This is a genomic window from Micromonospora sp. WMMD1076, from assembly GCF_029581475.1.
GTDB classification, from domain to species: Bacteria; Actinomycetota; Actinomycetes; order Mycobacteriales; family Micromonosporaceae; genus Micromonospora; species Micromonospora aurantiaca.
Genome location: NZ_CP120862.1, coordinates 4,645,117 through 4,760,459, shown reverse-complemented (window position 1 = coordinate 4,760,459; position 115,343 = coordinate 4,645,117). Strand labels below are relative to the sequence as shown.

Below are 115,343 nucleotides of genomic sequence, written 5' to 3'. Positions count from 1 at the left end.
GCTCACCCCGATCGAGGCGGCGCGGCTCGGCAAGAGCCTGGAGCCGTACGCGCTGACCTGGATGGAGGATCCCGTCCCGGCGGACCTGCAGGAGGGTTTCCGGATCGTCCGCTCGCACACCACCACGCCGATCGCCGTCGGCGAGGTCTTCAGCGGCATCTGGGACGCCGCCCAGCTCATCCGGGAACAGCTCATCGACTACGTGCGCACCACAGTGGTCCACGCCGGCGGGATCACCCACCTGCGACGCATCTTCGACCTCGCCGCGCTGCACCACGTCCGCAGCGGCTCGCACGGAGCCACCGACCTGTCCCCGGTCTGCATGGCCGCCGCGCTGCACCTGGACCTCGCCATCCCCAACTTCGGCCTGCAGGAGTACATGCGGCACACCGAGGCGACCGACGAGGTGTTCCCGCACGGCTACCACTACGAGGGCGGCTACCTGCATCCGGTCGAGACTCCGGGACTCGGGGTGGACATCGACGAGCAGGCGGCGGCACGCTACCCGTACGCACCGGCCTACCTGCCGGTGAACCGGCTGGCGGACGGCACAGTGCACCCCTGGTGAGCGCGCCGGTTCAGTGGATGCGGCGACCGTGCGCGTCCGGCGCCCCGGACTTGCGGAAGAAGTAGGTGTTGATCTGGTCCCGCCACTCGACGGCGCTGCGGAACTGCTCGTCGAGGCGCTCGGCAACCCGGTCGTGGACGGCCGGGTCGACCGCCCCGGCGACGAGCCGCCACCGTTCCCGCATCGCCGCCACCTCCTCCACCCCGGCGAAGTGTGTGTCGTAGATGTGCTGGATCACGGTACGGCCACTGTGCAGCACGTGCCGGTACGGGACGTGATGGAAGAACAACAGCAGTTCGTCCGGGCAGCGCTCGCGTGACTCGTACACCTCCGACCACGGAGGCGGGTACTGGCCGGTGAAGCCGGTCCCGGTCGCCCGGGTCCGGTCCACCCCGACGCCGTCGCGGTCGGCGAAGTGGTACGTGCCCCACGGGGTGTACTCGTAGCCGTCCACGTCCGGGCCGTAGTGGTGGCCGGGCCGCACCATGAACCCGACGCCGAGCGGGGCGGTGTAACGCTCGTAGGTGCGCCAGGAATCGTCCATGACCTCGTGCATCGTCCGCCGCACCGCTTCCGGATCGCCGGTGGTGACCGGCAGCCAGGTCAGGTCGATCCACTCGTCGAGGATCGAGCCGGGATCCAGCAGCGGATCCCAGGCGAGCCGGCCGAAGGCGTACAGGTTCGCCTGTGCCAGCGGGTGCCCGGTCCAGAACGGGTCGTCGCCCACGTTGGCCACTCCGACCAGGCCGCCACCGGTGCCCGCCCGGCCGGCCGCCACGTCGGCGATCGTGCCGCCGGCCGCGCCCCGGGGCCGGAACCGCAGCACCTCGCTCCACCAGGGTCCGAGGTAGCAGACGTGCCGCTGCTGGCCGGTGTACTCCTGCGTCGCCTGCACCTCCACCGCCAGCCGGGTGGCCGGCATCGCGGCGAGCACCGGGGACACCGGTTCGCGGGCCTGGAAGTCCATCGGGCCGAACTTCACCTGGAGGATCACGTTGTCGGCGAAACGTCCGTCCAGCGGCGCGAAGTGGTCGTGGGCGGCCCGGGCCCGGTCGGTCGACCGGTCCCGCCAGTCCTGGCGGTGGTCGTAGACGAACGCCCGCCAGTGCACCACGCCTCCGTGGGGGGCGAGCGCCTCGGCGAGCAGGTTCGCGCCGTCGGCATGGTCGCGCCCGTACGCGAACGGGCCGGGCCGGCCCTCGGAGTCGGCCTTCACCAGATAGCCGCCGAAGTCGGGGATCCGCAGGTAGACCCGCCGGGTGGCGGCGGCCCACCAGGCCCGTACCCGCTCGTCCAGCGGATCGGCGGTGGGCAGGCCGCAGAGGACCACCGGGGCGGCGAATGTCACCGACAGATGCACCCGGATGCCGTACGGGCGGAGCGCCTCGGCGATCTCCGCGACGTCGCCGAGCCGGTCGGTCAGCAGCCGCGCCTCGGTGTCGTGCACGTTGACGTTGTTCACCGTGACGGCGTTGACGCCGCAGGCGGCGAGCAGGCGCCCGTAGTCGCGGAGCCGGGCGGGCTCGCGCCGGGCGGCGCCGTCGCGCCAGAACAGGGAGCCGCCGGCGTAGCCCCGCTCGACCTGGCCCGACACCGGGTGTACGGCCACGTTGTCCCAGTGGTCGAGCATCCGCCGGTCCAGCGCCGGTCGGTGCCGCCGCGCCGGAAGGTCCCCGTCGAAGGCCGTCACACCGAGCCGGACCACGTGGAACAGCCCGTACAGCAGGCCGGCCGGCGCGTCGGCCAGGACCACTGTCACCTCGTCCACCCGCGCCAGCAGGTACCCCTCGTCGCCGAGGGAGCCGTCGCCGGCGCCGTTCACCGCCGGTGTCGCGCCGAGCCGGGCCGCCTCCGCCGCCGCGTTCGGCACCGGGCCGGCCCCGCGCAGGGCCAGCACCAGGTCGGCGTCGACCTGCCACGGTGGACCGTGCCAGAGCCGCCCGCCGTACCGGGCACAGGCCCGGCTCACCTCGTCGAGGACGGTGTCGACCAGGAGCCCCCCGCCGTGTACCAGCACCCCGCGGGAGCCGAGTTCGCGGAACACCGCGGGCGGGAGCCAGGCGGCGTGCCAGGCCGACTCGCCGGCGTCCGCAGACGCCCGGCCGGTGACCGGAACGCTCATGCGGTGAACTCCGCCCGGATCTCGTCGATCATGGGGTCGCCGATCCGCAGCAACGCCAGCACCAGGAGCGCGGCGATCAGGGCGAGGACCGCCTCGGAGAACACCGCTGTGACGGCGGCGGTGGCGGCCAGCAGCACGACGTTGCCGCATGTGACGCCGGGTTTGCGCGCCAGGTAGTAGAGGGCGAGCCGGAGCACGTCGCGGGTGCGGAAGGTGAACAGTGAGACGATCACCAGCGCGTTGACCCCCACCAGGACCACCCCCGCCCCGACCACGACCAGCGGCACGGCCCACCAGCCGGGGACGGCGGCGGCGGGCAGGTTCGCCAGGTTGACCGCGATGACGGCCAGCCACAGCAGCGTCGGCGCCCAGACGCGCAGCACGCCCGGCAGGTTGGCCCGGTAGGCCCGGAGGAACGTGGCGGCGGGCCGGAGATCGGTGAGGTCGGGGCGTTGGTGCCGCAGCGTGTGCAGCGCGGCCGAGACCGCCGGACCGAGCGGCAGCGCGGCGGCGGCGACCAGCGGGAGGTTGCTGCTGTCGCGGTCGAGCAGCAGGAGCACGGCCAGGCCGGGCAGCATGCTCACCAGGAGCAGCAGCTCGACCACGAGCAGGGTGTGGACCACCGCGGCGGCCCGCGACAGCGGCCCGTCGCCGAACTCCCGCGGCCCGCCGGTCGCGCGGCTCACCGTCGGTCCCCGAGCGGGTCGAGCAACCTGTCGTCCCACCACGGCGGGGTCTCGTCCACCACCGGCGTCAGCTCGGCGAGGGTCACCTCGTGCCGGGTGAGGACGAGGTCGAGGTCGGCCCGCCCGGCCGCGACCGGCAGGGCGCGATGGGTACGGGCCGGCTCGGCGGCCTCCCGCAACGCGTCGAGCTGCCGGGGCCGTGGCGACTGCGGGCTGCCCATCTCCCGCCAGGCCGCCCAGGCGTTGCCGGCGTCCTCGCCCACCGACGAGCGGAGCAGGAACGCCGACGCGGTGCCCGGCGGGCCGATCGGAACCGACAGCGACAGGGTGTGCCGCTCGGGTGCCGGCTCCCGGCCGGTGACGTCGACCGGGGCCCAGGCCAGCACCGCGACCCGGCCGTCGGGGTGCCGGGTGACGAGGTGGTCCGGTCCGCGTGCGAGCACCTCGTCGCCGAGCCGGGCCATGAACGCGTACAGGTGGTAGGTGGGTTTCTTGATCTGCCGGTGGGTGAGCAGGCCGAAGCCGCCGTGCAGCGGCGCGGTCGGCACCCCCTCCTCCTCGAACACGTCGCTGAAGGTCCAGTAGGAGAAGGAGTCGACCAGGTCCCCGCCGCCGGCCAGCACCGGGGCGAGGTAGGCGGCGTGGAAGGCCGTGTCGTGGACCGGGTTGTCCGGCCGGTAGGAGGAGTTGAACTCGGTGATGTGCACCGGGAGGTCCGCCAGCGCGGTGCCGGCCAGGTGCCGGCGGGGCGCGGCGAACTGTTCCAGCAGGTCCGCGGCCGGGGCCAGGGTCTGCCGGGTGCCGAACGGCAGGTGCCGGGCCGGTCCGGAGGTGTAGGCGTGCCGGCTGACGAAGTCGACAGGCACGTCGCGCTCGGTGACGAACTCGGCGAACGGCTTCAGCCACTCGTCGGCGCCGGGGGAGAGGGCCGGGCCGCCGACCTGAAGCGCCGCGTCGACGTCCTTGACGGCGTGCGCCGACACCTCGTACAGGCGGTGGTAGGCGTCCTGGTCGGCGCCCGGCCAGAACGCCGTCAGGTTGGGCTCGTTCCACACCTCGACGGGCCAGCCGCGGACCTCGTCGAGGCCGTACCTGTCGACCAGGTGGGCCACCGTGGCGCGGACCAGGTCACCCCATTCGGTGTACGACCGGGGAGGCGTCACGTTGCCCCGCCACCAGAACACCGTCTGGTCGCCGGAGGCGAGCGCCGAGGGCATGAACCCCAGCTCCACGAAGGGCCGGACGCCCATCGCGAGGTAGGCGTCGACGACCTGGTCGACGTAGGTGAAGGAGTGCCGCACCCGGCGCTCGCCCCGGTACGAGTAGGGGCGGTGCACGCCGGCGCCGTCGCTGAGCAGCCCGTGCCCGCGGATGTGCCGGAAGCCGATGTCCCGCTGCACCAGCGCCAGCGAGTCCTGCTAGTCGCGTCGCAGGGCCAGGTCGAACCGGCCGGTGCCCACGCAGGTACGCCAGGCGTCGGTCAGCCGGCCGGTGGGCCGCTCGGGAACGGTGCCGCGCATCGCCGGTCAGCCGTGGTTCTCGCGGTACCGCTCGTACGCCTTGTTGACCAGGTCGGTGTAGGCCTGTGCGTTCTTGCCCCTCAGCTCCGAGACGTAGGCGTCCCACTCGCTCAGCGGCCGCTGGCCGAGGGCGAACTTCAGCGTGTTCTGGGTGACGTGGTCCTTCAGCGCGGTCGCCCACAGCGTCGTCTGCTCGCGCTCGGAGTCGCTGAGCGGTGCGGGCGGCGGCGTCACCCAGGGCGCGGGCTTGCGGGCGTTCATCTCCTTCTGGAACTCCAGTTCCTCGGGCGAGAAGAACGACTGCACCAGGTCGAGCTTGCCGCCGTAGGCGAAGACGCCGTTGTAGAAGCCGAAGTCCTTCTGCAGGTGCTTGCTGCCCTTGGGGTTGAGCCCGATGACGTTGACGTCCGGGGCGAGGCTGCGCCTGCCCGAGGCGTCCTTGGTGTATGTGGTTCCCTCGACGCCCCACTTGGCGAACTCCTGGCCGGCGTCGGAATACCAGAGCCAGTCGACGAACTGCATCATGGCCACGAAGTTCCGGCCCTGCCGGGCCTTGCTGGAGATCATCACGCCGTTCTCCAGCCGGCTCGCCGCGTTCACCGGTCCGGCCGGACCGACCGGGAAGAGGATCTTGCCGAGCCGGGCGTTCGGGTTGATCTTCGCGATGTCCGGCCGGTAGTCGTTCACCAGGGTCTGCGCGTTCGTGCTGATCACGAACGACTTGCCGCTGGCGAGCTTCTGCCGGGCCTGGTCGTCGGTCTGGGTGAACGTCTCCGGGTCGAGCAGCCCCTCGGTGACCAGTCTGTGGAGATACTCCACCACCTGCCGGTAGTCGTCCGAGGCGCCGGTGAAGACGTACCTCCCGGCACCGGCGTCCCAGCTCGTCGGCTGGTAGTTCCAGCCGGCGCCGGGCAGGCCGTGCGCGAGGGCCAGCATGTTCAGCAGGTTGCCGGCCGGGTTGGGCTTGCCGAACCGGTCGGAGAACGGGATGACGTCCGGGTGGGCCGCCTTCATCGCCTTGAGCATGGCGTACACCTCGTCCCAGGTGGTCGGGGACGGGATCTTCAACTGCTCCAGCACGTCGGTGCGGACCGCGAGCGTGTAGTCCTGCCAGGGCTTCTCGTGCAGGCCGGGCAGCAGGTAGAACTTCCCGTCCTCCTGCCGCAGCGTGTCCATCTCCGGCTGGAGTCCCCACCGCTCGATCTTGTCCTTGAAGTGCGGCATCAGGTCGAGGTAGTCGCTGACCGGCAGGATGGCGCCGGAGGAGACGTACGAGGTCTCCTGCGGGTGGTAGGTCTTCGGGATGATCAGCGGTGCGTCGCCGGAGCCGACCAGCACGCTGCGTTTCTGCTCGTAGTCGCTCAGCGGCACGGCGACCGGGTCCAGCTTGACGTTCGTCCGCCGGGCCAGCTCGGTCCAGAACAGCCACTCGGGCTTGAGCGGGTAGTTCGGGTGGTTGTTGTAGAGGATCGAGAACGTGACCGGCTCGGTGGCCTTGAACTGGTCGCCGATGCCGTACTTCTCCATCGCGCCCGTACGGTTGCGGTCGAGGTCCTTCTTGTCCGGGGTGTCGTCGCCGCAACCCGCCAGGGCGACGACGGCGGCCGCGCCGCTGGCGAGCAGCACCTGGCGCCGGGACAGCTTGGCCATGGATTCTTCCTTCCGGTGGTGGTGGGGTGCGGGGGCGGCTATCCCTTCACGGCGCCGAGCATGATCCCGAAGACGAAGTACCGCTGGATGAAGGGATAGACCGCGAGGATCGGCAGGATCGTCAGCACGATGGTCACGGACTGGATGGTGGCGGCGGACTGGACGACGTCGCCGGCGCTGCCGAGGCCGCCGCCGGTCTGCGTGGCGTCGGTCGCGCCCGCGATGAGGTTGCGCAGGTAGACGGTCACCGGGAGCAGGTCCTGACGGTCCATGTAGAGGAACGCGGCGAACCAGGAGTTCCAGAACGAGACGGCGTAGAACAGCACCATCGTGGCGACCATCGCCTTCGACAGCGGCAGGACGATCCGCAGCAGCGTGCCGTACGTGTTCAGCCCGTCGACGGCGGCGGCCTCCTCCAGCTCGACCGGCAGGCTCTCGAAGAACGCCTTCATCACCAGCAGGTTGAACACGTTCATGGCGTTGGGCAGGGCGATCGCCCACACGGTGTTCTTCAGCCCGAGGCTGGTGACCAGGACGTAGTTGGGGATCAGGCCGCCGGTGAAGAACATGGTGAACACGGCGATCCCGACCAGCGCGGTCCGGCCCCGCAGGTGCCGCTTCGACAGCACGTACGCGTAGCAGGTGGTCAGCACGACGGAGACGAGCGTGGCGACCACCGTGTAGAAGACGGTGTTGCGGTAGCTGATCCAGAACGTCGGGTCCGACGTCACCACGCGGTACGCGGTGAGGTTGAACCCGCGCGGCACGAGGTTCACCTCACCCGCGACGATGTACGCGTTGTCGCTGAGCGAGCGGGCCACGATGGTGAGGAACGGATACAGGGTCACCACCACGACGCCGGTCAGCACGACGGCGTTGACGACCTGGAAGACCCGGTAGCCCGCTGTCGGCCGGGGGCCACGCGGGTGGACCGCCGGTGCCCGCGTGCGGGCGCGCGTGCTCACCACAGGCTCGTCCCCACCGTGCGCCGGGAGATCGCGTTCGCCGACAGCACCAGCGTCAGCCCGATCACGGACTCGAACAGGCCGATCGCGGCGGCGTAGCTGAGGTTCCCGGAGACGATGCCCACCCGGTACAGGTAGGTCGAGATCACGTCCGCCGTCGGGTAGGTGAGCGGGTTGTACAGCAGCAGGATCTTCTCGAAGCCGACGGCCATGAAGGTGCCGATGTTGAGGATCAGCAGTGTGACCATCGTCGGCCGGATCCCCGGCAGCGTGACGTGCCAGGTCTGCCGCCACCGGCTGGCGCCGTCGATGCGGGCCGCCTCGTACAGGTCGCCGTCGACGGTGGTGAGCGCGGCGAGGTAGAGGATGGTGCCCCAGCCGACGGTCTGCCAGACCTCGGAGGAGACGTAGATCGTCCGGAACCATCCGGCCTGCTGCATGAACGGGACCGGCTCGCCGCCCACGGCGCGCACCATCTGGTTCACCGTGCCGTCCACCGACAGCAACTGGAGGACCATGGCGGCCACGATCACTGTCGACAGGAAGTGCGGCAGGTAGGACACCGACTGGACGAACCGCTTGAGGGCACGGTTGCGCACCTCGTTGAGCAGCAGCGCCAGCACGATCGGCAGCGGGAAGCAGAACACCAGGGTCAGCGCGCCCAGCATGAGCGTGTTGGTGAACACGCTCCAGAAGGTGGGGTCGGTGAAGAACAACCGGAAGTACCGCAGCCCGGTCCAGTACTCGCCGAAGATGCTGCCGCCCGGCTGGAAGCGCCGGAACGCGATCACGTTGCCGAGCATCGGCAGGTAGCGGAACGTCAGGAAGAACAGCAGCGGCAGGACTGCGAGCGAGTAGAGCTGCCAGTCGCGGCGCAGGGCCCGCCGCCAGGGTGTCCGGCGACCGCGCGGGGTCGGGGCTGCCAAGCTCGTCCTCCCGCCTGACCGTCGGCCGGAACTTTCCGGTAATGCACCGTAAGCTTTTCGGAAATTTATGGGTATCGTTATCTTCGTGTCAAGAGCGTCGATCGATATCTCCCTCGACCAGCTCCGTCGCTACACGCCGGCCGTTGCCGAGCCCGCCGACTTCGACCGGTTCTGGCGCACCACCATCACCGCCGCCGCGGCCACGCCGGTGCTCGTCGACGTCCGTCCCGAACCCACCGGCCTGCGGCTGGTCGACGTGTGGGACGTGACGTTCGCCGGGTACGCCGGCGAACCGGTCCGGGCCTGGTACACCCGTCCCGCGCGCGTACCCACGACGCTGCCGGCAGTGGTGGAGTACCCCGGCTACGGACGCGGCCGGGGCCTGCCGGGCGAGCGGCTCACCTGGCCGGTAACCGGTTACGCCCACCTGCTGGTGGACAACCGGGGACAGGCCGGACTGTTCAGCCGCGGGGACACCCCGGACCCGCACGACGCGCCCGGCGGGCCCAGCCCTGCCACGCGGGGGATCCTGTCCCCGGACGACTACCACTACCGCCGCCTGATCACCGACGCGGTCCGCGCGGTCGACGCCGTCCGCGTCCTGCCCGGGGTGGACCCGGCCCGCGTCGCCGCGGTGGGCAACAGCCAGGGTGGTGGACTCGCGCTCGCGGCGGCGGGCCTGGTCGACGGCCTCGCCGCGCTCCTGGTCACCGCCCCGTTCCTGTGCGACATCCAGCGCGCCATCGAACTGACCGAGGCGTCCCCCTACGGCGATATCGCCCGTTACCTGGCGGTGCACCGCGAGGCCGAGGAGCCGGTCCGGCGCACGCTGTCCTACGTCGACGGGGTCACCTTCGCCCGCCGGGCCACCGCTCCGGCGCACTTCGGGATCGGCCTGCGGGACGAGGTCTGCCCACCGAGCACCGGCTTCGCCGCCTACAACCAGTACGGCGCGGCCGGCGGACCGACCGCACCACTACGGGAGATGCACACGTACCCGTTCAACGGCCACGAGGGCGGGGAGGCCGTCCACGTCCGGCGGCAGCTGCGCTGGCTCGACGCGGTGCTCCGTCCCGCCGGGCCGCCGGCGCAGCCCACCGGCATCTAGCATCCCTGATCATGATCCCGACCGTGTGGCGGATACTCACCCGCCAGATCGACCCCAACCCGGCGCAGGACGACGCCGTGCTGCGCGAGGCGTGCACGCAGGCGCGGTACGGCTCCGACATCGGACCGGCCCGGAAGGCGCTGATCGCCACCCGGGACGACTACGACCGCCGGGCCCGGTACGTCCGTGTGCTCGCCGAATCGACAGCTCGTGGGCTGGGATCGCGGATCGACCGTACGACCGGTCGGGTCGACACCACGGACGCGTGGACCGACCGCTGGGTGTCGCGCGCGCCCGCGGATCCGGATGCCCAGCTCGTCCGTGCTCGTTCCCTGATGGCACGGGCGTGGGAGGTGCGCGGCGGCGACTGGGCCGCCACCGTACGCCGGGAGCAGTGGGCCGAGTTCAACCGCCTGCTGGACCTGGCCCGGCAGGTGAACGATGTCGCGATGCGGCTCGCACCGGACGACCCCACGCCGTGGGCGCACCGCCTGGACCTCATGATCGACCAGAGTGCGCCACTGGAGGACGTCGAGGAGACGTGGCGTGAGCTGACCAAGCGGGATCCCCGGCACCATCAGGGCCACGTGCTCCGGCTGACCTACCACTGCAGGAAATGGAGCGGCTCGCACGAGGCGATGTTCGGCTTCGCCCGCTCGGTCGCCGCCACGGCGCCTACGGGCTCACCACTACTCGTGCTGCCGGTTCGGGCCGCCGCGGAGTGGGCGCTGTGGGAGCAGGATCGCGAACCCCACGGCGGTACCGCCGACGAGCTCGGCGAGCGGTGGCGACAGGATCCGGTCATGCAGTCGGATCTCGACAACGCGCTGTCCCGGTGGTTCCACCAGCCTGCGACCCGGCACGCCGACTGGCTCGACGACGCCAACTTCCTGGCGTACGGGCTGGTGCGCACCGGTCGCGCCGCCGAGGCCGCGCCGGTGTTCGCGTCGATCGGCCGGTACGCGACCGGCGTCCCGTGGGCCTGGTGGAGCGACGGACGGGGTGACGCCGTCTTCCTCCGAGCCCGTCGCCGCGCCCGCCGCGCCGCCTGACCTCCGGCGACGTCATGCGCGAACCGATGACCACCGAGCGCCCACGCGGCTGCCGCCTCCCGTGCGTCCTGCTGATCGTCGGCGTCCTCGCGGTGCTTGCCGCCGGTGCGGCGGTCGTGGTGCCGCTGTTGCGGCCACCGGGCCCGCGGCCTGACTTCCAGCTCCCGGTGGCCTGTGGCGAGACGTGGCGGCTGTCCACCTATCCGGGGCACGACGACTACGACGTCGACTTCTTCCCGACCTCGGGGGACGCATGGGGACGGCCGGTGCTCGCCTCCGCCGACCGCACCGTCACGGTGGCGGGGATCAACGGCTCGCTGGGTGGCCGCACCCCGCAGGATCCGGACGGGCCGCGGGGGCGCGGCGGCGGTTACTGGGTCAAGATCGACCACGGTGGCAAGTGGGAGACGCAGTACCTGCACCTGCTCGAACCGCCGTCGGTGCAGGCCGGTCAGCGGGTGGCCCGGGGCGACCAGCTCGGACGGGTCGGCAGCACCGGGAACTCCGGCGCCCCGCACCTGCACTACGAGCAGCGCCGGGGCTGGGAGAAGGTGGAGGCGTACTTCGACGGCGTGCCGTCCGGGATCACCTCCGACGACCGCGAGTACTCGGTGCGGCTGACGAGCGCGAACTGCCGGCCGGCGCGCCCGTGACCGGGACCGTCAGCGTTCGCGCCCCGATGGCCGGGGTGGTCGGCGGCAGCCGGCTCCCGCCGCCACCAGCCCCGACAGGGTACGCGGCGGAGGCCGGGCGCCGGTGACCACCGCGACGGTCAGCCGCCGAAGCGTTGCCGCAACTGGTACTTCAGCACCTTGCCGGTGCCGCCGCGGGGCAGCGCGTCGAGGCGGTGGATGCGGGCCGGGACCTGGTGCGGCTCCAGCCGCTCGGCGAGGAACGCGGCGAGCGTCGCGTCGTCCAGGGCCGGGTCGGCCGCCACGACGGCGGCGACGATCTCGCCGTGCTCCGGGTCGGGCAGCGCGACGACTGTGGCCTCGCGTACCGAGGGGTGGTCGTAGAGCGCGGCCTCGACCTCCAGCGACGACACGAGCGTCCCGCCGGTGGTGACGACGTCGGTCATCCGGTCGAACAGGAACAGCTCGCCGTCGGCGGTGGCGCGTCCGAGGTCGCGGGTGCGGGTCCATCCGCCGGCGTGCACGCGGTCGTTGAGCGCCTGGTCGAGGTACAGCCGCTTGGGCGCCTCGCAGCGCAGCCACACCTCGCCGAGTTCGCCGGGCGGCAGCGGCTCACCCCGCGGGTCGACGACACGCATCTCGGTGCCGCGTCCGGGGCGTCCCAGCCACATCGGCCGGTCCGGGTCGACGTTGCCCAGGATGATCGCCGGCACCGCCTCGGACTGCGCGTAGGCGTTGGCGATGGTGGCGTTCGGCATGGCCGCGAGGAGGTCGCGGGCGATGCGCGGCGGCATGATCGCCGACGCGTTGCCGATGGTCTTGACCGAGCCGAGGTCGTAGCGGTCCTGCGGGCGGACGGCGGCGAGCCGGATCGCGGTCCACGGGGTGAGGATGAGCGTCGCGCAACCGTGCGTGGCGAGCAGGCGGGCGATCTCCTCCGGGTCGTCCGGTGAGCACACGATCAGCGGTGACGGCGTCGTGGTGGCCAGCACCGCGACCGTCGTCGCGCTCGACGTGGTGCCCAGCGGCATCGGCGCGAGCAGCGGCGCGGGGTCGACCAGCTGCCCGAGGGCGGCGGACCCGCGCCCGTACGTCAGGTTGCCGTGCGGGTTGGTGAACGGTTTCGCCGGGCCGGTGGTGCCGGAGGTGTAGAGGATGTCGGAGATGTCCTCGGGGGTGACGCCGGTGTCGACGGCGCCGGAGTCGCCCTGGTCGAGGTCCGCGACGACCACCGACCAGCGTCCGGCGTCGTCCCGCCACGGCGGGAGCGCCGCGCCGCGGATCACACCGGCCACCGCACACTGGTCGAACCGCCGGCGCAGCTCCACCGCCGGCATCGTGTCGTTCACGTGTACGGCTGTGGCGCCGGCCTTGAGCACGCCGAGGTAGGCGACGGCGTAGTCGATCCAGTCGTCGCCGCCGAACAGCAGCGCCACCCGGGCGCCCCGCCCGGTGCCGCCGAGCCGGTCGAGCACCGCGCGGGCGACGGCGTTCGAGCGCCGGTCCCAGTCGCGGTAGGTGATCGCCGTCTTGCCGCGGACGTTTATCGCCTCCTGCTCGGGCATCAGGCCGGTGCGGTGCCGCAGCAGGTCGGGTACGACGACCGCGGACGTGGGCACACTCATGGGTCCTCCCTCGGATGGCGCGCTCAACTCCACCGGTACACGCGGTGGAAGTCTTCGATCCGGTCGAGCAGCAGCAGGCCCCGGCCGGCCACGTGGCTGTCCAGGACGGACCGGTAGGGGCCGGTGTCCAGGACGGCGTCGCGGACGCCGAAGGCGCGGTCGGCGGTGTGCCGGCTCCACTCGTCGAACTCGGCGACCGTGAGCCGGCGGCGTTCCTCGACGGCGCGGGCGAGCGGGTGGGTCGCGAGCCGGCCGGCGGCGCGCTCCGTGACGACCCCGCTGAAGAACTCGGACCCGCAGCCGGAACCGTAGGAGAACAGGCCGATCCGGCGGCCCACCGTGAAGTCGGCGTGGTCGATCAGCGAGCACAGCGCGAGGTAGAGCGAACCGGAGTAGAGATTGCCGATCTGGCTCGTGTACGACAGCGACGGGGCCACCCGCGCCGCGAAGTCCCTGTCGATGTCGGCCGGCGCCATGCGCTTGGTCTTGCGCAGCAGCGTACGGTGGGCGCCCTTGACCATCCCGGCGAAGGGGATGTGGAAGACGAGGTGGTCGAACGTGGTGACGATGTCGGCGCCCTCGACGCGGTCCCGGTAGGCGGCGAAGCACCGTTCCAGACAGGTGAGATAGGCGAGCAGGGACAGGTCGGAGTTCACCACGTCGACGTCCGGCCGGGGCCGCAGCGTGTCCATCACCTCCTGGGTGTGGTACCCGCTGGCGCCCAGGTCGAGCCGCAGCACGTCGGGCGTACGGCTCACCAGCATCGCGACCGCGCCGGCGCCCTCCGACGGCTCGAAGTAGCTGCCGGCCGCCGCGACGCCGGCGATGTCGGTGGCGACCACGAGCGCCCGCGCGGCCGGCGCCGGGCTCGCGGCGATGATCGCCGCCGCGCTCTGCAGGGCGGCGGTGCCGCCGTAGCAGGCGTGCTTGACCTCGAACGACCGGCAGCGCGGCGGCAGGCCGAGGAGGTCGTGGACGTAGGTGCTGATCGGCTTGCCGAAGTCCAGCCCCGACTCGGTGGCCACCACCACCAGCTCGATCGCCTCCCGCTGCTCCGGCGACAGCGAGTCGACCAGCGGCCGGGCGGCGTTGACCGCGTGGGTCACCTGGTCCTCGCAGGGCAGGCTCACCGACCGGCGGCTCATCATCAGGTTCGGCAGCCGCGACGGGTCCAGGCCGCGCGCCTCGAACAGGCTGGGCACGTCGACGTACGCCCGCCCGGGGTAGACGTGGAGATCCTCGATGCCGACCGCCGTGGTGATCATCCTCGGGCCTCTCCTCTTCGTGGATCCCTCACCGTCGCGGTCCCTGACGTTGTACGACCGCGGGCCGGGCGTGTCTGCTCAGAGTTGAGCGCCCGCGATCGGCCCGGCCGGTTACCATCCCGGGTCATGACGAGATACGTCGCTCTGTTGCGTGCGGTGAACATCGGTGGCGGTAGCTCGATGGTGATGACGGAGCTGAAAGAGGTCTTCGTCTCCTGCGGCTTCGACGGCGTGGCCACGTACATCCAGAGCGGCAACGTCGTGTTCGGCTGCCCCGAGACCGACGAGGTCGCGATCCTGGCCGAGATCGACAGGGCCATCAAGCAGCGGTGGGGCCGCGACGTGCCGGTGCTGCTGCGCAGCCTGGACGAGCTCGACGCGATGATCGCCGCCAACCCGTATCTCGACGTGCAGACGGACCACACGAAGCTGCTCGTCACCATGCTCGGCAGCGACCCCGGCGCGGACAAGCAGGCGGCGCTCGCCGCCCCGCCCGGCGAGACCGGCACGCTGACGCTGCTCGGCCGCGACGTGTTCGTGCACGTTCCCGACGGGTACGGGCGCAGCAAGCTCAGCAACGCCTTCGTGGAGAAGAAGACCGGCGTGGTCGGGACGACCCGCAACTGGCGCTCGGTGCTGAAGCTGCGCGACATGGCGGCGGCCTGACCGCGTACCCGTCATCGCGGGCTCACCACCGACGGGCCGGACACGGCGCCCGAGGCGCTGTCCTCGGCGTCGGCGGCCCGCACGAACCGGTCCGCCAACGACAGCAGCGGGCCGGTGAGAAGCGTCGTGGCCAGCGCCATGATGAGCAGGGCGAGGAACATCGGCGGGCTGAGGATGCCGGCCTGGAACGCGACCTGGAGCACGATGAGCTCGGTGAGCCCGCGCGTGTTGAGCAGGATGCCGATCCGTGTCGCCTCCGCGGGAGAGCAGCCGCCGAGCCGGCTGCCGAGATAGCCGCCGCCGATCTTTCCGACGAGCCCGAGGACGAGCACGACGACCACCAGCGACCACGGCGTGCTGGCGACCGCGCCGGTCAGCGCGGTGAGCCCGGCGCTCACGAAGAAGATCGGCAGCAGCGACCGTCCGAGCCGCGACACGGCGGCGGTCGGCGCCTCCCAGGGCTCGCCGGGCGGCACCGCCAGGCCGACCAGGATCGCGCCGAACACCGCGGTCAGCCCGAGGAGGTGGACGCCGAAGCCGACCACCAGAGCCACCACGCCGAGCACCACGGCACTGGCGGCCGGCCACCGGCCGCACCACCGTGCCGCCCGGCCGCGGCGCAGCACCCATCGGATCCCGCCGGCCAGCAGCAACGCTCCGGCGAGGACCGCCATCGCGCGGCCGAAGGTCGCCGGGTCGCCGGCGCCCAGCCCGACGGCCAGGGACAGCAGCAGCCAGCCGACGACGTCGACGACCACTGCGGCGGCCAGCGCGAGGGCCCCGGCCGCCGTCTCCGTCAGGCCCCGCTCGGTCAGCAGCCGCGCCAGCACCGGTACGGCGGTGATGGACAGCGTCACCGCGACGCCCAGCACGAAGGCCGGCATCGGCGCGTCGCCGCGTACGGCCGGTCCGGCGACGAACTGGACCCACAGTGCGACGAGCACCCCGCAGACCAGCGCCGGGACGAGCGCACCGGCGGTCACCCAGGCCAGCCTGCGGTCGTCGCGCGCCGGCCCGACCCGCAGCTCACGCGCGAGGCCGACCAGGAAGAGCACCAGGGCGCCCTCGGCGACCAGGCGCAGGAGTGCGCGTACGTCCTCCGGCAGCACCGCCGCCAGCCCGTCGTGACCGGCGAACAGGACGAGGGCCGGGCCGACGAGGAGACCGGCGACGATCTCCCCGATCACCGGCGGCTGCCGCAACAGCCGCGCCACGGCTCGTCCGATCCCGCCGACGAGCAGCAGCGCCACGAGCAGCGCGGCTCCGTGCAGGAGGACCAGGACGGCACTCACGCGGACAACTCCCGGTCGCCGCGCAGCAGGCGTGCGCCGTTCACCGGCCGGATCGGGTCGGCGCCCCACCGGGCGGGCTCGTACTGTCCGCATTCCACGTACCGGGTCAGCGCCGGCTCGTTGATCAGGAGATATCCGCCGGGCAGCTGATCCACCAGCTTCGCCGCGCGGAAGTGCTTGAGGAACAGCCCGACGCGGGACCGGGTGGTGCCGACCATGCTGGCCAGCTCCTCCTGGGTGATCTTGGCGTCGATCTGCATGCCGAGGTTGAGCCGCCGGCCCACCTTGCGGGCGAGTCGCAGCAGGGTCGCGGCCAGCCGGTGTTCGCTGTCCATGGTGACCAGTTGGGTGATGGCCTGCTGCTGGTCGAGCAGCTTGGCCATGAGGAACCGGGTGAAGTGCCAGTTGAGCTGTTCGTCGCTGCTGAGAAGGTCGAACAGTTTCGCCGAGTTGACTCTCCTGATCACACTGTCGCGCATGGCCCGGGCGGTGTCGTGGCGTGGTCCGCCGAGCAGGCCCAGCTCGCCGAACATGTCGCCCCGCGTGTGGATCGACAGCAGGCACTGCTTGCCGTCAGCGGAGGACGCGATGGTCTTGAACTGGCCGACCTCCACGAGGTACATCCGCAGATCGTGGTCGCCGGAGTTGTACGCGGCCCCGCCTCGCGGGACGTGCGTGCGGACGGCGAAAGTCGGGTCGTCCCGGATCAGCCGATGCAGCTCGTTACGCAAACTGGTGGTGGCGCCGGCGATTCGCAAGGAGGCCTCCTGGCGCCCGATGTCGTGGCTCGGGCGTGTTGTCAGGTTCCTGAACATTCGCTGGTTAAATGCGTGACGCTGTCAATCGTTGACAGTGCGGCCGCAACGCCGGCAAGTGTTTCTCCGGCTAGTGTCGGAAAACTGTCGGAATTGCAATACGGCCCGTGCCGGCCGTTCGTCTCGTCGGTCGCGCTCCGCGTGCCGCGCACCCGGCGCCGAGGCGATCCACCTGCAGTTCCGCAGGCGGGAGCGCTCTAGCTGGGTGGCGGCATGGCATGACCTACGATGTCCATCTATCTGCGGTGTCTGGTTTCTTCCGTGTTCGGGACGCGTTCATCCAGTGAAGCAAATGCATGCAAGAGGCCTCTCGGAGGGTGCGGGCGAGGGTTGCGCATACCGCTTGATTGAGCGGTATTAATGCCCGTCACCATCGTAACTAATTGGGTGACGGGTGTCTACGCAGAGCAATGACCAGGCATTTTGCGACCTCGGTTCGGTTCGTAGCGGGTGATTGTCAGCGGAATGGGAGCCGGCTGGCCTTTTTAATGATTTAGGTCAATTTGCCTCGCTGAGCAGCCGCTCGGTGACCAGCTCGGCGTGCCGGGCCCGCCAGTCGGCCAGCGGCTCCGCCGCGACGAGCCGGTTGAACGCCCCGACGTCGGTGGAGGCCGGTACCCGGTAGTTCAGCCGTTGACCTGGCGTTCCGCGCAGGGCCGCGGCGGTGGCCTGCCGGCAGTAGGCGGCGCAGACCGACGCGAGCACGCGCCGGTCGTCCCGCCCCGCGACGCCGAGATCGGCGCGCACCTCGTCCAGCGGGCGGCCGAAGTGCGTCCGCTCCAGCTCGGCGAGCCGCCGCGGACCGACGTCGGCCAGCCGGTCGTAGCGCAGGAACATCCGGTACAGCTCCTCGGCACGAGCGGCGAACAGGGTGCCCCGGTGCGCCACCGGAGACCGCGCGCCGAGTTCGAACAGGTCCGGATCGGGCGCCTCGCGGACGTCGGTGACGTCGAGCGCGGCGAGCAGATCCTTCGCCGCGTCCGAAGTGGCTGCCTCGGCGGTGCACTGGTTCACCGTCGTCGTGACGACGAAGTCGGCCCCGAGCGCGAAGGCGGCGGCGACGGCTGCCGGGGTGCCCACCCCGGCCACCCCGATCCGCGCCCCCGGCGCCTCCCGGTCGCGCAGGGCCACCAGAGCCGGCACCAGCGCATGGGCGTCCCGTTCGACCGCCACGTCGGTGGCGACCGCCTCCCGTGCCGCCGCGCCCGCGGACCCGCCGTCCAGGTGCCCGGCGGCGGCCAGCGCCCGTACCGTCGCCGGGTCGGCGGGGCGCAGGAACCGCACCGCCGTGGCCAGATCCGGGGCACGGACCAGGACCTGCCGGGAACCGTCGCCGTGCCGGAACCGCACGAGCTGCGGCGACACCACGGCGAGCGGACCGGTGACCTCCACATGGCGGACGTCGTGGGCGAGGTACAGGTCGCACAGCGCCCGCTCGTCACCACCGGACGGCCAGGCCATGCCGTACCGGCGGACGTCGCGAAGCTCGGCCAGCGCGGCCCGGATCTCCGGCAGTGCCAGGCCCCGGGTGCCGAAGAAGCCGAGCAGTCCGGACTCTGACAGCCGTCGCAGGAACGCCGGCGACGTGACGCCGAACGGCGACGACCCGGCCAGACAGGCGTACCGGATGCCGTAGTCGGACCGCAGCCCGGGCGAGCCCGCCGGGCGCGGACGCGAGGCGGTGGCCGGCGGTGGGCCGGGGGCGGGACCACGCGCCACCGGCGCGGCCGGCACAGTCACCGGAGGCGCGGCGGGCGCGGACGGCGGGACGGGCACGACGGGCGCGAGCGGCCCGCCGGGAGCGGGCGCCGGCAGGCTCCCGGCGGCCCGGCGCCACATCTTGGTCAGCACCTCACCGGGACCGACCTCGACCGGCTCGGTCACCCCCGAACGGGCCAGCAGGCACATCGTGTCCCACCACCGGACCGGCTCGACGAAGTGCCGCAGCAGCGTGTCCGGGATGTCGCCCGGGACATGGGGCGACCCGGTCACGTTGCTCACCACCGGGATCGACGACGGGCCCGGCGTGACGTCGTGCAGGGCCACCGCGAACGCCTCCGCGGCGCCGGCCATGAACCGGGAGTGGGCCGGCACGCTGACCGCCAGCGGCACGCACCGGCCCGTACCGAGCCGCCGCACGGCGTCGACGACCGCGCGGATGCCCGCCGTGCTGCCGGCCATCACGAACTGGTCGGGCAGGTTGTGGTTGGCGAGGTCGACGTCCGGGATCTCGGCCAGCAGCTCCGTCACCCGCGACAGCGGCAGGCCGAGCACCGCCACCATGCCGCCGCCGGTCACGCTCTCCATCAGCCGCCCACGGCTGACGACCAGGCTCAGCGCGCTGCCGAAGTCCAGGCAGCCGGCGAGGTGCAGGGCGGCGTACTCGCCGAGGCTGTGCCCGGCCACCACCTCGGGTGGCGGACGGCCGTCCGCCAGCGCGGCCCGGGCGGCCAGCACGCTGACCAGGAACACGGCCGGCTGCACGTACCGGGTGCGGCCGAGGTACTCGCCCCGGGCGTCCCGGCACAGCTGCGCCGGCGGCACGCCGATGATCCGCTCGGCGGTGGCGCACTCGGCGGGGAAACGGTCCAGGAGACCCTCGCCCATGCCGGGATGCTGCGACCCCTGCCCCGGGAAGACCCACGCGCGCACGGCGATCACCGTTCCCAGGGATAGCGGCCGTGCGCGACGAACTCCGTGATCCGCTGCCGCACCGCGGGCGCCGACATCAGCCGGCCAAACTCGGTCACCGCGTGGTCGCGCAGCCGGTCGTCAACGCCGGAGAACGCCCGGAAGTACCGCTTGGCGTCGCCGACCACCACCGGGTCGAGGCGGTTGAGCCGGAACAGCAGCTGCCGCAGCACCGTCTCGGGACGCTCGGCGACCTCGTCGACGAGATGGATCCGGTACGCCTCGGGCGCGGCGATCGTCTGCGTGCTCAACGTCGCGGCGTACGCCTTCTGGAACCCGACCCGCCGCACCAGGAACGGCAGCACGCAGCAGGGCAGCAACCCCCACAGCGCCTCCGGCAGCGCGAACGTGCTGCGGGCGGTGGCGTGCACGAAGTCGCTGGCGGCGACCAGCCCGACACCACCACCGGCGACCTGCCCGTCCACCTGGGCGATCACCACCCGCGGCACTGTGGTGAAGCGTTCCAGCAGGGCGAAGAACGCCGCGCCCCCGTCGGAGGCGCCACCGTCACCGGCGGCGCTCTGGAAGTCCATGCCCGTGCTGAACACGCCGTCACGCCCGGCCAGGACCACCGCCCGGCAGGCGGCGTCACCCTCGGCCTCGTCGAGCGCGGCGTGCAGCTCGCGCAGCGTCTCGTCGTCGATGCCGTTGCGCCGCTCCGGCCGGGCCAGCGTGACGCGCAACAGCCCGGGCTCGCGCCGGAGCTCGATCGTGCGGTACGCCATCGGAGCTCAGGCCGCGCTGCTCGGCACCTGCGGCAGCAGCAGCGTGTCGCGGATGCTGCCCTCGATGAACAGCCGGTCCCAGGTGCCGCCGCCCTTGGACTCGTGCAGCCGGCGCCGGCCGAACACCTCGGTGGCCATCTCCTTGCCGCGCTCCAACTCGGCCAGCTCGTGGTAGTCGTCGACGCTGCGCAGGTGGATCAGCTGGAACAGGTGGTCCTGCTGGCCCCAGGTCTGCTCGTACAGCGTCGCGGTGACCCGTCCGGCGAGCCGCTCGTTGACGAAGTGCTGCCAGTGGGCCGCGTACATCCGGCCCTCCTCGCGGAACTCGTACTTGACGTCCGAGGTCCGCATGACGATCGCGCCGGCCGTCGCCGAGTTGATCTGCTGCTCCGGCGGCTGGTTGAGCTGGGACGAGGCGGGCGGCACGAAGGTCACCGGCTCGGCGTCGTCGCCGTCGTGGTCCATCCCGTGCTGCGGTACGAGCACGTCCTCGTGCAGGCTGCGGTGGACGAAGATACGGTCCCAGTTGCCGCCGCCCTTGTGCGGCAGCCGGTCCTCGTCGGAGATCCGGCGGAACTCCAGGTCGTGGTCGACCATGTTGAGCAGGATCCGGTAGTCCTGCGGGGACTTCAGGTGGATGAACCAGTGCATCCGGTCCCGGCCGCCGAACACCTCCTCGAAGGCGAACGACGTCGCCACGCCCTCCTGCGAGGTGTTGATGTACTGCAACAGGTCCACGCTGAACTGGCGCCCCTCTGCGGCGAACCCGTAGGCCATCTGGCCGACCCGGTGCAGGATGAAGCCGGAGTTGAGCGTGTGCAGCACCCGCTCCAGCGGCAGCGACGATTGGTTCAGCGCGCGGTACGGCTCGACCGTCGTGGTCATCGGTTCGCTCCTCAGGTGAGATCGCCGGTTCCGGCCCGTTTCTACGGGGACGGCCGACGGCGTGTCTGCTCACGGTTGAGCGGGCGCCGGAAGCAACCGGCCTGCTCAACGTTGAGCAGGCGAAGCCGGTACGACTGCCTAGCGTGATGACTCGGCCGGGATCCTCGGCCGTCGACCCCTTCCCAGGCGGGCAGGTGCCGTGACGCAACAGACCGATCCAGCCCACGCCGTTGTCCTCTCCGCCGCCGATCCGGAGCGGCTACGCCGATCCGCGCACCGGCTGCGCGAGCACGTCTCCACCGCGGATCCGGCGCTCGACCTCGCCGACGTGGCGTACACCACGCAGGTCGGCCGGATGCCGTTGCCGCACCGGCTCGCCGTGCGGTGCGCGAGCGTCGCGGACCTGGTCGGCGGACTCGACGCCTACCTGCGCGGCGAGGCCCGCGACGGGGTGCTGCACGGCGTCGCCGGGGCGCCGTTCGCGCCGGCCGCCGCGCCGACCGACGCCGACGCCGCCGCGGACTGGGTCGGCGGCGGCGTGGTCGACTGGCGGCGGTACTGGCCGGGACCACGCCCGCGGGTGCCGCTGCCCGGCTACCCCTTCGGTGCGGCGCCGCCGGCCCCGCCCACCGCCCGGCCGCGCGACCCGGCCGGGTCGCTGCGGGCCTACCTGGTCGAGGCGTACGCCGAAGTGTCCGGCCTGCCCGCCGAGTCCGTCGACCCGCTCCTGCCGCTGACCGAGCTGGGCCTGTCGTCGTTCCTCGTCACGCGGCTGGCCGCCCGGCTGGAGAGCGACCTGGGCGAGCGGTCGCGGACGCTGTTCTTCGAGCACGCCACCCTCGCCGAGGTCGCCGCGGCGCTGGCGGCGGCCGGCCGCACGGCTCCCGCCGGCGCGGTTCCCGCCACACCGGCCACACCGGCCGCACCCACCGAGTCCGCCGTACCGCCCGCCCCGGCCGCTGTGTCCGCTCCGGCCGTCGCCGTGGAGCGGGAGCCGGGGGAGGAGCGCGAGACGGAGATCGCCGTGATCGGCGTCGCGGGACGCTACCCGCGCTCGCCCGACCTGGACGCGTTCTGGGACAACCTCGTCGGCGGCCGCGACTGCGTCACCCCGCACCCGTCCGAGCGCGCGCGACCGGGATGGCCGACCCACCTCATGGACGGCGGGTACCTCGACGACGTCGACCGGTTCGACCCGCTGCTGTTCGGCATCACCCCCCGCGACGCCGCCCTGATGGACCCGCAGGAACGGCTGTTCCTCGAAGTGACCTGGGCCGCGCTGGAGAGCGCCGGATACACCCGCGCCCGGCTGCGGGAGCGGCACCACTCCTCGGTCGCCGTGTACGCGGGCGCGATGTGGAACGAGTATCCGCTGTTCGGGGCGGAGCGGACGCTGCGCGGCGTCCCGCAGGACTCCGGCGCGACGCTCGGCGGCATCGCCAACCGGGTGTCGTACTGCTTCGACCTGCACGGCCCGAGCCTCACGGTGGACACGATGTGCTCCTCCGCGCTGGTCGCGCTCGACCTGGCGGTGCGGAGCCTGCGGCGCGGCGAGGCCGAGCTGGCGGTGGCCGGCGCCGTCAGCCTGTCGCTGCACCCGAACAAGTTCATCCAGCAGCACCGGATGAAGCTCACCGCGACCGACAGGCGCAGCCGGACCTTCGGCGCCGGCGGCGACGGGTTCGTGCCGGCCGAGGGGGTCGGCGCGCTGATCCTCAAGCCGCTGCGGCGGGCGCTGGACGACGGCGACCCGGTGCACGCCGTGATCCGCGGCACCGCCGTCGTCCACGCCGGACGGACGAACGGCTACATCGTGCCGAGCCCGGTCGCCCAGGCCGACGTGGTACGGCGGGCGCTGCGCGACGCCCGCACCGAACCCGCCGAGATCGGCTACGTGGAGGCGCACGGCGCCGGCACGGCGCTCGGCGACCCGGTCGAGATCGACGGCCTGACCCGGGCGTACCGGGACGCGGCCGGGACCGACCTGCCGCCCGGCAGCATCCCGATCGGCTCGGTGAAGTCGACGATCGGGCACACCGAGGCCGCCGCCGGACTCGCCGGTCTCACCAAGGTCATCCTGCAACTGCGGCACGGTGTGCTCGCGCCGTCGCTGCACGCCGACGAACTCAATCCGAACATCCCCTGGGACGCCGTGCCGTTCCGGGTGCAGCGGCAGCGGGCCGGGTGGACCGGCCCCCGGGTCGCGGGCGTCAGCTCGTTCGGCGCCGGCGGGACCATCGCCCACGCGGTCGTCGCCGCGCCACCGGCCCGTACCCGCCCGGCCGCGTCGCCCGGCCCGCAGCTCGTCGTCCTGTCCGCCTACGACGAGGACCGCCTCGACGAGGTGGTGCGGCGGCTCGTCGCGTACCTGCGCCGGGACCGCGGACCGAGCACGGCGGACCTCGTCGCTGCGGTCCGGCGGATCGCCGCCGGGGAGCACCCCGGTTCGGCCGCCGACCACGCCGCCGCGTTGCTGGCGCACGACGGGCCGGCCCTCGCCGACATCGCCTACACGCTCCAGGTCGGCCGGGAGCCGCTGCGGCAGCGCCTGGCGGTCGTGGTCGAGGACGTCGCGACGCTGTGCGAGCGCCTCGCCGCCTACCGCACCGATCCCGCCGTGCTGCGCGGCCGCGCGCCCGCCGCGCCGGACCCGGACGCGGCGCCGCCGGCCGGCGCGAGCCTGACCGACCTCGCCCGGCACTGGGTGAGCGGCGGAGCCGTCGACTGGACCGCGCTCCACGAGCCGGGCCGGACGGTCGTGGACCTGCCGGCGTACCCGTTCGCCCGCATGCGGTGCTGGGTGCCGGAGGACATACCGGCCGGTGCCGGGCTGCCCGGCACGCACGCGCCGACCGTCGAGCCGACGCCGATCGTCGGGCCGGGTCCGGGCGCCGAGATACCGCTCTACGCCAAGGGGTGGGAGCCGGACCCCGATCCCGGGCCGGTCGCGTCGCCGGTGGCCGGGGTGATGCTGTGCGTCGGCGGCAGTCCCGAACTCGTCGCCCGTCTCGGCGGCCTGGCCGTGCACGACGTGGCGGACCTCGCCGCCGTGCTGTCCCGCGTACCCGGCGTCGGCGGGCTCGTCGGCCTGTCCGGCGGGCCCGGCTGGGAGACCCGGGTGCGGATGGTGCAGCGGCTGCTGGCCGAGCGTCCCACCACGCCGTTGCGGATCCTGGAGACGGCCGTCGACGACGTCCGTACGGCCGGCTTCGTCAAGGTCCTCGGCGCCGAGTACGCCCGCGTCACCGCCACCGTGCTGCACACCGACCGGCCCGGCGACGACACCGACCTCGCCGCCCGGATCCTCGCCGAATGGATACGGGCCGACGCCTACGGCGAGGTCCGGTACGCCGACGGCCGGCGGCACCGGCCGCGCCTGGACCTCGTACCGGCGCCCCACGCGCCGCTGCGTTGCGACCCGGACGGGGCCTACCTGGTGACCGGCGGCACCCGGGGCGTCGGCGCGCTCGTCGCCCGGCACCTGGCCGGTCACGGCGCCCGGTCGATCGCCCTGGTCGGCGTCCACGCGGACACCGGCGTCGCGGACGACCTGCGCGCCCGCGGAGTGCGCGTGCTCCAGCACGCCGGCGGGTTCCCCGGCATCGAGGAGTTCCTGCGGCAGGTCCGCGCGGAACTCGGCCCGCTGCGGGGCGTGGTGCACTGCGCCGGTGTGGAGAGCCGGGGCAACCCGGCGTTCGTGCACAAGGACCTGGCGGACGTCCAGGCCGTGCTGGCACCCAAGCTGGACGGTCTCGAGACCCTGGTGCCGCTGTGTGCCGCCGACCCGCTCGACTTCTTCCTGGTGTTCTCCTCGGTGTGCGCCACGGTGACCGGGCTGGCCGCCGGGGTCTCCGACTACGCCGCCGCGAACATCGCCGTCGACGAGCTGGTCCGCGCGCGGATCGCCGCCGGCCGTACGGAGTTCCGCTCGGTGGACTGGCCGCAGTGGGCACAGACCGGGTCCACGAGCGGACGCCCCAACCCGTGCGCGCCGGCCGGTCTCGCCCCGCTGGACGACGCCGCCGGACTACGCGTCGTCGACCGGGTGCTCGCCCTGCCGACCGGCGCTGTGGTGCTGCCGTGCCCGCCGCTCGGCGACGCCCCCGACCCCGACGCCCTGCTGCGGCTGCGTCCGCGCCGCGCGGTGCCGGCGTCACCCACAGTCGTGGCCGGCGCTCCGGCTGCCGGTACGCCCGCCCCGGGCTCGGCGACGGCCCCGGCCTCGGTCCCGGTCCCGGCCTCGGTCCCGGTCCCGGTCCCGGTCCCGGTCCCGGTCCCGGTGGCGGCGGGCGGGCCGGCGGCCCCGCCGGGCTGGCTCGTGGGCATCTTCTCGGCGGCGCTGGGCATTCCCGAGCGCGACCTCGACCCGACCGTCGAGTTCGGTGACCTGGGCGTGGACTCGGTGCTCCTCGGCGAGCTGCTGGTCCGCATCGAGGAGCGGCTCGGCACCCATCTCGACCCGGCGACGCTGCTGCTGCACCCCACGTTGGAGCGCCTCACCGCCCACCTCGGCGTGCAGGCCGCGACTCCCGAGCCCGAGCCGCCGCCTGCGCCCGAGCCGGTGAACCCGCCCGTACCCGTGACTGCGCCCGTACCCGTCGACGAGCCTGTGCCGACGGCGGCGCGGGCGGCGGCGGTGGACGCGGGTGGCGGCGCGCGGCCGGACCTGGACCGGCGGGTGGCGGTGATCGGCATGGCCTGCCGGTTCCCCGGGGCGACCGACGTCGCGACGCTGTGGGACAACCTGCTCCACGGGCGCTGCGCGGTCACCGAGGTGCCGGCCGAGCGGTGGGACCACCGCCGCTGGTACTCGCCGGAGCCCGGCCTCGGACGGTCGATCAGCAAGTGGGGCGGCTTCGTCGAGGGCGTCGAGTGGTTCGACCCCGGCTACTTCGACATGGGCGACGACGAGGCCCGCTGCCTGGACCCGGCGATCCGGATGTTCCTGGAGGGCACCGCGGAGTGCCTGGCCGAGGCCGGGTACGCCCCGGACGAACTGCGCGGCCGGCGCGTCGCCGTCGTGGCCGGGGCGCGGCTGTCCGACTACGGCCGCCGGGTGCCGATCCGCACCGACGTCCTGCGCTCCGACCAGAACTTCATCGCCGCCCGCGTCGCACACCACTTCGACCTGCGCGGCCCGAACCTGGTCGTCGACAGCGCCTGCTCGTCGTCGCTCGTCGCGGTGCAGGTCGCCTGCCGCAGCCTGCTCGCGGGGGAGTCGGAGCTGGCGGTCGTCGGCGGCGTCGAGGTGCTGCTGGACCCGGAGACGTTCCTCGACCTGAGCGCCGCCCGGGCGCTGTCCCCGACCGGCCGGTGCTGGACGTTCGACGAACGCGCCGACGGCTTCGTGCCCGGCGAGGGCTGCGGCGTGGTGCTGCTCAAACCACTGGCGGCCGCACTCGCCGACGGCGACCGCGTCCACGCCGTGATCGACGGCGTGGCGGTGAACAACGACGGGCACACAATGGGCGTCACCACCCCCAGCCCCGCCGCCCAGGCCGACGTGGTCCGCCAGGCGCTGGCCGCCGCCGGCCGGCGCCCCACCGACATCACGATGCTGGAGGCGCACGGCACCGGCACGCTCATCGGCGACCCGATCGAGCTGCGTGCCCTCAACGACGTCTTCGGTGACCGGCCCGGCGGCCGGATCGAGATCGGCAGCGTGAAGTCGAACCTGGGCCACCTGCTCAGCGCCGCCGGCATGGCCGGGCTGTTCAAGGTGGCACTCGCCCTGGAACACGGCACCATCCCGCCGACGCTGTTCTGCGACACCCCTAACCCGCGGTTCGACTTCGACCGCTCGCCGCTGCACCCCACCACGGAACCGGTCGGCTGGCCCGCCGGACGGGAACGCGTCGCCGGCGTCAGCTCGTTCGGCCTCGGCGGCACCAACGCCCACCTCGTGCTCAGTGGCGCGCCGCCGGGGCCGGTCCGCCGGGCGCCGCTGCCCCGGCCGGTGTTCCGGCGCAGGCGGCTGTGGCTCGACGGCGACGGCCCGGCCGAGGCGCCATCCCCGGCCCGGCCGGACACGGGCGAGCCGCTCACGGCGTCCCTGCTGCGACTGCAACTCGTCACCACCGACTGACCAGAAGACCGGAGGCAGGTTCCCGATGGCCGACGTCCAGAGCCGGTTCCGGCTCACCCACGACGACTTCGTCATGCGGAACCACCGGCTGCACGAGGTGTCGGTGCTTCCCGGCGTCGTCTTCTTCGACCTCGTCTACCGCACCGCCGTCGCGGCCGGCTGGGACCACCGCCGGCTCTGCGTACGGGACACCGTGCTCGCCGAGGCGATCGTCACCACCGACGGCTTCGACCGCGAGGTCGTGCTCACCATCGGCGAACCACAGGAGGCGGGGCGTCCGTTCACCGTCCGCAGCCGCTGGCTACGCGGTGACGACCCGGTGTCCGGCTGGCACGACAACGCGCACGGGCTGATCCGCCTCACCGACGAGCCGGTCCCGCCGCCGCTCGACCTGGCCGGGCTCCGGGCCGCCGCCGACCGGCGCGACGACGTGGAGGTGCTCTACCAGAGGGCGGTACGGGAGCACATCCGCCACGGCCCGGCGATGCGCTGCCGCGGCACCCTGCACATCGGCGGCGGCGCGCTCCTGGCCGACCTGACCCGCGAGCAGCACCCGGCGGCCCCGGACGCCGGGTTCCACCTGCACCCGGCCTCGCTGGACGCCTCGACGCTGGCCGGGTTCGGGCAGGTCGGGATGCCGACCGACGACCCGTTCGTGCCGATGTTCGTCCAGGAGTTCCGGGCACCCGAGCCGCTGCCGCCAACGTGTCACGTCCACGTCCCGCGCCCGGAACGGCTCGCGCCGTCCGGCGACGTGATCACCACCGACTACACGATCCGCGACGCGGACGGCCGGTTCCTGGCCGGCTTCACCGGCCTCACCTGCAAGCGGATCCGCGAATCCGGGCTGGTACGCCGGCTGCTCGCCGAGGTGTCGGCCGACGCCGCGCCGGTCCGGCCCGCCGCCGGGCCACCGGCGACGGTGCCCGAGCAGGCCGCGGCGTCCTCGCCGGGCGCCGCGAACGGCTTCACCGACACGCTGCGCGCCGCCGTCGCGGACATGCTCGGCCGGCCGCCCGCCGACGTGGCGACCGGCACCGGGTTCTACGACCTCGGCTTCGACTCGGTCGCGCTGCTCCGGCTCACCGAGCGGGTCGAGCAGCTCGCCGGCCGCAAGCTCTACCCGACGCTGCTGTTCGAGCACACCACCATCGACGCGCTCGCCGCGCACCTGTCCACCGGGCAGGCCCCGGCCGCCCCTCAGTCGTCCGGCGCGCCGGTGACCGGCGCGGCCCCGGTGCCGGCCGCCCCCGAGTCGACGGTGCTGTCCTTCGTCGACGCCTGGGTGCCCGCGGACCCGGCGCCGCCGACCGCCCGTACCCCGGAGGCACTGGTCGTGGGCGGCGCGCTCCCCGCCGGGCTCGCCGCCGCCCACGTGGACTCCGTCGACCGGCTCCGCGACGCCACTGACCTGCCGTCCGCCGTCGTCCTGCTGACCGACGACCCGGCCGCCGACCTGTGGCGCGCCGCCGCCGCCCTCGTCGACGCCGGACCACGCGACCTGCTCGTCGTGCACGCCGGCGAGACCACCGCCGAGCAGGCGGCGACCGCGGCGCTGGCCCGTACCGTGACCGCCGAGATCCCCGGCCTGCGCTGCCGGTTCGTCCAGGTCGATCACGCCGGTGACCTCGCCACCGCGGTACGCGCCGAGCTGCGCGCGGACGACGCCGAGCCGGAGGTCCGCCACGTCGGCGGCCGGCGTCTCGTGCGGCGGTGGCGCGAGGTGGACCCGGCCGCCGGTGCCACGGGCGGGGAGCCGTTCCGCGACGGCGGCGTCTACCTGGTCACCGGGGGGTCCGGCGGTCTCGCCGCCGTCCTCGCGACGCACCTCGCGCGGCGGCACCGGGCCCGGATCGCCCTGCTGTCGCGTACCGCACCCGCGGCGGCGCTCGTCGACCGGTGCCGCGCGGCGGGCGCCGAGGTGCACGTCGCGATCGCCGACGTCACCGACGCCACCGCTGTGGACGCGGCGGTGACCGGTGTACGGGAGCGGTTCGGCCGGATCGACGGGGTCCTGCACTGCGCCGGCGTCACCCGGGACGGGTTGTTCTTCCGCGGCGACCCCGGCGACCTCGCCGCCGTCGCCGCCCCCAAACTCGACGGCCTGCGCCACGTCGACGCCGCCACCGCCGGTGACGCGCTCGACTTCCTGGTCGCCTTCTCCTCCGCGTCGGCCGACGTGGCCAACCCCGGCCAGGCCGCCTACGCGTACGCCAACGCGGGCCTGCGGCACGTCGAGCGGCGCGGTCGCGGCCGGACCGTCGTCATCGGCTGGCCGTACTGGGCCGAGGGCGGCATGCGCGCGCCCGCCGACGCCCTGCGCCGGTCGACCGAGCGCACCGGCCAGGAGCCGATGCCCACCGGCACCGCGCTGGGCGTCCTGCGCGACGTGCTGCGCGGTCCGTACGACGCGGTGCTGGTCCTGCACGGGCAGGCGGACCGGTTGCGGGAACTCGTGCCGGCCGCCGGTGCGGCTGCGGCCACCGCCGCCTCGCGCCCGGCCCGCGGAGCTGCCGCCGTCTCGCTTCCGGCTGGCGGGTCCGACGGCGCACCGGCCGCGGGCGGATCAGCCGACGGCGGGCCGGGCGGGGACGCGGTCGCGGTGGTCGGCGTGGCCGGGCGTTACCCCGGCGCGGACGGCCTGGAGGCGTTCTGGCGCAACCTGGCCGGTGGCGTCGACGGAATCACCGAGGTGCCCGCCGGCCGCTGGGACCACGCGGCGCTGTTCGCCCCGGAGAAGGGCACCCCGGGACGTACGTACGGCCGGTGGGGCGGCTTCCTCGACGGCGTCGACCGCTTCGCGCCGACCTTCTTCGGGGTGTCCCGGCGCGACGCCGAGCGGATGGACCCCCAGGAACGGCTGTTCCTCACCACCTGCTGGCACGCCCTGGAGAACGCCGGACATCCGCCCGAGACCCTGCGCGGAGAGGTCGTCGGCGTCTACGCGGGCGTCATGTGGAACCACTACCAGCTCGTCGGCGGGGCTACCGACGGTGTCGCCCCGACCGCGATGCACTGCGCGATCCCCAACCGCGTCTCGCACACCTTCGACCTGACCGGGCCGAGCCTGGCCGTCGACACCGCCTGCTCGTCGTCGCTGATCGCCGTGCACCTCGGGGTCGAGAGCATCCGGCGGGGCGAGTGCACGCTCGCCCTGGCCGGCGGCGTGAACGTGACGGTGCACCCGCAGAAGTACCTCCAGCTCGCGCAGGGGCAGTGGCTGTCCACCGACGGCCGGTGCCGCGCGTTCGGCGCAGACGGCACCGGCTACGTACCCGGCGAGGGGGTCGGCGCGGTGCTGCTCAAGCCGCTGTCGCGCGCGCTCGCCGACGGCGACCACGTGTACGGCGTCATCCGCGCGACGTCGGTGAACCACACCGGACGTACCGCCGGGGCGACGGTACCGAGCCCCGGCTCCCAGGCCGCGCTCGTCCGCGCCGCACTGGACTCGGCTGGCTGGGCGCCCGCCACGGTGGGCTACGTCGAGGCCCACGGCACCGGCACCTCGCTCGGCGACCCGATCGAGGTCGAGGGCCTCCGGCAGGCGTTCGACGGTGCGGACCTGCCAGCCGGGGCGTGCGCGATCGGCTCGGTCAAGTCGAACATCGGGCACCTGGAGGGCGCCGCCGGGATAGCCGGGCTGACGAAGGTGCTGCTGCAACTGCGGCACCGCGCGCTCGTGCCGTCGCTGCACGCCGAGGAACTCAACCCGCACATCGACTTCGCCGCCGTGCCGCTGCGGGTCCAGCGCACGCTGGAGCCGTGGAACCCGCCGCCCGGCGTTCCGCGGCGGGCCGGTGTCAGCGCGTTCGGCGCCGGGGGCACCAATGCGCACGTGCTGGTCGAGGAGTTCGTCCCCGCCGCCGCACCCGCGCCGGACGGGCCGGCGCTCGTGGTGCTCTCCGCGCCGACAGCAGAGACACTGCGGGCGTACGCGGGCGCGATGGCGGCCGGCCTGCCGGCGTCGACCGGCCCGACCGTGGCGGTGGCCGACCTTCTCGGCGTACCCGAGGAGGCGCTGGCACCGTCGGCGACCCTCGGCGACCTCGGGCTCGACCCGGCGCGGCTGGCGGACCTGGTCGGGGTGGAGGCGATCGGCCGGCTGAGCGTCGCGACGCGCCTCGACGAACTCGCCGCGGACCGGGGCGTCCGCGACATCGCCTACACGACGCAGGTGGGACGGGCGCCGCAGGCGGTCCGCATCGCCGTCGTGACGTCCGGCACCGACGCGCTTCGCAGCGCGCTGGAAGGCTTCGCCCGCGGTGCGGACACCGGGGACGTGGTGACCACCGGCGCGCCGGCCACCGGCGATCCGGTGGCGGCGTTCCGGGCCGGTGACCTGCACGAGGTGGCCCGGCACTGGGTCGGCGGCGGCGCTGTCGACTGGTCCGCCTGCTACCCGGACGGGCACCCCCGCCGCGTACCGTTGCCGACCTGCCCGCTGCCGGAGGAGCCGTGCTGGATCGGCGGCTGGGACGCCGCTCGCGCCGGCTCGGCCGACACGCCCCGCGCCGGGACCGGCGGTGGCGACGCCGTCGCGGTGGCGGCGAGCCCGCCGCCGGCCGCCGACGGCGACGTGGTCGTCCCGGACGGGCCGGACCTGGAGTTCCGTGTCCTGGACCAGGGCGTCGCACTGGTGTCGATGCGCGCGCCGATGTTCACCGACGGGCTGCTCGCGGCCCTGGGGGACACGTTCGCGGAGATCGAGCGGCGCGACGACGTGCGTGCGGTGGTGATCACCGGCCACGGCTCGGTATTCAGCATGGGCGGCACCCCGGAAGCCCTGCGGGCGCTGGCCGCGGGCGAGGGCACGTTCACCGACGCCGCGCTCGTGTACGAGGGCATCCTGCGCTGCACCCGGCCGGTCGTCACCGCCGCCGCCGGGCACGCCTCCGGCGGGGGACTGGCGTTCGCCTGCTACGGCGACGTGGTCGTCCTCGGTGACACGTCGGTGTACAGCGCGAACTTCACCCGCTACGGCTTCACCCCGGGCATGGGCGCCACCTACATCCTGGAGCAACGCCTCGGCCCCGCCCTGGCCGCGGAGATGATGCTGACCGGACGGTCGATGACCGGCGCCGAGCTGAGCCGGCGCGGAGCCGGCGTGACCGTGTTGCCGCCGCAGGATGTCGTTCCGGCAGCGCTGGACCTGGCCCGCTCCATGGCGGACAAGCCACCGGCGGTGATCCGGTCGCTCAAGAACGAACTCGCCGGCCGGATCCTCGACCGGCTGCCGGAGGTCATCGCCAGCGAGGTCCGCATGCACGGGAACGTCCTCGGCGCGGAGTCCGCCGCCCTGGTGCGGGAGCACTTCACCAAGGTCGACGAGTTCCGCAGCCGGGCGACGCCAGCCGCGCAGCCGGAGCCCGGCCCGGACGACGGCGCGGTGGGCGACGCGGTGACGGAGATCGTGGGCGCCCTGCTGTACCTGCGCCCGGACGAGGTGCTGCCGTCCCGAACCTTCGCCGACCTGGGACTGGACTCCATCGGCGCCGTCGAGCTGGTGCGGGACCTCAACCGCCGGTTCGGCACCGACCTGGACTCGGCCGCCGTGTACGACCACCCCACAGTGCCCGATCTCGCCCAGGCGGTGCTGCGCAACCTGGCCGGGTCCGCCTCCCTGCGTGCCCAGGCCACCGCGCCCCCGCCGCCGTCCGTCGTGGACGAACCGGTCCCGGCCGAGCCCACCGCGCCGGCTGTCGCCTCGCCGGCCGCCGTGGGCCCGCCGCCACTGGTCCTGACCGCGCCCAGCGCGGCGCCCGGGACTGCCCCGCCGCCCGGGGCCGCCCCCGCCACGGCCCCGGAGCCCCCGCCGCTGACGTTCGCCGTCCGCCCACAGTCGGCGTCGCCTTCCCACCAAGAGCCGGCACCGGCGGCGACACCGGCACCGGCGTCGTCATCCGCCCCGGCCGGGACACCGGCCTCGGACGCGGCGTCGCCGGGCGCGCACCCGTCGACCGCGATCGCGGTGATCGGGATGGCCGGACGGTTCCCGGGCGCCCCGGACCTCGACACGTTCTGGGACAACCTCGCCGCCGGCCGGTCCGCCATCCGGGAGGTCCCGTCCGACCGCTGGGACCTGACGGGACTCTACGACCCGGACCCGGCCGCGCCCGGCCGCACCCGCAGCCGGTGGGCGGCGCTGCTGGACGACGTGGACGCGTTCGACGCCGGGCTGTTCCGCATCTCACCGCTCGAAGCCGAGGCGATGGACCCGCAGCAGCGGATCTTCCTGGAGCAGGCGTGGGCGGCGCTGGAGGACGCCGGGTACGCCGGGCGGCCGATGCGGTGCGGCGTCTTCGTCGGCTGCGGCGCGGGCGACTATCCCCGGCTGCTGGAGCGGCATGGGCGCAGCGACAGCAGCGAGGCGTTCCTCGGCGGGGCCAGCTCGATCCTGCCGGCCCGGATCGCGTACCTGCTCGACCTGACCGGGCCCACGATGGCGATCGACACCGCGTGCTCGTCGTCGCTGACGGCGGTGCACCTGGCCTGCGAGAGCCTGCGCTCGGGCGACTGCGACACGGCGCTGGCCGGCGGCGTCGCGGTGATGTGCACGCCGCAGATGCAGGTCTGGACCAGCCAGACGGGGATGCTGTCGCCGACCGGCCGGTGCCTGCCGTTCGACGCCGCCGCCGACGGCATCGTGCTCGGCGAGGGCGTCGGCGTGGTCGTCCTCAAGCGGTTGGACCGGGCGCTCGCCGACGGCGACCACGTCCACGGCGTCATCCTCGCCGGCGGCGTGAACGGCGACGGCCGTACCAACGGCATCACCGCGCCGAGCGCGGTCTCCCAGGTCCGCCTGCTGCGTGAGGTCCACGCCCGGGCGGGCGTCGAGGTCGGGTACGTCGAGACGCACGGCACCGGCACCGCGCTCGGCGACCCGATCGAGGTCAAGGCGCTGGCCCAGGTCGTCGGCCCGCACTGCCGGATCGGCTCGGTCAAGGCGAACGTCGGTCACACCACGATGGCCGCCGGCGTGGCCGGCCTGATCAAGGTGCTGCTCAGCCTGCGGCACCGGCAGTTGCCACCGACCCCGCACGCCACCGAGCCGATCCCCGGGCTGCCGGTGGTGCGCGAACTCATCGGGTGGCACGACGACCGGCTGGTCGCCGGCGTCAGCTCGTTCGGCTTCAGCGGCACCAACTGTCATCTCGTGGTGGCCGAGGCGCCGGCCGCGACGGCGGGCACCGGCACCGGGCCGGTGGTGGTACCCGTCTCGGCCCGGACCGCGTCCGCGCTGCGCGACCTGACGGACCGGCTGGCCCGGCGCCTGCGTACCGAACCGGCCGAACTCCACGACGTCGCCGCCACCCTCGCGCGGGGCCGGGCGCACCTGGCGGTCCGGGCCGCGTTCGTCGCCGCCGACACCGCCGACCTGCTCCGGCAACTCGCCGGCGGGCCGCCCGCCCCCGACGCGCCGGCCGACCTGGTCGCGCTCGCCGAGCGCTGGGTGGCCGGCGCGGACGTGGACTGGACGGCGATGCCGGCCGGGCGTCGCATCCCGCTGCCCACGTACCCCTTCGCCCGCGACCGTTTCTGGACCGGCCGCGACCGGTGGGAGACGGCCCTCACCCCGGCCGACCCGATGGTGGCCGACCACACGCTGCACGGCGTCCCGGTCCTGCCCGGCGCGGCGTTCCTGCGCCGGGCCACCGCCGGCGGGACCGTCCGCGCCGCAGACGTGACCTGGCTGCGGCCCGTCGTGGTCACCGAGCCGGTGACGACCGTCGTCACTAGGGACGACCGGATCACCCTCACCGTCGGGGGAACACCGTACGCCGTCGCCACCCGCCGCGCCCCCGACCCGGCACCGCCGGAGCGGGTGGACCTGCCGTCGGTCGAGGCCCGTTGCCCCGTCCGCCGTCCGGTCGACGACCTGTACGCGGGATTCGCCCGGGCCGGTCTGCGCTACGGGCCGTCGTTCCGGGTGCTGACGGAGCTGCGGCTGGGCGCCGATGAGGCGCTCGGCACGCTCACCGCCGGCCCCGACTGCGACGTCCAGCTGCTCGACGGGGCGTTGCAGGCGGTCGCCGGGCTGGTCGATCCCGCCGACCGGATGCTCGTCCCGTTCGCCGTCGAGTCCGTCTTCGTCGCCGACCGGCTGCCGGCGACCGCCCGCGTCCACGTGGTACGCCGGAACGGCGGACGGTTCGACGTCGTGCTCACCGATCTGACCGGCGACGTGCGGGCCCGGCTCGACGGTGTGGCGCTTCGTCCCTACGACGCGCCCGGCGCCACATCGCCCGTCGCGGAGAGCCGGCCGGTCGTGACGACGCCGCCGGAGGACCTGCTGTACGTCCCGGCCTGGCGGCCGGCCGGCGCGCCCTCCGGCGAACCGCCTGCCGGGCGGGCCCTCGCCGTGCACACCCCCGCCGACGCCGCGCTCGCCGCCGCCCTCGGCGCCGACGACACGCTGCCGCTCGGCGAGCTGCCCACCGGCCGGTGCGACACGGTGTACGTGCTCGCCCGCACGGCCGACCCGGCCGCCCCGCCGCAGGACGACTCCGCGACGCCCGACGCGTTCCGCCTGCTGCGCCGCCTGCTCGACCTGGGCGCGGACCGGGGACCGCTGACGCTCACATTCGTCGTGTCCGGGGTGGCCGGCCTGCCCGGCGAGGCGGTCCACCCGCACGCCGCCGGTCTGGCCGGGCTGGCAAGCGCGATCGCGGCCGAGTATCCGCAGTGGCGGGTCACCTGTGTCGACGCCGGGTTCGGCGACGTCACCCCGGCGGACGCGATCCGCCGCGAGGACGGCACCGACCGGTTCGTCGCGCTGCGTGGTGACCGCCGCCTGGTCCGCCGCCTGGAGCCGGTGGCCGGGCCGGCGGGCGTGGCGCCGCTGCGCGACGGCGGTGTCTACCTCGTCGTCGGCGGCACCGGTGGCATCGGGTTCGAGGTCAGTCGTCACCTCGCCCGGACCCGGCGTGCCCGGCTCGTGTGGCTCGGCCGGTCCCCGGAGGACGAGCGCATCCGGTCTCTGGTGGCGCAGATCGAGGTACTGGGCGGGCAGGTCGTCTACCTGCGCGCCGACGTGACCGACGCCGTCGCGGTGCGCCGCGCGGTGGCCGAGGCGCGACAGCGGTTCGGGCCCGTCGACGGCGCGTTCCACGCCGCGGTCGTGCTCCGTGACAGTGCCCTGTCCGCGATGGACGAGGCGGCGTTCGCCGAGGTGCTGCGGCCGAAGGTCGCCGGTGTCGGTGTGCTCGCCGACGCGCTGGCCGGTGAGCCGCTGGGCTTCCTCGCGCTGTTCTCCTCGGCGCTGTCGTTCGCTCCGGCCCCGGGGCAGGCCAACTACGCCGCCGCGAGCACGTTCGAGGACGCGTACGGGCTGGCGCTGCACCGCCGGGGACAACCGGTACGCGTGGTCAACTGGGGCTGGTGGGGCAGCGTCGGCGTGGTCGCCGACCCCGGACACGCGGCCCGGTTCGCGACGCTGGGCATCGGCTCCATCGAACCGGCCGAGGGCGTCACGGCGCTGGAGCGGATCCTCGCCGGCCCGCACCCACAGGTGGCTGTCCTCAAGGGCACGGGGGACGGGCTCGCCGCACTCGGCGTCCACCCGTCCGCGCCCGCCGGCGACGCCGTCACCGCGCTCGCGAACCCAGCCGCGACGGACGGCGCCGCCGGGGACACCGACCCGTCGCTGGACCGGTCCAGCGCGGCCTTCCGTACCCTCGACGGGCTGGCCCGCGACCTGCTGCGCGACCGGCTCCGGGACCGTACCGTGCCGGCCTCCGGGCCGCTGGCGGCCGCCGTCGCCGCGGCCGTGTCCGGGCCCCCGGCCGGCCTGTCCACCGCCGCCGTGCTCGCCCGGCACCCCGACCTCGCCCCGCACGTCGCGTTGCTGGCCCGGTGCGTCGACGCCCTGCCCGGCGTCCTGGACGGCCGGACCCCACCGACCGAGGTGCTCTTCCCCGGCGGCAGCACCGACCTGGTCGCCGCCGTCTACCAGGGGCAGCAGGCCGCGGACTTCTACCACCGCCTGGTGGCGGCGCAGGCCGCCGCCGCGCTCGGGCGGACGGACGGCCGTCCGGGCCGGGTGCTGGAGATCGGAGCCGGCACCGGCGCCGGCTCGGCGTTCGTCCTCGACGCCTGCCCGGGCGTACGGTACGACTTCACCGACCTGTCGACCGCGTTCCTCCGCGAGGCCGAGGACCGCTTCGGCGGACGCCATCCGGGCCTGCGGTTCGGCGTCCTCGACATCGAGCGGGAACCGGCCGGGCAGGGCTTCGAGGCCGGCTCGTACGACGTCGTGCTCGCCACGAACGTGCTGCACGCGACCGCGGACGTGGTCCGCAGCCTGCGCCATGCCCGATCCCTGCTGCGCCCCGGCGGCGTGCTGCTGCTCAACGAGGTCACCCGCGCCTCCGACTTCCTCACCGCGACGTTCGGCCTCCTGCCGGGCTGGTGGCGGTTCACCGACGCCCGGCGGCGGCTGCCGCACTCCCCGCTGCTGTCGCCGGCCGGGTGGCGCGCGGCGCTCGCCGAGGCGGGTCTGACCGGCCGGATCCTCGGCATGCCCGGTGTCCCCGACGACGAGCAGGAGCAGTGCGTGCTCGTGGCGACGGCCGGTGCGGCGCCGGTGGACCGGGTGCCGGCCCGCGCCGCCCGGGACTACGTCCGCGCGGTCTTCGCGGAGGTCCTCAAGTACCGCCCCGAACAGCTCGACGACGACGTCACGTTCGACAACTTCGGCGTCGACTCGCTGGTCAGCCAGCACCTCGTACGCCGGTTCTCGGCCGACCTCGGCGACCTGCCGGCCACCCTGCTGTTCGAGCACCTGACGATCGAGCAGCTCGCCGACCACCTGGCCCGGGAACGGCCGGGCCCGCTCGCCGCCACGCTCGGCGTCGCGGCGGTGGACGTCGTGCCGGCGCCGGTCCACCCGGCGGAACCCGAGCGACCGGCCGTACCGGACGGCTCGGCCTCCGCCGCCCGGGGCGACGCGGACGCGATAGCGGTCGTCGGCCTGTCCGGCCGCTACCCGGGCGCGCCGGACCTGGAGCGGTTCTGGCAGAACCTGGTCACCGGCACCACCTCGATCACGGAGGTGCCGCCGGAGCGGTGGGACTGGCGCGAGCACTTCGACCCGCGCCGCGGCCGGGCGGGGCACACGTACAGCCGGTGGGCCGGGTTCCTCACCGACGTCGACCGGTTCGATCCCGGCTTCTTCGGCATCCTGCCGAAGGACGCGGCCGCGATGGACCCGCAGGAGCGGCTGTTCCTGGAGACCGTCTGGCTGATGCTGGAGGACGCGGGCGCCCTCGGGGGAGCGCTGCCGCGCGACACCGGCGTCTTCGTCGGCACCATGTACGGCTCGTACGGCCGCATCGCCGCCGCGCAGGGCTGGCCGGAGGGCCGCTACACCGACGGGCACTCGGCGTACTGGTCGATCGCCAACCGGGTGTCGTACACGCTCGACCTCACCGGGCCGAGCTTCGCCGTCGACTCGGCCTGCTCCTCCTCGTTGACGGCAATCCACCTGGCCTGCGAGAGCCTGCGCCGCGGGGAGTGCTCGGCGGCCGTCGCCGGTGGCGTCAACCTGGTCCTGCACCCGGCGCACCTGATCGCGCTGTCGTCGATGACCATGTTGTCGGCCGACGGCGCCTGCAAGGTGTTCGACGAGCGCGCCGACGGGTTCGTGCCCGGCGAGGGCGTCGGCGCGGTACTGCTCAAACCCCTGTCCGCGGCCCTGCGCGACGGCGACCGGATCTGGGGCGTCGTCGAGGGCGGCTTCGTCAACGCGGGCGGCCGGACCGCCGGCTACACAGTCCCCAACCCCACCGCCCAGGCCGACCTGGTGGTCCGCGCGCTCGCCGCGGCCGGAGCGACACCCGGCGACGTCGGCTACCTCGAGGCGCACGGCACCGGCACGGCTCTCGGCGACCCGATCGAGATCGCCGGTCTCGGCCGGGCGCTCGGCAACGCGCTGCCGGACGACCGGCGGATCCCGGTGGGTTCGGTCAAGGCCAACATCGGTCACCTCGAAGGCGCCGCCGGCATCGCCGGTCTGACGAAGGTGCTGCTGCAACTCGCGCACGGCACGATCGCGCCCTGCGCGAACCTGTCCACTGTCAACTCCCGCATCGACCTGTCCGGGTCGTTCCTGCTGCCGACGAGCGCACAGCCGTGGACCGCGCCGCGCCGCGCGGGGGTCAGCTCGTTCGGGGCGGGCGGCGCGAACGCGCACCTCGTGGTCCGGGAGCATCCCGCGCCGCAGCCTGCGCCCGTCCAGCCGGGGCCGCACGTCGTGGTGCTGTCGGCGCGGACCCCGGAACAGCTACGGACGCTCACGGCCGCAGTGGCCGACCTGGTCGAGCGGACGCGCCCGCGCCTCGACCAGCTCGCGTACAGCACCCAGGTCGGGCGGGCGGAGTTCGACAACCGGCTCGCCGTCGTCGTGTCCGACCTCGACGAGCTGGTCCGCCGGCTGCGCGCCGGCGAGGTCACCACCGGCACCGCCGGCACCGATCCGCTGTTCGACGGCGACGGCGGCGCCGAGATCGCCGCCGACCTGCTGCGCCGCGGCCGGCTCGACCAGTCGGCGAAGCTGTGGGTACGCGGCGTCCCGGTCGACTGGGCGGGCCGCTGGCCGGTACGGCCGGGGCGGGTGTCGCTGCCGCCGTACCCGTTCGACAGGCAGCGGCTGTGGCTGCCCGAGCCGGCCGCCACCGCACGGCCGGCGGCGCCGCCGTCCGTACCGGACGATGACCGGACCGCCGACGGCCGGGCCGCCGCGCTGCCGGGCCTGGCGGTGCCGGAGACCGGCGTGCCCGAGGCGGCGGTGCCGGAAAGCGGCGTGCCCGAGGCGGCGGTGCCGCAGACCGTCGTGCCGGTGAGCGTCGTGCCGGACGCGGTGGCGTCGGAGACCGGCGTGCCCGAGAGCGACCCGTGCGTGTACCTGCGGCCGCAGTGGCGGGCCGAGCCACCACCGGAGGGCGGGCGACCGCCGGCCCGCATCCGGGTGATCGGCGAGGGCCCGACGTTCGGCGGCCGCCACGACCAGGCCGACCCGGACGTGGTCGTGGTGCACCTGCCGGCCCGGGCCGGCGGGCTCGCCGACGAGGTGCGCGAGAGCCTGCACACGGTCCTGCGGGCCGCCGTCGAGGTGCTCACCCCTGATCCGGCCGCACCGCTGCGGATCGTCGTCGGCTGCCCGGACGAGCGGCCCGCGTACACCGCCGTGACGGCGGCGCTGCGCACGCTCGCGCTGGAGCACAGCGGCTTCTCCGGGGCGGTGGTCCGGGGTGGGGTGACCGCCGAGGCGGACCTGTGGCACGTCTCCGGCCCGCCGGAGCAGCGGGTGGACGACATCCGCTGGGCCGGCGGCGTCCGTGAGGTACGCCGGATGGTGCCGTTCCGGCCCGGCCCGGCCGTCCGGCGCACCGGCGGCGTGTACGTCGTGGTGGGCGGCACCGGCGCCGTCGGCCGGCACCTCGCCGCGCACCTCGCGGCGACCCGCGCGCCCTCGGCGGTGGTGCTGGTCGGCCGGACCGCGCCGGCCGACGACGCCTTCGCGTTCGTCCGTGCGGACGTGACAGTCGAGTCCGACGTGCGCAGCGCCGTGGCCGAGATCCGCCGCCGCTACGGGCGCATCGACGGGGTGGTTCACGCCGCGGGCGTGCACGACGACGCCCGCGCCCTGACCAAGCCGGCCGCCGCCGTCGACGCGGTGCTGGCCCCGAAGGTGTCCGGCCTGCGGCACCTGGTGGACGCGCTCGGCACGGAACCGCTGGAGTTCCTCGCGCTGTGCTCGTCGATCGCCGGGCGCACCGGCAACCTCGGGCAGGTCGACTACGCGTACGCCAACGCGTTCCTGGACGAGTTCGCCGCAGGCCGGCCCGGCACGGTGTCCGTCTGCTGGCCGCTGTGGGCCGACGGTGGGATGGTCGTCGACGACGCCACCCGCCGGTTGTTCGCGCGGCGCTGGGGGAGTGCCCCGCTGCCGACGGCCGACGCGGTACGGGCGTTCGACCGCGTCGTGCCGGGCACCGAACCGGTGGTGGCGGTGCAGCGCCCGGCGGACGTCGCGCCGGAGGCCCCGGCCGATGTTCCGGACCCGGAGCTGGACCTGGACGCGGAGCTGCGTGCGCTCGCCGCCGGGTTCCTGCTCGTCGAACCGGACGAGATCGACCCGGACATCCAACTGCTCGACCTGGGCTTCGACTCCATCTCGCTGACCGGGCTGGTGAACGAGACGAACGAGCGCTTCGGCGTCGACCTGCTGCCCACAGTCCTCTACGAGCACCCCACGCTCGCCGCCTTCGGCGCGTACCTGCGCACCGTGCTCCCGGCCCGGCCGGTCGCTGCCACAGTGGACGCCGGGCTCACGGCGGCCCGGCCCGCGGCGGAGGCCGCCGAGCCGTCGGCGGACCTGCCGGCCGACGCGGTCGCCGTGGTGGGGATGGCCGGGGTGCTGCCCGGGTCGCCGGACCTCGACGCCTTCTGGCGGCACCTCGCCGCCGGTGACGACCTCGTCCGCGCGGTCCCGGCCGACCGCACCGACCTGCTCGGTGACCCCGCCACCGCCGGTGTCCACGCCGGTTTCCTCGACGACGTACGCTCGTTCGACGCCGACCTGTTCGGCATCGCGCCGCGCGAGGCCGCGCTGATGGACCCGCAGCAGCGGTTGTTCCTCCAGACCGCCTGGCAGGCCGTCGCCGACGCGGGATACCGGCCGGCGGACCTCGCCGGCACCGACACCGGGATCTTCGTCGGCGTGTCCGCCTGCGACTACGACGACCTGCTCCGCGCGCACGACGTGCCGGTGGAGGCCCACACCGCCAGCGGCCTCGCCGACTGCATCCTGGCCAACCGGGTCTCCTACCTGCTGGACCTGCGCGGTCCCAGCGAGGCCGTCGACACCGCCTGCTCCAGCTCGCTCGTCGCGGTGCACCGCGCGGTACGGGCACTGCTGGCCGGGGAGTGCGCGACGGCGCTCGCCGGTGGGGTGAACGTGCTGCTGAGCCCCGGCCTGTTCGTGGCGTTCCAGTCCTCGGGCATGCTCAGCGTCGACGGCCGGTGCAAGACGTTCGACGCCTCCGCCGACGGGTACGGCCGCGGCGAGGGCTGCGGCGTCGTGCTGCTCAAGCCGTTGCGCGCGGCGGTCGCCGACGGGGACCAGGTGATCGCCGTCATCCGGGGCAGCGCGGTGAACCACGCCGGCCGCGGGCCGTCGCTGACCGCCCCGAACCCGCAGGCGCAGGCACAGGTCGTCAGCCGGGCGTACCGGGCCGGCGGCGTCGACCCGGCGAGCGTCAGCTACATCGAGGCCCACGGCACCGGCACCCGGCTCGGCGACCCGATCGAGATCGAGGGGCTGAAGAAGGCGTTCGAGGGCGTGGACGCCACGATCGCGGTCGGGACGGTGAAGACGAACATCGGCCACCTGGAGGCAGCGGCCGGCATCGCCGGGCTGCTCAAGGTACTGCTGAGCCTGCGGCACGAACGTCTGCCGCGCACGCTGCACCAGCACCGGCGCAACCCGTACCTGCGGCTGGACGGCACCCCGTTCACCGTGCTGGACCACGACGTGCCGTGGACCGGCGACCGGGTCGCCGGGGTCAGCTCGTTCGGTTTCGGCGGCACCAACGCCCACGTGGTCGTGCAGTCGCCGCCGCCGCTGCCGGCGTCCCCGGCGTCGGGCCCCGGGCGCCTGGTGCTGTCCGCGTCCGGTCCCGCGGCGCTGGCGGAGTACCGGCGCCGGGTCGCGGACCACCTCGCGGAGAACACCGACATGGCCCGTGCCACGTACACCCTCCAGGTGGGACGGGAGGCCCTGGCCCACCGGTTCGCCGCGGTGGTCGCCGACGCCGCCGAGGCGGTGGCGGTGCTGCGCGGCGAGGCGCCGCCCCGCCTCGACGCGGAGACCGAGACCTGGCTGGCCGGCGGCGACGTCGACTGGGCGGCGACCTGGGACCACCGGCCGGCCCGGATCTCCGTCCCCGCCCCGCCGCTGGAGGCCCGGCCGTTCTGGTTCGACGAGGGTCCGGCCCGCGCCGCCGCGCCGTCCCGGCCCGCCCCGGCCGAGTTGCCCGGCCCGCGTGTTCCGGCGGAGCCGCCCGCCCCGGTCCGGCGCACCGCCGCCGACCGGATCGTGCTGCGTGATCCGTCGGCGGCGCGCGGGAACGGCGCGGGCCGGCGCACGGCCGCCGACGCGGGAGCGGTGAACGGCGGATTCGCGTCGAACGGCGCAGCTCCGGTGGGCGTGCTCGCCCGTCCGGCCACCCACCCGGCCGGAGCCGGTCCCGCCGCTGCCGCGCCACCCGCCGCCGCTGCGCGACCGGCCGCCCCCGCGCGACCGGCCGCCCCCGAGCGCACGAGCCCCGTCGACCAGCCGGGCCGCGCCGACCGGCCGGCCGCCGCCGTCGCCCAGGCGCCCGCGGTGCCGGCCGCGCCCGCGGAGGTGGCCGCGCCCGCGGAGGTGGCCGCGCCCGCGGAGGTGGCCGAGGCGGTACGGGACTGCGTGGCGCGGGTGCTCGGCGCCGACCGTACGGAGATCACCGCCGACCGGGCGTTCGCCGACCTCGGCCTCGACTCGATCTTCCGGATGGAGCTGGCCCGGCTGGTGGTGGCGACGTTCGACGTGGAGATCACCGCCGCCGACCTGTACGAGCACGACACGGTCGAGGCGGTGGCGGCGCTCGTGGCCGCCGGTACGCGGGCACCGCGCCCGGGCACACCGGCCGGCGACGGCGTCGAGGAGATCGTGAGCGGGGTGCTGGAGCGTCCCGTCGAGCCCGGCCGGACGTTCGCCGACAGCGGCCTCACCTCGTTCGACATGCTGCGGGTCGTCGGCGCCCTGGAACAGCGCTACGGCGCGCTGCCCAAGACCCTGCTGTTCGACCACCCCACGATGGCCGACCTCACCGCGTTCCTGGCCGGGCGGTCCGCCGGGACCGGCGTCCGGGCCGAGACGGGCACCGGTCCACGGGCCACCGGCCGGACGATCGAGAGCGGCGGCGAGGTCGACGGCGAGCCGGTGGTCGTCCGCAAGCGGGCCCTGCCCGGCCGCCCGGCGCTGCGCGACCTCCTGGCCGACCTCGACCGCCGCCACGCCAAGGAGGGCGGGCTGGCCGGACGGGACATCGCACCGTACGCGTTCGTCGACTCGGCGCGGGCCGGCTACGTCAACTTCTCGGTCCGCGGCGACGACGTGTTCGCCTGGAGCTTCGTCGGGCACCACGACCACTTCCACGACCTCGTCGCGGAGTGGATCGCGTGGGCGCGGCGCCACGGCCTGCGGCCCAACTTCCTGTCCCTGGCCCACCTGACCGAGGTCGCCGGGGAACCGGTCACCGCGACCCCGTTCGGGGCGGTGCAGCGCCTCACGGACCTGGCCTCGTTCACCGTACGGGGCGGCCGGATGCAGCGCCTGCGCAGCCTCCTGCACCGGTTCGAGCGGGCCGGTGACTGCCGGATCGAGGAGTACCGGGCCGGCGCGTCGCCGGAGACCGACCGGCAGATCGTCGGTCTGATCGACTCCTGGGGCCGCCGCAAGCAGATGGTGAACCCGTACGTCGGCGTGGTCCGGGAGGAGATCGGCGGCGGCACGCTCGACCCCCGGCACCGGGTCTTCCTCACCCGTGTGGACGACGTCCTCGTCAACGCGGTCATCGTGACCCGGATCCCGTCCGAGCGGGGATACCTGCTCGATCTGGAGTTCTACGCCGACGAGATGCCCGCCGGTGGCCTGGAGTGGGCGATCGTCCGGATCATCGAGGCGACCGCCGCCGAGGGCTGCACGTCGTTCAGCTTCGGGGCGAGCTTCGGCGTCGCCGTCACCGAGTCGCCGAACGCTGACCCGGCGGTGGCGGACGCGCTGGCGGAGCTGCACTCGGTGGGCGTGTTCGGGCCCGGCAACTTCCAGTTCAAGAACAAGTTCCGGCCCGAGAACACGCCGATCTACCTGTGCCAGCCGGCGACCGGCGACCGTACGTCGGTCACCGACATCATCCTGATGATCGCCAATCCGGACCTCGTGGACGGCGTCCCCGCCGATCCCGCGCCGTCGGACGCCGCCGCGCCGCGGGAGGGCGCGGGACCGCCGCCGGACCCGGCGCTGCGGCCGGGACGTACGGATCTGCTGGCCGCGCACGGGTACAACGCGCTCGCCCTGCCGACCGAGCTGGTCCCCTTCGACCTGCTCACCGACTCGTGGGCGGAGCGGGCGGACGGCTTCGTCGCCGCCCGCACGCGGCTGCTCGCCGAACGGTCCGGCCCGCCGGAGCTCACCGCGCACGACTGGCTGCCCATGCCCGAGGTGGTGCCGACCCGGTCCGGGCGGACGGCCGAGGAACTGCTGTGCCGCTGCCACCCCGGCCCGCGCGGCGTCGTGCTGCACGCCGCGGCCTTCCCGACCTGGCTGTCGACGCTCGCCGACCTCGGCTACGAACCGGTTGCCGTCGGGGAGGGGCGGCTCGACCAGGAGACGATCGAGGCGTTCGCGGCGGAGCTGACCCGCCGGCCCGCCGGGTCGGTGTCGTTCGTGGTGGCGGAGGCGGCCAACAACGCCGCCGGTGGCGTACCCGTCGAACCCGGCGCCCTCCGGGAGCTGCGCCGCGTCACCGCCGCGCACGGGGTGCCGCTCGTCCTGGACGCCAGCCGCGTCGTCGACAACGCCGTCCAGCTCGCCGGCCCCGGCGGGGATCCCTGGACGGTGGTGCGGGACCTGCTCGCCGTCGCCGACACGGCGACGTTCAGCCTGTCCAAGGACTTCGGCGTCACGGCGGGCGGCCTGGTCGCCACCCGCGACCCGGAACTGGCGGCGCGGCTGCGCGAGCACGTGGCGCGGCGGGGCTCCGAGGTGGACCGGGCCACCCGGATGACGCTGCGGGCCGCGCTCGCGGACCGCCGGGGCGTCACCGAACTGGTCCGGCGGCGCGTCGCCGCGGTCGCGGTGCTCCGCGACGGCCTGCGGGCGGCCGGCCTGCCGGTCGTGGACGTCGACGGCGCCCACTGCGTCCTGCTCGACCTCGCCCGGATGCCCGGCCTGGCCGGTCGGGAGCACCCCGCGATGTCCGGGCTGGCCTGGCTCTACGCCGGCGCCGGAGTCCGGGGCGGGCCGCACCTGGCGATCGGAGGGCCGCTCGCCGGCACCGTCCGGCTGGCAGTGCCGGTCGGCTACGGGCCTGACGACGCCGAGGCGGTGGTGGCCGCCGTCGCGGCGCTCGCCGCCGCACCGGGAGAGATTCCCGAACTGGTCACCGGCGGGGTCCGCACGGCCGGGGAGGCGGCCCGGGCGGTCTACCAGCCCGCCGACCGGGTGCCCGACGACGTCCGGCAGGCGCTGCGCGACCAGGCGCCGGCCGACGACAACGGCACCGTGCTGCGGGAACACCAGCCGGCCGTACGCCGACGGGTGGTGCCGGTGGCCGGCGCCCAGGCGGAGGTCTTCACCGCCGGCGACGGCCCGCCGCTGCTGCTCGCGCACCCGTTCAACATCGGCGCGGGCGTCTTCGCGCGCCAGTTCGAGGCGCTGGCCGGGCGGTACCAGGTGGTCAGCGTCCACCATCCCGGCGTCGGCGCGAGCACCGCCTCGGCCGACCTCACCCTGGACGGGATCGCCGCCCTCGAACTGCGGGTGCTGCGGGAGATCGGGATCGACGGCCCGGTCCACGTCGCGGGCGCGTCGTTCGGCGGCCTGGTCGCGCTCACGTTCGCCCTGAACCACCCGGAGGACACCGCCTCGCTGATCCTGCTCGGCAGCTCCTACAAGATCGGCAACCGGGTCGGTGAGATCAACCGGCTGGCCGTCGTGGCCGCCCAGGACCTCGACCGCACGATCGAGGGGTCCGGCGCCGACCGGCTGCGGCACGAGCGGGCCGCCGTGGAGGCGCTGCTGCTGCGCTGCGAGAGCATGGACCCCCAGACCGGGCTGCGCTACCTCGACGTGTTCGCGGCCCGGCCGGACCTCCGCGACCGGCTGGGCGAGCTGGACCTGCCGGCGCTCGTGGTGCAGGGCCGGCACGACACGGTCATCCCGTCGGAGACGGCGCGGCTGCTGCACCAGGGCATCCGGGGCGCCCGCTACGAGGAGATCGCCGACGCCGGCCACTTCCCGTATCTGACCAGCCCTCGGGAGTGCAACCGGATCCTGACCGACTTCCTGCGCGGCGCCGGAGGGGAGGGGTCGTGACAGTCCTGACTCCCGAGCTGGAACTGCTCGGTCCCGACGCGACGACCCGTACGACAGTGGTGCGGCCCGGCATGTGCGGGCCGGGGTCGCTGTTCGTCGGCCAGGTCGGCGACTGGACCTGGGACACCGTCAGCGCGCTCTGCGACACCAACGTCTACACCGCCCGCGACGCCGACGGGATGCCGACCTACCTGGCGTTCCACTACATCCACCTGCGCGGCGGCGCGGACCTGCACGTGCGCGGCATGACCTTCGGCGACGTGCTGCGGGTGGACTCGCGGTCCTTCGCCTCCGGCAGCGAGTCGGTGCTGACGCTGCACGAGATCCGGCGCGGTGACCGGCCGGGACGGGTCGTCGACCCGGACGAGTTCTACGCCCACCCCGACCCGGGATGCCTGTACGCGCAGAACTTCAACCGCTGGGTGGTGCGGGGCCCGTCCGGCGGCAACGGCGACCTGCGCAGCGCGTCCCCACCGGGGTTCCGGCACGGGCACCTGCCCGTGCTGCCCGCACGGCACTCGCCCCGGCGCGCGTACGCCGAACTGCGCGCCCTCGGCACCGAGCCCGACCCGTCCGACCCGCTGGACCGGCTGGCGCTGGACTACCCGGTCGATCCGAGCCGCGACCTCAACGGGGTGGGGCTGCTCTACTTCGCGTCCTACTTCGCCATCGTGGACTGGGCGTCGCTGCGGCTGTGGCGGCACCGCGGCGGCACCGACGCCGGCTTCCTCCGGCGGATCGTGCTGGACCAGCGGATGAGCTACCTCGGCAACGCCGACGTGGGCGCGGTGCTGCGGGTGCGGGTGTCCCGGCGGCCCGGCGGCGACGTGCCCGGCGCGGACGAGACGGTCCGGGCGGTGCTCGCCGACCGCGACACCGGGCGGCCGCTCGCGGTGGCCCTTGCGCAGACCCGGACGGAGGGAACCACGTGAGCGCGAGCGACGAAGCGGTCCGGCGGGTGGTCCACGAGGTGATCGCCGAGATCCTGCCGGCGGTCCCCGGCGACCGGATCCCGGGGGACGCGCACCTGCGCGACCTGGGCGCCGACTCGATCGACCGGGTCGAGATCATCCTGGCCCTCCGTGAGCGGCTCGGCGTCGACGAGCCCCTCGGCAGCTTCAGCGACCTGCCCGACATCGACCACCTGGTCGCGTACCTCTGCGAGGTGACGGCATGAACGTGGGCATCGAGACCCTGAACGTGTACTGCGGGGTGGCCTCCGTCGCGGTGCCGGTCCTGTTCGAGGGACGCGGCCTGGACGCGGCCCGCCTCGGCAACCTGATGATGACCACGAAGTCGGTCGCGCTGCCGTTCGAGGATCCGGTCACGCACGCGGTGAACGCCGCCAAGCCGATCCTCGACGCGATGGACGAGGCCGACCGCGACCGGATCGAACTGCTGGTGACCTCCAGCGAGTCCGGCCTGGACCTGAGCAAGTCGATCGCCTCGTACGTGCACCGGCACCTCGGGCTGAGCCGCCGATGCCGGATGCTGGAGGTGAAACAGGCCTGCTACGCCGCGACCGGGGCGCTCCAGCTCGCCTGCGGCTACCTCGCCGCCGGCCTGTCACCGGGCGCCAAGGCGCTGGTGATCGCGACGGACGTGTCACTGGTGAACGAGAACGCCTCGTACACCGAGCCGGCGATGGGCACCGGCGCCGCCGCGGTGCTGCTCGGCGACGACCCGCGGGTGCTGGACGTGGACCTCGGGGCGTTCGGGACGCACAGCTACGAGACGTTCGACTCGGCCCGGCCGGGCCCGACGTTCGACGTCGCCGACGCCGACCGTTCGCTGTTCGCCTACCTGGACTGCCTGACGAACGCCTACGCGCACTACGCGGAGAAGGTGGCGGACGTCGACTTCGCCACCACCTTCGCCGGGCTGGCCATGCACACGCCGTTCGCGGGCATCGTCCGCGCGGCGCACCGCAAGCTCGCCCGCGAGCACCGGCTGCCCGACGCCGACGCGGACTTCGCCCGCCGGGTCGCGCCCGGCCTGGAGTACCCGCGGCTGGTCGGCAACCTCTGCTCCGGCTCGGTCTACCTGGCCCTGGCCAGCCTGATCGACCACCTGCGGCCCGACGACCCGGTACGCGTCGGCATGTACTCGTACGGCTCGGGCTGCGCCGCCGAGTTCTACAGCGGCCTGGTCGACGACCGGTCCACCGCCGAGGTCGGCCGGATGCGCATCGGCGAGCACCTCGCCGGCCGGTGCGAGCTGACGTTCGACGAGTACAAGCGGATCCTCGCCGACAACGCCGACTGCCTGGTGCCGGTGGCGGACAAGCGGATCGACCCGGGGCGGTACGCCGAGGTGCTGGACCGGGTGGCCGGTGCGCGCACGCTGCTCGCCTGCACCGGCGTCCGCGCCTACCACCGCAGCTACGAGTGGATCGGAGCGGGCGCGTGACGCCGGGGCGGGATCTGGCCGCCGCGCTGCTGGCGGCGGGTCCGCTGCTGCGGGTGCTGCCGCCACCGGTACGGGTGCGGTGCGCCGACCCGGCCACCGCGGCCGCGCTGGCCCGGCTGTGCGACCGGCTGGACGTGCCGGCGCCGGTGCCGGTGACCGACGCCGCCGACCTCGGCCCCTTCGAGCGGGTGGTGAGCGACCTGCTGGACCTCGACGCGAACCCGGCACCACCGCCGGCGGACGAGCCGCGCGTGGTCGCCGAGGCGCGCGGCCGGGACTTCACCTGCCGCTTCCGGCGCACCGACGTGCGTACCGGCGACGGGGCGGTGCTGCCCACGTACGCCGCCGGCGACCCGGAAAGGCCGCCGGTGCTGATGGTGTCCGCGTGCGGGATGCCCGCCCGGCTCGCCGAGGGCTGGGCCGGCCGGCTGTCCCGCGACTTCCACGTGCTCGTCCCCGAGACGCGGGGCCTGTTCGCGGACGTGGACGGGTTCTCCGGCGACACCGGCGTGGTGGCCCAGGCCGACGACCTCCTCGCGGTGCTGGACCGGTTCGGGCTGCGCCGCGCGCACCTGATCGGCCTGTGCGGCGGCGCGGTGCTCGCGGTCGTCGCGGCCGCTCGGGCGCCGGAGCGGGTGTCGTCGCTGAGCCTCTGGCACGGCGACTTCGACCTCGGCGACGAGAGCCCGAAGACCGACCACCAGCAGAACCTGCAGGCCCTGATGGCGATGGCCGCCCGCAGCCCGCAGCAGGCCGCGGCGGTGCACGCCGTGCTCACCAACACCATGCTCGGTGTCGCCCCGCCACGGCTGGCGCACCTGGTCACGTACCCGTACGCGACGCCGGAGCTGCTGCGCCGGTACTGCCGGCTCAACGGCGCGATCATGGGTACGGACCTGCGCCCGTACCTCGCCGGGCTGACCACGCGCACGCTCGTCGTCACCAGCGAGGACGACCACACGGCGCACCCCGCCGGGTCGCGGGCCGTGGCCGCCCGGATCGCCGGGGCCGTCCTGCACGTCGCCGAGCACGGCGACCACCTGTCGTTGTTCCACGCCGAGGAGAGCCTCGTCGACCTCGCCGCGCGGTTCGTCGCCGGCGACGTCGCCCTCGGCACACGATCTCCCGCCGAAGCCGGCCGGCGGGTGCCCCCCGTTCCGACGAGAGGTGGAGAGGAGGTGTTCCCATGACCAAGGAGACCGCGCCCAAGAAGTCGCTCCCGGTGCGCAAGCTGGAGTCCATCAAGGCCAGCACCGTCGCCCCGTGCGCGCCCGCGCTGAACTGAACCCGGTGAGACGGGGTGGGGGTCCGGCTGCCGGACCCCCACCCCTGCGCCCAGTCCCGCACCGCCAGAGGAGAGGTCCCACAGTGACCGAGTTCGCCCTCGACGCACCGGTCCTGGTCCGGCCGTACACCGCCCGCAGAGACGGTGACTTCGCCGTGATCGGTGACGACAGTCGTCAGGTCTACCTGTCCATCCCGGCCGAGGGCCTCGACCTGCTGGAGTGGCTGCGTGACGGCGCCACAGTCGGTGAGGCCGTCCGCCGCTTCGAGGCGACGCACGAGGCGTCGCCGGACGCCGACGCGTTCCTCCAGGCGCTGGCCGACGAGGGGTTCCTCGCCCCGGCCGGCGCGCACGACCCGCCGGCCGCCGGCCCGGCCCGGCCGCCACGCGCCGGGCATCTGGCGTGGCTGTCCCCGCAGGCCGCGCGGCGCCTGTTGAGCCGGCCCGTGCTCGCCGTCTGCGGGGTGATCGTCGGAGTCGCGGTCGTGATGGCCGTCGACCGGCCCGGGCTGGTGCCCGGACCGTCCAGCCTCATGTTCCACTCCCACTTCTGGGCCTACCTGCTGGTCGTCCTGGGCATCGCGGTGGTCGGCGTGTGGCTGCACGAGCTGGCCCACGTGGTGGGGGCGCGCGCCGCCGGCACGTCGGCCCGGATGACTGTCGGCAACCAGATGTACGCCATCGTCGCGCAGACCGACCTGTCCGGCATGTGGATGGCGTCCAAGCGGGAACGTTTCGTCGCGGTGCTGGTCGGGCCGCTCGTCGACGTGATCGGCGCGGCGCTGCTGTTCATCACGCTGTGGCTGAACGACGTCGGCGTCCTCGGCCTGCCGGAGCCGGTACGGCTGGTGGTGGCCGGCGTGCTGTTCACGTCGTTCATCCGGCTGCTCTGGCAGACGTTCCTGTTCCTGCGTACCGACTTCTACTACCTGATCACGACGGCGCTGGACACCCGGAGCCTGATGGCCGACACCGGCGCCTACCTGCGCAACCTCGTCCGGCGGGTGTTGCGCCGCCGGCTCATCGACCAGTCCGGGGTGGGGCGCGGCGAGATGCGCACCATCCGGATCTACGCGGTCGTCTGGGTGCTGGGCCGCGTCGTGGCCCTGGCCGTCCTGTTCACCGCGACGATCCCGCTGCTGTGGTTCTACCTGGTCCGGGTCGTCGGCTTCTTCCGCGGTGACGAGATGACCGGCCAGTTCACCTGGGCGGACGTGCTCGCGCTGGCGATACTGTCGTTCCTGCTCGACGGCGGCGGCACCCTGATGTGGCTGCGGTCGCTGCGGCGCTCCAGCCGGCTGCGCCGCCGCGCGCCGGACCGCGTCCTGGTGGAGTAGGCCCCCGTAGACGACGACTCCGCCCGCGCCATCGGCGTGCGGGCGGAGTCGTCGTCTACGGGGCGCCTCAGCGCCCGGCGGACCTGCGGAACTGGGCGATCGCCAGGGGGATCGACAGGGCCAGCAGAGCGCCGATCCACAGCCCGGAGGCGGCGACCGGGTGTTGCAGCGGCCAGACGTCCGGCGCGGTGGACGGGTCGACGTTGCCGAACTGGACCCGGACCGCCTGGACGATCGCCGAGACCGGGTTCCACTCGGCGACCGGTTGCAGGACGCCCGGCATGGAGTCGATCGGCACGTAGGCGTTGGAGAGGAAGCCCAGCGGGATGGCGATGGTGAAGCCGGTGCTACTGACCGCCTCCGGCGCCCGGGACGCCAGCCCCACCACCGCCATCAGCCACGACAGCGCGTACGCGAATGCCAGCAGGATCAGGAATCCCAGCGCCGCCTCGGGCAGCGACGTGCGGCTGCGCCACCCGACGACCAGGCCGAGCAGCGCGGTGACTGTGATGACCACTCCGCTGTTCACCAGGTCGCTCGTGGTGCGGCCGACGAGCACAGCCGACCGGGAGATGGGCATCGACATCAGCCGGTCGACGATGCCGTTGCGCAGGTCGGCGGCGATCGCGGTGCCGGTGTTGACGGCACCGAAGAGGACCGCCTGCACGAAGATGCCGCCGAGCAGGTACTCGCGGTACGGCACCCCCTGCGCGTCGATCGCGCCGCCGACGATGAAGCCGAACAGCAGCGTCATCATCGCCGGCGCGATGGCGGCGTTGAGCAGCATCTCGGGTACGCGCAGGATCATCCGCAGGTTGCGCTTCGCGACGACGACGCCCTCACCGAAGGCCAGTACGACGGCGTTCACTGCTTCTCCTCCACGGTCTCCTTGACGGGTTCGTCGCCGGTGCGCCGGCCGGGGCCGCCGGTGAGGGCGAGGAAGACGTCGTCCAGCGTCGCCGTGCGCAGCGCGGCGTCCCGCACCGGTATGCCGGCCTGGCGCAGCAGCCGCGCGCCGGACAGGAGCGTGTCCACCCCGTCCCCGGCCGGCACGGAGATCCGGCCGGCGGTCTCGTCGACGGTGGCCGGACCGGTGCCGAGCGAGGTGAGCACCGCCTGCGCGGCGGTCAGGTCGGCGTCCGGCCCGACCGTGATCTCCAGGCTGGTGCCGGAGACCCGCCGCTTCAGCTCGTCCGGCGTGCCGCCGGCGACCACCCGGCCGTGGTCGATCACCACGATCTGGTCGGCCAGCCGGTCGGCCTCCTCGAGGTACTGCGTGGTCAGCAGCAGCGTCATGCCGCCGGAGACCAGCTCGCCGATGGTGTCCCAGAGCGCCGTCCGGCTCCGGGTGTCCAGGCCGGTGGTCGGCTCGTCCAGGAACAGCACCCGGGGCGTACGGATCAGCGCGGCGGCCAGGTCGAGGCGCCGCCGCATGCCACCGGAGTACTCCTTCGCCCGGCGCCCGGCGGCGTCCACGAGGTCGAAGCGTTGCAGCAGCTCGTCGGCCCGCTGCCGGCTCCGCCGGGCGCCCAGGTGCAGCAGCCGGCCGAGCATCTCCAGGTTCTCGAACCCGGAGAGGTTCTCGTCGACGGCGGCGTGCTGCCCGGACAGGCTGATCACCCGGCGTACCTCGGCGGCCTGGGTGACCACGTCGAACCCGGCCACCTCGGCCCGGCCGCCGGTCGGGGCGAGCAGTGTGGTGAGCAGCCGGACGGCGGTGCTCTTGCCCGCGCCGTTCGGCCCGAGGATCCCGGTGATGGTGCCCTCCGGCACCACCAGGTCCAGGCCGTCCAGCGCGGTCACCTTGTCGAACTGTCTGCGTAGCCCGTCAGCGACGATGGCGTTCGCCACGTCGTCTCCTCCCTCTGCGGTTCGGTCGGATGTTCACCGGCCGGCCGGCCGAACCGCAGTGGGAGCCGGTCGCGCCGGCCCGGTCAGAACTCGACCGTGAGCGCGGTCAGCCCGCGCAGCGTGAGCCCGGGCCGCCAGGGCGTCTCGTCGAGGCTCTCCGCCGGGCGCAGGTCGGGCATCCGGGCGAGCAGCGTGGTGATGGCGACCTGCCCCTCGACGCGGGCCAGCGGCGCGCCCAGGCACATGTGGGCGCCCCGGCCGAAGGCGAGGTGCCGGTTGGCGGTCCGTTCGATGTCGAGCCGGTCCGGCTCCGGGTAGCGGCCCGGATCGCGGTCGGCGGCCGCGAGGACCCCGATGACCATCTCGCCGCGGCTGATCGGCACGCCGCCGATCTCGGTGTCCTCGGCGGCGAACCGCGGGAAGCTGATCTCGATCGGGCCGTGGTAGCGCAGCATCTCCTCGACGGCGCCCGGTGCCAGCTCGGGCTTGTCGCGCAGCAGCTGCAACTGGTCGGGGTTGCGGAACAGCGCCAGGACCATGTTGCCGATCAGGTGCTGCGTGGTGCCGAGACCGCCGACCACGAGCAGCGCCACCATCTTCAGCAGCTCGTCGTCGCTCATCCGCTCGCCGTCGGCCTCGGCCAGGGCCATCCCGGAGATCAGGTCGTCGCCGGGCTCGGCGCGCTTGCGCTGGATCAACGCGTCCAGGTAGCGCACGAACTCCTCGATCTCCGCCATCACCTCGGCCGGGCTCATGCCCTGCGGCGCGGACTGCGCGGAGGTCGGATCCAGCGACAGCAGCAGCTCCGACCAGAGCCGGAACCGGTCCCGGTCGGCGCGGGGGATGCCGAGCATGTCGGACATGACGGTGAGCGGCAGCGGCACCGCGAAGTCCTCGACCAGGTCGAAGGTCCGTCCCTCGCGTCCGAGCAGCCCGTCGACCAGCTGGTCGGTGATCTGCTGGACGCCGGGGCGCAGCCGTTCGACGTACTGCGGCGTGAACGCCTGCTGCACCAGCCGGCGCTGCCGCGTGTGCTCGGGCGGGTCGACGCTGCCCATGCTGCCGCCGAGCAGCCGGACCACAGCCTCGGGCAGCGCCGGCGCCTCCATGCCCTCGGGCATCACCGTCGGGCTGGTCTTGAACCGGTGGTAGTCGGTGAGGAAGCCGGTGCACTCGTCGTAGCCGGTGACCAGCCAGACGTCCTGGCCGGTGGGCATCCGGACCCGGGAGACCGGGTTGGTGTCGCGGAGGGCGGCGTAGGTGTCGTAGGCCGTCTCCCGTGCGGCTGGTGACATCAGGTCCGGTTGTTCGGAGGTCGTCACGTCGGCGTCCCCTCTCCAGCGTTCGGCCGCACCGGTCGGCGCCGGCTCCGGATGAGCATTTCCGGGCCATGGCGACACCTCTGCTCAGAGTTGAGCACCGGCCACCCTGCGCACTACTGCGCAGACGTCACCGGCCCTCCTCCGGTGGACTGCGTGGTGTTGTCCTGGTTCCCTTCGATGACGGAGCGCCGACGCATGGACCTCGAAACCACGGAGACCGAACGCCTGCGCACGCTGGACCAGCAGCGCGTGTGGCACCCGTACACCCCGACCGACGCCTACCTCAACGCCAAGCCCCTGGTGATCACCCACGGCGAGGGTGTCTACCTGGTGGACAGCGACGGCAACCGCTATCTCGACGCGGGCTCCTCGCTGGGCGTGAACATCCACGGCCACCAACGTCGGGAACTGAACGAGGCGCTGGCCGCGCAGGCGGCGAAGATCGCGCACACCACGCTCTACGGCATGACCCACCCGGGCGCGGCGGAACTCGCCGACCGGCTGGTCCGGCTCGCCCCGGAGGGCATCGACAAGGTGCTGTTCCTGGAGTCCGGCTCCAGCGCCGTGGAGACGGCGATGAAGATGGCGTATTCCTACTGGGTCTTCAAGGGATCGCCGCAGCGCAACAAGTTCGTGTCCATGGGCGGGGCCTTCCACGGCGACACCATCGGCGCGTTGTCGGTGGGCCAGATGACGATCCTGAAGAACTTCTACCAGCCGCTGCTGCGCGAGACCAGCTCGTTCGCCCAGCCGTACGCGTACCGCTGCGGGTTGTGCAACAACAACTGCGACCTGGCCTGCGCGGACACGCTGGAGGAGGTGCTGGAGCGTGAGGGCGACGAGGTCGCCGCCGTGCTCGTGGAGCCGCGCGTGCAGAACGTCAGCGGCATGATCGTGGCGCGCGACGGTCACCTGGCCCGGGTCGCCGAGATCGCCCGCCGGTACGGCGTCCTGCTCATCGCCGACGAGCTGGGTGTGGGCTTCGGCCGTACCGGCCCGATGTTCGCCTGCCAGGCCGACGGCGTGTCGCCCGACATCCTCTGCGTCGGCAAGGGCCTGACCGGCGGGTACATGCCGTTGACGGCGACGATGGCGTCGGCGGAGGTGTTCGACGCGTTCCGCGGTGACGGCAAGATGCTGCTGTCCGGGCACACGTTCTCCGGCAACCCGCTCGCCGTCGCCGTGGCGCTGGCGAGCCTGGACCTGTTCGAGAAGGACGACCTGATCCGGCACGGCCAGGCGCAGGCAGTGGTCCTGGCCGAGGAACTGGACAAGTTCCGCAGGGTGGCGCACGTCGGCGACGTCCGGCAGTGCGGCCTGCTGGCCGCCGTCGAGCTGGTGGCCGACGTGGAGACGCGCGAGCCGTTCCCGATGGAGCTGGGCGTCGCGACGCGCATCACCGAGCGGTGCCGGGAACTCGGCATGATCATCCACTCGGCGCCGAGCGACACCATCGTCATCGTGCCGCCGCTGGTGATGACCGAGGATGAGCTGCGCACGATGGCGCGGATCCTGCTCCAGGCGACGCAGGAGGTCGTGGCGTCGCTGCCGGCCTGAGCGTGGGGAAACGGCAACGGGACGGGCGGAAGGCCCGTCCCGTTCCGTCGTCTCCGGACCGTCTCCGGACCGCCTGCCTCAGGACCGCACGGCGAGATCGGCCAGCAGCGCCTCGGCCAGCTCGGCGGGCGGCCCGGCCAGATAGAAGTGCCCGCCGCTGAACACCCGCAGGCTGAAGCCGGCCGACGTGACGTCGGCCCAGGAGCGCATCTCCACCACGTCGACCTCCGGGTCGGCGTCGCCGGTGAACGCCGACACGGGACAGCGCAGCGGCGGGCCGGGCAACTGCCGGTACGTCTCGTTGACCGCGAAGTCGGCGCGCAGCCCCGGCAGGAACAACGCCATCAGGTCACGCCGGCGCAGCACCTCGTCCGGCGTGCCGCCGAGCGCCGCGACCGCGGGCAGGAACTCGTCCGCGCCGAGCGTGTGCCGGTCCGGCCGGCGGGCGGGCAGGTGCGGCGCGCGCCGGCCGGAGACGAACAGCCGTGCCGGGCCGCCCGGACCGGCTGACAGCCGCCGGGCGGTCTCGTAGGCGACCACCGCGCCCATGCTGTGGCCGAACAACGCGTACGGGCGGTCCGCGTGCGCGCTGATCGCGGCGGCCAGCGGGGGCACGAGGTGGTCGATGCTGGTGTACGGCGGCTCCCGCAGGCGGGACTCCCGGCCGGGCAGCACGACCGGGCAGACGCCCAGGTACGGCTCCAGCGCGGTGCGCCACGGCCGGAAGAACGAGCCGCCGCCCCCGGCGTGCGGAACGCAGTACAGCAGCATCGGGGCGTCCCGGTCGGCCGGGCCCTTGATCCACGGGTCGCTCATCGTTCCTCCTCGTCGGACCGCAGCACCACGTGCCCCACGGTGCCGGTGGCGCCGACCGCGGTGACGAGCGCGCGCAGCGGGACGCCGGTCCACGGCTCGGGCCGGCGCACGAACCGCACCGGCAGCGCGTCGAGGTCGACGAGCGGGTGGGGCGTCTCCGCCAGCAGGGTCGGTACGAGCCGGCGGTGCCGCAGCTGGAGGAGCACCTTGGTCAACTGCGCGAGCCCGGACGCGGCCTCCGCGTGGCCCAGGTTCGGCTTGAGGGTGCCGATCGGCACGCGTACCCCCTCGGGACCGCGCGCGGCGGCGGCCAGGAAGCGGCCCACGGCCTCGATCTCGGCGGCGTCGGACAGGGCGGCCCCGGAGGCCGCGCACTCGACGTACCCGATGTCGGCGGCGGTGAGCCCGGCCCGGCTCACCGCCTCGGCGAGCGACCCGGCGAGGGTGGCCGCGTCGGGCGTGCCGAAGCGGCTCGTCGCGCCGCTGTGCCCCACCCAGGTGCTCTCCACCACGGCGTCGACGCGGTCGCGGTCCCGGCGCGCGTCGCCGAGCCGGCGCAGCAGCAGGGCGCCGGCGCCCTCGCCGGGCGACCAGCCGGCGGCGGCGGCGTCCAGTGCCGGGTGCGGCGTTTCGGCGACCAGGCCCAGCCCGCGCAGCACCGCCACGTGGTACGGGTGCGCCAGCAGGTTGACCGCGCCGACCACGGCGGCGTCGCAGTCGCCCCGGTCGAGGCTCTCGGCCGCCTGGCGCAGGGCGGTGAGCGCCGAGGAGCAGGAGGTGTCCACGGCGACGCTCGGGCCGCGGAAGTCGAAGGTGTGGGAGATCCGGTTGGCGATCTCGGAGCCGGTGCCGGAGATCCGGGCCGGGTCGCCGTCGCGCCACCGGTCGGTGCCGGCGAGCCGGTGGTCGTGCCACATCACACCGACGAAGACACCGACCCGGCCGAGGGACGCCGGGGTGTGGCCGGCGTCCTCCAGGCACGCCCACACCACTTCGAGCAGTACGCGTACCTGCGGGTCGAGGACGGCGGCCTCGGCCGGCGCGATCCCGAAGGCCATGCTGTCGAACGTCTCCAGGCCGGACAGGTAGCCACCGGCCGGTCCGGTGCCCCGCCCGGGCGGGGGCGCGGTGATCGCGCAGTGGCCGGCGTCGAGGTTGCGCCAGAGCGTCCCGACGTCGTCCGCGCCGGGGTAGCGGCCGGCCACCCCGACCACGGCGATCTCGCGCGGCCCGGCGGCGGACGGCCGCCCGGCGGCGGGGGTGCCGGGCGTCTCGGCCTCGTCGTCGCGCGTCACCGGACCGCACAGGAACGCCTGCTGGAACACGTGGTCGTCGTCCAGCCGCAACGCGGCGCGGACCGGCGCCTCGGCGACCGCGCCGACCGGGCACAGCCCCAGCCCGTGGTCGGCCTGGGCGCCCATCAGCACCTGGCCGAGGTAGCCGGCCTCCAGCGCGAGGTACCGGTCGGCGTCGTCGCCGTAGAGCGGGCGGATCGCCCGCGCCTGCCCGACGAGGAGGAGCTGGAACGCCGCCCGGTCGTACACCGGCCGGTTGTAGACGAAGTGCGCGGTGCGGTCCAGGGCGGATCCGTCGCCGATGCGGCGCAGTGTGTGTTCGTCGGGGTGGTGGTAGTAGACGCCGGCCGGCAGTCCGGTGACCCGGTCGCCGGGCACGTGGACGTAGACCTGCACGCCGTAGGTGTCGCCGGCCGACGGGTACAGCCGCCGCGTCCGGTCCCCGTCGGGCAGTGGGCGCAGCAGGCTCAGCAGGCCCGCCACGGTGGACAGCGCAACGGGCCGGTCGAGGAGGTCGCGGCGCGAGGCCCGTCGCCGGTACCGCCGTGGCGCCGGGCGTTCCCCGGGCAGCGGCACGGCCTCGCCGTCGTCGCGCAGGTCCAGCCGGGCCGCGGCGAAGGCGGACCGTTCGGCGGGGGAGAGCACGTCGACCGTCGGCGGCGGCGCGACGGCCGGGGACGGGTCCGCGGGTACGGGCGCGGGCGGGCCGGGCGACAGGTGCGCGGCGATGCCGTCGATCGTCGGGTTCTCCAGCAGTGCCGCCACCGGCACCCGCGTGCCGAGACGCTCGTGCAGCCGGGCCGAGACCTGGACCATGGTGAACGACGTGGCACCCTGGTCCCACAGGTCGGCCGCCGGGTCGACGGTCTCGCCGAGCAGTTCCCCGAACAGTTCCGTGAGCACCTGACGGACACCGGGCTTGTGCGGAGCGTCAGCCGGTCCCGGCGGGTCCGGCGGCCCGGCCGGTGGCGGGGCCGGCGACGTGACCGGCGGCAGCGGCCACGGCAGCCGGGCGCGGTCCAGCTTGCCGTTGTCGGTGGCGGGGAACTGCTCCAGCACGGCCAGATGGCTCGGCACCATGTAGTCGGGCAGCGTCTCGGCGGCGAAGGCCCGCAGGTCACGGACGGCCGGTGCGGCGCCACCGGAGGACAGCAGGTACGCCACCAGCTTGCGTTCGCCGCCCTCCTCACGGGCCACCACCACCGCGTCCTTGACGCCCGGATGGCCGCGCAGCCGGTGCTCGATCTCGCCGAGTTCGACCCGGAACCCGCGGATCTTCACCTGGTGGTCGGCCCGGCCCAGGAAGGTCAGGTTGCCGTCCGGCAGGAACGCCGCCCGGTCGCCGGTGCGGTACATCCGGTCGCCCGGCGGCCCGAACGGGCACGGCACGAACCGGTCCTCGGTGAGGTCCGGCCGGTTGTGGTAACCGGCACCGAGCACCTCCCCGGCGATGTAGAGGTCGCCCTCGACGCCGGGCCGGCACGGGCGCCGGTCGCCGTCCAGGACGTAGTAGCGGGCGTTGTCGATCGGCCGGCCGTAGGGGATGCTGCGCCACCCGGGCTCGACGGCCCCGACGCGGTACCAGTTCGACCACACGGTGGCCTCGGTCGCCCCGCCGAGGTTGACGATCTCGGCGGCGGTGAAACAGGCCCGCAGCTCGTCGGGCAGGGACAGCGGCGTGTGGTCACCGCTGAGGAACACCAGCCGCAGGTCGGTCGTGCCGGGCCCGCCGCGGTGCGCGGCGGTCAGCGGTACGACGTGCGCCAGGGTGGTCGGCGCGGAGTTCCAGAACGTGACCGGCTCCCGCAGCAGGACGTCCAGCAGCAGCGCCGGGTCCTTCTGCTGCTCGGAGTCGGCGACGTAGATCGAGGCGCCCCAGCCCAGCAGCCCGAGGATGTCGAACACGGACAGGTCGAAGCCGAGCGACGTCACGCACAGCCCGGTGTCCTCCGGTCCGAAGCGGAACGTCCGGCGCGCCCAGTGCAGGAGGTTGTGCACGGCCCGGTGGGTGACCGCGACACCCTTGGGCCGGCCGGTGCTGCCGGAGGTGAAGATGACGTACGCGAGGTCGTCCTCGCCGGTGCACGGCTCCGGGTCCGGCACGGCTGCGGAACCGACCCGGTCGGCGTGGACCACGGCGATCCCGTCCGGCCCGCCCGGCGCCGGCAGGTCCAGGTCGCTCGTCGTGACGAGCGCGACCGCGCCCGCGTCGGCGAGCATCAGCGCGGCCCGCGCCGGCGGCAGCGACGGCTCCACCGGCAGGTAGGCGCCACCGGCCTTGAGCACGCCGTACACGGCGGCGACCATGAGCGGCCCCCGGACGACGCTGATCCCGACCACGGACCCGGCGCCGACGCCCGCGGCGCGCAGCCGGACCGCGATCCGGTTCGCCACCGCGTTCAGCTCACCGAAGGACGTGGTCCCGCCGCGCCCGCGTACGGCCACCGCCTCGGGCCGGGTCCGGGCCTGGGCCTCGAACAGCAGGTGCACGGGCCCGGCGTGCGGGAACTCGACGGCGGTGTCGTTCCACCCGTACACGGCGTCGCTGAGGTCGGCCAGTTCGGCCAGCGCCGACCGGTACGAGTCGAAGATCCGGTCCAGGTCGTCGTCGCCGATCGCGCCCTCGGTGGCGTCCCAGAACAGCCGCAGCGTGTCGTCGCCCTCGTCGATCGCGATGCAGTCCAGCGCCACGTCGGGCGTGCACGTCAGCCACGGACCGGCTGTCACGCCGTCCGGCAGCGGCACGTCGCCGAGTTCGAGCAGCCCGGTGCACACGACCGGGTACCCGCCGCCGCCGTCGCGCATCCGCCGCAGCACCAGCCGCCGCAGCTCGGCCAGGCCCGAGGCGCCGTCCGCCGCCGCGTCGGCGGTGATCTGCCGGTCGTAGCGCTCGGCGAGGTCGAGCAGGCCCTCGCCCGGTTCGCCGGCGGCCAGCCAGCTCAGCGCGGTCAGCTCGGCGGGCCGGAACGGCTCGGACCGCGGCGTCCAGCGCACCAGCGGCACCGCGAAGCGGTCACGGTGGCAGGTGCCGATCGCCGTGGTGAGCGCGGCCATGAGCAGCGCGTCGAGGGCGAGGCCGCGTTCCCGGGCCAGTCGCCGGATTCGCGTCCAGCCCGGCACCCGGGCGGTACGTCGCCGCCGTGGCCCGGTGTGCGCCTCGATCGGCGGGCCGGGCGGAAGGTCGGCCAGGCGGTCCCGCCAGTACCGGCGGGCGTGCGGGTCCGGTGCCGCCTGCGGCGCGCGGGGCGGCCCGGCCACCGGCGTGCCCGGCTCGGCGTAGCGGCGCATCAGCTCGCGCAGCAGCAGGTGGATGCTGCGGCCGTCGGCCACCAGCAGGTCCAGCGCCACGTGCACGGTGGCCGCGCCCGCCTCGTCCACCTGGACGCGCAGCTCACCCTGGGGGAGCCGGCCGAGCGGGAAGGCCCGGCCCACCATGTCCCGCTGCACCGCGTCGCACGACGGCGCGCCGCCCGGTTCGTCCGGTCCGGTCACCGGGATGTGCCACCGGTCCGGCACGTCCTCGCGGGTGACCAGCCGTCCGTCCGGGGTGACGACGGTCCGCAGCGGCTCGTGCGCGGCGAGCAGGCCCAGCCAGGCCGCCTCCAGCCGGGGCAGGTCGAGCCGGTCCACGGCGAAGGCGTGCACCACCTGGCAGCCGCTCCACGGGCCGGTGCCGCCCGTGGTCCGGGCCACGAAGTACGCCTGCTGGAGGTCGTTCAGGGGCCGGCCGGCGTCGTCGGGGACGGGCCGCAGCCAGCGCAGCGTGTTGACGAACCAGGCGAAGGTCGCGGCGACCACGCCCGGGCCGAAGGCGTCCTCCGCGACGTCCCACCGCACGCGCAGTTCGCCGTCGCGCTCGCCGATCTGCGCGTCGAGCGTGACGCCGGTGGTCTGGCTGACCGCGTACCGGCCGTCGGCGCCGGTCCCGCCCACGTCGAGCAGGCTGGTGAACACGACCGGTAGCTGCGCCGGGACCGGCAGCCGGCGGGACCGCAGCTCACGGAGCGCGGCCACACCGGGCACGTCGGCGTGCTCGAGGTCGCGGCGCAGCCGGTCGTGGACCGCCTGGGCGGCCTCGGCGAACGGCCGCCCGGTCGCCGTCTCGGCGACGAACACGGTGGTCGAGGTGAACGGCCCGGGCACACCCGCCGCCTCGGCGGGCAGCCAGAGCCGGCTGTTCGTGGTCAGCACGAGCGAGAACGCCGCGTCGGCTCCGGCCCGCCGCAGCGCCTCGGTGAAGGCGGTGAGCACCACAGCGGTCGGTGAGACGCCGAGATCGCCCGCGTACGCGGTCACCGCGGCCCACTCGCGTCGCGTCAGCGCCGCCGTGTACGGCACCCGCACCGGGCCGGGCTCCGCGCCGGAGGTGGGCAGGGCGGGTCCGGGCGGCAGGTCGCGCAGCGCGGCGGCCCAGTACTCCAGGCCGGCGCGGTACCCGTCGCCGTCGCGGTGGGCGGCGAGGGCCACGCCGAGGTCCCGCAGGCCGGTACCGGGGGCGGGCAGCTCGCGCCCGGCGTCGTCGTACAGCGCCCAGAGCTGCCCGACGAGCAGCTCCAGCCCGGCGCCGTCGACGATCGCCGCGTCGACGCTGAGGTGCAGCACACCGCCGCCGTCCGGGGCCCGGGTCACCTCGACCGTCCACAACGGCTCGTCGGCCGAGCCGTAGGAGTGGTGGGAGAGGCGTCGGCGTACGTCCTCGGCGTCGGCGCCGACCGGCATGGTCCAGTCCGGTGGCCGCTCGGCCACCCGCTGGCGCCCGTCGGGGGTCAGCACGAGCCGCAGCGCCTCGTGGTGCCCGACGAGCCGCCCCCAGGCCGCACGCAGGCGGTCCACGTCCAGTTCGGGGATGTCGTACTCGCGGTAGAGGTGGCAGCCGGGCAGACCGGTCGCCTTGGCCAGCAGGTACCCCTCCTGGAGCGGGGTGAGCGGGAACGGCTCGTGCCGCCGCGCGGGCTCGGGGCGTACGCCGGGACGCAGCCCCGCGCCGGCGGGCGCGGCGTGGACGGCCAGCTCGGCCAGCTCCCGGGCGGTGGCGCAGCGGCGCAGCGCGTCGGTCGGCAGCTCGGTGCCGAACGCGGCGCCGACCTCCAGCAGCAGCCGCGCGGCGGCGAGGGAACCGAGTCCCAGGTCGCCCAGGGCCGTGTCGGCGTCCGCTGTGACCCCGGCCGGCAGCACGCCCGACAGGACGTCCAGGACGATCTCCACGCGGTCCGGGATGGCGGTCTGCTCGTTCATGCGCTCCCCGCTCCGAAGGCCGGCGTTCGCCGCAACCTAAGCGGCACCGGACCGGACGTGCTGCTCAACTCTGGGCAGCACGTCCGTCCGGTGGGGCCGGACAGTCCAAGTCGTGTCCTCCAGACCGAAGTCCGCCTGGGTGTTCCCGGGGCAGGGCGCGCAGCGCCGGGGCATGGGCGGTGACCTGTTCGACCGCTTCCCGGCCGAGTGCGCCGCCGCCGACCGGATCATCGGCGTACCGGTGGCCCGGCTGTGCCGGGACGACACCCTGCTCGGCGACACCCGGTACGCCCAGCCGGCGCTGTTCGTCGTCGGCGCGCTGGCCTACCTGGCGGCACGCGACGAGGAGCCGCCGCCGGACTACCTCGCCGGGCACAGCCTCGGCGAGTACGCGGCGTTGTTCGCGGCCGGCTGCCTGGACTTCGAGGAGGCGCTGCGCCTGGTGTGCCGCCGCGGCGAGATCATGGCCCGGGCGGCCGGCGGCGGCATGCTCGCCGTCCTCGGCGAACGGCTGGACCGGCTGCCCGGGGTGCTCGCCGACGCCGGTGTCGACGACGTGGACGTCGCCAACGACAACGCCGACGGCCAGGTGACGCTCTCCGGCCCGCGCGAGTCGCTGTCGGCGGTGGCGCGGGCGGTCACCGGCGCCGGTCTGGGCCGGTGCGTCCCGCTTCCGGTGGCCGCCGCGTTCCACTCGCGGTACATGCGCGCCGCGGCGGGCGAGTTCGCCGAGGTGCTGTCGCAGGTCCGCTTCGCGCCGCCGCGGGTGCCGGTGATCTCCAACGTGACCGCCCGGCCGCACGACCCGCTGCTGCTGCCCGACCTGCTCGCCGTGCAGCTGCGCCGCCCGGTGCGGTGGCGCGAGACCATGGCGTACCTGGTCGGCCACGGCGTGCGCACGGTGCGCGAGCTGGGTCCGGGCCGGGTGCTGACGGACCTGTTCCGTCCGGTGCTCGCGGCGGCGCCGGCCGTGCCGGACGGCGGTGATCCGGGACCGGCGGCGCTCGGCTGCCAGCGGTTCCGCGCCGACTACGGCGTCACGTGGTCCTACCTCGCCGGCTCGATGTACCGCGGGATCAGCTCGGTGGCGATGGTCGCCCGCCTGGGCAAGGCGGGCCTGCTCGGCTTCTTCGGCGCGGGCGGCTTCGACCGCGACGAGGTCGAGGCGGTCCTGCGCTCGCTCACGGCGGATCCCGGTCCGGGCCGCTTCGGCATGAACCTGCTGGCGATGCCGGACAACCCGGCGCTGGAGTCGGCGCTGGCGGAGCTGTACGTCCGGCACGACGTGCGTTACGTCGAGGCCGCCGGGTACACCGGGGTCACCGCGGCCCTGGTGCGGTTCCGCTTCGCCGGCGCGCACCTGACGGCCGACGGCACCCCGGTCGCCGTCCGGCACGTCGTGGCGAAGGTGTCCCGGCCCGAGGTGGCGGCCGCGTTCCTGGCCCCGCCGCCGGCGGCGATGCTCGCCGCTCTCGTGGCCGAGGGTGCGCTGTCCGCCGGGGAGGCCGCCGCGGCGGCGCGGCTGCCGGTGAGCGGCGACCTGTGCGCCGAGGCCGACTCGGCCGGGCACACCGACGCGCGGTCCGCGCTCACCCTCGTGCCGGACCTCGCCCTGCTGCGGGACGCGGAGATGCTCCGGCACCGCTACCACGAACGGATCCGGGTCGGCGCCGCGGGCGGTCTGGGCACCCCGGAGTCGGTCGCCGCGGCGTTCGTGCTCGGCGCCGACTTCGTGGTCACCGGGTCGATCAACCAGGCCACGCCCGAGGCCGGGACGTCACCCGAGGTCAAGGACCTGCTGGCGGGCGCCGGGATCCAGGACACGGCGTACGCGCCGGCCGGTGACACGTTCGAGATCGGCTCCCGCGTGCAGGTGCTGCGGCGCGGCACGATGTTCGCGGCGCGGGCCACCCAGCTGCTCCAGCTCTACCACCGCTACGACACCTGGGACGAGGTGCCCGCCGCGATCCGCGACGCCGTGGAACGGACCACCTTCCGCCGGCCGTTCGCGCAGGTGTGGCGGGAGACCGAGCGGCACTACCGGGACACCGGCCGGGCCGCGGAGGTGGAGCGGGCCGGCCCGCGACGGCGGATGGCACTGGCGTTCAAGTGGTACTTCGCCCACGCCACGGAGGTGGCGCTGCGCGGCGACACCACCGAACGGGCGAACTTCCAGGTCCACACCGGGCCGGCGATGGGCGCCTTCAACAGGTACGTGCGCGGCACCGAACTGGCCGACTGGCGGCTGCGGCACGTCGACGTCATAGCCGAGCTGCTGATGCGCGGGGCGGCCGACGTCCTGCGCCGGCACTGTCCGCCGGTGGCCATTAGTGAGCAGAGCCGCTGGTCCGATGCTGACTAGCGTGTCCGGGCGCCCACCGAACCAGCCGAAGCGAAGGAGTCTCCGATGACCACCACATCGAGTCCGCCGTTCGTGTTGCCGACCGCCCAGGCCCAGACCTCGATCGACCGGGCCGCGATCCTGCACTCGGGCAACGCCGGCGTGATCGTCGAACGGGTCGGTCAGTTGCGTGCCGAGTTCCGCTCCGAGGCCCGGCAGTTCGCCCGTGAGCTGTCGGAGTACCTCAACACCAACTACGCCGGCATCATCACGGTGTTCGTCTACGAGGAGACCTTCGGCACGAAGGACCGCCTCCACTGGCTGATGCACCTGAAGTCGCTGCACGCGTACGAGACGCTGATCGAGATGGGCAGCCGCGACGCCGGCTGGCGGGACATCATCATGCGCCAGCGCATCGACCCCGCGCGCGGCGGCGGCACGTGGGACCGGATGTTCCTCGACGGCGACCTGCACGAGACGGTGCTCATCCCGTCGGCCTTCGGCATGTACGGCACGTCGGACGAGACGCCGGACTCGGTGCGGACCAGCGACGGCGCCGCCACGTTCACCGTACCCACCGCGCAGCTCCAGACCGACGTGCCGGTCGAGGAGCAGCTCAACTCCGCCACCTGCGGCATCCTCATGCACCGCACCGGCGAGCTGCGCTACGAGTTCCGGGCCGAGGGACGCGCGTTCGCCCGGGCGCTGTGCGAGAGCTGGAACCGGGTGCTAGCCGGCCACGCCACCATCTACCTGTACGAGGAGGCGTTCGGCCGGTCCGACCGCATCCACCACTTCATCCACCTGAAGTCGCTCAGCTCGTACTACACGCTGATGGGCGTCCGCGCGATGAGCGATCCGGCCACCCGCGAGGTGTTCACCCGCCAGTGGATCCCGGAGGAGAAGGGCGGCGGCGGCTGGGAACGGATGTTCGTCCAGTCCAGCCTGTCCGACCTGTCGCTCACGCCCCAGCACTGGGGCATGTACGCCACCAAGACGGAGCGGTGACCGATGCCCGTGACTGACTGCCTGCACACGGTCTTCTCCCGGCGGGCGGCGGAACAGCCGCACCGGATCGCGGTGACCTGCGGCGATCACCGGCTGTCCTACAGCGAGCTGGACCGCCTGTCCGGTGAGCTGGCCGAGCGGCTGCGCGGGTACGGGGTCGGCCCCGGCGTCCACGTCGGGGTGTGCGTCGACCGCTCGGTCGACCTGGTCGTGTGCGTCCTGGCGGTGGTGAAGGCGGGCGGCGCCTACGTGCCGGTGGACGCCGAGCATCCGGCCGCGCGGGTCGCGGCCGTGCTGGCCGGCAGCCGGGTTCCGGTGACGGTGGCGGTGACCCGGACCGCCGACTCGCTCGCGGAGTGGTCGGGTCCGGTGCTGTGGGCCGACGACAGCGAGGGCGACGACGACACCGACGACGAGGACACGGACGGCGAGGGCACGGCCGGCGAGGCCGCGGCCGGTGCCGGCCCGGCGTACCGGGCCGCCGGCGCGGACGCGGTGCGGGAGCCCGCCGGTGAGGCCGGGCCGGACGACCCCGCGTACGTCATCCACACGTCGGGTTCCACCGGGGCGCCGAAGGGCGTGGAGGTGTCGCACCGCAGCGTCGTGGCGCTGCTGGAGCACGGCACCGAGCGGTTCGGCTTCGGCGGCGACGACACGTGGACGCTGTTCCACTCGATCGGCTTCGACTTCTCCGTCTGGGAGCTGTGGGGGGCGCTGCTGTCCGGCGGCCGGCTCGTCGTCGTACCGGGGCGCGTCGCCCGGACCCCGGCGCTGATGCTGGACCTGGTGCGGCGCGAACAGGTCACGGTGCTCAACCAGACCCCCTCGGCGTTCCGCCAGCTCGCCGCCGCCTACCTGGCCGACGAGGGCCCGGACGACCTGCGCCTGGTGGTGTTCGGCGGCGAGCGGCTCGACGTCGCGATGCTGGCGCCGTGGATCACCAGGCGCGGCGACGACCGGCCGGTACTGGTCAACATGTACGGCATCACCGAGGTGACCGTGCACGCCACCGCCCGCCGGATCGTCGCGGCGGACCTCGACCGGCCGTCGGTGAGCCCGATCGGCCGGCCCCTGCCCGGCGTACGGATCGAGCTGCGCGACGAGACCGGCGCGCCGGTGCCGGACGGCACGCCGGGGGAGCTGTACGTGGCGGGCGCCGGGCTGGCGCGGGGCTACCTGCACCAGCCGGAGCTGACCGCCGAGCGTTTCGCCGAGTCCGGCGGTGAGCGCTGGTACCGCTCCGGGGACCGGGCCGTGCGGACCGACGGCGACCTGGTCTACCTCGGCCGGGTCGACAGGCAGTTGAAGGTCCGCGGCTACCGGATCGAACCGGGCGAGGTGGAGGCGGCGGTCCTGGCGCACCCCGGCGTCGGCACCGCGCTGGTGACCGCCCAGGACTTCGGCGAGGGCGACGTACGCCTGGTCGCCTACGTCGCGCCCCCGCCCGGCGCGGACCCGTCCGCGCTCACCGAGGCGGACCTCGCCGCGACCGTGGCGGACCTGCCCGGCTATCTGCGGCCGTCCCGCTTCCACGTGGTCGCCGACATCCCGCTCACCGTGCAGGGCAAAGCCGACGTGGCGGTCCTGGACCGCCTGGCCGAACCGGCCGAACCGGCCGGCGACGACGCCGTGTCCGGGGTGAAGGCCATCGCCGACGAGGTGCTGCGCCGCGACGTGCCGGTGGACGGCGACCTGTTCGACCTGGGCGCCACGTCGCTGGCCCTCGCCCGGATCGTGGCCATGGTGAACGACCGGTTCGGCATCGCGCTGACCGGCGCCGAGATGGAGGAGCCCACGGTCGGGTGCCTCGCCGAGGTGGTGGACGCGTCCCGACGCCACCATTCCCTGCAACAGGTAGGAGGATGACATGGAGGACGACTACACGCTCACCGACCAGGAGCTGGCCGACTTCCACCGCAACGGGTACTTCGGCCCGTTCCCGGTGTACGAGGTCGAGGAGATGCAGCGGCGGTGGCGGCGGGAACGGCTGCGCCTGCTGGACCGCTCGCACGCGGTCTACCAGGACGAGGCCGCGCTCTCCGGGAACACCAACATCTCCAATTACGACCGGCACCTGGACAACGAGTTCCTGGCCGACCACGTCTGCCACCCGCGGATCGTCGACCGCGTCGTCAGCGTGCTCGGCCCGGACGTGCAGTGCTGGCGGTCGGAGTTCTTCCCCAAGTACCCCGGCGACGAGGGCACCGACTGGCACCAGGCCGACACGTTCGCCAACGCCTCCGGCAAGCCGCAGATCCTCTGGCCCGGCGACGCGAAGGACTTCGGCGGCACGATCACCGTCTGGACGGCCTTCACCGAGGCCAACGAGGAGACCGGGTGCCTCCAGTTCATCCCGGGCACCCACCGGACGATGTTCTACGACGAGACCAAGCGCATGCACTACGACCCGTCCTCCATCAACAGCACCGACAAGGACGGCGTGCGCCGCGGCTTCTTCGGCTACGACTACCGCGAGCTGCAGATCGACCCGGACTGGAAGCCCGACGAGTCCAGGGCGGTGTCGATGGTGATGCGGCCCGGCGAGGCGATCATGTTCTGGTCGACGCTGATGCACGCGTCGCTGCCGCACGCGGGACGCACCGAGGAGATGCGGCTCGGCTTCGCCGGCCGGTACGTGCCGGTGTCGGTGGACGTCTACCCGGACACCGACGTCATCGAGGAGTACGGCGGCGCCGTGTCGCTGGACCGCTGGGGCTCGGTCCTCGTCGCGGGCCACAACGGCAACCCGCGCAACCGGATGGCGACCGAGACCACGCGGGGCCACCGGTTCACCCGGCGGGACCGCTCCGGGGCGCGGGTGTCACCGGCATGACCGTCTTCGAGGTCGTGAAGGCGAGCCTCGTCGAGGTCGTCCCGGACGTCGACCCGGCGAGCGTCACCGCCGGGCGCACGCTGAGCGACCTCGGCTGCACGAGCATCGACCGGGCCGAGGTCGTGACGCTGGCCATGGAGCGGCTCGGCATCGTGGTGCCGATCTCCGAGTTCCGCGACGTCAACGACCTCGACCGGATCGTCGAGCTGCTGCGGACGCACATGTGAGCACGGTCGCGGTGACCGGCACCGGGATCGTCTGCGCGATCGGTGCGGACGTCCCGTCGTTCACCACGGCGCTGCGGGCGGGCCGCAGCGGTGTCGTCGGCACCGCTGACGGCCTGGCCGCGCCGATCACCGGGTGGTCGTTCGACGACGCGGTGGCCGGCGTGCCCGAGCCGCTGCGCCGCCGGGCGGTCCGGGCCGCGGCGCGGGCGCCGCAGCCGGTGCGGGCCGCCGTCGCGGCGGCGCTCCAGGCGTGGACCGGGGCCGGCCTGCCCGGCGCCCGGATCCCCGGCGACCGGGTCGGCGTCGTGGTGGCCGGGCACAACCTGACCGCGCGGTACACGCACGAGCTGTACCGGACCTGGCAGGAACGGCCGGCGTACCTGCCGGCGCGGTTCGCCCTGCACGTCCAGGACACCGACCACGTCGGGACGCTCAGCGAGGTGCTGTCCGCGACCGGCGAGGGTTTCACCGTCGGCGGGGCCTCGGCCAGCGGCAACGTCGGCATCGTGCACGCCGCCCGGCTGGTCGCCGCCGGCGCTGTGGACTGCTGCGTCCTGGTCGGCGCGGTCACCGAGCTGACACCGATGCACCACCGGGGCTTCGCGGTGCTCGGTGCGCTCGCCGAGCCGGGTGGCGACCCGGCTGCCGCCTGCCGGCCGTTCGACCACGACCGGCGCGGTTTCGTCCCCGGCGAGGCCGCCGCGGCGCTGGTGCTGGAACACCCGGCCGCCGCGGCCCGGCGCGGTGCGGCGGTCCTGGCGACGGTGGCCGGGTACGCCCTCGGCCTGGACGCCAACCGGCTCGCCGACCCCGACGCGGCCGGGCAGGCCCGCGTGATCCGGGCCGCCCTGGCCGCCTCGGGGCTGGCCCCGCACGAGGTGGACTACGTCAACGCCCACGCCACCGGTTCCCGGCTGGGCGACGAGACGGAACTCGCGTCGCTGCACGAGGTGTTCGGCGCCGCCGCCGGCCGGCCGTGGGTGAACGCCACCAAGGCGCTGACCGGTCACTGCCTCGGCTCGGCCGGGGTGGTCGAGGCCGTCGCCACCGTCGCGCAGCTCACCGGCGGCTTCGTGCACCCCAACCCGAACCTGGCCCGACCGATCGACGCCCGGATCCGGTTCGCCGGCGCCGGGCCCGAGCCCGCCCGGCTGCGGTACGCGCTGTCCACCGGCTTCGGCTTCGGGGGCATCAACACGGCCGTGGTCCTCGCCCGTACCGCCGATGGAGGTTGAACGATCATGTACGACGTCGTCGTCGTCGGGGCCCGCTGCGCGGGCGCGCCGACCGCCATGCTCCTGGCCCGCCAGGGTCACCGGGTGCTGCTGCTGGACCGCAGCGCCTTCCCGGCCGACAAGCTCTCCACGCTCTACATCCAGCAGCCGGGCGTCGCGCGGCTGGCCCGCTGGGGTCTGCTGGACGCGATTCGGGCCACCGGCTGCCCGCCGCTGGACCACGTCGTCTACGAGCTGGGTGACGTGCGCGTCGAGGGCTGCTGCAGCGGCATCGACGGCATCCGCGCGGCGTACGCGCCCCGCCGCTCGATCCTGGACCCGCTGCTGGCCGGCGCCGCTGTGGACGCCGGCGCCGAGTTCCGCGACGACTGCCGGGTCACCGGCCTGCTGTGGGAGGACGACCGGGTCGTCGGGGTACGTACCGACCGCGGCGACGAGCGGGCCGCGCTGGTCGTCGGCGCCGACGGGATGCGCTCCACAGTCGCCGGGCTCACCGGCGCGCCCACGACGACGTCCCACCCGCCGCTGACCTGCGCGTACTACGCGTTCTGGGACGGGCCGAAGACGCACTTCGAGATGTACGAGGGCGACACCGGCTGGGTGTCCGCGGTGCCGACGAACGACGGCGCGGTGCTCATCGCCGCCTACTACCCGCAGCAGCGCTTCGACGAGGTCCGGCACGACGCGCGCGCGGCCTACCTCGACAACGTGCGGACCAACGCGCCGCGGCTGTACGAGCAGATGGAGCGCGGCCGGCAGGTCGGCGGCGTGCACGGCACGGGTGACCAGCAGAACTTCTTCCGCCGCGCGCACGGCCCGGGCTGGGCGCTCGCCGGCGACGCCGGCCACCACAAGGACTCGCTGACCGCGCGCGGCATCTCCGACGCGTTCATGCAGGCCGACCTGCTCGCCGAGTCGGTGGGCGAGCACCTGGCCGACCGGACACGGCTGGACGCCGCGCTGGCCGACTACGACCGGGAACGTGAGCAGCGGCTGATGGAGAACTACCAGGCGACCCTGCTGGTGGCCCAGGCCGAGGCCCGGGACAAGCGCCGTGCGCTGCTGCGCGCCGTCGGCAGCAGCCCCGAACTGACCACCCGCTACTTCGACGCGGTGGCCGGGATCGCGTCGCTGCGGGAGCTGTACACACCGGAACTGATGGCGCTGATGTCCGCCCCGACGGCCCCCTGACACCGCGCCCTATTGAGCAGACACCCGTGCCGGTGATCGGCGACCGTCAGATCCGCAGACGTCTTGCGATCCGACCTCACCGGCACGACCCTTGTGGAGGAACCATGTCGCCCACCCCTTACGACTCGCCCTTCAATCGCCGCGCGCTGCTCCGGATGGGGCTCGTCGCGGGCGCCGCGGTGGCCGGCGTGCCGCTGCTGTCGGCCTGCGGCGACGACGACGAGCAGCCGTCGCCGGCGGCCGGCGGGGGGTCGCTGGCGGTACTGAAGGTGGGCGCGCCGAACGCGGTCACCGACGCCGAAGCCGGCAACCCGCTGCTGACCAGCATCGGCGCGACCCTCATCGTCATGCGGCACGTGTACGACTCGCTGATGGTGCTCGACAACGGCGAGTACAAGTACCAGCTCGCCGAGTCGGTGCAGCCGAACGCCGACGGCAGCGTGTGGACGATCAACCTGCGCTCCGGGGTGACGTTCCACGACGGCAAGCCGGTCACCGCGGCCGACGTGGTGCACAGCATCCGTACGCTCGGCGCCAAGCCCAGCAACCGGGCCTCCGTCTACGCCAACGTCGACCTCGCCAAGGTGACGGCCGTCGACGACCGTACCGTCACCGTCCCGCTGCTGACCCCCCGCGGTGACTTCAAGGAAGCCGTCCTCGTCGTCTTCTCGCCGGTCTTCCCGGCCGGCATGACCGAGTTCAGCAAGCCGATCGGCTCGGGCCCGTACCGGCTGGCCGAGCGTAACGGCACCACGACCCGGCTGGTCGCCAACGAGCAGTACTGGGGTGGCAAGCCGAGCGTCGCCGAACTCCAGATCGTCGGCATCCTCGACGCCGGCGCCCGGCTGTCTGCGCTGAAGGCGGGACAGGTCGACTACGCCGTCAGCATCAGCTCCACCGGCGCGAAGACCGAGGCGGCGAACAGCGAGCTCACCGTCGTACGCGGTGGTCCGGCGAACGCCAACGCGCTGTCGTTCGCGATGAACCAGAAGCTCGCGCCGTTCGACGACGTCCGGGTCCGCCAGGCGGTCCGGCTCGCGGTGGACCGGCAGGCGCTCGTCGACAACGCGCTGCTCGGGCTCGGCTCGACCGCCGACGACGTGGTCGGCAAGAGCCTGCCCGGCTACGCCGATTTGCCGGCGCGCGCCCGTGACCTGGAGCAGGCGAAGCGGCTGTTCACCGAGGCCGGGATCACGAAGCTGACGTTGCGGACCGGCGAGATCGTCCCCGGCATGCTCAACGCCAGCCGGCTGATGGCCCAGCAGCTCAAGGAGGCGGGCGTCGAGCTGACCCTCCAGGAGATCTCGCCCGACGCCTACTACGCCGACCTCATGACGCTGGCCACGCACCCGTTCCAGGCGTTCTACTACGTCAACCGGCCGGCGGCCGTGCACCTGTCGGCGGTGACCCACGGCAAGGCGCCGTTCAACGTCACCGGCACGTCGGCGGCCTACCAGGCGCGGCTGGCCAAGGCCCAGGCGACTGTCGACGACAACGCCCGCGCCGAGGCGTTCAAGGCGCTGCAGGAGGAGTTCTACAAGGAGGGCGGCGACCTGCTGTGGGGCTTCCAGGAGCAGCTGGACGCCGCCCGTAAGGGGATCAGCGGGGTCCGCACGATGCAGTCGGTCCAGCTGTTCGACCGGGCGACCGGGCCGGCGTGACCGCGCTCGGGTTCCTGGCCCGACGGCTGCTGGCGACGGTGGCCACGCTGTTCGCGGTGGCGGTGGTGCTCTTCGCCGGCTCGGAGGTGCTCCCGGGTGACGCCGCGTCGGCGTCACTCGGGCCCGACGCCACCATCGAGGAGGTCGCGCAGCGCCGGGCCGAACTCGGCGTCGACCGGCCCTGGCCGGTGCGGTTCGTCGAGTGGGGGACCGCGGCGCTGCGCCTCGACCTGGGCACCAGCACCTCGATGCACCGGCCGGTGGTGGACGTCGTGGCCGAGCCGCTGGCCGCCACCGGGCTCCTGGTCGGCCTCACCGCGGCGGTGACGGTGCCGCTGGCGATGGGACTGGGGCTGCTCACCGGGCTGCGGCCGGGCGGCCGGGTGGACCGGGCGGTGTCGGCCGTCGCGGTGGTGGCGGTGTCGATCCCGCAGTTCGTCACCGCCGGTCTGCTCGTGCTGGTCTTCGCCGACCTGTGGCCGCTGCTGCCGGCGATCTCGCTGCCGCCGCTGGGCGGCGGACCGCTGGACCGGCCGGAGATCCTGGTGCTGCCGGTGGCCGCGCTGACGCTGTTCGGCGCGGCGTGGGCCAGCCGGATCGTGCGGGCGACTGTCATCGACGCGGACGCGATGCCCCACGTCGAGGCGGCCCGGCTGGCCGGGTTGCCCGAGCGGGTGGTCGTGGCGCGGCACCTGCTGCCCGCGGCGGCGCCGCCGTGCGCGCAGACGTTCGCGTGGTTACTGTCCGGGCTGTTCGGTGGCACCACGGTGGTCGAGGTGGTCTTCAACTACCCGGGCCTGTCGCAGACGCTCGTGGCGGCGGTCCGTAACCACGACACCGCGGTCCTGGAGGGGGTCGGGCTGCTCCTCGCCGCGATCATCCTCGTCTCGTTCATCGTGGCCGACCTGCTCGTCCTCGCGGTCGACCCCCGGCTGCGGGTGGCCGCCCGATGAGGGCCGCACGGTGGCTGCTCGCCGGGACGGCCGTGGTCGTGGTGCTGCTGGTGCTGGGTGTGGCGCTGTTCGGCCCGCTGTTCGCCGGCGAGCCGGAGCGGATCGTCGGGTTGCCCTACAGCGCACCGGCGGCCGGCAGCCCGCTGGGCACCGACAGCGCCGGGCGGGACGTGCTGGACCGGGTGCTGGCCGGTGGCCGGCCGCTGGTGGCCGTGCCGGTGGTGGCGACGATCCTGGCCACCGTGCTCGGTCTGGTGCTGGGTCTGCTCGGCGGCTACTTCGCCGGGATCACCGACGCCGTGGTGTCCCGGCTGGACTACCTGCTGCTGGGCCTGCCACCGGTGCTGATCCTGCTGGTGCTGCTGCACGGCTGGGGGTACAGCGCCACCACGATGATCATCGTGGTGGTGCTGACCGGCACGCCGTTCGTCTCCCGGGTCACCCGGGCCGAGACGCTCCGGGCGGTCGAGGACGGGTACGTGGTGGCCGCCTACGCCGGCGGCGACTCGCACCTGTCGGTGATCGTCCGGGAGATCCTGCCGAACATCGTCCGGCCGGTGCTCGCCGACTTCGGCACCCGCCTCGCCATCGCGGTCACGCTGACGGCGGCGGCGGCGTTCCTCGGCTTCGGCTCCAGCGGCCCGAACTGGGGGGCCATGATCAGCCAGAACGTGGAGGGCATCCAGCTCACCCCGTGGGGCGTCGCGGTGCCGGCGATCCTGCTCGGTGTGCTCACCGTCGCCGCGAACCTCGGCATCGACCGGATCGTCGGGCGGGTGCTGCGATGATCGAGATCAGTGGGCTGCGGGTCGAGGACACCACCGGCCGGGCCGTCCTGGAGAACCTGTCGTTGCGCGTCGCCGAGGGTGAGCGGGTCGCCGTCGTCGGCGAGTCCGGGGCGGGCAAGACGACGCTGGCGATGGCCCTCGTCGGCGCGGTACGCCGCGGACTGCGGGTGGCCGGGGGCACGGTGGTGGTCGACGGGCACGACGTGCTGACGGCCTCCGGTGCCGAGGTACGCCGGGTCCGGCGGCGGGTGCTGGCGTACCTCCCGCAGGATCCGCCGTCGGCGCTGAGCCCGACGCTGCGGGTCCGGGCGCAGATCCGGGAACTGGCCGCGGACCGGGCCGATGCGGCAGTGAGCCGAGGGCTGGTCGAGGTGGGCCTGCCGGGCGACCCGGCCTTCCTGCGCCGGTACCCGCACCAGCTCTCGGGCGGCCAGCAGCAACGCCTGGCGCTGGCCCGGCTGCTGGCCGGCGACCCGCGTGGCCTGGTGCTGGACGAGCCGACGACGGGCCTGGACGGGCTGGTGCGCAAGCAGGTGCTCGACCAGTTGGACCGGCTCTCCGCCGACCGCGGGCTGGCGGTCGTGTTCGTCACCCACGACCTCGCCGCGGCCGCCCGGATGACCGATCGCCTGATCGTGCTGCGGGGCGGCGTCGTGGTCGAGGAGGGACCGACAGCCCAGGTGCTCACCCGCCCGGCCGCCGCGTACACCCGGGACCTGCTCGCCGCGGTGCCGGACCTGCCGGCCGAGATGCGCCGCCGCGTCGCCACGCCGGTGCGGGGCGCGGAGGTCCTGACCGTGTCCGGGCTGACCGTGCCACGCGGTGGGCGGGTCGTCCTGGACGACGTGTCCCTGCGGTTGCGCGCCGGCGAGGCGCTGGCCCTGCTCGGCACGTCGGGCTGCGGCAAGACGACGCTGGCCCGGGCCGTCGTCGGAACGCTGCGCCCCAGCTCGGGCCGGGTGACCCTGTCCGGCGAGGTCCTGGAGCCGACGCTCGGGCGCCGGCCGGTGCACCAGCGACGCCGCATGCAGCTCATCCCGCAGGACTCCGGCGGGTCGCTGAACCCGCGGCGGCCGGTGGGCGCGGCGATCGGGCGGGTGGTCCGCCTGGCCGGTGGGATGACGGCCGAGGCGGTGGCGGCAAAGACCCGCCGGCTGATGGGGCTCGTCGGCCTGCCGGGGGAGCTGGCGTCGCGGCTGCCGCGGGAGCTGTCCGGCGGGCAGCGGCAACGCGTCGCGATCGCCCGCGCGCTCGCCGCCGGGGCCGACGTGCTCGTCTGCGACGAGATCACGTCGAACCTCGACGCCCAGGTGGCGGCCTCGGTCCTGGCCCTGCTCGACTCGCTGCGGCGGACCCTGGGCCTGGCGGTGCTCATCGTGACGCACGACCTCGGTGTGATCGCCCGCAACGCGGACCGGGTCGCCGTGCTCAGCGGCGGGCGGATCGTCGAGGAGGGGACCGTCGAGCAGGTGTTCGGCAACCCGCGCCACGAGGCGAGCAGGGTGCTGCTGGACGCGGCCCGGCCCGTCACGGCGGCGGCGGACGTGCCGTGACAGCCCGAGGCGGAGGGCCGCCACCGGATTCCCGGTGGCGGCCCTCCGCCTCGATCTCAGCGCGTCAGACGAGCTCGCCGAGGAGTTCGTAGTTCAGCGTGAAGGTGTGGCTGCCGTCCTCCAGCTTGCGCATGGTGGCGGTGCCCTGGATGCCGGCGAGCCCCTCGGTGCCGGTCCCCGGCACGATGTGCCACTCGGCGCCGCCCTCCTCGTCGCTCATCAACCCGACGGCCTGGTGCTGGAGCATGAAACTGCCCTTGGAACCGTCGATCGACACCTCGATCACTTCGTGACCGACGTATCCGGCGCCGCCCTTGCCATAGGCGAACAGGAACTGCGCGCGGCTGGTGCCCTCGAGTTCACCGGAATACGTCTTGGTGACCGAGGCCCGCGAGAATTTCATGCCGTCGGGGGTCTCCTGCCACTCGTCTTCGTCCCAGGAGTCGAGCGTAAATGAAGCAGTCGCGGTGCTCACCTTGTCTCATTCCTTCCGTGGTTCTTTTTCAGTCCCAGACCGAGGCGCAGAACGGGTGACCGGCCGGGTCGAGGAAGACCCGCCACTTCGCGTCGCCGGGTTGGTCAGCGGGTTTCGTCGCACCCAGGCGCAGCAACTCGGTCTCGGCCGTCTCGATGTCGTCGACGGCCAGGTCGAGGTGCAGTTGCTGGGGAACCGTCTGCCCGGGCCACTCCGGACGCCGGTAGTTCTCCACCCGCTGCAACGCCACGGCGACGCCGTCACCGTTGCTGAGGAACGCGCCGGACTCCGACTCGTGCACCGGCTCGAGGCCGGCCGCTTCCCGGTAGAAGGCCACCAGCGGGGCGATTTCGGAACAATCCAGTGTTACCGCCGCCAAGCGACCGACAGCCATTCATGTCTCCTGGAGATTTGTCGTCCGATCGAAAGCGTGGCCCGAGCCTAGCAATCCGCCGTCGTCCACGCCACGGTCGCCGGGTGTGTCGCGACCGGCCTGCTCATTAGACCGTTGCGAATGGACGGCAGGCCCCGAAGGCTCGGCAGTATACCGGCTGGACCGTCGGCGGCGCCACCGTTACGCCAATCGAGTTGCCCTCACTTCGTGCTCACAACAGCGCAGCGTCAGGCGCACCCGTCCGCCACGATTCGCCGGTACCCCAATCACCGGCGTGGAGGAGAACAACGGTGGAAGGCTTCGAGATCTTCACCTACGGGGACGCCGTCGCCGACGTCTTCGACGGGACGGGATGGGCCGGCGACCCGGGTGACACCGAGGAGACCATCGAGTGGCTCGCCGAGAACGCCGGCGGCGGGCCCGTGCTCGAACTCGGCGTCGGCACCGGCCGGGTCGCCGTCCCGCTGGCCCGCAAGGGCATCGAGGTGCACGGCATCGACGCGTCGGAGGGGATGCTGACGCAGCTGCGCGAAAAACCCGGCGGCGACCTGGTGCACGTGCACGTGCAGGACTTCACCGACTTCACGCTGCCGTACAAGTTCTCGCTGGCGTACGCGGTCTTCGACACGCTGCCGTTCATCACCGACCAGGAGGAGCAGATCCGCTGCTTCCAGAAGGTCGCCGACGTCCTGGAGCCGGGCGGGCGGTTCGTGATCCAGACGTCGATCCCCGACCCGGCGCGGTACGACCGCAACCAGCGCACCCAGACCGTACGGGTGGAGAAGGACCACGTCGTGATGACGTTCACCCGGCGCGAGCGGATCTCCCAGTGCTCGTCGATCCAGTTCGCGGTCCTGCGGCCCGACGGCATCCGGTTCTTCCCGATGCGCATCCGCACCGTCATGCCGTCCGAGATGGACCTGATGGCCCGCCTCGGCGGGCTCACCATGGAGTCGCGCTGGGGCCACTGGGACGGACGACCACTGCGCGACTCCGACGAGCGGCACATCACCGTCTACCGCAAGTAGGGCGGCGGATCGGTGGAGCACAGCCAGACGAGCGCCGGCGGTGCGAGCCGGCGCCTCCGGGTGGTCCTGGTGCAGCAGGGCGTCTGGGACATGCCGCTGGAGTCGCTGCCGCTCGCCTCGGCGTACCTCAAGGCGATGGTGTCCGGCGACGCCGAGCTGAACGACCGGGTGTCGGTGGAGATCTGCAACTTCCGGGGGCGGGTGACGCACGGGGAGATGGCCGCCCGGCTGTTCGCCGGCCCGCTGCCCGACGTCATCGGGTTCTCCGTCTTCGGCTGGAACCAGCGCGCCTTCGGCGCACTCACCGCCACCTACAAGCAGCTCAACCCGCAGGGGTGGGTCCTCTTCGGCGGCACCCACGTCAGCGCGCAGGCCGACCGCGTGTTCCGGCTCTACCCGGAGATCGACGTGGTGGTCAACGGCGAGGGCGAGCTGACCTTCCTCGACCTGCTCCGCGCCCGGCTGGCCGGCGTGGCCCCCGACGCCCTCGGCGACGTGCCGGGCATCTCCTGGCACCGCGCCGACGGCAGCGTGGTCACCAACCCGGACCGGCCCCGGATCGAGGATCTCGACATCATCCCGTCGCCGTTCCTCACCGGAGCCGTCGACCTGCTCGACGCCGACGGCCGGTTCCGCTACGACGTCGCGCTGTTCGAGACCAACCGCGGCTGCCCGTACAAGTGCTCGTTCTGCTACTGGGGCGGCGCGGTCGGCCAGCGGGTACGCGCGTTCTCCCGGGAACGGCTGCGCGCCGAGCTGGAACTGTTCGCCCGGTGCGGCGTGCACACAGTGGTCGCCTGCGACGCCAACTTCGGCATGCTGCCGATCGACCTGGAACTCGTCGACGACCTCATCGACATCAAGCGGCGTCACGGCTTCCCGCTGGCCTTCGAGAGCTCGTGGGCCAAGAACAAGTCGAAGGTGTTCTACGAGATCGTCCGGCGGATGAAGGAGGCGGGGCTGCGCAGCTCCTTCACCCTGGCCCTCCAGTCGCTCAACCCGGACGCCCTCACGCTGATGCGCCGGCGGAACATGAAGGTCAACGACTGGCGTGACCTGGTGCGGTGGCTCAACCGGGAAGGGCTGGACTGCTACGCCGAGCTGATCTGGGGCGCGCCGGGCGACACCGTCGAGTCCTTCCTGTCCGGGTACGACGAACTCGCCCAGCACGTGTCCCGGATCGCCGTCTACCCGATCATGCTGTTGCCGAACACCGAGTACGCGGAGAACAAGGAGCTGTACGGCATCGTCGCGCTGCGCGGCGACAACGACGACTTCGAGTACGTGCTCGCCCACCGGACCATGACCTTCGAGGACAACGCGGTGATGCAGCGGTTCCTGTTCTGGGCCCGGGTGATGGCCGAGAACGCGGTCCTGCGTCACTGCTGGCTGCCGCTGCGGCGGCTCGCCGGGTGGGAGCAGTCCCGGGTCCTCAACAGCCTCGCCGACTGGGCGGACACCACCACGGCGCGGGAGGCGATCCCGTTGCGGGAGGCCGCGATGCGGGGTCACGGCGGCGGCGCGCCGGCGTACGCGGCCGCCATCGGCTACCTCTTCACCGAGGCCGACGGGCGGCGGGCGCTGGAGCTGTGGTGGCAGGAGGTGGTCTCGCGGCAGCTCGCGGCCGACGTCCGCCCGTTCCTCGACGAGGTGTACCGCTACGACCTGCTGACCCAGCCGGTCTGCGAGCCGGACGGACTCCCCGTCGTCGAGATCGGCGGCGTCGAGTACTTCCACCGACCGGACGTGACACTGGCCTACGACGTGCCGGGCGTCCTCGCGCGGATGCGCGCCGACGAGCCGGTCTCGCTGGAGCCGGAACCGATCCGGGTCGACATCTACTACCGCACCGGCGCCATGACCGCCGTCATGTCGACGAACCACGAGGAGATCCTGCACTTCATGGGGGAGGTGCGCAGAGCAGGCAGCCCGCTCACCGTCCCCTGACCGATCGCCGGTGTCCGGAGTGGACCGGCGCTGCCATACTCGGCCCGATGGGGTCGTCGTCGAGGTGACTGTGCAGTTCCGGGTGCTGGGTCCGCCGGAGGTCGTCCGGCACGGGCGGGTGGTGCCCCTCGGCGGGCCGAAACAGCAGGCGCTGCTGGCCCTGTTCCTGCTGCGGCCGAACCGGTTCGTCGCCGCCGACTGGCTGGTCGACGCGCTCTGGGACGCACGACCGCCGGCCAGCGCCCGGACGACGCTGCGCACGTACGTCGCCGGGCTGCGCCGGGCCGTGGAACCCCAGCGGTCCCACCGCGAACCGGCGCGCGTCCTGCGCAGCCACCCCGGCGGGTACGAGCTGCTGGTCGACGCCGACGCGGTGGACGCGATCCGGTTCGCCGGCCTGGTGGACCGGGCTGCGGACGCGCTCGCGGCCGGGCAGGGGGCGGCCGCCGAGCGGACGTACACCGAGGCGCTGGCGTTGTGTCGCGGCGAGCCGCTGGCGGGCGTGGCCGACCTGGCCGCGGTGCGTCCGGAGGTGGCCCGGCTGGCCGAGCTGCGGCTGAGCGCCGAGGAGGGGCGGTTGACAGCCGCCGTCGCCGCGGGCCGGCACGCGACGCTGCTGCCGGAGCTGCGCCGGTTCGTGTCGGCGCATCCGCTGCGCGAGGGCGCCCGGGCGCAGTTGATGCTGGCCCTGTACCGCTCGGGGCGGCAGACCGAGGCGCTTGCCGTGTTCGACGAGGGCCGCCGGATCCTGGCCGGCGAGTACGGGATCGACCCCGGTGAGCAGACCCGCGCGGTGCACCGGCTGATCCTGGAGCAGGCCGTACCGCCTGATCGGAGCAGCCCCGCGGACACCGGCGGCCCGGCGGCCGCCGGGGCGGTCCCGGAGCGGGACGGCGGACCGCTCGTGGGCCGGGACGCGGAACTGGCGCGGCTGCGGGACACGCTGGACGCGGCCACCGGGCAGAGCGGGCGGGTGCTGACGCTGGTGGGGGAGGCCGGCATCGGCAAGACCAGCCTCGCCGCGGCGCTCGGCGCCCGCGCCACCGCGACCGGCGTCCCGGTGGTCTGGGGCCGCTGTCCGGACGTCGGGCAGGCGCCGCCGTTCTGGCTGTGGAGCCAGGTGGTACGCGCGCTGGTGGCGATGCCGCAGACCCGCGCCACCGGTTCGGCGAGTCGCCTGGACGGGTTCGCCGCCGGCGCGCCGAGCGGACCGGTCGACGGTCGCGGTCTCGACCCCACGGCCCGGTTCCGGGTGTACGAGGCGGTGTCGGAACTGGTGCACGCGGCGGCCCGGGAGCGCGGCCTGCTCGTCGTCCTCGACGACCTGCACGCCGCCGACCCGGACTCGCTGCTGTTGCTGCGGTTCCTCGCCACCGCCCTGCCCGCGTCCCGGGCGCTGGTGGTCGCCACGCTGCGGCCGTACGGCGACGACCCGGCCCTGGTGGCGACAGTCGCCGAGCTGGCGCGCGGGGGCGGCTTCGGTCAGGTCCGGCTCGCCGGGCTGGACGCCGCGGCGGTCGCCGACCTGGTCCGGGGCCGCACCGGCGTGGCGCCGCCGGAGCCGGTGGTGACCCGGCTCGTCACCCGGACCGGCGGGAATCCGTTCTTCCTCACCGAGCTGCTGCGGTCCCGGACCGACCCGGGCGCCGCAGCGGAGCTGCCGCCGAGCATCCGGGACACCGTGCGGCTGCGGCTCGCCGGGCTGCCCGGCCCCGCCCGGCGCTGCCTCGACCTGCTCAGCGTGGCCGGGCACGACCTGGACCTGGCGGTGCTGGCGGCGGCACTGGACAGCACCGCCGAGAGCGTCGCCGAGGAACTCGCCCCGGCCTATCCGGCCGCGCTGGTGGTCGAGACCGGGCCGGGCGCCGTCGCGTTCCGCCACCCGCTGATCGCCGAGGTCACCTACGCCGAGCTGGTCCCGCCGCGCCGGGCCGCGCTGCACGCCCGGCTGGCCGCCGCGTACGAGCGGACGGCCGGCACCGCGCCGGCCGAGCTGGCCCACCACTACGGGGAGGCGGTCGGTCTGGGCCACGGCGAGGACCATCTGCGGTGGTCGCTGCGCGCCGCCGACGACGCCACCCGCCGGGTCGCCTACGAGGACGCGCTCGGCCACCTCGAACGCGCCGCGCTCCGGCTGGCCCCGGCCGCGCGGGTCTCGCCCGACGCGGCGGCCACCGAGCTGACCGTCCAGTTGCACCGCGCGTCCCTGCTCCAGATGACGGTGGGCGTCGGCAGCGACGCGGTCGACCGGGTCTGCGCCCGCGCCGGGGAGCTGCTGACGCTCGTCGGGCCGGACGCCGACATCCGCCACGCGCTCTGGGCGCTCGGCGAACTCGCCGCCAACCGGGCCGAGTTCGCGATCTGCGCCGACCTCGCCGGGCGGCTCGTACGGGCGCCCGACGACGGCAGCGGGCTGATCGCCGCCGCAGGTGAGTACCTGCTGGGCGCGGTCGCCTACTTCACCGGCCGGCAGGCCGAGAGCGAGCGGCGGCTCACCGCCGGGATCGAGCGGCTGCGTACCGTCGACCGGGTGCTGCTGCGCCGCGAGGTGGGCCGGCGGCCGGTGCTGGCCTGCCACAACTTCCGGGCGCTCGCGCGGTCGATGCGCGGCGACCCGGCCGGCGCGTGGGCGGACATCGCCGCCGCCGAGGCCCTCGCCGAGGACCTCGACGACCCGTACGGCCGGGCCAACGCGGCACTCTACGCCGCCTGGCTGGCGATGCAGGAACACGACGTCGCAGCGGCCGACGCGGCGGGGCGGCGGTGCCGGGACGTCGGCCGGGCCACCGGCCTACCGCACATGACCGCGACCGGCGCGTACTTCCTGGAGTGGGCGGCCGCGCGGGGCGGCGACCACGGCCGGCTCGACGCGATGCGCGCCGCCGCCGAGGAGTTCTACCGTCCCGGACTGCGGTCCACCCGGACCATCACGCTCTGCGCGATGGCCGAGGCGTACCTGACCGGCGGCCGTCCGGACACCGCGGCGACGCTGGCCGAGGAGGCGCTGGCAGTGGCGGACCGGGTGGGCGAGCGCGTCTTCGTCGCGGAGTTGCACCGGATCCGCGGCGCGGCCCGGCGCGACCGCGCGGAGTGGGACCTCGGCGCGCGGATCGCCGCCGAACAGGGCGCCGGGCTGCTGCTGCCCCGGTTCGCCGCCTTCTGACCGGCGTGGAATCCCGCCTCCACGCCGCCTCCACACCCTTTCCACAGCCGTTCCACGCCCTGCTGGTGCCCTGGTCGGTGTCGGGGAGGACGGCCGGAGCCGTCCGGGACCACGTTCCGAAGGGGCACCACCATGGGATCAGCTCAGCCGCCGGCTCACCAGGAGATCCAGGAGGTCGAGGTCGCCGTGGTCGGCTGCGGGCCGGTGGGCGCGCTCACCGCCAACCTGCTCGGCGCCCGCGGCGTCAGCACGCTCGTCGTGGAGCGCAGCGCGGCCCCGCACGGTCAGCCGCGGGCGTTCTCCTGTGACGACGAGGCGCTGCGCATCTACCAGCAGGCCGGGCTGCTCGACGAGGTACGCGACGAGACGATCGCGCCGCCGCTGGTCGAGTACGTCAACCGCGCGGGCCGGGCCTTCGCCCGGATGAAGCTGTCCGAGACGGACTTCGGGTACGGGCACGCGCCGCTGCGCTTCTTCGACCAGCCGCGACTGGAACGGACGCTGCGCGCCGGGCTGGACCGCTTCCCGCACGTCCGGCTCGCGTTCGGCACCGAGCTGGTCGGCCTGACCCAGGACGAGGACGGCGTGACGGTGCTCCTGTCCGACGTGGTCACCGGGCAGCGGCGGGCGGTCCGCGCCCGGTACGTGCTCGGCTGCGACGGCGCCCGCAGCGCCACCCGCGCCGCCGTCCGGATCCCACTGTCCGGGGCGAGCTACGCCGAGCCGTGGCTCGCCGTCTCCGGCGACGTGCCGCCCGACGCCGTGCGGGTGCCCGACACCACGTTCGTGTGCGACTGGCGGCGCCCGGCGTTCGTCTCTCCCGGCGCGGCCGGCAGCTACCGGATGGAGTTCATGCTGCGCCCGGGCGAGACCGAGGACGAGGTGCAGCGGCCGGAGACCGTCGCCGCGCTCGTCTCGCCGTACGTCGACCCGGACCGGTTCGCCGTCACCCGGGCGGTCGTCTACACCTTCCACCACCTCGTCGCGCAGCGGTGGCGGGAGGGACGGGTGTTCCTGCTCGGCGACGCGGCCCACCAGATGCCCCCGTTCATGGGCCAGGGCCTGTGCAGCGGCCTGCGTGACGCGGCGAACCTGTCGTGGAAGCTGTCACTGGTGCTGTCCGGCGCCGCCGGCCCCGCGGTGCTCGACACGTACGAGACCGAGCGGCGCCCGCACACGGTGGAGATGGCGCAGACGAGCGTCCGGCTGGGACGTGTCTTCCTGGCCCGCAACCGGTTCACCGCCGGGATGCGCGACGCCGCGCTGCGGGCGGTCCAGACGGTCCCCCGGGTACGGCGGTTCGTGGAGCGCTTCGAGTTCAAGCCGGTGCCGGCGTACCGGCGGGGCCTGATGACCGGCGGGCGGCGGGACGGCGTGGTCGGGACCATGTTCCCCCAGCCGCGGGTCCTCATCCCGGGTGCGCCCGGTGAGCGCCTGCTCGACGAGGCGCTCGGCGACTGCTTCGCCGTGCTGGGTCGCGCCGGTGTGGACGACCCGTCCGGCGCGTGGTGGCAGGGGTTGCCGGTGCGGTTCGTCGCGGTCCACCCGTCCGGCACGCCGCTCGCCGGCCTGCCGGACCCGCTCGCCGGTCCACCGGAGTGGTCAGCGGACGGCCGTCCGGACCGGGTCGACGTGGTGGACGCCGACGGGGTGCTCGGCGGGTGGCTGCGGGGGCACGGCGTCGACCTGGTGGTGCTGCGGCCGGACCGGTTCGTGTTCGCGCTGGCGACGGCCGGCGGGATCGAGCAGGCCGCACGGAACCTGTCGGCCGCCCTCGGTGCCCCGCCCGGCGGAGGCCGGAACCGGGCGGACAGCCCGGGGCTCGCGACGGCACCGGCAGTGCCGTCGTCGTCGTGACCGCCCTCGTCGGCAGCCGAGCCGGCCGTCTCCCGGTCGATCCGATCGAGACCTTCCATTCTCCTACGACGATCGTGCGCCGCCGTCCGGCCTCGTGCCGGACGGTCGTGCGCGCGGAAAGGTGGCAGTGATGCGTTCACGAAGATCAGGCCGGTGGGCCGCCGCGGTGGCGGCCGCTCTGGCGGTGGTCCTGCTGGGGCCCGGGGCGACAGTGCCCGGCGTCGCGGCACCGGTCCGGGTCGCCGGCCCGCCGGGAGCGGGCCTCGCCGCCGGCTGCGAGACGTTCGGGTTCACGGCCATGCCGGCGGTCGCCGGTGTGGCCGCTCCCCGTGACGTCGAGGCGGTCGACACCAACCAGAACGGCTTCGACGACCTGCTCGTCGCGTCGGCGAGCGGTGACGGCGACGTGCACCAGCTCATCGCCGTCGGCAACGGCACGTTCCGCACGTCGACGACGCCCGGCGGCCCGCCCGAGGTCTATCCCGCCTCGGGCACACCGCGCGCCATCTCCGTCGGCTACTTCAACCGGGACGCCAAACCGGACTACGCCGTCGCCACCACCGACGGGGTGGACCTCTGGTACGGCAACGCCGATACCGACCCGACCTTCGGGCCGGGTGGGCACCTGCTGGACGGTCGTAGCGTGGCGGACGTCGCGGTGGCCGACTTCGACCGCGACCTGCGGCCCGACCTCGCCGCCGTCGACCCCCGGATCCAGTCCGATCCGGACGACGACCGGGTGGTGGTGATCCGCAACCTGAACGGCAGCCTCGACGAGCGGTTCCTCCTCGGCGACCAGCCGTCGTACGTCCGCCCTTACCTGCTCGCCGTCGGCGACCTGACCGGCAACGGCGTGCCCGACGTGCTGCTCAGCAGCTACGGGCAGGGCACGGTCTCGGTGATCCGTGACGGCAAGAACAGCCCCGCGCCCCGGATCGAGGGGCTGGGCGAGGCGTTGCAGCCGGTGATCGCCGACTTCGACCTCGACGGGCGGCTCGACGCGGCCGTCGCGATCCTCGGCGAGGACCGGATCCGGTTGTGGACCGACTTCCGCGACCCACCGGCCGGCGGCTTCCCGCCGGCGCCCCGGGAGCTGCCGTCGCTGGACCTCGGGCCGCTGACCCCGGGACGGGAGGGCCCGCACGACGTGGACGTCGCCGACCTCAACCGCGACGGCCGTCCGGACCTGGTGGTGGTCGGCCACGCCAGCCGCGCCGTCTACGTCTTCCCCGGCAACGGTGACGGCACGTTCGGCAGCCCGGCGGTGCTCGCGGCGGGCAGCCGGCCGGTGCAGGCGGCGGTGGGCCGGTTCGACAACAACCAGTCCCTCGACGTGGCCGTCCTGGACGAGGTCGACAACACCCTGCGCGTCTACCTGAACACCTGCACCGCACCCGGGCCGAACCTGACGGTGAGCGGGCTGGAGGTCACCCAGGTCATCCAGGACCTGGGCAACTCCGTGGACCTGGTCGCCGACCGCCGCACCGTCGTGCGGGCGTACGTCGGCACCGACGCACAGACGCCCGCGGTGACCGCAGCCCTGCACGGGTTCCGGGCCGACGGTACGTCGCTGGGCCCGCCGCTCGCCCCGGCGAACCCGGGCCGCCTGCTGGTGCCGGACCGGACGACACGGCGCGGACAGCTGGGCGGCGGGTTCCTGTTCGAGCTGCCCACCCAGTGGACGAGCGAGGGAGAGGTCACACTGCGGGTCGAGATCAACCCGGACCGCCGGGTCACCGAGCCCGACCACCTGGACAACGTGGCCGAGCGCACGGTGCGGTTCCAGGCGTCCGAGCCGGTACGCGTCAAGCTGATCCGGTTCGGTTACCAGCGCGGCGGACAGACCGTGCTGCCGCCCGAGTCCGACCTGGACCGGGCCGAGTCGCTGCTGCGGCGCACGTTGCCGACGAGCCGGCTGGAGGTCACCCGCGCCGACCACCGCGACGACCACCCGTTCTTCTGGATCGGCGACGACAGCTTCTACCTCGACGCACAGGACGCGCGTTCGGTGCTCGACCGCTACCGGCAGGCGACGGCAGGGACGCGGGAGCCCGGCGTCCACCACCTGGTCATGGTGAACCGGGACCGGATGGGCGGCATCGCCGAGAACATCCCCGGATGGGTGGCGGTCGGCGGATCGCACGATCCCACGGTCATCCTGCACGAGCTGGGGCACCTGCTCGGTGCCCAGCACGTCGAATGCACCGACGATCCCGGCGACGAGACCGGACCCCGGTCCTACCCGTACCCGCGCGGCACCATCGGCGGGCCCGACCTGGCGAATCCCAGCTTCGCCGGCTACGACATCGGCGACTACTCGGTCGGCGCTCCGCGCCGGGTCGTCTGGGCGCCGGACACCAGCCCGCCGGTCGCTGACGTGATGAGCTACTGCCGGAACAAGTGGATCTCCGACGACCTGTGGCGGCTGTGGCGCAACCGCGTCCAGAACCCGCCCGTCCAGCAGGGCGCGACAGGTGACCTGCTGGCGCTCTCCGGCGCCGTCGGCGACGCCGACGCCACCCTCGCCGGGCAGCGCCTGGCCCGCACCACCGAGCGCCCGGCCAGCACGCCCGGCCCGTACGCGCTGCGGCTGCTCGACGCCGCCGGGGCGACGCTCGCCGAGCACCCGTTCACCCCGGGGGCGGCCACCGAGCACGCCGTGACACGTCCCTTCCACGAGGTAGTCGACTTCGCCCCCGGCACCCGCCGGGTGACGCTCGTGGACACGCGCACCGGGCGGAACCTCGCCACCCTCGCGGTGTCGGCGAACCCGCCCGTCGTGGCGCTGGCGGGTGAGGCTCCGCCCGCGTCGGTGCCGCCGACCGGGCCGGTCACGATGGGCTGGAGCGCCGGCGACGCCGACGGCGGCCCGGTCACCGCGAGTGTCCTGTACAGCCCGGACGGCGCCGACGACTGGCGGGTGCTGGCCACCGGGCTCACCGGGACGTCGCACACAGTGGATGCCGCGCAGCTCGCGGGCACCGGCGGCGCGGCCACCGGCCGGCTGCGGGTGCGGGTCACCGACGGGGTGAACACCGCCGACGCGACGAGCGGCCCGCTCACGGTCGCCGGCAAGAACCCGGCGGTACGGATCACCGCTCCGATGGGCGGCACGTTCTTCGCCACTGGGCAGACGGTCACGCTCGCCGTGTCCGTCACCGACCCGGAACAGGGCGACCTGGACGGGTCAGCGGTGCGCTGGACCTCCGACCGCGACGGCGACCTCGGCACCGGCGCCACCCGTACCCCGGGGCAGCTCAGCGAGGGGCGGCACGTCGTCACCGTCACCGCCACCGACGCCGAGGGCCTGCGGGCCACCGCGCGTACCGAGGTGACCGTGGGCCGGGTCCTGCCGGCCGGTGGCCCGCCCACGGCCGACGCCGGGCCGGACCGGACCGCGGTCGAGGGCGACACAGTCACCCTCGACGCGACCCGGACCGCCGACCCGGACGGCGACCCGGTGACCCTGTCCTGGACGGTGCTCGCCCAGCCGGACCGTGGCGGGCTCGGCGGCGGCCTGCGGCTGGAGGGCCCGGCCCGTACGCCGTCGTTCCGAGCCGACCGGGCCGGCACGTACCGGCTGGAACTGACCGCCACCGACGCCCGCCACGGCACCACCACCGACACGGTGACCGTCACCGTGGCGAACCGGCCGGTCGAGGTGAGCCCGATCGCACTGGACGAGGAGCTGCGGGTGGCCGGTCCGGTCACCGTGCGGGCCACGTTCACCGACCCGGGCGTGCCGGACACCCACCGGTGCGCTGTCGACTGGGACGGCGAGGGTCCGGCCCCGGCCACACCGGGCGTGGTCAGCGAGGACCGCAACGAGGGCGGCTGCGTCGCCACCGGCGATCTCCGGCCCGGCGTGCACGTCGCGCGCCTCACGGTGACCGGCGACGACGGCGGGACCGGGCAGCAGACGGTACGGATCGTGGTCTATGACCCGTCGGACGTGACTGTCGCCGGCGCGGGCGCGATCGTCTCACCGGCGGGCGCGCTCAGCGCCGACGTGGCCGCCACCGGGCCGGGGGAGTTCGCCTTCGTCGCGGGCCTGGTGAAGGGTTCGCCCACGCCGTTCGGCGCGACCACCTTCCGGCTGCCGGGACGCGAGTTCACGTTCGCCGGTACGACACACGAGCGGCTGACCGTCGCCGGTTCGGTGGGCCGGTACCAGGGTGAGGGCACTGTGAACGGCCGGCGGGGCTACGCGTACCAGCTCACCGTCTCCGACGCGCCCGACGGGCGGGACGTGGACCGGTTCCGGATCAGGATCTGGGAGAGCGACGGAGGGCGCGTCGTCTACGACAGCGGCCGGGGCGCACCGGACGATCTCGACCCGGCGCACCTGCAACCGCTGAACGAGGGCCGCGTCGTGGTCGTCGGTTAGCCCGCCACCCGCTGTCGCTCCGCCGCCCCTCTCCGGGTGGCGGGCGGCGGCTTGACCTGAAGCGGACGCGAGGTTCTAGCCTCCTCGCGGAGGTACGGCATGAGCATGGAAGTGACCGCGTGGACGTCCCTGCACCACGCCATGAACGCGCAGGACGAGCGACCGCTGTCCCGGGCGACGTTACGGCGCGTCGCCGGGTTCGCCCGGCCGCACCGTACCCTGATCGTCACGTTCCTGGTGTTGAGCGTGGTGACGGCGGTGCTCACAGTGGCGGCGCCGGTTCTGGCCGGGCGGGTGGTCGACGCGATCGTCGGCGGCGCCGGCAGCGGCGTCGTGGTCCGGCTGGCGGTGCTGATCGCCGTGATCGCGCTGGCCGAGGCCGGCCTGGGGCTGCTGACGCGGTACCTGTCCGCCACCATCGGGGAGGGCCTCATCGTCCAGCTGCGGACGGCGGTCTTCGACCACGTCCAGCGCATGCCTGTCGCGTTCTTCACCCGGACCCGTACGGGCGCGCTGGTCAGCCGCCTGAACAACGACGTGATCGGCGCACAGCGGGCCTTCAGCGACACCCTGTCGGCAGTGGTCGGCAACGCCGTCACGCTGCTGCTGACCCTGGCGGTCATGCTGAGCTTCTCCTGGCAGATCACGCTGCTGGCGCTGCTCCTGCTGCCGGTCTTCGTCCTGCCCGCACGCCGGATGGGTGCCCGGCTCGCCCGTCTGCAGCGCGAGACGGCGGAGCACAACGCGGCCATGAGCAACCGGATGACCGAACGCTTCTCGGCGCCCGGCGCGACGCTCGTCAAGCTGTACGGGCGCCCGGCCGAGGAGTCGGCCGAGTTCGCGGCCCGGGCGCGGCGGGTCCGCGACATCGGCGTCCGCGCCGCCATGCTCCAGTGGGTCTTCATCACCGCGCTCACCGTCGTCGGTTCGCTGGCCCTGGCCCTGGTGTACGGGCTCGGCGGTGTCTACGCCCTGCGGGGCAGCCTCGACGCCGGCACCGTGGTCGCGCTCGCGCTGCTCCTGTCGCGCCTCTACGCGCCGTTGACGTCGCTCGCGAGCGCCCGGGTCGAGGTGATGAGCGCGCTGGTGAGCTTCGAGCGGGTGTTCGAGGTCCTGGATCTCAGGCCGCTGATCCTCGACCGGCCCGGCGCGCGTCCGCTTCCCGACGGGCCGGTCGCCGTCGAGTTCGACAGCGTCCGGTTCGGCTACCCGTCGGCCGACAGGGTGTCACTCGCGTCCCTGGAGGACGTCGCGAAGCTCGACACGCGCGGCGGCGAGGAGGTGCTGCACGACGTGTCGTTCCGGGTGGAGGCGGGGCGGATGGTCGCCCTGGTCGGCTCCTCCGGAGCCGGCAAGTCGACGATCGCCCAGCTCGTACCGCGCCTGTACGACGTCGAGCACGGCGCCGTGAAGCTCGCCGGCGTCGACGTCCGCGACCTGTCGAGCGAGTCGGTCCGGGCGGCACTCGGCGTGGTCACGCAGGACGGGCACCTGTTCCACGAGAGCATCCGCGCCAACCTCGCGTTCGCCCGGCCGGACGCGACCGAGGACGAGATGTGGGACGTCCTGCGGCGGACCCGCCTGGACACCCTGATCCGGTCACTTCCGGACGGGCTCGACACCGTCGTGGGTGAACGTGGGTACCGGCTGTCCGGCGGGGAACGCCAACGACTCACCATCGCGCGGCTCCTGCTGGCCCGTCCCCGGCTGGTCATCCTCGACGAGGCGACGGCGCACCTGGACTCCACCTCGGAGGCCGCCGTGCAGGACGCCCTCGCCGAGGCCCTGACCGGCCGGACGAGTGTCGTCATCGCGCACCGGCTGTCCACCGTCCGCGCGGCCGACGAGATCCTCGTGATCGAGGGCGGGCGCGTGGTGGAACGCGGACGGCACGGTGACCTGCTCGACGCCGGTGGGCGGTACCAGGAGTTGTACCGCACCCAGTTCGGCCAGGAGAAGCCGGAGGTCCCGAGGGAACGCGCCGCCACCGGTTGAGCGCCGTGCCTCTCACACCACGTCGGACGACCGCGTCAGGTTGGTCCGCTGCCAGTCGTCGCCACCGAGCGACCGGGACCCGCGACCGGGGTGCCGGGCCACCGCGCGGGGCTCGTGACCGACCGGCAGGGACGGCCGGACCGGGGCGAGGGTACGGGGGGCGAGGACGTGCAGCGTCGTGCCGGTGTCGGTGATGGCGTGCACCGAGCCGGGATCCCCGGCGGTGCCGAGGGCGACCTGGAGCTGAGGACTATGTGCCTGACCTGCTGATTCGTCGCCGTTGATCCGGCAGTGTCGATGTGCGGGCCCTTGCCGAGATCCGTTCACGGGCGTAGGAAGAACACCACCGTCCGCTGTCGAAGGAGACACGCGTGCCCACCCCCAGACGGCTCCGTCTCGCCGTGTCCGCGTTGGTGACCGCATCGGCCGTGCTGCTCGGTTCCGGCGCCGCCGCGGCGCCGTCCGCGCCTCCCGCACCGGCCGGGCAGCGGTCCTGCGACCCGATCGACCCGGCGGCCTGCCTGCTGCCGTTCCCCAACGACTACTTCACCGTCCCGGACCGCAGCACCCCGACCGGCAAGCGGGTCCGGTTCGCGGCCACCGCGATGCCCGCCAACGTGCTCGGCGTGCCGATCGACCCGGGGGAGTGGAACCGGCAGGACGGGTTCAGCCCCGGCTCGCCGATCCTGGCGCGCGTACCCGGCCTCGACGCCGCGCGGACGCGGATCGCGCCGGTCACCGACGTGGGGCGCTCGCTGGCGCCGGACGCGCCGATCGTGTTGCTCGACGCCCGCACCGGCAGGCGTACGCCCTACTGGGCGGAACTGGACGCGCACGCCGCCGGCGACCCGGGCCGGCAGGCGCTGATCATCCGGCCGGCGGTGGCGCTGACCGAGGGCACGAGGTACGTCGTCGGCCTGCGCGGCATGCGCGACGGCGACGGCGCGCTGATCCCGGCGCCGAAGACGTTCCGCGCGTACGTGACCGGCACCGGCCTGGACCGGCGTGACCCGCGCGCGCCGCAGATGAGGCGGATCCTCGCCGACCTGAGCCGGGCCGGTGTCAAGCGGCACAGCCTCTACCTGGCCTGGGACTTCACCGTGGCCAGCCGGCAGGGTCTGACCGGGCGGATGCTGGCGGTGCGGGACGGCGCGTTCGCCGCGCTCGGCCGACGCGCGCCCTCGTTCACCGTCACCCAGGTCACCGACTACACGCCGGGGCAGGATCCGCTGATCGCCCGGCAGGTCACAGGCACCGTCGCCGTGCCGTCCTACCTGACCGGTGACGGCGGGCCGGGCTCCCGGCTGCACTACGGGCCGCCCGGCGGCGACGGCACCCCGCCGGCGCCGAACGCGCTGCCCACACCGTCCGGCACGACTGTGGCGGCCGACTTCGTCTGCAACATCCCGCGCAGCGCGTCCGCCACGAGACCCGCGCACCTCTCGCTCTACGGCCACGGCCTGCTCGGCCGGCCGACCGAGATCAACGCCGGCAATGTCAAGACCATGTCGCAGACGTACGACTTCACCTTCTGCGCGACGAGCTGGATCGGCATGGCCGCCGCCGACGTCCCGTACGTGGCGGGCGCCTTCACCGACCTCAGCGCCTTCCCCGCGGTGGCCGACCGGCTCCAGCAGAGCTTCCTGAACTTCCTCTTCCTGGGCCGGACGATGATCCACCGCAACGGCTTCGCCGCCCACCCGGCGTTCCGCGACGCCGCCGGGCGACCGCTGGTCGACGTGGCCGGCGGGCTGCACTACGACGGCAACAGCCAGGGCGGCATCAACGGCGGCGCGCTCACCGCCATCGCCCAGGACTGGACCCGCTCGGTGCTCGGCGTGCCCGCGATGAACTACTCCACGCTGCTGCAACGCAGCGTCGACTTCGCCCCGTTCCAGTCCGTGATGGACGGCTACTACCCGGACCGGATCGACCAGCAGCTCATCTTCGGTCTGCTCCAGATGCTCTGGGACCGGTCCGAGGCCAACGGGTACGCCCAGCACATGACCGACCGGCCGCTGCCGCGTACCCCGGCGCACCGGGTGCTGATGCACGTGGCGTTCGGTGACCACCAGGTCTCGACCGCCGCGGCGGAGGTGCAGGCGCGCACCATCGGCGCCCGCCTGCACACCCCGGCGCTCGCAGACGGCTGGTCACCGGACGTGCGGCCGTTCTGGGGCATCGCGCCGATCCGCAGGTACCCGTACGCCGGCTCGGCGATGGTGGTCTGGAACAGCGGGGCCGCGTACGCGCCGCCGCCGACCAACCTGGCCCCCGCCGGACCGGAGTACGGCGAGGACTCGCACGAGTTCCCCCGTGCCCAGCCCGGCGCCCAGTGGCAGAAGGCGGTGTTCCTGCTCACCGGCAAGGTGATCGACGTCTGTGCGGGCGGCCCCTGCCCGTGACGCGACCGGCCGGGCGGCACGGATGCGGATGTTCGCGGCGGTGTGGCGGCTGACCCGGGGGCCGTGACTCCGGCGGCTACGCGGCGACGGCCTGCGGGTCGCCCGTGGCGTCGTGGGCGGCCATCTCCTCCTGCCGTCCCGGCTCCTCGCGCAGGATCGCGGCGTGCAGCCACGCGTCCGGGATGGCGAAACCGTCCACCAGCGTGCGCATGTACGGGCGCAGTTCCTTGAGCAGCGCGTTCACCACGCCGGTGATCGCCTTCGACCGGGCCGGGGTGAGCCGGCCGTGCTCCAGCAGCCAGCCCTTGTTCGCCTCGATGACGCTCAGCGCGTACAGGTCGCAGACCCGGGACAGCAGCTCCTTGACCGCCGGGTCGGCTGTCGCGTCGATGCCGGCGACGAACGCCTCCAGCGTCACCCGGTCGACGTGCGCGGCGGCGACGGCGAGGACGTGGTCCTGCACGTCGTTGAAGATGTCGAACGGGCGGTCCTTCTTGCTGGAGGCGCCACCGCGCAGGCGGCGGACCGCGCTGTCGAGCAGGTGCTCCTCGCGGTCCTCGAACACCTTGAGCTGCCAGCCCCGGTCGGTGACGGCGACCTCGTCGTCCCGGCCGGGCACGGCGCCGACCAGCCGTGCGATGAGCGCCCGCGCGGCGGTGCGTTCCAGCACCATCTCGCGTACCTGATCGGCGACGAACGAGGCGCGTCCCCAGCCGTCCAGCGAGCCGAACTCGTCTCGGTAGCCGGTCAGCAGCCCCTTGGCGACGAGCTGGAGCAGGACCGTGTTGTCACCCTCGAACGTGGTGAACACGTCGGTGTCGGCCTTGAGGCTGGGCAGCCGGTTCTCGGACAGGTAGCCGGCGCCGCCGCACGCCTCCCGGCAGGCCTGGATGGTGCGTGTGGCGTGCCAGGTCTGCGCCGCCTTGAGGCCGGCGGCACGGGACTCCAGCTCCCGCTGCCGGTGCTCGTCGACCGGCCCGTCGCCGCCCTGGACCTCGTCGAGGGCGGCGACCAGCTCGGTCTGGGCGAAGTGCAGCGCGTACGTGGTGGCCAGCGCGGGCAGCAGCTTGCGCTGGTGGGCCAGGTAGTCGTTGAGCAGCACCTCGCGGTCACCCTCGGCGTCACTGAACTGGCGGCGGATGTCGCCGTAGCGCACCGCGATGGCCAGCGCCGCCTTGGTGGCCGCCGACGCGGCGCCACCGACGCTGACCCGGCCCCGCACCAGCGTGCCGAGCATGGTGAAGAAGCGGCGGGAGTCGTTCTCGATCGGGCTGGAGTACGTCCCGTCCTCGGCCACCTGCGCGTACCGGTCCAGCAGCATGTCCCGCGGCACCCGTACGTGGTCGAAGCTGAGCCGCCCGTTGTCGACGCCGAGCAGACCGGCCTTGGGGCCGGCGTCGCCGATGGTCACGCCGGGCGTCGGGTTGCCGTGCTCGTCCCGGATCGGCACCAGCCACGCGTGCACCCCGTGGCGGCGCCCGCCGCTGACGAGCTGGGCGAAGACCACAGCCATCCGCCCGTCCCGGGCCGCGTTCCCGATGTAGTCCTTGCGCGCCGCCTCGTGCGGCGTGTGCAGGTCGAAGGACTGCGTCTGCGGGTCGTACACGCAGGTGGTGCGCAGTTGCTGCACGTCCGAGCCGTGGCCGGTCTCGGTCATCGCGAAGCAGCCGAAGAGCCGGCCCTCGACGATGTCCCGCAGGTAGGCGTCGTGGTGCCGCGTGGTGCCGAGCGCGGCGACCGCGCCGCCGAACAGGCCCCACTGCACGCCGGCCTTCACCATGAGTGACAGGTCGACCTGGGCCAGCATCTCGGTGGCGACGATCGAGGCGCCCACGTCGGACCGGCCGCCGTACTCGGCCGGGAAGCCCGCGGCGATGCCCAGCTCGACCGGGAGTTCGCCGAGCAGCCGGGTGATCCGCTCGCGCGCCTGGTCGCCGGTCTCGCCGTAGACCGGCAGGAACCGTTCGTCGAGATGTTCGCGGTGAGCCCGGCGGACCTCGGCCCACGGTCCGTCGAGCGTCTCCTGAAGGCGGGCGATGTCGATGCGGCCGGACGCGTGATCGAGCATGGTCGCTCCTCGGGGCAGCGGACATATGGGTGCACTCTCGGCCTGATCAACATTACCGGCGGTCACCGCGCCCCGCTGGCGGAGGCGGTGGTGAGCCGCGCCACCCGACTCGGACACCGCGAGGTCCGAGGTTAGGCTGTCCTCACTTCGAGCACTGGAGGCATCCCCTCGTGTCCCCGCAACCCGCCGGCGGCGCCGTCACGGCCCGGTACGTGCTGCGTCAGGCGTTGCGCCGCCAGCGACGGCCGGTGCTGATCGGCGTGACGCTGCTCGGCCTGCACCAGGTCGCCGAGGCGCTCGTGCCGGTGGCGATCGGCGTCATCATCGACCGCGCCGTGGTGACCGGCGACCCGTGGGCGCTCGCGTACTCGGTCGCCGGCCTCGCGGCCCTGTTCGCCGTGCTCGCGTTCGCCTACCGCAACGGCGCCCGCCAGGCGTTCGCGGCTGTCGAACGGGAGGCGCACCTGCTCCGGGTGGAGATCGCCGAGCGCGCGCTCGACCCGCGCGGACACCGGTCCGGCCTACGAGACGGCGAACTGCTCTCGGTCGCCGCCTCCGACGCCGAACTCTCCGCGGTCGTGGTGCGGGTCGCCGGATTCGGTGTCGCCGCGGTGACCGCGCTCACCGTGGCGGCGACCGCGCTGCTGGTCATCGACATCCCGCTCGGGCTCGGCGTGCTCGTCGGCGTACCGGTGCTGGTGCTCGTGCTGCACCGGATGGCGCCGCTGCTGTCCCGGCGCAGCACCTCCCAGCAGGAGGCCCTCGCGGAGACCACGGCGCTCGCCGTGGACCTCGTCTCCGGCCTGCGCGTGCTGCGCGGCATCGGCGCCCAGCACCACGCCGCCGGCCGGTACGCCGCCGCCAGCCGCAACGCGCTCGCCGTGACGCTGCGCGCCGCCAACACCAAAGGACTGCACCTCGGGCTCACCACCGCCGCCAACGGCCTGTTCCTCGCCGCGGTCGCCGGTGTGGCCGGCTGGCTCGCCCTGCGCGGCCGGCTCACCATCGGCGAGCTGGTCACGGTGGTCGGCCTCGCGCAGTTCGTCGCCGAGCCGGTGCAGACCATGGGCTACTGCGTGCAACTGTTCGCGATGGCCCGCGCCTCCGCCGCCCGGGTGGCGCGCGTGCTCGGCGCCGAGCCGCTCACCCGGCCCGGCGACGCGCCTGCGCCGGACCACCCGGACGGGCCCCGGCTCGCCCTCGACGACGTCGGGCACGCCGGACTGGACGGGGTGAACCTGCGCGTCGGCCCCGGCGAGGTGGTCGGTGTGCTCGCGTACGACCCGGCCGACGCCGAAGCGCTCGTGGCGCTGCTGTCCGGGCGGGTGTCGCCGGACGCGCGCCGCGGCACCGTGCGTGTCGACGGCGTACCCGCCGACGACCTGCACGTCGACGCGCTGCGCGGCACCGTGCTCGTCGAGCCGCACGACGTGACGCTCTTCGAGGGCACGGTGGCGGCCAACCTCACCGCCGGCGCCCCGGCCGACCAGGCGCGGCTGCACGCCGCGGTCCGGGCGGCCGCCGCCCAGGACGTCGTGGACGCACACCCCGGGGGCCTCGACCACCGGCTCGTCGAGCGGGGCGCGAACCTCTCCGGCGGCCAGCGCCAGCGGCTCGGGCTGGCAAGGGCGCTGCACACCGACCCACCCGTGCTGGTGCTGCACGATCCCACCACCGCCGTCGACGCCGCCACCGAGGCGCAGCTCGCCGACGGGCTGGCCGAAGCGCGCCGGGTGGCGCCCCGGGGCACCCTGCTGATCACCAGCAGCCCGGCCCTGCTGCGGATCACCGACCGGGTGGTGGTGATCGCCGACGGCCGGGTGGCCGCCGAGGGACCGCACGAGCACCTGCTGGCCTCCGACGCCCGCTACCGCGAGGAGACACTGCGGTGACCGCTGACCCGCGTACCCCCGGCCGGACGTTGCTGCCGGTCGCGTCCGCCCGGCAGACCTGGACGACGCTCGGCGCCCAGTTCCGCGCCCGGCCCGGCCTCAGCGCCGCCGCGGCGACCGTGCTCGTCGTCGCCGCCGCGGGTGGCCTGGTCGCGCCCTGGGTGCTCGGCCGCCTGGTCGACGACGTCATCGCCGACGCCCCGGTCTCCCGGATCGCCGGCCGGGTGGCGGTGATCGCCGGCGCCGCCGTGTTCACCGGCCTGCTCACCGCGCTCGGCGCCGCGCTCGCGTCCCGGCTCGGCGAGACGGTGCTGGCCCGGCTGCGCGAGCGCGTCCTCGACCGCGCGTTGCACCTGCCGTCCGCGACGCTGGAACGGGCCGGTACCGGCGACCTGCTGGCCCGCGTCGGCGACGACGTGGCGGTGGTGACGAACGTGATCGCGGTGAGCGGCCCGGCGTTCGTCGGCGCGCTGCTGTCGGTGGTGCTCACCGTGTTCGGGCTGGTCGTGCTGGACTGGCGGCTCGGCCTCGCCGGGCTGGTGGCAGCGCCCGCGTACGCGCTGGCGCTGCGCTGGTACCTGCGGCGCTCCGCGCCCTACTACGCTCGCGAGCGGGTCGCCACCGGCGAGCGGACGCAGGCGATGGCCGGCGCGCTGCGCGGCGCCGCGACTGTGCGCGCGTACCGGACCGAGGACGCGCACGTGGCGGCCATCGCCGAGCGGTCCGGCCTGGCGCGCGACCTGTCGCTGGAGATCTTCAACCTGCACACCCGCTTCGGCCTGCGGATCAACAGGTCGGAGTTCCTCGGCCTGGCCGCTGTGCTCGTGGCCGGGTTCTTCCTGGTCCGCGACGACCTGGTAACGGTCGGCGCGGCGACCACCGCCGCGCTCTACTTCCACCGGCTGTTCAACCCGATCGGCCTGCTGCTGATGGAGTCCGACTCGGTGCTGCAGGCCGGCGCGAGCCTCGCCCGGCTGGTCGGCGTGGCGAACCTGCCCGACACCGGCCCGGCCACCGCGTCCGGCCCGGCCACCCCGCCCGCCGGCCCGCGCGGCCCGGCCGCGCTGGACGTCACGGTGCGCCGGCACCACTACGACGACGGGCCGCTGGTGCTCGCCGACGTCGAGCTGCGCCTGGCGCCGGGGGAACGGGTCGCGCTCGTCGGCGCCAGCGGCGCCGGCAAGAGTACGCTCGCCGGCATCGCCGCCGGGATCATCGCGCCCACCGACGGATCGGTACGCCTCGACGGCGCGCCGCTGACCGGGACGGGCGAGGCCACCTCCCGGCGCGACGTCGCACTGGTCAGCCAGGAGGTGCACGTCTTCGCCGGGCCGCTCGCCGAGGATCTGCGCCTGGCCGCACCGGACGCCACCGACGCCGAGCTGCTCGACGCGCTGGAACGGGTCGGCGCCACGACCTGGCTGCGTGCCCTGCCGGACGGGCTGGCGACGCCTGTGGGCGAGGGCGGCCACCGGCTCACCGCCGCGCAGGCCCAGCAGGTCGCCCTGGCCCGCCTGGTGCTCACCGCGCCGGCCGTCGCCGTGCTGGACGAGGCGACCGCCGAAGCAGGCAGCGCCGGAGCCCGCGACCTGGACCGGGCGGCCCTCGCGGCCACCCGGGGGCGGACCACGCTGATCGTGGCGCACCGCCTCAGCCAGGCGGTGAGCGCGGACCGGATCGTCGTGCTCGACCACGGCCGCGTCGTGGAGCAGGGCACACACGAGGAGCTGCTGGCCGCCGACGGCCGGTACGGCCATCTCTGGCGTTCCTGGCGCGTCCCGGTATGATCACCGACCGCTCCACCGCCCCGGCGAGGTGACCATGACCGACCTGCCGACCCGCTTCGTGCTGTTCCCGGGGAGGCATCACCTGCTGACCCGGTTCCAGGCCGACTATCTGCGCCGGCTCGCCGGCGACGAGGCCACAGTGGTCTGGGCGGTGACGTCGGCCAACCACGAGAACACCCGGCGCAACCCCGTCGCGTACCACAGGCGGGAGGCCGCGATCGAGCGGTTCAGCGTGCTCAGCGGGCTGCGCTCGCTGGCCGTGCCGATCTTCGACACCGCGTACACCGATGCGTTCGCCGAGGTCACGCTCAAGAGCATCGCGGTGGCCACCGGGCTCGAACTCACGCCCGCCGACACGGTGGTGGCCTGCTCCACCCCGGAGGTCGCCAAGCTGTACGAGCGCCTCGGCTTCGTGATCGCGCAGGTCGAGGCGGATCCGGACCTGCCCGGGACGCCCGAACGGCCGTGGGACGTGCTGCTGCGCCTGGCCGCCGGCGACGAGACCTGGCGGGCGCTCACCCACCCGGCGACGATCGACGTGTTCGAGCGCTACCGCCTGGTCGAAGCGATCCGGTCGGTGGTGAACGACCCGCTCGTCGGCGACGAGGGCGGCCTCACCGTCACCCGCGACTACCGCACGTACGTGGAGGCGTTCGCCTCGGCCGCCCAACGCAAGTGGGACTCGGTGCGCCGGTACGTGCAGCCCGGACGCATCGTGGACATCGGCTGCGGCGCGGGCGCCGTCCTGGAACTGGCCGACCGGGAATCCGCGCTGCGGGAGAGCGACCTGATCGGCGTGGAGGTGGCCCGCCACCTCTACCAGGAGTGCCTGCACAAGAAGGCGCAGGGCGTGTTCCGCAACGCCAACGTGTACTTCTTCCACCGCAACGTCCTCGGCGGCGCGGTGTTCAAGGACCGGTCGGTGGACACCACGCTCACCTTCGCGCTCACCCACGAGATCTGGTCGTACGGGCGGCAGCGGGAGTCGCTGCTCCAGTTCGCCCGCCGCATCCACGACCACACGGTGCCCGGCGGTGTCTGGATCAACAGCGACGTGTGCGGGCCGGACGAGCCGGACCGGCCGGTGATCCTGCGGCTGACCACCGACGACGGGGACAACCCGGCCTCGCCGCGCCGGGATCTCGCCGACCTGTCCTCGGCCGAGGTCCGGCGGTACGTCTCCGGACTGTCGACGCGGGCCCGGCTGGACCAGTTCGCCGTGGACTTCGCGTTCGGCTTCGCGTACGAGCCGCTGGCCGGCGGCGCGGTACGTCTCGGCCTGGGCGCGGCGATGGACTACCTGACCCGCAAGGACTACACCGACAACTGGCTGTCGGAGACCAAGGAGCAGTTCTGCGGCCTGAGCTTCGCCGACTGGTCGAGGCTGCTCACCGAGGCGGGCTTCGAGATCGGCCCCGCGTCGGCGCCGGTCCGTAACGACTGGGTGATCGGCAACCGGATCGCGCCCGTCTCGTCCCTGACCGACCTGGACGGCCGGCCGCTGGACTGGCCGACCACCCACGTCCGCACCGTCGCCCACCGCCCGCGCAACGCCTGACCTCACGGCGCCCGCCGGACCGGCTGACATGCGGCCGGGCCGGCGGGTGCCGTGGCGTGCCTCAGCAGGTCAGCGCGATCCGTACCGCCAGGACGACGAGGATCAGCCCGGTCAGCCGTTCGATCACCAGCGGCACCGACGGCCGGGTCAGCCAGGGCTGTAACCGGCCGAAGAGCAGGATGTAGCAGGCCCACCAGGGCACGGCGAGGCCGATGAACGTGGCGGCCGGCACCGCCGTGCGGGCCGACGCGCCGTCGCCGGGCCTGACGAACTGCGGCACGAACGAGACGTAGAAGACGACCACCTTGACGTTCAGCAGCTGACTCGTGACGCCCATGACGAACGAGCGCCGCGCCACGTGCGGCTCGTCGGCGGCCGGGGCGTCCCGGACCGGCGCGGCGGCGGAACCGGTGTCCGCGTCCGGTCCGGGGCCGCCCGCGCCCACGGGGACCGGCTGCGTCGCCGCTCGCAACCGGGTGGTAGGCGGATCGGGGGCCGCCCGGCCGGTCAGCCCTGGTCGGCGCGGGTGCCGTCGCGCGCCGCGACGTGCGCCGGCACCGGCGTCGTCGGCGGCAGCGCCGGGTCGGTCACGGGCTGCTGCCAGCGCGCGACCAGCGGAAGCTCGCCGGCCCAGAGCCCGAGCGCGGCGTCCGGGCCGTCGCCGTCGTCCGGCGGGCCGCTGCGCGTCTTGACCGACGCCTCGGCCAGCGGAAGCGCCAGCAGCGCGGTGGCCGCCAGCTCCCGCCGGTTCGGGCGGCGGGCGTGGTCCCACTGACCGGGGGCCACGTGCTCGGTCAGCAGCCGCAGGCCGTACAGCTTCTCCTCGGCGTCGGTCACTAACCGGGGACGGCCGTAGATCATCGCGCTGCGGTAGTTGATCCCGTGCTCGAACACCGAGCGCGCCAGGACCAGGCCGTCGACCACTGTGACCGTGACACAGACCTCGGCGCCGGTGACGAGACTCCGGCTGGCCACCGAGCCGTGCAGGTAGAGGTGCCGGTCGTCGAAGCCGTAGACGGTCGGCACCACCATCGGACCGCCGTCGACCAGCACGCCCAGATGGCAGACGAAGGCGGCCCGGAGCACGTCGAAGAGTGCGGCGCGGTCGCGGTGCCCCTTCTCCCTCATCCGGCGCAGTGTCGTACGCGGCGTCGCGGACAACCGCCCGTCGGTATCGGTCATGGCTGATTCTCCTGTCGGCCCCGCCGTTTCTACCGGACCGGACCGCGGTCCTCAAGGGCCGGCCCGCCGGACCGGTGGGGGAGCGGGTCCGGCCGGCTGACGCCCGGGGCGCGACCTGGTCAGGTCGGCGGGTGCGCGCGGCAGCCCGGCAGTCCCCTGCTCAGCGGACCTTCTTCGTCGGCCGTTTGCGAGGCGGGGTCAACGACTCGGCGATCGCCGAGATCGCGGACGGCACCAGGCGGTAGTACGCCCACACACCCCGCTTCTCCCGCTCGAGCAGGCCGGCCTCGGTGAGGATCCGAAGGTGATGGCTGACGGTCGGCTGGGAGAGACCGAGCGGTGCGGTGAGGTCGCTGACCGACGCCTCGCCCTCCGGAGCGGACTGGATCAGGCTGAGCAGGCGCAGCCGGGCCGGGTCGGCGAACGCCTTCAGGACTCCCGCGAGCCGCTCGGCATCGGCACGCTTGATCGGCTCGCCGGCAAGTGGCGAGATGGCAGGGGTGGTAGTTTTCGCAGTTCCCACGCTTGCATCGTTGCACCAACGGCGGCCACCTGCCCGGGCAACCGGGATCATCCTCAGTCGCACGCCGGGTGTTCGTCGACCTCCGTCCGGCCGCGCAACAGTCAGGGCGGGTGTCAGGCGGTGGGGCGCAGGTCGGCGAGCAGGCCGGCGAGCAGGCGCAGGATCTGCGGCCGCGCGCGGTAGTAGACCCAGGTCCCCCGGCGTTCGGCGTCCACCAGGCCCGCCTCGCGCAACGTCCTGAGATGGTGGGAGATCGTCGGCCCGGTCAGGTCGAACGCCGGCGTCAGGTCGCACACGCACGCCTCGCCGCCTTCGGCGGAGGCGATCATCGACATCAGCTGCAGCCGTACCGGATCGCCGAGGGCCTTGAACGCGGGCGCGAGCACCGCGGCCGTCTCGGCGGGAACCCGGCGCTGCGCCAGCGGGGGGCAGCACGGTGCGTCGGCGCTGAGGTCGACGAGTGGGATCGGCACCTGCTGCTTCGGCATGTCTCTAGGTTGACACCTGTCTAATCAGCATGCAAGTCACTGATCAGGCAGATGCCAAACCAGGGCGTCGGGCTTCCGTGATCGGCACGACAGGCTAGGCGAGCAGCGTGCGCAGCGCCTCGGCCAGGCCGGAACCGGCGGTGACCGGGCGGGCGAAGGACAACCGGGTGTCGGCGTGACCGTCCGGCCGCTCCGCCCGTAGCACGATGCCCTCGGCGTCGAGCGCGACCGGGACGACGCGCGCCGGACCGGCTGTGCCGGTGGGGTCGACGAGCGTGCCGAGCCGGTCGAGGACGTCACGGTGGCAGCGCGTCAGGTGTGCGAGGTGGGCGGCCTCGTCGACGGCGATCGGATCCGGCCGGGCCGCGCGGTACGTGTCGAGGTCCACCGCGACGGGATCGGCGGCCCGGTCGAGGACGACCTCGTCCGGCTCGACAGCCCACAGCGCCACCGGGGGCAGGTCGAGCAGTGACATCACGGTCGCCGGGTCGCAGGCGTCGAGGACGGCCGGGTCGAACCGGCGGGCCGTGCCGAGGATCCGCAGCCGGGACCGCACCCGGGAGCGCACGGCGACCGGGGCGAGGTGGGTCACGTCGAGGCGTACCGCGCCGCTGTGACCGCGCGCGGCGACCAGCAGGCCGCCGGTGCGGCTCATCGCGTCGACCGCGAGGACGATCGTGCCGTCGGGGAGGACGGCGTGGGCGGAGAGGAGGTCGGCGGTGACGTCGCCGAGCGTGAGCCGCAGCGAGGAGGCGGCGGTCAGCACGCACCGGGCGGCGACGGCGTCACGGGGCGTGGAGGCGCCCGTACCGCCCGCCGACGGCCCTGCGGCGACCTTGACGACGCCGGCCTGCGGGGCCGGACGCCCGGCGGGGTGCAACGCCATGTCTGTCTCCTCGGCCGGGAAGGGGTGAGGTCGGCCCAGGTCAGACGTTAGTAGGTAAGGCTTACCTGTGCAACGTGGTTCGGAGTGTCGCACACGACGTATGGGTCACGACGGTGACCGTCGTGACCCATACGGGCGTGGTGTCTGGTTTGTCAGGCGGGCTGGTAGGTCAGGCAGTCGCTGACCGTGGCGCCCGGACCGACCGTGATCGACTCGGCGGTGCAGGCGAGGTTGGTGTTGAACACGCACTCGGCCCGCGCGCACGCGCCAACCGCGCCGGTGACCTCCGCGATCCCGGCGCTGAGCGACGACTCGACGAACGTCGCGCAGGAGGCCGCGTCGGCGGACGCCGCCACGGTGATCGCGGGAGCGTGACAGCCGTTGTCGTTGAAGCTGCACGCGGTGGCGGCACATTCACGTACCGGCGGAGACTGCAACAGGGTCTTCATGGTGCCTCCAAGTCATGCGGGCCGGTGGACACAATGGCCGGCCTCGTGGTGCTCGAATGCCATCTGGTATTTGCCGCGCGGCCCGGTTCTCAAACCCGTCGGCCGTCACTGAGGATCATACTCGCTTTAACCACAGAATGCGGGGTTGGCGGCCGCACGTGGCCGTTTCCGCGCGAAATTCCGAACGACGAAGATAAGGCTTACCTTGGTTAGGTGAGTCTTTCTTTACTCGGCGGCAGGGCGAATGCGGGGGCGTGTTCACCACGTGTCAAACCGCTCCTCACCTGCGGATATGTTCGCTGCCGCCCGTTCCGGAGGCCCGGGCGCCCGCGGTGTAATGGGTGAGCGTGTAACGACGGTGAGTCCCGAAACGGCCGACACCATTCCGGTCGCGCCGAAATGCCGGCCCGGCACATCAGCGATCGGCGGGGATTCACGGCCGGCCCGGCGGCGGAATGCGAATCCGGTGGCGGCGGGCGCGGACGCCGCGTACGCGATGTCGTCCGGGCCAAGGTCGCCGGCCGGCGCGGCCGTGGCACCCTGAGCGGACCGCGGTGCCCGGTGCGGGCCGGGCGGGACGGGTGGAGGCGGCGTGGCCGAGGGGTGGCACGGCTGGTTCGGCACGATCAACGGGGTCGTGCTCCTCACGGTGGCCGCGTCGCCGGCGGCTGCGCTCGCGGTGTGGGTCCTGGCCCGCAGGCGCGGCGGCGCGGGGCCGGCGTGGCGGAGGTCGCTGGCCGAGGTGGGCATCGTCTACGGAACCGTGCCGTGGGTCTGGATGATCATGCTGCCGGGGGACGGGGCCGGCGTGGTTCCCGGCCGGGTGAGCCTGGTGCCGTTTCGGGACCTGCTCACCGTCCTCGCGAGCGGGCCGCTGACGGTGACGGTCCAGATCGTCGGCAACCTGCTGGTGTTCGCGGCGCTCGGGTGCCTCGCCCCGCTGCGGTTCGCGGCGCTGGCGTCGGTGCCGCGGATCCTGGCGCTCGCGGCCGGCTGCTCGGTGGTGGTCGAGGTCGCGCAGTACGTCCTGCGGCTGGACCGCGTCTCCTCCGTGGACGACATACTGCTCAACACCGCCGGTGCCGGGCTGGCCGCGCTGGCGTCGCGCCGCTGGTGGCACCGGCCGGCTGAGGTGTCACCCGTCACCACCGGTCCCGGCACCGGCCCGCTGAGCGGGGCTCGGCCCGGGTGACGCGGACGGCACGATGGGCCGGGCCGGCCGGCCCGGCCCATCGCGTGCGTCAGGTCGACGCGGTCAACGTCCGCTCAGCAGATCTTCTTCGCCAGAGCGGTGGTGGCGCCGCCGTGCTCGTACGAGACGAGCAGCGAGGTGCCGGCCGGAAGCGACCCGCCCAGCGGCAGGACGAGGGTGCCGTCCCTGCGCAGAGCGGCGGTGGTCTCCGCCACGACCCGGGTGCCGTCCCAGAGGAAGGCACGGACGGTGCCGGCCTTCTTCACCTGGAGTTGCACTGACACCTTGCTCGCGGTGCGGCTGACCTTCTTGATCTTCACGGTGCCGTCCGGCAGCTTGGCGTAACCGCCGGGCGCCACCCCGTCCGAGACGGACTGCAGGAGGGTCTGCGGCGAGTCGACGCTCTGCGCCGCGGTGTCCGGCATGATCGGAGCCTTCGGCGCCGGCGGCTTCGCCGCCAGGGCGGGCAGCGTCGCGTTGCCCCAGCGCCACGGGTCGGCCCGTACGCCGCTCCAGGTCGACCAGCCGACCCGGGTCTGCGCGGTCAGGTCCTGCGTGTCCGAGTCGTTGACCAGGATGTTCAGGCCCATCCGGTTCGGGTCGACGGCGTCCGGCAGCACGCTGAACGGGATCTTGACCTCGATCCGGTAACCCGTGTACGGGCTGCTGGTCACGACGGAGGCGATCTCCACACCCGGCGCGGTCTCCGGGCCGCCCTGGTGGTTGTCCCGCTCCCGGGCGAAGCACGGCGGGTTCCCGTTGGCCGGGTCGTTCGTGGCCGGGAAGAGCGCCATGTTGAATACCGTGGAGGTGTTCGCCGAGTTGCCGCGCGGGTCGATGCCGAACTCGATGTTGTCGTTACGCCGCGGACGCTTGCAGTCCTCCGGCGGCAGTACGGTGCCGAGCACGTCGTCGGTGATGGTGAAGACGGCGTACAGGGCGTCGTCGGTGTGGGTCAACCGGGCGGTGCCGGAGATGTCCGACGCCGGGGCGGCGGTGCCCTCCCAGCGGGTGGAGATGTCGATGACCTCGCCGGTGTACTCGTTGTCGTGGGCGTGCCCGTCGACGGTCGGCGCGGTGGCGGCCTTCGGGATCGTGGTGACCGGAACCAGATTGAACGCACCGGGCTCGTTCGCGCTGCCGCCGGTATAGCTGGTCTCGATCTGCACCCGGTAGGCGCCGTTGTCCGGTGCCCGGTTGGCCGTCGGCAGCGACGTGTCGGTGTTGGTGACGGTGAACGTCACCGAGGTGCTGGCGCCCGGCCGGAGCCCGCTGTACGGCACCTGCTGCTCGGCCACCGAGAAGCCGGCGGGGACGTTCAGCTCGACCGCGCCGGACTCGACCCGGGTGCCGTGGTTGGTCAGGTTTACCTTGACGCTGCGGGTGCCGCCGCTGGGGATGTCCAGCAGGGACTCGATGAGCGCGTCGAGCTGCTGGGTCTTGTTCCGCACGGTCCACGCGCGGAAGTCGGCGATCTCCGCCAGCGGCTCCAGGGTGCCGCGCACCGGCGCGGTGCCCTGAACCCGGGCGCTGCTGGTGCCGCTGCCGTCCTTCTTGCTGGTCAGCGTGGCGTCGAGCTTGAAGCGGGTGCCCACCTCGACCTGCGCGGGCGGTGTGACGGTGAAGGTCTTCACGACCTCCTTACGCGGGGTCAGCGTGCCGACGTTGCCGTTGCCGGTGACCGTCCAGCCGGCCGGCACGTTCAGGGTGACCTTGGCGCCCGGGACGGCCTTCTCGGCGTACAGGACGGTGTCCACCTTGATGGGCCGGCCCGCGACGGCCTCCCAGGTGCGCGGACGCACGTGGACCTCGGTGCCCAGCGGCAGGCCGCCCGGGGCGCGCAGGGTGGCGCCCTGGAGCGCACCGGTGCCGGCGCCCACGTTCGGGTCCGGGTACGGGGTGCGGGTGTCGATCAGCGTCAGCCGGTTGCAGCCGATGGCGTCGGGGTCGGTCGTCGGGAAGGAGCTGTTACCCCAGCCCTGCGACGCGTACTCCCGGCGGGCCCAGGTCTGGACCGTGTTCCACCGGTTGCCGTCGTGGCGCGCCGACTCGTAGCCCTGCCAGGTGCCGAAGACGACCTCGCTGGCCTCGTTCGGCGTGAACGTCGTCTCGCAGGCGGGGCCGTTGGTGCCGGTGACGCCGCTGCCGCCGGTCTGGAAGATGCGGGAGACCCGCCAGGGCTTGAGCCCCTCCTTCCTGATCTGCTCCGGGAACGCCTTCGGGTCGGCCGCCGCGTAGAAGGCCTCCACGGCCAGCATGGCCGCCTTCTGGTGGTTGCCGTGGTTGCCCTGGGTGGCCGAGGGGTTCATCGTGAGGATGACCTCGGGCCTGGTGGTCCGCAGGACCCGCACGATCCGGGACAGCGTCTCCTGGTGGCCCCAGACCTCCTCGGTCAGGGGAGCGCTGGCGGTGTACCAGAAGTCCAGCGCGTCCAGGTTGTAGATGTGTTCGACGCCGGCCCAGCCGACGGCCTTGCGCTCCTCGGCCTCCCGCAGGATGCCGAGTTCCGGGCCCTCCTCGAGACCGGTGGCGTTGCCGCCGCCCTCGCCGCGGGTGGTGGTGATGACGCCGGCCTTCATGCCGTGATACTCGTTCCAGTATCCGAGCATGCCGAGCTGGCCGGCCTCGTCGTCCGGGTGGGCGCCGATGAACATGATGTCCAGGTCGACCGGCTTGTCGGACTTCTTGGCCTGGGGCTTCGGTGATGCTTGCTGGGGGTTGGCCTGGGCCGGAGTGGCCAGGCCCAACGACAGCAGACCGCACATGGCGATCGCCGCGCTGGTGCGCCATCTCATGGGCATACCTCTTCGTCTCGAAGCGAGAGTGCTGCGGCTGGGGACGGTCGGCCCGGCACGGGCCGGCTGACACGGTGGCTCGTGCCGGGCCGTGATGCAGACAGCTGTCCACAGAGGACTGTGAGGTCCTCGGGGGTCGTGGTGCTCGACAACGGGATGGTGGTGCTCGCGCACCGCCACGGCGTGAGCGGTACGCACGGTGGCGACGTCGGTCCACCGGAAGGCCTTCGGGCCGTAACCTAGGGATCTTGCGGAGGTGTCGTCAATAGCTCCGGACGACTTTCTTCCTTATTCGAATAAACGATCGTCCCTGCTCAGGGCGATTGCCCGGATGTCGACCGTGACCTGTAGGCAGGCTTTGTCCGGGTCTGGCACCCCGATGTGGACCGCAGGGCTCGGTTTGCGCGTCATGTCGGGCTGGCCCCGGCGCGTCCGGCTTGTCAGTCGCAGAATTCTCGCTGGTCGGCGGGCCGAGATCATCTCGTTACTTGACGCCAGAATTTTTTCTCACTAGGAAGAAAGTGTGTCTGACAGAGCCCCGACCAGTCCGGTCAGCCGTGAGCGGTCCCGTGAGATCAAGCGTCTCTCGGTGATCTTGGCCGCCCGGCAGGCCCGGCGGCTGTCCCGCGTCGACCTGGCCGAGATGACCGGCCTCTCGGCGGCCACTGTGACCGCGCTCGTGCGGGAACTCGTCGCCGAGGGCTACCTCATCGAACGCGGTCCCGGCGCGCCCACCACCGGCCGGCCCCGGGAGATGCTCGAGTTCAACCCCCGCGCCGAGCTCGTCGCGGCGGTGTCGCTGGAGCCACCCCGGATCAGCTGCGAGATCGCCGACAGCGAGGGCGCGGTCATCGCGCACCGCGTCGCGCGGCTCGGCGCGAACGTGGTGGAGACCGTCTGCGAGTTCGTCCTCGACCTGGTCGGCGACAACCTGCCGTCGCTTCGCGGCGTCGCCATCGCGGTGCCCGGGGTGTCCAGCAACGGTGCGGTACGCCTCGCGCCGTCGGTCGGACTGGTCGAGGCGTGGCCGATCGGCGAATCGGTGCAACGGCGGCTCGGCGTACCCGTGGTCGTCGACAACGACGTCAACCTCATGGCCGCCGGCGAGTGCGTCGCCGGCGCCGGCGCGGACGTGGCGAACCTGCTGCTGATCCACGTCGCCGACGGCATCGGCGCCGGCCTCGTGCTCGACGGCAAGGTCCGCCGCGGCGCCAGCGGAGCCGCCGGCGAGGTCGGCTTCCTGCCGCTGGGCGGCGCGACCGAGCGCCGCTACAGCGGCGTCGGCGAGTTCGAGGCCCGGTGGTCGGTCAACGCCATCGCGGAGCGGGTCGTCGCGCTCAACCCGGGCCGCCGGCCCGAGTCGCCGGTACGGGAGCTGAGCCGGCTCGCCGGGACCTCGGCGCCCGCCCGCGACTACCTCGACGAGGTCCTCGGTGCCTGGGCCGGGCTCATCCTCTCCTGCGCCTGCGTTGTCGATCCGGGGCTGGTGCTGCTCAGCGGCGCCGCGGCGGAACTCGACGACCCGGCGCTCGACCAGCTCCAGACCCTCGTCTCCGCCCGGACCCCGGCCCCCACCGAGGTGCGCCGGGCCACCCTCGGCGACCAGGCAGTGCTGCACGGAGCGATCAGCTACGCGCTCTCGGCAGCGGTGCCCCGACCCTCGCTTCCCTGACCGGACCCGACCCCCGACCCCGCACCCACCACCCCAACCCACCACTCCACGTCACCGAACGCCGTCGCGGCGACCCGCGTCCGTACCCGCAGACGACAGGTCGCGGCGCGATGCGCCGCGCCCCGGCGGGTCGCGACGCGCTGATCCTCCTTCCCAGCTTCCGATAGTTCCCCCGCACAATGGAGGTACCAATGAAACGTCGTTTGGCCCTGGCCGTCGCGTTCAGCGCATTGCTGGCCGTCAGCGCGTGCGGCAGCAGCGACGACAAGGACACCGGCTCCTCCGGCTCCGCGTCGGCCGAGAAGGTCGTCATCTACAGCGCCCGCGACAAGTCGGTCACCGACTACGTCGTCGAGCAGTTCACGACCAGGAACCCCGAGTACAAGGGCAAGGTCGAGGTGCTCAACATGGGCGCCCAGGAGGTGCTGGAGCGGGTCCGCGCCGAGAAGGCCAACCCGCAGGCGTCGGTCTGGTGGGGCGGCACCCAGCAGGGCCTCGCCGCCGGCGCGTCCGAGGGCCTGCTGGAGTCCTGGCAGCCGTCGTTCGCCTCGAAGATCGACGCGCGGTACAAGGACGCCGAGGGCCGCTGGTTCGGCGAGATCCTGCTGCCCGAGGTCATCATGTACAACAACAAGGCGCTGACCCCGGAGACCGCGCCGAAGGACTGGGACGACCTGGTCGACCCGAAGTGGAAAGACAAGATCATCATCCGGGACGTGGCCGCCTCCGGCACCATGCGCTCGATCTACGCCTCGATGATCCAGCGCTTCACGGCCGACGGGTCCGACCCGCAGCCCGGCTACGACTGGCTGCGCAAGCTGGACGCCAACACCGTCGAGTACGCGGCCAACCCCAGCGACCTCTACCTGAAGATGTCGCGTGAGCAGGGCGTGGTGAGCGCCTGGAACCTCCAGGACATCCTGCTGCAGGCCAACGAGAGGATGCCGTTCGGCTACGTGATGCCGGCCTCCGGCGCGCCGGTGCTCGTCGACGGCGTGGCCGCGGTCAAGGGCGGCAACAGCGAGGGCGCGAAGAAGTTCCTCGAGTTCCTGTTCGACGACTCGCTGCGGGCCAGCCTGGCCAAGGACTACTTCCAGATCCCCGCTGTCGACATCGCCGAGAAGCCCGAGTGGCTGACCAAGCTCGACCTCAAGCCGATGGACGTCGACTGGGACGTGATCGGCAAGAACGAGACCGCCTGGATCACCCACTGGAACGCCCAGATCAAGGGCAAGGGCTAAGACGCTCGGAACCGGGCCGTGCTCCGGCACGGCCCGGGTTCGTCCTGGAAGGACCCACGAAATGATCGATGTCCGACTGACGGCGGTCAGTAAGCGCTTCGCCAAGTCGAGCGACTCCGCGGCGGTCGATGACGTCACCGTCACCATCGGGGCCGGCGAGTTCTTCACGCTGCTCGGGCCGAGCGGTTGTGGCAAGACGACGACGCTGCGCATGGTGGCCGGCTTCTACTTCCCGACGTCCGGTCACATCCACTTCGGCGACGACGACGTCACCCACTGGACGCCGAACAAGCGGGACACCGGCATGGTGTTCCAGAACTACGCGCTGTTCCCGCACATGACGGTGGCGCAGAACGTCGCGTACGGGCTCAAGGTCCGCCGGGTCTCCCGCGCCGAGCAGGCCCGCCGGGTCACCGAGGCGCTCGAACAGGTGCACCTCGCCGGCTACGGCGACCGGCGCATCGACGCGCTCTCCGGCGGCCAGCAGCAGCGCGTCGCGCTGGCGCGGGCCCTGGTGATCCGTCCCCGCACCATGCTGCTCGACGAGCCGCTGTCGAACCTCGACGCGAAACTGCGCGAGGAGACGCGTGCCGAGATCCGGCGCATCCAGCGGGAGAGCGGCACCACCTCGATCTACGTCACGCACGACCAGGCCGAGGCGATGGCGATGTCGGACCGGATCGCCGTGATGGAGTCCGGCCGGGTCCAGCAGGTAGGCACCCCGCACGAGGTCTACTACCAGCCCGCGAACGCGTTCGTGGCCCGGTTCATCGGACGCAGCAACGTGCTGAGCCTGCCGGTGACCGGCGCGGCGGAGCAGCGCGTCCAGGTACGCCTGCCCGGCGGCGCCACGATCGAGGTCGGCGCTCCCGCCGGACACGGGCTCGCCGCGGGTGACACCGCACTGGTCTCCGCCCGCCCCGAGCACATCGCGCTCGGCGGCGACGACGACACCGCGGCCATGCGCGGCCGGGTCGGCCACGTCGAGTTCACCGGCATGGCCACCCACGTCACAGTCGACGTCGACGGTGACGAGGTGATGGCCGCGCTGGTCGACGCGCCCGCCGGCATCAAGCTCGGCGACGTCGTGGGCCTGCGGCTCGTACCGGAGCGGCTCTGGGTGGTCACGCCGTGACCGCTGCGACCCCGACCGCCCCCGGCTGGGTGGCGGCCCTCGGCCGGCGCCTGGCCGGCGGGGCGAACTCACGATGGTTCCCCTACCTGCTGGTGCTGCCGCTGGTCCTGGTGCTCTGGGGCTTCGTCGTCCAGCCGATGTTCGCCACCTTCCGGGAGAGCGTCAGCGCCGACGGCACCGACAACTACCTCCAGTTCCTCTCCTCCTCCGGGGTGGCCCGCGAGTCGCTGTTCACCTCGCTGTTCATCTCGGCCGCGAGCGTGTTGCTCTGCGGTGTCGTCGGCGTGGCGATGGCGTTCCTGCTCAAGCGCTTCCACTTCCGCGGCCGGCGGCTCATCGAGGCGTTCATCCTGGTGCCGGCGGCCCTGCCGCCGCTGATCGGCGCCGTGTCGTTCCAGCTGCTCTACAGCAACATCGGCATCGTGCCGCGCGGCCTCCAGGCACTGCTCGGCACCGAGAAGCCGGTCCTGGCCTTCGACGGCATCGCCGGTGTGCTCGTGGTGCACACGTTC

68 protein-coding genes (2 of these 68 only partly in view) are annotated in these 115,343 nt (G+C 73.8%); 39 read left to right on the top strand and 29 right to left on the bottom strand.

From position 1 onward, the window contains the following. On the top strand, window positions 1-568 hold the final stretch of the coding sequence (gene manD / locus O7622_RS22405; RefSeq protein WP_282310161.1) for a D-mannonate dehydratase ManD. It extends 641 nt beyond the left edge of the window; 568 of the gene's 1,209 nt are visible here — the last part of the coding sequence; its start codon lies off the left edge, out of view; its stop codon occupies window positions 566-568. Window positions 569-578: 10 nt separating this feature from the next. Here the strand turns inward: manD and O7622_RS22400 are convergent, their stop codons facing one another. From O7622_RS22400 to O7622_RS22375, 6 genes are all read right to left on the bottom strand, one after another. After that, entirely contained in the window at window positions 579-2,690 is a 2,112-nt protein-coding gene (locus tag O7622_RS22400) for an alpha-glucuronidase (protein ID WP_282310160.1), read from the bottom strand. Next, window positions 2,687-3,376, bottom strand: coding sequence for a hypothetical protein (locus tag O7622_RS22395; protein ID WP_282310159.1), 690 nt, complete (start codon window positions 3,374-3,376; stop codon window positions 2,687-2,689). Before O7622_RS22395 ends, O7622_RS22400 begins: the two co-directional genes overlap by 4 nt. Further along, on the bottom strand, window positions 3,373-4,779 hold the full coding sequence (locus O7622_RS22390) for a xylan 1,4-beta-xylosidase (protein ID WP_348774082.1): 1,407 nt from the start codon (window positions 4,777-4,779) through the stop codon (window positions 3,373-3,375). The genes O7622_RS22395 and O7622_RS22390 overlap by 4 nt, the downstream gene beginning before the upstream one ends. 123 nt (window positions 4,780-4,902) lie before the next feature. Next, the gene (locus O7622_RS22385) at window positions 4,903-6,546 is read right to left on the bottom strand and encodes an extracellular solute-binding protein (RefSeq protein WP_282310157.1); all 1,644 of its coding nucleotides are present in this window, start codon (window positions 6,544-6,546) and stop codon (window positions 4,903-4,905) included. 38 nt (window positions 6,547-6,584) lie between these two features. Further along, on the bottom strand, window positions 6,585-7,511 hold the full coding sequence (locus tag O7622_RS22380) for a carbohydrate ABC transporter permease (RefSeq protein ID WP_282310156.1): 927 nt from the start codon (window positions 7,509-7,511) through the stop codon (window positions 6,585-6,587). Then, entirely contained in the window at window positions 7,508-8,437 is a 930-nt protein-coding gene (locus tag O7622_RS22375; protein WP_282310155.1) for an ABC transporter permease subunit, read from the bottom strand. The genes O7622_RS22380 and O7622_RS22375 overlap by 4 nt, the downstream gene beginning before the upstream one ends. A gap of 67 nt (window positions 8,438-8,504) precedes the next feature. Here O7622_RS22375 and O7622_RS22370 point away from each other — a divergent pair, with 67 nt between their 5' ends. From O7622_RS22370 to O7622_RS22360, 3 genes are read left to right on the top strand one after another with little or no spacing between them, the layout of a single operon-like run. Beyond that, window positions 8,505-9,545, top strand: coding sequence for an acetylxylan esterase (locus tag O7622_RS22370; protein ID WP_282310154.1), 1,041 nt, complete (start codon window positions 8,505-8,507; stop codon window positions 9,543-9,545). A gap of 11 nt (window positions 9,546-9,556) precedes the next feature. Beyond that, complete coding sequence (locus O7622_RS22365) at window positions 9,557-10,597, top strand: DUF4034 domain-containing protein (protein ID WP_282310153.1); 1,041 nt, start codon at window positions 9,557-9,559, stop codon at window positions 10,595-10,597. Between the two features lie 26 nt (window positions 10,598-10,623). After that, complete coding sequence (locus O7622_RS22360; RefSeq protein ID WP_282310152.1) at window positions 10,624-11,250, top strand: M23 family metallopeptidase; 627 nt, start codon at window positions 10,624-10,626, stop codon at window positions 11,248-11,250. 119 nt (window positions 11,251-11,369) lie between these two features. Here O7622_RS22360 and O7622_RS22355 read toward each other — a convergent pair whose 3' ends face one another. Beyond that, the gene (locus O7622_RS22355) at window positions 11,370-12,854 is read right to left on the bottom strand and encodes a class I adenylate-forming enzyme family protein (RefSeq protein ID WP_282310151.1); all 1,485 of its coding nucleotides are present in this window, start codon (window positions 12,852-12,854) and stop codon (window positions 11,370-11,372) included. Between the two features lie 23 nt (window positions 12,855-12,877). Next, complete coding sequence (locus O7622_RS22350; protein ID WP_282310149.1) at window positions 12,878-14,119, bottom strand: hydroxymethylglutaryl-CoA synthase; 1,242 nt, start codon at window positions 14,117-14,119, stop codon at window positions 12,878-12,880. Window positions 14,120-14,245: 126 nt separating this feature from the next. Here O7622_RS22350 and O7622_RS22345 point away from each other — a divergent pair, with 126 nt between their 5' ends. Then, on the top strand, window positions 14,246-14,785 hold the full coding sequence (locus O7622_RS22345; protein WP_282310148.1) for a DUF1697 domain-containing protein: 540 nt from the start codon (window positions 14,246-14,248) through the stop codon (window positions 14,783-14,785). A gap of 11 nt (window positions 14,786-14,796) precedes the next feature. Here the strand turns inward: O7622_RS22345 and O7622_RS22340 are convergent, their stop codons facing one another. From O7622_RS22340 to O7622_RS22320, 5 genes are all read right to left on the bottom strand, one after another. Next, window positions 14,797-16,077, bottom strand: coding sequence for a cation:proton antiporter (locus O7622_RS22340; RefSeq protein ID WP_282310147.1), 1,281 nt, complete (start codon window positions 16,075-16,077; stop codon window positions 14,797-14,799). Further along, window positions 16,074-16,835 (bottom strand): Crp/Fnr family transcriptional regulator, encoded by a 762-nt coding sequence (locus O7622_RS22335; protein ID WP_216934946.1) that lies wholly within the window; start codon window positions 16,833-16,835, stop codon window positions 16,074-16,076. The genes O7622_RS22340 and O7622_RS22335 overlap by 4 nt, the downstream gene beginning before the upstream one ends. 555 nt (window positions 16,836-17,390) lie before the next feature. After that, complete coding sequence (locus O7622_RS22330; protein WP_282310146.1) at window positions 17,391-19,544, bottom strand: acyltransferase domain-containing protein; 2,154 nt, start codon at window positions 19,542-19,544, stop codon at window positions 17,391-17,393. Window positions 19,545-19,549: 5 nt separating this feature from the next. Continuing rightward, window positions 19,550-20,308, bottom strand: a complete 759-nt coding sequence (locus tag O7622_RS22325) for an enoyl-CoA hydratase-related protein (RefSeq protein WP_282310145.1) — start codon at window positions 20,306-20,308, stop codon at window positions 19,550-19,552. 6 nt (window positions 20,309-20,314) lie between these two features. Continuing rightward, entirely contained in the window at window positions 20,315-21,193 is an 879-nt protein-coding gene (locus O7622_RS22320; RefSeq protein WP_282310144.1) for a DUF6039 family protein, read from the bottom strand. Between the two features lie 199 nt (window positions 21,194-21,392). Here O7622_RS22320 and O7622_RS22315 point away from each other — a divergent pair, with 199 nt between their 5' ends. The 7 genes from O7622_RS22315 (at window position 21,393) to O7622_RS22285 (ending at window position 52,446) form a co-directional block, all read left to right on the top strand. Beyond that, entirely contained in the window at window positions 21,393-27,278 is a 5,886-nt protein-coding gene (locus O7622_RS22315) for an SDR family NAD(P)-dependent oxidoreductase (RefSeq protein ID WP_282310143.1), read from the top strand. A 25-nt stretch (window positions 27,279-27,303) separates the two neighbouring features. After that, complete coding sequence (locus tag O7622_RS22310) at window positions 27,304-47,415, top strand: SDR family NAD(P)-dependent oxidoreductase (RefSeq protein WP_282310142.1); 20,112 nt, start codon at window positions 27,304-27,306, stop codon at window positions 47,413-47,415. Beyond that, window positions 47,412-48,347, top strand: coding sequence for an LnmK family bifunctional acyltransferase/decarboxylase (locus O7622_RS22305; protein ID WP_282310141.1), 936 nt, complete (start codon window positions 47,412-47,414; stop codon window positions 48,345-48,347). The genes O7622_RS22310 and O7622_RS22305 overlap by 4 nt, the downstream gene beginning before the upstream one ends. Beyond that, window positions 48,344-48,592, top strand: coding sequence for an acyl carrier protein (locus O7622_RS22300; RefSeq protein WP_282310140.1), 249 nt, complete (start codon window positions 48,344-48,346; stop codon window positions 48,590-48,592). The genes O7622_RS22305 and O7622_RS22300 overlap by 4 nt, the downstream gene beginning before the upstream one ends. Next, window positions 48,589-49,824 (top strand): hydroxymethylglutaryl-CoA synthase, encoded by a 1,236-nt coding sequence (locus O7622_RS22295; protein ID WP_282310139.1) that lies wholly within the window; start codon window positions 48,589-48,591, stop codon window positions 49,822-49,824. The genes O7622_RS22300 and O7622_RS22295 overlap by 4 nt, the downstream gene beginning before the upstream one ends. After that, window positions 49,821-51,014 carry an alpha/beta hydrolase gene (locus O7622_RS22290; protein WP_282310138.1) on the top strand — a complete coding sequence of 398 codons (1,194 nt, stop codon included), beginning with the start codon at window positions 49,821-49,823 and terminating at the stop codon, window positions 51,012-51,014. Before O7622_RS22295 ends, O7622_RS22290 begins: the two co-directional genes overlap by 4 nt. A 178-nt stretch (window positions 51,015-51,192) precedes the next feature. Then, window positions 51,193-52,446: a hypothetical protein gene (locus O7622_RS22285; RefSeq protein WP_282310137.1), complete on the top strand. Its 1,254-nt coding sequence runs from the start codon at window positions 51,193-51,195 to the stop codon at window positions 52,444-52,446. Window positions 52,447-52,513: 67 nt separating this feature from the next. On the opposite strand, the gene O7622_RS22280 is transcribed toward O7622_RS22285, so the two are convergent. The 3 genes from O7622_RS22280 to O7622_RS22270 form a co-directional block, all read right to left on the bottom strand. Continuing rightward, window positions 52,514-53,314 carry an ABC transporter permease gene (locus O7622_RS22280; RefSeq protein ID WP_013287036.1) on the bottom strand — a complete coding sequence of 267 codons (801 nt, stop codon included), beginning with the start codon at window positions 53,312-53,314 and terminating at the stop codon, window positions 52,514-52,516. Beyond that, entirely contained in the window at window positions 53,311-54,297 is a 987-nt protein-coding gene (locus O7622_RS22275) for an ATP-binding cassette domain-containing protein (protein ID WP_282310136.1), read from the bottom strand. The genes O7622_RS22280 and O7622_RS22275 overlap by 4 nt, the downstream gene beginning before the upstream one ends. 83 nt (window positions 54,298-54,380) lie before the next feature. Further along, window positions 54,381-55,619, bottom strand: a complete 1,239-nt coding sequence (locus O7622_RS22270; RefSeq protein WP_282310135.1) for a cytochrome P450 — start codon at window positions 55,617-55,619, stop codon at window positions 54,381-54,383. A 195-nt stretch (window positions 55,620-55,814) separates the two neighbouring features. Here O7622_RS22270 and bioA point away from each other — a divergent pair, with 195 nt between their 5' ends. Beyond that, window positions 55,815-57,176 (top strand): adenosylmethionine--8-amino-7-oxononanoate transaminase, encoded by a 1,362-nt coding sequence (bioA, locus tag O7622_RS22265; protein WP_282310134.1) that lies wholly within the window; start codon window positions 55,815-55,817, stop codon window positions 57,174-57,176. Between the two features lie 78 nt (window positions 57,177-57,254). Here bioA and O7622_RS22260 read toward each other — a convergent pair whose 3' ends face one another. Further along, window positions 57,255-57,992, bottom strand: a complete 738-nt coding sequence (locus tag O7622_RS22260) for an alpha/beta fold hydrolase (RefSeq protein ID WP_282310133.1) — start codon at window positions 57,990-57,992, stop codon at window positions 57,255-57,257. Continuing rightward, the gene (locus O7622_RS22255) at window positions 57,989-64,522 is read right to left on the bottom strand and encodes a non-ribosomal peptide synthetase (protein WP_282310132.1); all 6,534 of its coding nucleotides are present in this window, start codon (window positions 64,520-64,522) and stop codon (window positions 57,989-57,991) included. The genes O7622_RS22260 and O7622_RS22255 overlap by 4 nt, the downstream gene beginning before the upstream one ends. Before the next feature lie 112 nt (window positions 64,523-64,634). Between O7622_RS22255 and fabD the strand changes: the two genes are divergently transcribed. The 11 genes from fabD (at window position 64,635) to O7622_RS22200 (ending at window position 78,312) form a co-directional block, all read left to right on the top strand. Beyond that, window positions 64,635-66,884, top strand: a complete 2,250-nt coding sequence (fabD, locus tag O7622_RS22250; RefSeq protein ID WP_282310131.1) for an ACP S-malonyltransferase — start codon at window positions 64,635-64,637, stop codon at window positions 66,882-66,884. Between the two features lie 45 nt (window positions 66,885-66,929). Continuing rightward, complete coding sequence (locus O7622_RS22245) at window positions 66,930-67,871, top strand: DUF6039 family protein (RefSeq protein WP_282310130.1); 942 nt, start codon at window positions 66,930-66,932, stop codon at window positions 67,869-67,871. 3 nt (window positions 67,872-67,874) lie between these two features. Further along, window positions 67,875-69,737 carry a non-ribosomal peptide synthetase gene (locus O7622_RS22240; RefSeq protein WP_282310129.1) on the top strand — a complete coding sequence of 621 codons (1,863 nt, stop codon included), beginning with the start codon at window positions 67,875-67,877 and terminating at the stop codon, window positions 69,735-69,737. A gap of 1 nt (window position 69,738) precedes the next feature. Then, window positions 69,739-70,704, top strand: coding sequence for a chlorinating enzyme (locus tag O7622_RS22235; RefSeq protein WP_282310128.1), 966 nt, complete (start codon window positions 69,739-69,741; stop codon window positions 70,702-70,704). Beyond that, complete coding sequence (locus O7622_RS22230; RefSeq protein WP_013287026.1) at window positions 70,701-70,931, top strand: phosphopantetheine-binding protein; 231 nt, start codon at window positions 70,701-70,703, stop codon at window positions 70,929-70,931. Before O7622_RS22235 ends, O7622_RS22230 begins: the two co-directional genes overlap by 4 nt. After that, window positions 70,928-72,166, top strand: coding sequence for a beta-ketoacyl synthase N-terminal-like domain-containing protein (locus tag O7622_RS22225; RefSeq protein WP_282310126.1), 1,239 nt, complete (start codon window positions 70,928-70,930; stop codon window positions 72,164-72,166). Before O7622_RS22230 ends, O7622_RS22225 begins: the two co-directional genes overlap by 4 nt. Before the next feature lie 6 nt (window positions 72,167-72,172). Beyond that, entirely contained in the window at window positions 72,173-73,357 is a 1,185-nt protein-coding gene (locus tag O7622_RS22220; protein WP_282310125.1) for an NAD(P)/FAD-dependent oxidoreductase, read from the top strand. A gap of 104 nt (window positions 73,358-73,461) precedes the next feature. Beyond that, a complete protein-coding gene (locus tag O7622_RS22215; RefSeq protein WP_282310124.1) occupies window positions 73,462-75,018 on the top strand; it encodes an ABC transporter substrate-binding protein in 1,557 nt (518 codons plus the stop codon). After that, window positions 75,015-75,971, top strand: coding sequence for an ABC transporter permease (locus O7622_RS22210; protein ID WP_121684474.1), 957 nt, complete (start codon window positions 75,015-75,017; stop codon window positions 75,969-75,971). The genes O7622_RS22215 and O7622_RS22210 overlap by 4 nt, the downstream gene beginning before the upstream one ends. Continuing rightward, window positions 75,968-76,759: an ABC transporter permease subunit gene (locus O7622_RS22205; RefSeq protein ID WP_282310123.1), complete on the top strand. Its 792-nt coding sequence runs from the start codon at window positions 75,968-75,970 to the stop codon at window positions 76,757-76,759. Before O7622_RS22210 ends, O7622_RS22205 begins: the two co-directional genes overlap by 4 nt. Then, the gene (locus O7622_RS22200; protein ID WP_282310122.1) at window positions 76,756-78,312 is read left to right on the top strand and encodes an ABC transporter ATP-binding protein; all 1,557 of its coding nucleotides are present in this window, start codon (window positions 76,756-76,758) and stop codon (window positions 78,310-78,312) included. The genes O7622_RS22205 and O7622_RS22200 overlap by 4 nt, the downstream gene beginning before the upstream one ends. Before the next feature lie 64 nt (window positions 78,313-78,376). Here O7622_RS22200 and O7622_RS22195 read toward each other — a convergent pair whose 3' ends face one another. Together O7622_RS22195 and O7622_RS22190 are read right to left on the bottom strand one after the other, a co-directional pair. Continuing rightward, entirely contained in the window at window positions 78,377-78,787 is a 411-nt protein-coding gene (locus O7622_RS22195) for a DUF3224 domain-containing protein (protein WP_282310120.1), read from the bottom strand. Between the two features lie 28 nt (window positions 78,788-78,815). Next, a complete protein-coding gene (locus tag O7622_RS22190) occupies window positions 78,816-79,181 on the bottom strand; it encodes a VOC family protein (protein ID WP_013287018.1) in 366 nt (121 codons plus the stop codon). Between the two features lie 290 nt (window positions 79,182-79,471). On the opposite strand from O7622_RS22190, the gene O7622_RS22185 reads away from it, so the two are divergent. The 6 genes from O7622_RS22185 to O7622_RS22160 all read left to right on the top strand — a co-directional run bounded on the left by O7622_RS22185 (window position 79,472) and on the right by O7622_RS22160 (window position 93,558). Then, window positions 79,472-80,209, top strand: coding sequence for a class I SAM-dependent methyltransferase (locus O7622_RS22185; RefSeq protein WP_282310119.1), 738 nt, complete (start codon window positions 79,472-79,474; stop codon window positions 80,207-80,209). A 12-nt stretch (window positions 80,210-80,221) separates the two neighbouring features. Then, on the top strand, window positions 80,222-82,156 hold the full coding sequence (locus O7622_RS22180; RefSeq protein WP_282310118.1) for a KedN5 family methylcobalamin-dependent radical SAM C-methyltransferase: 1,935 nt from the start codon (window positions 80,222-80,224) through the stop codon (window positions 82,154-82,156). A gap of 64 nt (window positions 82,157-82,220) precedes the next feature. Beyond that, window positions 82,221-85,319, top strand: a complete 3,099-nt coding sequence (locus O7622_RS22175) for a BTAD domain-containing putative transcriptional regulator (protein WP_282310117.1) — start codon at window positions 82,221-82,223, stop codon at window positions 85,317-85,319. A 132-nt stretch (window positions 85,320-85,451) separates the two neighbouring features. Beyond that, window positions 85,452-87,176 (top strand): bifunctional 3-(3-hydroxy-phenyl)propionate/3-hydroxycinnamic acid hydroxylase, encoded by a 1,725-nt coding sequence (locus tag O7622_RS22170; RefSeq protein WP_282310116.1) that lies wholly within the window; start codon window positions 85,452-85,454, stop codon window positions 87,174-87,176. 130 nt (window positions 87,177-87,306) lie between these two features. Then, window positions 87,307-91,563: an FG-GAP-like repeat-containing protein gene (locus tag O7622_RS22165; protein WP_282310115.1), complete on the top strand. Its 4,257-nt coding sequence runs from the start codon at window positions 87,307-87,309 to the stop codon at window positions 91,561-91,563. A 141-nt stretch (window positions 91,564-91,704) separates the two neighbouring features. Next, on the top strand, window positions 91,705-93,558 hold the full coding sequence (locus O7622_RS22160) for an ABC transporter ATP-binding protein (RefSeq protein WP_282314195.1): 1,854 nt from the start codon (window positions 91,705-91,707) through the stop codon (window positions 93,556-93,558). A gap of 12 nt (window positions 93,559-93,570) precedes the next feature. Here the strand turns inward: O7622_RS22160 and O7622_RS22155 are convergent, their stop codons facing one another. Beyond that, window positions 93,571-93,762 carry a hypothetical protein gene (locus O7622_RS22155; protein ID WP_282310114.1) on the bottom strand — a complete coding sequence of 64 codons (192 nt, stop codon included), beginning with the start codon at window positions 93,760-93,762 and terminating at the stop codon, window positions 93,571-93,573. Between the two features lie 167 nt (window positions 93,763-93,929). Here O7622_RS22155 and O7622_RS22150 point away from each other — a divergent pair, with 167 nt between their 5' ends. Further along, window positions 93,930-95,963 carry a hypothetical protein gene (locus O7622_RS22150; protein WP_282310113.1) on the top strand — a complete coding sequence of 678 codons (2,034 nt, stop codon included), beginning with the start codon at window positions 93,930-93,932 and terminating at the stop codon, window positions 95,961-95,963. Between the two features lie 76 nt (window positions 95,964-96,039). On the opposite strand, the gene O7622_RS22145 is transcribed toward O7622_RS22150, so the two are convergent. Beyond that, complete coding sequence (locus O7622_RS22145) at window positions 96,040-98,031, bottom strand: acyl-CoA dehydrogenase (RefSeq protein ID WP_282310112.1); 1,992 nt, start codon at window positions 98,029-98,031, stop codon at window positions 96,040-96,042. A gap of 170 nt (window positions 98,032-98,201) precedes the next feature. Between O7622_RS22145 and O7622_RS22140 the strand changes: the two genes are divergently transcribed. From O7622_RS22140 to O7622_RS22130, 3 genes are read left to right on the top strand one after another with little or no spacing between them, the layout of a single operon-like run. Continuing rightward, the gene (locus O7622_RS22140) at window positions 98,202-99,923 is read left to right on the top strand and encodes an ABC transporter ATP-binding protein (RefSeq protein WP_282310111.1); all 1,722 of its coding nucleotides are present in this window, start codon (window positions 98,202-98,204) and stop codon (window positions 99,921-99,923) included. Continuing rightward, on the top strand, window positions 99,920-101,710 hold the full coding sequence (locus O7622_RS22135; RefSeq protein WP_282310110.1) for an ABC transporter ATP-binding protein: 1,791 nt from the start codon (window positions 99,920-99,922) through the stop codon (window positions 101,708-101,710). The genes O7622_RS22140 and O7622_RS22135 overlap by 4 nt, the downstream gene beginning before the upstream one ends. Before the next feature lie 34 nt (window positions 101,711-101,744). Continuing rightward, a complete protein-coding gene (locus tag O7622_RS22130) occupies window positions 101,745-103,268 on the top strand; it encodes a class I SAM-dependent methyltransferase (protein ID WP_282310109.1) in 1,524 nt (507 codons plus the stop codon). Between the two features lie 61 nt (window positions 103,269-103,329). On the opposite strand, the gene O7622_RS22125 is transcribed toward O7622_RS22130, so the two are convergent. From O7622_RS22125 to O7622_RS22100, 6 genes are all read right to left on the bottom strand, one after another. Next, a complete protein-coding gene (locus O7622_RS22125; RefSeq protein WP_282310107.1) occupies window positions 103,330-103,713 on the bottom strand; it encodes a LysE family transporter in 384 nt (127 codons plus the stop codon). Between the two features lie 62 nt (window positions 103,714-103,775). Further along, window positions 103,776-104,450 carry a pyridoxamine 5'-phosphate oxidase family protein gene (locus tag O7622_RS22120; protein WP_282310106.1) on the bottom strand — a complete coding sequence of 225 codons (675 nt, stop codon included), beginning with the start codon at window positions 104,448-104,450 and terminating at the stop codon, window positions 103,776-103,778. A gap of 160 nt (window positions 104,451-104,610) precedes the next feature. Next, a complete protein-coding gene (locus tag O7622_RS22115) occupies window positions 104,611-105,024 on the bottom strand; it encodes a metalloregulator ArsR/SmtB family transcription factor (RefSeq protein ID WP_282314194.1) in 414 nt (137 codons plus the stop codon). Between the two features lie 62 nt (window positions 105,025-105,086). After that, window positions 105,087-105,461 carry a metalloregulator ArsR/SmtB family transcription factor gene (locus tag O7622_RS22110; RefSeq protein WP_282310105.1) on the bottom strand — a complete coding sequence of 125 codons (375 nt, stop codon included), beginning with the start codon at window positions 105,459-105,461 and terminating at the stop codon, window positions 105,087-105,089. Window positions 105,462-105,555: 94 nt separating this feature from the next. Further along, on the bottom strand, window positions 105,556-106,347 hold the full coding sequence (locus tag O7622_RS22105; RefSeq protein ID WP_282310104.1) for a DUF2470 domain-containing protein: 792 nt from the start codon (window positions 106,345-106,347) through the stop codon (window positions 105,556-105,558). A gap of 152 nt (window positions 106,348-106,499) precedes the next feature. Next, the gene (locus O7622_RS22100) at window positions 106,500-106,796 is read right to left on the bottom strand and encodes a DUF1540 domain-containing protein (RefSeq protein ID WP_282310103.1); all 297 of its coding nucleotides are present in this window, start codon (window positions 106,794-106,796) and stop codon (window positions 106,500-106,502) included. Window positions 106,797-107,388: 592 nt separating this feature from the next. Here O7622_RS22100 and O7622_RS22095 point away from each other — a divergent pair. Further along, the gene (locus tag O7622_RS22095; protein WP_282310102.1) at window positions 107,389-107,988 is read left to right on the top strand and encodes a VanZ family protein; all 600 of its coding nucleotides are present in this window, start codon (window positions 107,389-107,391) and stop codon (window positions 107,986-107,988) included. A 74-nt stretch (window positions 107,989-108,062) separates the two neighbouring features. Here the strand turns inward: O7622_RS22095 and O7622_RS22090 are convergent, their stop codons facing one another. Continuing rightward, on the bottom strand, window positions 108,063-110,783 hold the full coding sequence (locus tag O7622_RS22090) for a sugar-binding protein (RefSeq protein ID WP_282310101.1): 2,721 nt from the start codon (window positions 110,781-110,783) through the stop codon (window positions 108,063-108,065). 589 nt (window positions 110,784-111,372) lie between these two features. Between O7622_RS22090 and O7622_RS22085 the strand changes: the two genes are divergently transcribed. The 4 genes from O7622_RS22085 to O7622_RS22070 form a co-directional block, all read left to right on the top strand. Beyond that, window positions 111,373-112,455, top strand: a complete 1,083-nt coding sequence (locus O7622_RS22085) for an ROK family transcriptional regulator (protein WP_282310100.1) — start codon at window positions 111,373-111,375, stop codon at window positions 112,453-112,455. A gap of 191 nt (window positions 112,456-112,646) precedes the next feature. Beyond that, complete coding sequence (locus tag O7622_RS22080) at window positions 112,647-113,696, top strand: extracellular solute-binding protein (protein WP_282310098.1); 1,050 nt, start codon at window positions 112,647-112,649, stop codon at window positions 113,694-113,696. A gap of 61 nt (window positions 113,697-113,757) precedes the next feature. Further along, entirely contained in the window at window positions 113,758-114,831 is a 1,074-nt protein-coding gene (locus O7622_RS22075; protein ID WP_282310097.1) for an ABC transporter ATP-binding protein, read from the top strand. Further along, a protein-coding gene (locus O7622_RS22070; RefSeq protein WP_282310096.1) for an iron ABC transporter permease crosses the window boundary here: on the top strand, window positions 114,828-115,343 show its 5' portion. 1,233 nt of this gene lie beyond the right edge of the window; 516 of the gene's 1,749 nt are visible here — the first part of the coding sequence; it begins with the start codon at window positions 114,828-114,830; its stop codon lies beyond the right edge, outside the window. The genes O7622_RS22075 and O7622_RS22070 overlap by 4 nt, the downstream gene beginning before the upstream one ends.

Bases quoted from the DNA above. Each gene is read 5' to 3' on its own strand.
- O7622_RS22255 (WP_282310132.1), bottom strand. From the start codon at position 64,522: ATGAACGAGCAGACCGCCATCCCGGACCGCGTGGAGATCGTCCTGGAC.
- O7622_RS22365 (WP_282310153.1), top strand. From the start codon at position 9,557: ATGATCCCGACCGTGTGGCGGATACTCACCCGCCAGATCGACCCCAAC.
- O7622_RS22105 (WP_282310104.1), bottom strand. From the start codon at position 106,347: ATGGCGTTGCACCCCGCCGGGCGTCCGGCCCCGCAGGCCGGCGTCGTC.
- O7622_RS22075 (WP_282310097.1), top strand. From the start codon at position 113,758: ATGATCGATGTCCGACTGACGGCGGTCAGTAAGCGCTTCGCCAAGTCG.
- O7622_RS22145 (WP_282310112.1), bottom strand. From the start codon at position 98,031: ATGCTCGATCACGCGTCCGGCCGCATCGACATCGCCCGCCTTCAGGAG.
- O7622_RS22235 (WP_282310128.1), top strand. From the start codon at position 69,739: ATGGAGGACGACTACACGCTCACCGACCAGGAGCTGGCCGACTTCCAC.
- O7622_RS22350 (WP_282310149.1), bottom strand. From the start codon at position 14,119: ATGATCACCACGGCGGTCGGCATCGAGGATCTCCACGTCTACCCCGGG.
- O7622_RS22190 (WP_013287018.1), bottom strand. From the start codon at position 79,181: ATGGCTGTCGGTCGCTTGGCGGCGGTAACACTGGATTGTTCCGAAATC.
- O7622_RS22090 (WP_282310101.1), bottom strand. From the start codon at position 110,783: ATGAGATGGCGCACCAGCGCGGCGATCGCCATGTGCGGTCTGCTGTCG.
- O7622_RS22370 (WP_282310154.1), top strand. From the start codon at position 8,505: ATGGGTATCGTTATCTTCGTGTCAAGAGCGTCGATCGATATCTCCCTC.
- O7622_RS22160 (WP_282314195.1), top strand. From the start codon at position 91,705: ATGAACGCGCAGGACGAGCGACCGCTGTCCCGGGCGACGTTACGGCGC.
- O7622_RS22400 (WP_282310160.1), bottom strand. From the start codon at position 2,690: ATGAGCGTTCCGGTCACCGGCCGGGCGTCTGCGGACGCCGGCGAGTCG.
- O7622_RS22310 (WP_282310142.1), top strand. From the start codon at position 27,304: ATGGCCGACGTCCAGAGCCGGTTCCGGCTCACCCACGACGACTTCGTC.
- O7622_RS22100 (WP_282310103.1), bottom strand. From the start codon at position 106,796: ATGAAGACCCTGTTGCAGTCTCCGCCGGTACGTGAATGTGCCGCCACC.
- O7622_RS22120 (WP_282310106.1), bottom strand. From the start codon at position 104,450: ATGACCGATACCGACGGGCGGTTGTCCGCGACGCCGCGTACGACACTG.
- O7622_RS22205 (WP_282310123.1), top strand. From the start codon at position 75,968: ATGAGGGCCGCACGGTGGCTGCTCGCCGGGACGGCCGTGGTCGTGGTG.
- O7622_RS22295 (WP_282310139.1), top strand. From the start codon at position 48,589: ATGAACGTGGGCATCGAGACCCTGAACGTGTACTGCGGGGTGGCCTCC.
- O7622_RS22345 (WP_282310148.1), top strand. From the start codon at position 14,246: ATGACGAGATACGTCGCTCTGTTGCGTGCGGTGAACATCGGTGGCGGT.
- bioA (WP_282310134.1), top strand. From the start codon at position 55,815: ATGGACCTCGAAACCACGGAGACCGAACGCCTGCGCACGCTGGACCAG.
- O7622_RS22245 (WP_282310130.1), top strand. From the start codon at position 66,930: ATGACCACCACATCGAGTCCGCCGTTCGTGTTGCCGACCGCCCAGGCC.
- O7622_RS22385 (WP_282310157.1), bottom strand. From the start codon at position 6,546: ATGGCCAAGCTGTCCCGGCGCCAGGTGCTGCTCGCCAGCGGCGCGGCC.
- O7622_RS22325 (WP_282310145.1), bottom strand. From the start codon at position 20,308: ATGGCGTACCGCACGATCGAGCTCCGGCGCGAGCCCGGGCTGTTGCGC.
- O7622_RS22260 (WP_282310133.1), bottom strand. From the start codon at position 57,992: ATGAGCGACCCGTGGATCAAGGGCCCGGCCGACCGGGACGCCCCGATG.
- O7622_RS22080 (WP_282310098.1), top strand. From the start codon at position 112,647: ATGAAACGTCGTTTGGCCCTGGCCGTCGCGTTCAGCGCATTGCTGGCC.
- O7622_RS22200 (WP_282310122.1), top strand. From the start codon at position 76,756: ATGATCGAGATCAGTGGGCTGCGGGTCGAGGACACCACCGGCCGGGCC.
- O7622_RS22170 (WP_282310116.1), top strand. From the start codon at position 85,452: ATGGGATCAGCTCAGCCGCCGGCTCACCAGGAGATCCAGGAGGTCGAG.
- O7622_RS22110 (WP_282310105.1), bottom strand. From the start codon at position 105,461: ATGCCGAAGCAGCAGGTGCCGATCCCACTCGTCGACCTCAGCGCCGAC.
- O7622_RS22355 (WP_282310151.1), bottom strand. From the start codon at position 12,854: ATGAGTGTGCCCACGTCCGCGGTCGTCGTACCCGACCTGCTGCGGCAC.
- O7622_RS22130 (WP_282310109.1), top strand. From the start codon at position 101,745: ATGACCGACCTGCCGACCCGCTTCGTGCTGTTCCCGGGGAGGCATCAC.
- O7622_RS22115 (WP_282314194.1), bottom strand. From the start codon at position 105,024: ATGATCCCGGTTGCCCGGGCAGGTGGCCGCCGTTGGTGCAACGATGCA.
- O7622_RS22230 (WP_013287026.1), top strand. From the start codon at position 70,701: ATGACCGTCTTCGAGGTCGTGAAGGCGAGCCTCGTCGAGGTCGTCCCG.
- O7622_RS22165 (WP_282310115.1), top strand. From the start codon at position 87,307: ATGCGTTCACGAAGATCAGGCCGGTGGGCCGCCGCGGTGGCGGCCGCT.
- O7622_RS22240 (WP_282310129.1), top strand. From the start codon at position 67,875: ATGCCCGTGACTGACTGCCTGCACACGGTCTTCTCCCGGCGGGCGGCG.
- O7622_RS22360 (WP_282310152.1), top strand. From the start codon at position 10,624: ATGACCACCGAGCGCCCACGCGGCTGCCGCCTCCCGTGCGTCCTGCTG.
- O7622_RS22220 (WP_282310125.1), top strand. From the start codon at position 72,173: ATGTACGACGTCGTCGTCGTCGGGGCCCGCTGCGCGGGCGCGCCGACC.
- O7622_RS22320 (WP_282310144.1), bottom strand. From the start codon at position 21,193: ATGACCACGACGGTCGAGCCGTACCGCGCGCTGAACCAATCGTCGCTG.
- O7622_RS22215 (WP_282310124.1), top strand. From the start codon at position 73,462: ATGTCGCCCACCCCTTACGACTCGCCCTTCAATCGCCGCGCGCTGCTC.